Consider the following 115,343-nt stretch of genomic DNA (forward strand, 5'->3'; position numbering starts at 1 on the left):
AAGGGATTGTGACACGCCACTACTCGATCCGGGCGACTGCCGCCCACTGCGGTCATGCGGACGTGGTTGTCTCGACTGTCCCGGCAGCCATCCGGGGTCAGCTGGTAGACGGGCAAAACCAACCGCTTTCCGGAATGGAAGTGACCGTTGCCAAGGACTTCAACGGCGACGGGACCGTCGACTTCGCTGCTGCCACCGCCACGGGCCACGATGGCGGCTATCTCCTCGGCATCACCCGCTATCAAACCCGCTATGACCTGGAACTGCGCGTCCGAGCAGAAGTCCCCGGCGCAAGCCGCCTGTTCCGCATCGGTCAGCCGGCTGCGGTCGCCGAAGCCGTATATGGGCAGGACCTGTCGATCTTTGACGCTGCCAACAGCCTGGGCGGGTACGTGGCATCCCTGGCCCCAGGTGGGAGCGAGAGCTTCCTCCCGGCAGAGATGAACGAAAAACTGAAGGTTTACCTGCGCGACGCCGGCACTGGCAATTATACTGAGGACAGCCCGGGACACCGGCGCAGCGCAGCTGTCGACGCCGGCGGCGGCTTCTCCTTCGGACAGGTTCCCGACGGCCGCTATCTGGTTGATGTCCGCTATGAACTGGAACCGGGCACGGAGATCACCGTCAATAAAGATCGCCAGGGCCGATTGCCCGAAGTGACCGTCAGCGGGAACGGCCGCGCCGTTTTCGTCAAGACCGTCCTCGACTTGCTCGGCAAGGTCTATGATGTCAACACCAATCAACCGATTCAGAGCGCCCAGGTGGAGTTGTACTACGCCAATACGGAAAACAACGTGCACAACGGGTATACGCCTGATCAACGGGTGAACCTGCCGAGACACAACTATTCAAACTTTGGGGAGAACGCCAATCCGCAAGCCAGCGGGAGCCAGGGAACCTTCGCCTTCCTCGTTCCCGGCGGCGCCGATTACTACCTGAAGGTGATCCGCCCTGGCTATTTCGACTACACCAGCGCGACCATGGCGATCACCGACGCCACTCTGCGCACCGATGTTCCCATGCTTCCCGCTGACCCGCAGACATCGGAAGTCTCGGGCGGTCAGTCAGCATCTTACCGGTATACCCTGAAGAATCCTTCCGCTGCAGAGGATTACTTCCGGATCACCCTGTCCTCGCCCTATCCCGTCGAACTGAAAAAGGGCGAAGAGACCATCGCCCGGGGAGAATACCATGCCGGCCAGTGGACGTGGACAGAGATCGCAGCGGAATACAAGGTGATCGATGGGAGCCAGCGGTCCCACCTGATTGTTCCCCTTCCCGGAAATGGAACGGTAGAGTTGACCGCCGTCGTCACCGTTCCTGTGGGAACTTCTGCGACGCCCAACCAGGCGATCACCCTGACAGCCTCGACAGTTCAGGTCAATCGCGCGGAACAGGACAACATCCGGGTCATCGAGCGGGACACCTATCAGAAGGGTGACGCCGTGGCGGTCCGCGAAAAGGCGCTCGACGGCTGGACAGGCGCAGGACAGGCGCAGCCCTTCAGCGAGCCGGTTCTCGGACAGGGAGACGCCCTGATCTTGTCCGCTGTCAGCACCGTCAACGCCGACAAGGTCATCGCTGAGTACCAGGCTGCCGGTCAAACCCAGCAGGCGGAACTCGCCCTCGTCAACGGCGGACGCTTTGTTAACGATGGCTATAAGCAGTGGGAAAATCGGACACACCGCCTGCCGCAAGACATCACCGCTGGACAATACCGCGTGACCTTCACCGCCCGCAACGCCGGCGACGCCGTCATTCAGACGGAAGCTGCCCCGGCGCAGTCGAACAATACCTTGACCGTCCTCACCCAGGTCGATCTGGTGGGACGGGTGACGGCTCAGCAAGACGGGACGCCCTTGGCCGACGCGGTGGTGACGATTCGCGACGATGGCGGCGTCACCAGAGAGGTCCGGACCGATGCGGGCGGGAATTACCGCTTTGTTGATGTGCCGACGACCCACTACCAGCATGTCGTGAAGAAATCGGGGTACAAGGTGGAGACTCAGGAGAACGTCCGCGTGCTGCCGTCTACCCCCGGACAGCGGGAAGTGGTTGTCAATGCCCAGTTGGTCCGGTTCCAGGCGCTGCTGCAGGCCAACCCCGAGTCGATCATCGGCGACGGCAGGTCAGAGGCGATTTTGACGACCACCGTCCGCGATGAGAACGATCAACCGGTTGCCGGCGTTCCCGTCCGCTTCAGCGCAGGAAGTGGCTCTTTCCCCGACGGGCAGGACGCACAGACCGGCAATGACGGCAAGGCTTCCATCCGGTACCGTTCCTCCCAGTTGGTGGGGACGGAAGCCCAGCGGATTCCTGTCACCGCCGTCGTAAATGATCCCGAAAAACGGCTCTACGCCGAATCGCAGATTTTTATCACCTTCGACCCGGCGGCGATCCAAGGGATCGTGACGAACCAGTCGGAAAACGGCCCTGTGCCGGTCGCAGGCGCCAAGGTCCGCGTCTCCAAGGACTTTGATCATGACGGGCAGATCGACTTTACCAGCGAGATGATCACCGGCGCCGACGGCAAGTACCACATCCTCATCCCCAAAGGCAATGAGGACTACGATATCGAGATCATCAAGCCGGTGCGGATCGGCGGCGTCTTGCGGGAGGTGGCCTTCCCGCAGAAAGTCGCTGTCGGCAACGTCAGCGGTCACGGAGACCAGGCGTTCAATTCGAATAAGACCGCCACCGGCGTCGTGCAGAGCAAGACCACCGACGGCCAGTCTGCGCAACCCCTTTCCGCCGAAGTTCGCGCGCGGACGAAGATCTATCTGCTCAACGCAGCCGGCCAGTATGTCCTCGGCGACAATGGCCTTCCCAAAGGGTTCACCCTCGACGCCAACGGCGTCTTCAACGCCGACGCGCTCCAGCAAGGGGCCTACCGGCTGGAAGTCCGCATGGAGGTCCCCGATGAAAACGGGCAGGCCCGTGAAGTGGTGCTTAACCGGAAAGCCAACGGGGAACTCCCCCGGATCGAAGTCGCCCAGGACGGTCAGATCAACATCACGGAGGAACTGATCGACCCCTACGGCACCATCACCGACGCCGTTACCGGACAGGTGGTGACCGGCGTCCACGTCACCCTTCGCTTTGCCAACACGCCGAGAAACATCGCCAGCGGGCGGACGCCGGGAGGGCAGGTGGTCCTGCCGCCGCTGGTTGGATTTGCGCCCTCCGACAACGCCAACCCGCAATACAGCGACAACTTCGGCAAATACGCTTTCATGGTCTTTGGCAACACCGACTACTACCTGGTCGGCGTCAAAGATGGCTACCAGACCTATACCAGCCCCACCATCTCCGTCAACAGCGATATCGTCAAGTGGGATTTCTCCATGACCCCGTCCGGAGGGGGCGGCGGTGGCGGTGGCGGCGGCGCGAGCGGTGGTTCCGGCGCTGGTGCTCCCGGCGCCCCGCAGGCAAACAACAACGCGCCCACAACGCCAGCGGTGACAGAGCCGGCGACAGGCGGTATCGACCAGCCCGCTATCGCCATCACCAGCGATCGACCGGCCTACCGGGAAGGCGACCCGATCCGATACCGGGTCGACTACCGCGTCCCCGCCGGAAGCGCTACGGCAACGATTACCGTGACCGTTCCCGATGAAACGGAAATCATCGATCCGGCCGGCGGCGCCGTCGACGGCAAGCGCATCACCTGGACCGTGGCAGCAGGCAAGCCTGCCGCCACAACGGGCGCCCTCCAGTATACATTGAGGGCTCGGGAGAGCGTCCTCACAGAAGCGGAACGCTTCGTCACTGAAGATGCTGTCCTGTCCACCAGCGCCCCCGCTGCCCCCGCTTCTCCCAGTGCTCCCGCTACGTCGACGACTTCTACCGTCTCCACCACGCCCACTGTCCCCGCTGCTGCGGTAAAGGCCCAGGCCAGGGTGAGGGTCCTCTTGTTCACCAATCGCTTCGGCGACGGTGCGCACAAGCGGTTGGTCATCGGGTATCCCGACGGCAACTTCGGCCCCTACCGCAACATCACCCGGGCCGAGATCGCCGGTCTATTTGCCCGGCTGACCGGCGTCAACGAGGCAGGCGGCGCTGACTATGCCGATGTGCCGGTGTCCCACTGGGCCCGCAAGTACATCCGAACCGTCACCGCCAAAAAACTCTTCCAGGGGTATGAAGACGGAACCTTCCGCCCCGATGAAGCGATCACCCGGGCCGAACTGGCGGCTGTCGTCGCCAAATACTTCGGTGTCGGCGGCAAGCCCGTCACGCTGCACTTCCAGGACATTGAGCAGCACTGGGCCGCCAATTACATCGAGGAAGCCTACCGCAACCATATCGTCGGCGGCTACCCCGGAAACCTGTTCAAGCCAGACGATAAAATCAGTCGCGTCGAGACGGTTACCATGGTCAACCGACTCCTGGGAAGAGGCCCTTTGACAGGCGTCCCGGCCCAGTTCCCCGACATGCCGGAAGACCATTGGGCATTTGGGCAGGTGGAAGAAGCCGCCCAAAGCCACCGCTACCAGCGGGAGGCTGATGGCACGGAGCGGATGACGGAGGCAATTATCGACCAGATTGAGTAGGTGCACGATGGCCAGCCGGCCCGCGAAAGTCCTAGAAACGGATGAACCCATAAAAACGAATATTGAGGCGATCTTAGGCTGCTGAGCCAATTCAGCGGCCTTTTCTTTTTCTCGCGCAAAAGGCAAAATGATATGGGGAGAAGGAGATCGAGTACAGGAACTCGACAATGGAGAACAACAATGAGGTGATTTACATGTGCGGCCGCTTCACGCTCACCGTTAACCCAGCGGAACTGTTAGAGATACTGGGTGTCCCGACAGCGCAGGAATTCGCGCCGCGCTTCAACATCGCGCCCGGACAAAACATCCTCACCGTCGTCAACCAAGATGGAAACAAGTCCATGAACGCTCGTTGGGGGCTCATCCCCCACTGGGCCAAGGATCCCGCAGTCGGTTACAAAATGATTAACGCCCGGGCCGAGACGCTGGCGGAGAAACCGGCTTTTCGCAGCCTCCTTCAATCAAACCGGTGTCTGATTCCGGCGGATGGTTTCTATGAATGGCAACGGGTTGGTAAACAGAAAATCCCCCATCGCTTCGTCTTGCGTGATCGGGGGGTCTTCGCCTTCGCAGGATTATGTTCGACTTGGCGAGGTCCGAGCGGGGAAGTCGTCAATTCCTGCACGATCATCACTACAGAACCGAATGAACTGGTGGCATCCGTCCATGATCGGATGCCGGTGATCTTTTACCCTGAACAGTGTCTGATCTGGATGAATTCAAAGGTGCCCATGGGGGAAGTGCTGCGTCCTTTTCCCGCTGATAGAATGGAGGCGCACCCTGTGTCGCCGGCGGTCAATTCGCTGAAGGAAGAATGGTCGAAAACACCAAGTCCAATCGTACAGGGGACATTGTTTTAACGTGCTGCCGCTATTTTGCCGCAATACAACGTGTATGAGGAATAAAAGACTGTCTGAATAACGTGAATGAAAAATAACATGAAAAGAAAAACACTGCCCCTTGCCGGCAGTGTTTTTCGGAGATTATCGGTTATTTACCTTGAGCCGGTCCTGTATGCGAACATGCCATATGTTTTAACGGACAAGTAACGGATTACTTAATCACCACTAACTGCGATTCCGGGTAATAGGAGACTTCATTCTTCAAGGTCTCACTGATGAACCGCAGGGGAACAATCATCCGATTGCCGTTGCCGATTTTCCCGGGGGCCTCCAAGGAAACCGTTTTTCCATCGACCGAGGCGGTCGTATCGCCCGCTTTCAGCACGATCTCCCGGCCGTCCTTCGTAATGGTCGCTGTTTTCGTTTCGGGATTCCATTGAACAGTGGCGCCGAGGGATTCCGAGACCGAACGAAGGGGGATCAGCAGACGGTTGTTCTCCACCACGGGCGGTGTGTCGAAGGACGGTTTTTTACCGTTTAAGTAAAAGGTGTAATTCTTAGGTCCCGTCTCTTTCAACACTTCGTTGATCTGTTTGTACACGGTATTATCCGCAGGTTCTACAAGGGCAGCCTGTTCCAGCGATTGGACAGCCTTGACGGGCTCATTGATCTCGGCGAAAAAGTTGCCGACTTGTTTGAAGGCTTTGCTCTTTGCTTCTTTTTTCGAAAGGGTCCGCACATCGTTGAATGTTGATTGGGCAATAGCCGTCAAGTCGCTTTTCACAGTGGCGTCTGCGGTAAGGGCGCTGATCGTCTGGGGATCATTGGCGATGGTGTCGAGGTTACTGGCATCTGCAATGACTTCGGATTCAGAGGGAGGGGTGCTGGGGGTAGCGGTACCAGTGGTCGGAGTGTTGGTATCGGTGCCGGTGCCTGGAGTGGTGGTATCGGTGCCGTCGCCCGGCGTTGTGCTGTCGTCTCCCGTGTCGGGTACGGCGCCGCCGCGACTATCGATCAGTGTGCGCAACGCTTCCTGAGCCCTGGGGCTTGCGCCGTTGGCGACGATGTTCGAATAGGCCCGTTGTAGCCCTTTCTGACTAGGATGGGCCTCGCCGTCGCGAAGCGATTTGGGTCCCTTGACCTTGCCGCTCGCATCCCCTGTCTGAGCGGGATCTCCGGTTTGAGAGGCGCTTCCCGACTTCATCGCAGAACTGCCTGTATTCTTCGCGGCGCTTCCCGGAGCGGCATTGGAATTGCCCTTGCTCGCTGCGCTGTTGCCATTTCCGCCGCCACCACCGCCCCCGCCGCCTCCTTTGGCAAAGGCCATCGTCGTGATCGACAGGCAGAACAGAAGAATCGTCAACACAGACAGGAGTGATTTCCAAAATCGCATCGTTCAACCGCCTCCCAAAATAAGTCATTCCCAAGATGATCTTATAATAATTTATATAAATCCTGCAAGGGAAACGGGTCCTATGTTTAAATCCATTTTGCTACAAGTGATGAAACACAGATAGTTTTGAAACCTTCGTCGGTGTGATAGGGATGATCTGACTCTTGACGTCAGTGAACAGGGAAAAGCTTGATATTCGTATCTATTCGAAAAACGGAGCGATTCTACGCATCGGCCTGATAATCGCATGGTCCCCCATGTGTTCGCCTTTCCAATCCCATCAAGTCCTGGAAACCCGATTGCATATCCCCTAATTTCCGCAATATGATCAATGACGTGCGCGGAAACTTTAGCCGCTTCGGGGATAGAGGTTTCATCTATCTTTTCTGTCGCCATCACCGTCAACGCCGGGAGACGCCGGCACTGCCGAGCCGAACAGGGAAGGATGGATGAACGATGCGTTGGGATGGTCCGTCTCTATTTGAGGCCGTGAAAAAACGGTTGATCGCGGGCCGCATGGCTGGTTATTCGCAGGAGCAACTGCAAAAGGACATTGTCGCCGGCATCACGGTGGGCCTGGTAGCCATACCGCTCGCTTTGGCCTTTGCCATCGCCTCTGGGGTAAAACCGGAACAGGGGATCTACACAGCCGTCGTAGCTGGGGCGCTGATCGCCCTCTTCGGCGGTTCCCACGTCCAGATCGGCGGACCGACGGGCGCCTTTGTGCCGCTCTTGTTTTCCATCGTCGTGACTTACGGCTACGAGAACCTGATGATCGCTGGCGCTATGGCCGGCCTGATCCTGATCTTCATGGGCATGACCCGCATGGGCGCGCTGATCAAGTTCATTCCCCGTCCGGTCACGGTCGGTTTCACCGCAGGCATCGCGGTGATTATCTTTTTCGGGCAGATCGACACCTTCCTCGGCTTACAGGGTGTCGTCAAGCATAAAGAGTTCCTAGACAACGTGGCGGAGTTGGGCCGGCATCTGGATACAGTCCAGTGGCAGAGCATCAGTGTGGCCCTCGTCTGCCTGATTTGCCTGCTCTACTCGCCAAAAATCCTGCCGGCGGTGCCCAGTCCCCTTGTTGGCATCGTTGTTTCCACCATCTTTGCCCAAGCAGCCTTTGGCGGCGCTGTCGAGACGATCGGCGCCAAGTTTGGAGAACTCTCCGCCGGGTGGCCCGCTTTCCAATGGCCCGCCTTCAACCTGGAGAAGGCCCAGCAGATGCTGGGGCCGGCGCTGACCATCGCCGCTCTGGGCAGCATCGAGTCGCTGCTCTCTTGCGTCGTCGCCGACGGTATGACAGGCAAGCGCCACGACAGCAACCGCGAGTTGATCGGTCAGGGAATCGCCAACCTGATCGTGCCCTTTTTCGGCGGCATCCCGGCGACCGGCGCCATCGCCCGGACAGCGACGAACATCCGCAGCGGCGGCGGCACGCCGATAGCGGCGTTGGTCCATTCGTTGACCGTATTCCTGCTCGTGCTGCTTTTCGCCCCCTTCGTCTCCCAGGTTCCCCTGGTCAGCATGTCGCCGATTTTGATGCGTGTCGCCTGGAACATGAGCGATCGCCGCGAGTTCGCGCACCTGCTGCGAACCACCCGCAGCGACGCCATAGTGCTGCTCGTTACCTTTGGGATGACGGTCGTTTTCGACCTGACCGTCGCCGTCGGCGCCGGGATGGTCATTGCCGCCGCCGTCTTTATCAACAACATGAGCCAGTCCTTGGCGGTCCAGAAGGTCCTCCCCGACCCGCAGCAGGGGGAGAAACTGGCGCCGGAAGCGGTGACGCCCATCCATGACTGCCCCCATATCGCCATCTACACCATCGACGGGGCGCTCTTTTTTGGGGCGGCTTCCCTTTTTGAGAAAACGCTCAGTGAGTGCATCAACGCGCGGCCCAAGGTGCTCATCCTGCGCATGGGACATGTGCCCATGATGGACGCCACCGGCGAGATGGTCTTTGAGGAGATCGTCCGGGCTTTCCGCAAGCGCGGCGGTATCGTCCTCGTCACCGGCTTGAAGCCGCAGCCGGAAGCACTGCTGCGCACATCGGGCCTTTATGATCAGATCGGAGAGGCCCATGTTTTCCAGCGTACAGGACAGGCGATCACTTTCGCCTTGACCCGCATCGGCCTGCAACGCTGCGCCGGCTGTCCCCACCAGGCTTTTCACGAATGCGAGGAACGATCAACGGCGTCTATGGTTGGATCAAACAAGGGGGTAAGCAAGCCTGAGCGACTAGTGCCGGAGCCGGGGCGGCAGTCTTAAACCCGGCATTTAGGAATGGCGCCGGCTCGCCAGCGCCTTGTATTGCTTCCGTGCAGGATAAAAGAGAAATGAAATCGCACTTGTGCATGTTGACAGTTATAACATGCATGTGGTTATAATTACATATGTCGAATTGGCTCGAAACAGAGGTTTTGCACGAAGAACTTCTCCCCGTTTTTTCTTGGTCGTAATCTTGGTCGTGAGATTGGGTGATAGAGAAAGGGGGCAACGGCGCTCTGAAAATGAGTAAATACTCATTTCCGGGGCGTTTTTTGTTTTCTCGAAGTAACAAGCGTGAGGTGGGACGTCCTTGCAGTGGAAAAAACACAAGACCTGGCTTATCCAGACGGGCATCCTGGCCGGCGCCCTGGCCGGGGCGTTGCTGGTGGGGGCACTGTTCCTCGTTCTCGCCAAATCAGACCCTTTGACAGCGTACGGCGTCCTTTTTTCCGGTCCCTTCAGCAGCCAGTTCGGCTTTACGGAGACCCTGGTCCGGGCGACGCCGCTGCTGCTGGTCGGCCTCGGCATTATCATCTCTTTCCGTAGCGGCATCATCAACATCGGCGGTGAGGGGCAGATCCTGATGGGCGCCGTCGCAGCGGCGGCTGTCGCCCTGGCCCTGCCCGGTGTGCCCGCGCTGATCGCCCTGCCCCTGGTCTTTCTCAGCGGCGCCCTGGCCGGCGCTTTCTGGGGGGGAATCGCCGGCTGGCTGAAAGCGCGGTTGCAGGTGAATGAAATCCTCAGCACAGTCATGTTGAACCAAATCGCGGCGCAGATTTACCTCTTTTTGATCCGGGGCTTTCTCATCGATCCCCAGGAGGTGGCCTACGGGACGGGCGTACCCCAGACGGCATTGCTCCCCGACGGGCTCTGGCTGGAGCGGCTCATCCCCGGCAGCCGCCTGCATACAGGCTTCCTGCTCGCCGTCGCCCTCGCGGTCGTCGTCTACATATTCCTCTGGAAAACGCCCATCGGCTTTCGCCTGCGGGCTGTCGGCGCGGGGCCGGAGGCGTCCCGGTACGCCGGGATCAGCGTCTCCCTCTATACGGTGTTGGCGATGGCTCTCGCCGGCGGCATGGCCGGGATGGCTGGCGCTGTCGAGGTGGCCGGCCTGCATCACCGTGCCTTGGAGGATATCTCGGCAGGGTACGGATTCAGCGGCATCGTAGCCGCCCTCTTCGGCCGCCTCCATCCCATTGGCGCCATCCCTGCCTCGATCTTGATGGGCGCCCTCATCCTCGGCGCAGATATGATGCAGCGGGCCGTTAACGTTCCCGCCGCCATCGTCATCGCCATCCAGGGATTGATTATCCTTTTCGTCGTCTCCAGCGATATCCTGCTGCGCAAGCCCGAGTACCTGAACCGCCTGAAGAAGCGTTTCTTCCCCATGAAAGGAGGCGCCCAGTCGAATGGATGATGTGGCAAGCCAAAGTATTATGATCGGCATCCTGGCCGCCGGCATCCGGCTGGCGACGCCCTTTCTGCTCGCTGCCCTGGGTGAGATGTTCGTCCAGCGCTCCGGCGTCTACAACCTGGGCGTCGAAGGCGTCATGCTGATGGGGGCCTTCCTCGGCTTTTTCGTTACCCTGACCGCCGGCAATCCTTATATGGGCCTGCTCACCAGCCTTGCCATCGGCGCCGTCATGGGCCTTTTGATGGGGCTTGTCAGCGTGACGTTGAAGGCGGAGCAGGGGATCAGCGGCATCGGCCTCTATATGCTCGGCTGGGGACTGTCGGGGCTCTTCTACCGCCTCTATGTAGGCGGCATCACCGGCATCGAGGGCCTGCAACCCCAGCCGATCCCCCTCCTGGAAAAAATCCCCGTCCTCGGGCCGGTGCTTTTCCAGCACAACATCATCGTATACCTGGCCTTTTTGCTGGTGCCATTGGCCTGGGTCGTCCTCTTCAAGACCTCCTGGGGGCTCAAGGTGCGGGCCGTCGGAACGACGCCGGAAGCGGCTGACACGCTCGGTGTCAGCGTGGACAAGGTCCGCTACCAGTGCCTCATTCTCGGCAGCATGCTGGCTGGTCTCGCCGGCGCAGCACTGACAGTGGGCAACACGCACATGTTCGCCGACAACATCACCGCCGGTCGGGGCTTCATCGCCATCGCCCTCGTCTACTTTGGCCGATGGAACCCTTGGGGCATCCTGGCCGGTTCGCTCCTCTTCAGCATGGCCGACTCCTTCCAACTCTTTGTCCAGGTGCTGGGCATCCAGTTCCCTTACGAGTTGGCCGTCATTATGCCCTATGTGGTCACCATCATCGCCCTGGCTGTCACCTTCGGCCGCGTTTGGGCGCCTGCCGCGCTGGGCAGGCCCTATGAACGCGGGTCCAGAGGATAGCGTATTTCCCACTACATATTACAAGGAGGAACTGGTCGTGAAGAAACCGAGTTGGATCCGCCGCGTCGCCTTGGGCATGGTCGCCCTCTTCACCGTCGGCCTTGTCGCCGGCTGTGGCGGCGGGCAGCAAGCCGCCGCCCCGAAAGCAGAGGAAAAGGTGAAAATCGCTCTGATCCTGCCGAGCACCATCGATGACGCCGCTTGGGCCCAGTCCATGTACGAGGGCATCAAGGCCGTCGAGACCAAGATGGGTAAGGACAAGCTGGAACTGCGCGTCTCCGAGCGCCTGTCCAAGCCGGTTGACGCCGGCGCTGCCATTCGCCAGGCTGCCTCCGAAGGCTTCAGCATTGTCATCGCCCACGGTTCCCAGTACCAGAGCGTCGTCCAGGAAGTGGCCAAGGAGTTCCCCAAGACCACCTTTGCCTACGGCACCGGCTTCCAGTCCGGCCCGAACATCTTCGCCTATGACCCGCAGGCCCAGGAAGGCGCCTACCTGCTCGGCTTCCTCGCCGGAAAGCTGACCAAGTCGAACATCGTCGGCATCGTCGGTCCCGTCGAAGCCGGCGACGCCATCAAGTACAACAAGGGTTTCGAACAGGGCGTCAAGGCCGCCAATCCCGAAGCCAAGCTGCGCATCGCCTACACCGGCTCTTTCGGCGACATCGTCAAGGCCGGCGAACTGGCCAAGACCCACATGGATGCCGGCGCTGATGTGATCACCGGATCGTCCCAGCAGTCTGTCGGCGGCATCAAGGCCGTCGCCGCCAAGCCGGGCGCCTACTGGCTCTCCACCGACATGGACCAGAGCAGCCTAGCGCCCGAGACGGTCCTGGCCGCCCAGGCCTACAACTGGGAAAAAGTCGTCACCAAGATGATCGAACTGCGCAAAGCCGGCACCCTCGGCGGTCAACACCTGACCATCTCCTTCGCCGAAGGCAACCTGGACCTGAAGATCAACCCGAAACTGGCCGACAAGATCCCTGCCGATGTGAAAGCCGCCGTCGATAAGGCGAAGGACGAAATCGTCAAAGGGGCACTGAAGATTGAGGTTTCCAGCAAGTAAGCTCTGGCAGACGTGAAAAGGGAGACGGAACGTGAATCTTAGCAAGCACCCTTGCAAGCTAACCCATGACCCATCACAAGACCCATCCCATGAGTCGGTCCGAGAAGAATCGTACGAACTTGTTCACGAGCGATTGATGCGGGCGGCCATCGCTGTCGCCCGCCGCTCGCGGGAAAAGGGCAACCATCCCTTCGGCGCCATCCTCGTCGATGAGCGTGGCGAGATCCTCCTGGAGGCGGAGAACACCGTCGAGACGGAAGGCGACTGCACGGGACACGCCGAGACGAACCTGATGCGCCTCGCCTCGAAAGGCTACGACAAAGCCTTTTTATCCCGCTGCGCCGTCTACACCAGCACAGAGCCCTGTGCCATGTGCGCCGGCGCCATTTACTGGGCTGGCGTGGGCCGCGTCGTCTTTGGCATGCGGGAAGCGGCGCTCTTCGAGATGACCGGGCGGGACCCCAAAAATCCGACACTGCAACTGCCCTGTGAAGAAGTCTTCGCCCGCGGCGGGCAAACCGTCTCCGTCATCGGCCCTGTGCTTGAAGAAGAGGCGAGAGCGATCCACGCCGGCTTTTGGAATCCCACTTCGAACCCTAACCCCGACAGGGAAGGATGAGCCTGCCATGACGGAACCGATCCGCCAACTGGAGATGCGCGACATCACCAAGCGCTTCCCCGGCGTCCTCAGCAACGACCGGGTGAACATCGAGGTCCGTGCCGGCGAGGTGCTGGCCCTGCTGGGGGAGAATGGCGCTGGCAAGACCACCTTGATGAACGTCCTCTACGGGCTCTATGCGCCGGAAGAGGGGCAGATCCTGCTGAACGGGCGGCCCGTCACCATCGGCTCGCCGAAAAAAGCCATCGAACTGGGCATCGGCATGGTCCACCAGCACTTCATGCTGGTGCCCACCTTGACGGTGGCCGAGAACGTGGCCTTAGGCCTGGAAGGCCAGGGGATCTTTCTTAAATTAAATGACGTAAGCGATCGCATCCGCGCCATCTCGGCGGAGTACGGCATCACCGTCAACCCCGACGCCTACGTGTGGCAACTGAGCGTCGGCGAGCAGCAGCGGGTGGAGATCGTCAAGGCCCTCTTCCGGGGCGCCAGTCTGCTTATTCTCGACGAGCCGACAGCGGTGCTGACGCCGCAGGAGGCGGAAGAATTGGTCAAGGTGCTTCGACGGATGGCCGAGCGGGGCGGCGCGCTGATCATCATCAGCCACAAGCTCCATGAGGTGATGGCCGTCAGCGACCGCGTCACCGTCCTGCGGGACGGCCGCGTGGCCGCCACCCTCCGGACAGCCGACACGTCTCCGGAAGAATTGGCACAGCAGATGGTGGGCCGGGAGATGCATGTCTGGGAGCGGCAACCGGCCAAGGCGGTCGGCCAGGCCTTGCTCGAACTGCGGAACCTCACGGCGACGAGCGACAAAGGCACTCCGGCGCTGCGCGGCGTCGACCTGAACATCCGGGCCGGTGAGATCGTCGGCATCGCCGGCGTCTCCGGCAACGGGCAGAAGGAACTGGCCGAGGTGATCGCTGGTTTGCGCGCCGTAACAGGAGGCGAGGTCCTCTTGAAAGGGCGCAACGTAGCCAACTGCTCGCCCCGGGAAATCCTAAAGGCGGGCCTCGGTTATGTTCCCGAAGACCGCCTCCATGTGGGCACGATCCCGTCCTTCAGCAACTGGGAAAACCTGATCCTCAAAGACCACGGCGACGCCCCTTATGCCCGGCGCTTTATGCTGCAAGGGAAGACCATCCGGGAGATCTGCGGTCGGCTGATCGGCGACTACGGCGTCAAGACGCCCGACCAGGACACCTGGACAGGGCGGCTCTCCGGCGGCAACATCCAGCGCCTGATCCTGGCCCGCGAGATCACCCGCGAACCGGCGGTCCTGGTGGCGGCCTATCCGACGCGCGGCCTCGACATCGGCGCCACCGAGTACGTCCATACGAAGCTGATGGAGATCCGCGACAAGGGCATGGGCATCCTGCTCATCTCGGAAGATCTGGAAGAGTTGATGAACCTGAGCGACCGCATCGCTGTGCTCTATGAAGGCCGCTTGGTGGCGGTCATGGATGGAGCCGAGGCGGATGAGAACCGCCTGGGGCTGCTGATGGCCGGGATGGAAGCCACCGCAGGGCTGCAGTCAGCGTAGGGAAAATGGATGAGAAGCAAGTAATTAACAGCCTCCATGAGCTGCCGCCGTAACACAATCAGCCCACAAAGCCCAGGCAAAACAGTGCTCACAAACAAATTCGTAAGGGACCGTAAATAGACAGACCCTTTATATGAAAGAATAGCTAAGCGACCCCGCAGCCCCGCCAGTCCCAACTGGCGGGGTTTTATTTCCGGCGCGCGGCGTAACGGCCATTAGTTTCCATTGCACACTCCTTGACAAACGAATGGCTCAATCTTAATATATCTATATATAGCCATATAACAATATATCAAGGAGGACCTATGCTGCCTCTCTATCTCAAAGTCATGAAAGCCTTGGGCGACACATCAAGGGTTCGCATCCTGAAAATGCTCGAGCACAAGGGCGAGCTCTGTGTTTGTGACATGATCAACGTGCTTGCCCTCAGCCAACCCACTGTGTCCAACCATCTCGCCTTATTAAAAGAGGCCGATCTGCTCAAGGATCGCAAAGAAGGCCGCTGGGTATATTACTCACTGAATAGGTCTGCCAACGTCTACGGGAAGACCCTTCTGGGACAGTTGCAGGAATGGATGAACGACGAACCGGTCTTTATCGAAGACCGAAGACGATTGGACCAGATGGATGACAGCGGTTGTGCCCTTGATGAGGAAAAAAGATGAGAAAGCAGGGACAAAAGATGAAAAAGCTTGACGTCTACGAACCGGCCATGTGCTGCTCCACCGGCGTATGTGGACCGAGCGTCGATCCGAAGCTGGTTCAATTCGCCCAAGATGTGCGTTGGCTGGAAGCGCAAGGGGCGACAGTGAATCGCTATAACCTCGCCCAATCGCTGCAAGCCTTTGCCGACTCGTCGCTCATTCGCGCCGCCCTGGAAAAAGAGGGCAACAAGGCGCTCCCCGCTTTTGTGATGAACGATGCGATTTTGTTGAAAGGCCGCTATCCGAGCCGGGATGAACTGGCCCAGTGGTTCGGAATCGGAATGTAACCATTGAAGTGTAACGAACGTAACGCAACGAACTTGAACAAAACGATCGGAACGCAACCATTGGAACGCAACCATTGGAACGCAGCCATTGGAAGGCAACTGTTGGAACGCAACAATAGGAAGTAAGGGGTAGACAATATGAAGCGCTTTTTTGAGCCTTCCAGCGTTGTCACGACACGGTATCTCTTTTTTACCGGCAAAGGCGGCGTCGGCAAGACCAGCATTTCCTGCGCCACAGCCGTTCACCTGGCCGATAGCGGAAAAAAAGTCCTGCTCGTCAGCACCGATCCGGCGTCTAACTTGCAGGATGTCTTCGGGATGGAAATTGAGAATCGCCCCACAGCGATTCCGCAGGTAAAGGGCCTCTTTGCCATCAACCTCGACCCGGTCGAAGCAGCCCGCCAATACCGGGAAACTGTGATCGCCCCTTACCGGGGCGTGATGCCTGAAGCGGTTTTGCAAGGCATCGAAGAGCAGCTTTCCGGCGCTTGCACCGTCGAGATCGCCGCCTTTGATCAATTTGCCAAACTGATCGCCCAGCCCGACCTCACCGAGGAGTATGATCATATCCTTTTTGACACGGCGCCGACGGGACACACCCTGCGGCTCCTGCAACTGCCGCAGGCCTGGACGGATTTTCTCAAGGACAACATGCACGGCGGGTCCTGTTTGGGCCCCTTGTCCGGACTGGCCGACAACCAGCGGCTTTATGCGGCGACCTTGGAAAACATGACTGATCCGGCCCAGACCAAGCTGGCCCTCGTCACTCGACCGGAAAGGACGGCCTTGTTGGAAGCGGCGCGCGCTTCCGAAGAGTTGGCCGCACTGGGAATCGCCCATCAGCACCTGATCATCAACGGACGATTCGATTCGGATGGGCAGGACCCATGGGCACAGGCCTTGCGCGCGCGACAACAGCAGGCCATCGAGGGGATGCCGGAACGGTTGAAGGGATTGCCGGCTGACAGCGTTCCCCTGATGCCCTTTGGTTTGACGGGGATCGAAAACCTTCGCCGGATGACCGGTGGGGAAATCGCGTTGTCGGGAGATGCATCGCTGGCTTCGCCAGAGGCGCCTGCCCTGCCCCCGCTTTCGGCCGTCGTCGATTCAATCGCAGCCAAGGGCAACGGAGTGGTTCTGACAATGGGGAAGGGCGGCGTCGGCAAAACGACGATGGCTGCGGCGATCGCCGTCGGTCTCGTGGAAAGAGGCTACTCCGTTCACCTGACGACGACCGACCCGGCGGCCCATTTGTCCCATGTGCTGAATGATCCGATGGATGGCGCCAAATGGAAGGTGAGCCGCATTGATCCGGCAGCAGAGACGGAGACATACCGGCGGGAGATCCTCGAACAGGCGGCCCAATCAATGGCAGCCGATGAACTGGACTTCCTCGAGGAGGACCTCAACTCGCCCTGCACCGAGGAGATCGCCGTCTTTCGCGCCTTTGCCCGGGTCGTTGACGATTCCAAGTTTGATTTCATCGTGCTCGATACGGCGCCGACCGGCCATACCCTGTTGCTGCTCGACGCCGCCCAGGTGTACCACCGTGAAGTGGAGCGGACCCATGGCGAAGTCCCGGAATCAGTGCGGAGGCTGTTGCCGAAGCTCCGCGACAGCCAGTTCACTCATGTGGTCCTGGTGACACTGGCGGAAGCGACGCCGGTTCTGGAAGCGCAACGGCTGCAAGCGGACCTGCGAAGAGCCGCGATCACCCCGTCCTGGTGGGTAATCAATCAGAGTTGGTCCCATGTGCCGACGACAGATCCCAGCCTGCGCGGCCGCGCACAGGCGGAGCAGGCTTGGATAGAACAGGTGCAGACCTTGGCGGAGCGTACTGCGATGGTTTCCTGGCAGGCAGAGGAGCCGGTGGGAAGCCGGCAGTTACAGGCGCTGCTTCGGTAGCCATCCATGGCAACGCCAAACGGCAACTACAAACGTCCCGTCTTGGCGACCATCTGTGGATTAGTCGGCGGCGAAACAGTCACACACGGTTTCGCCGCCTTTTGTAAATTCTTTAGTTGTTGCATGATCATGACGTGCAATCGATCAGCATGGCTTAGTGCAACAGCACCCACCGCTTTGTTGACGTCCGTTATCACCTGCATAGGAAATCGCCCCAGAGGAACAGCGTTTTTGACAGCCACGGCAACCGTGAACACAACCAACAGGAAAAATGACGACGGGCTTACTGTTGTCATTGCCATAAACGCCATGAGAACAATGGTTGATACATACACCGCAACCTGTGCAACGCTCATAATCAATCACAGGATACCATGTTTCAGACATATCTCTTCCTCCTCATCATTGTGATCAGGCATTCGAGAGCATAAATAAAGCGAGCAAGATCAGCAGTCCCCCGGCGCCGCGTTCTAGCCCAGGACCCCATGCGGTGATGCGGGGGATCAAACCGGCAGTATCCAGTCTGCAAAATCGAGGACTGGCCGACCATTGATGAACAAGGTCGGCCAGTTGCATTGACATGTCAGTTGCAAGGGATTGGCAAAAGCGCGCTCAGCCCAAAAAGCCCTTTACCTCAGCGGCGGAAGGAAGCCGCCCCGAAACCTTCACCTTCCCGTCAACAACCAGGGCCGGCGTCGCCATGACGCCGAAAGACATGATCGTCGGGAAGTCAGTCACCTTTTCCACTTTCGCTTCCTTGCCCAGTTCCTGGAGCGTTTGCTTGACCAGCCCTTCCAACTGGTTGCATTTGGCGCACCCGGCGCCCAAGACCTTGATTTCCATCGCGATGTTCCTCCCGTTATTTTTTATAGGATGGCGTTAAAGAGATACCCCACAAAGGTAATCGTTACCGCCATGATCCCCACGAACACACCGATCAACTTCGGTTTCAGCACCTGCTTCAAAATGATCATCTCCGGCACGGAAAGGGCGGTGACAGCCATCATGAAGGCGAGCACCGTGCCCATCGCCATGCCCTTTTCCATCAACACATGGACAATCGGAATCGTTCCTGCCGCGTTGGAGTATAAGGGAATACCGATGAGCACCGCCAGCGGCACGGCGAAGAGGTTGTCCGGACCGGCATAACGAACCAGGAAGTCCTCCGGCGCGTACCCGTGAATCAAGCCGCCAATGGCGATGGCGACGATGACATAGATCCAAACCTTTTTGAGTATGTCCTTCGTGTATTGCAGGGCATAGTCATGACGCTGTTGCCATGTGAGCGATTCAATCTCTGTGTCGGGCAGTTTGATCTGATAGACATACTCGGCAACCTGATCCTCCATCTTGGCCCGGCCGATCATCATCCCGCCGACGACAGCCACGGTCAAGCCGGTGGCCATGTAGATGGCGGCGATTTTCCACCCGAACAACCCGAACAACATCACCAGGGCGACCTCGTTCACCATCGGGGAAGAGATCAGAAAGGAGAAGGTGACGCCCAGCGGCACGCCTGATTCGACGAGTCCGATAAACATGGGGACGGCCGAGCAGGAGCAGAAGGGGGTGACTACGCCTAGCAGGGCGGCAACAATGTTGCCCACAAACTCGCGTTTGTGGGACAGGATCTTTTTCGTTCGCTCTGGAGGGAAGAAGCTGCGGATAATAGAGACGGTGTAGATGATCACCGTCAACAGGAAGAGGATTTTCATGACGTCGTAAATGAAAAAGTGCAGCGCTTCCGTGAGGTGCTCTCCTTTGGTGAGGCCGATCCACTGGTATACAACGAGGTCGGCAATCCATTCAAACATGGTTTCCATCTCCTAACCGTGTCGATTCATCAAGAATTTTTGATGCAATAGAGCAAAAAAAGGTCACGAATCAAACAATTGGCCAATTGTGTGGAGGTAGGCCTGCAAGGTGTCCCGGTTTACGTTATAGTAGTTCCACTTCCCTTGGGCTACTTCGGAAATTAAACCAGCCTCTCTCAGTTCTTTGATGTGGTAGGAAACCTTGGATTGAAGCAACCCCATGCCTTCGACCAAGTCGCAGACGCAGACGCCCGGTTTGTTTGTCTCGTGGAACGTCGCTTCCCGGTTGGCGATGCGCAAGAAGATCTGCCAACGCAACGGGTCCGAGAAGGCTTTAGCGATTTTGACAACGTCCATGTGATCAACTCCTGCCTCTACTATATCAAAAAAAATTGATGCTATAACTCTGCGTATGGGGGGGGCTTTCGTTAAAATAGCCCAAATGCAGGTTAAGGCTCGCTCAATCTCGCTTTTTCAAAGTATTTCTCTTTAAATCGCAATGCCAGGTTGACGAGGGCGCTCATGACAGGCACTTCAATCAACTCCTTTTCTGATTCGGCGGGCCTTTTAGGCGAGCGCATGCTGCTGCTATTATATGTCAAAAAAAGCAAATATCATAGCATTCGCATCAAAAGTTTTTGTTATGTTATCGCAAAGTGCTTTTCCATCCGATTCCATCCTACGCTGCCGCCGATAAACTCGCATTTATGGGTGAGGATCTCCACGGTTGCTCCGACGGAAGGAAGCTGCAGGTCATGGAGACGGTGTGGACTTCGGAAGGATTTGGAGAGAGGATATGGCGAACGATAAATCTGCTTGGTAATATGGACACGCATGTTGCATTATTGAGGAAACTAGAATAATGGGAAGCGGTGCGATGAAAAAGACAATCGGCCATCTCTTGCTCACGACAACGGTGTACGCCTCTCTCCTTGGGATCGCGATTGCCGGTGAAGGCGGGCAATTCGCTGTTTCTGGTCATATCGACAATCAGGGGATCTTCGTCCCGCTGCGGGCGATCAGTGAAAAAATGCAATACACATTGGGTTGGGATGAAGCAACGCAGACCATTTCCGTCAGCAAGGGCGAGAAGGTGCTGCATCTGCAGATCGGCAATCATGATGTGGCGGTAAATGACCATGAAATGGTCCTTGACAGCCCCCCAAAAGTCATCGACGGACACACCTACGTGCCCCTGCGATTTATTGCAGAAAATATGGGTGTTCATGTCCACTGGGATCAGGCAACCTCTACGGCAGTTCTAGCGCCTATTGTGGAGAATCCCATCACCATCACGACCCAAAAAGAAGTCCATGATGATGCCGGCGTGTCTGTGAAGATTCAGTACCCCCAAATCGCAGGGATGGCAGACCCTGTCGCCCAGAACCGGATCAATCAAATGCTGAAAGACCGGATCATCGCTTTCAAAAAAGAACACATGACAAAATTGAAAGCCAATGCCGCTGAACTGTTGAAATTCGGTTATCAAGATACGACGATGGCGTTAGAATGCAATTACGAAGTCAAGTACAATCAAAAAGGGACTATTCGCTTTTTCTTTCGCGATTATGTTTATCCCGGCGGGCCTGAGGGGACCGCTTCTACGACGTCGCTGACAGTAAACATCATAACGGGGCAGACGGATGTCTCACCGGATTTGTTCTGGGATAGTATCCAACAATCGCCATAAGGATAACCCGTTTTTTTCTAACTTCCCTATAGCGCATTTTCCTTCCCTATGCTATAGTAAACCCAATCAACCTTTCCGAAGGCTGATACGGTTTGAGGGGAGCCCTGAAACCGGAGTTGAGATGAGAGAAGAGCACAATTTCATATGAGAGGAGTTGAGCCGAGTTGAGTTGAGCCGAGAAGCGCTTCGGAAGTGGAGTATTTCGCGGATCAAATCGGGTGCATTCATATTGCCCACTCAAGCCAGGCCGAACTCGGTCTGGCTTTCTTGGTTTTCTGGGCGAACAGTCATCCCGTCAACGACATCCATCGAACGAATCATAACAATCAGGAGGGGTACGCAAATGAACGGAGACAATCGTCCCGTATCCGTAACCAGTGAAACCGAATACGTCCAAACCGGCCGCAACGCCGGCCGGACGAAACAACTAGCCGTCGTGGCCATGCTCATCGCCATCGGCGCTGTCCTGCGCATGGTTGCTCCGCCCATCTTCGGCATCACGCCCAACTTCGTCATCGCCATGTACTGCCTGTCCATCGTCCTGGTCCGGCCCAAGTTCGGGGAAGCCCTGGCCATCGGCATCATCGGCGGCGCCCTCAGCATGGTCACCTCCAAGTCGCCGATCCCGTACATCAACCTGGTGTCTGAACCGGCGGGCGCCCTGGCCTGCGCCATGATCGTCGCCACCCTCTCCGACGTGACCATCGGTCGTTTTTCCCTCAAACCCCTCGTCGCCACGGTCATCGGCACCCTGGTCAGCGGTTCCCTCTATGTCTTGATCAACAAGTTCGCCCTGAACCTGCCGGCCGCTGCTGCCCAGGGCGCGCTGGTTGGCGTCGTTCTCCCGGTGACCTTGTTCAACGCCGTCATCGCCCAGGCCGTCTACCTGCCGGCCAAGAAGTTTCTGCGGCTGTAATGGTTCGCCTCCACCGATAAAAGGCTTTGCCGTGATATTCCGAACCAGCAATATCGATTGTGAATAATGATTGCGATCTGAAATTCTGAGATGATCAAGCAGAACACGGGGAGGTAACGCCAGTGCCGGCCATCCACATAGAAAACCTGTCTTTTCGATACCCCGATGCGGCCTCGCCGGCGCTGAGCGAAGTCAACCTGTCGATCCAACCGGGTGAATTCGTCGTCATCACCGGCGCAACCGGGGCAGGCAAAAGCACCCTGCTCCGCTGCATCAACGGCGTCATCCCGCATTTTCAGCCGGGAAGCCAGCAGGGACACGTCTGGATCGAGCCGGAAGGGCAGGGCCGTCTGGCCGTCGCCCGGATCGCGCCGCCCCACCTGGCCCGCCTGATTGGCAGCGTCTTTGACGACCCGGAAGGGCAGATCGTATCGCCCATTGTCGAGGAAGAGATCGCCTTCGCCCTCGAAAACACCGGCGTCGCCCCTGCGAAAATGGAGGCGCGCATCGTCAGCGCCCTGGCTGCCTGCGGCATCGCAGACCTGCGTCACCGGCCCACCAACGGACTCTCGGGCGGTCAAAAACAGCGGGTGGCCATCGCCGCCGCCCTGGCGCTGGCGCCTTCCATCCTTGTCCTTGACGAGCCCACATCAGAACTGGATCCGGACGGGACGGAAGCGGTGTTGAACGTCCTGACCGAATTGAACCGCCAGCAAGGGATCACGGTGATCATCGCCGAACAGAAGGTGAGCCATCTGGCGCCGCTCTGCGACCGCCTGATCCTCCTGGATCGGGGTCGCGTCGCCCTGGAGGGACCGCCCCGGCAGGCGCTGCTCCAGGGGAGCGTCTTCGAGAAGCTGGGGATTGAAATCCCAGCCCCCGTCCGGTTGGCCCAGGCGCTTGTCCGCGAAGGGCTGATCCCGACCTTCGGATCGCCCGGCGCGCCGTCCCTGCCCTTGACGGTCGATGAAGCCTTTCAACTGACGCGCCAACTGCTCGAACCGGAACGGCCGGAGTTATAAAAAAGGGGGAGGAAAAGCCGATGGATCTCATTCGCGGCGGCAAAGGAAGCGGCGACAAGTCAGCGCATGACAAGTCACCGCACGGCAAAGCAGCGCACGACAGGACTGTGCACGGCAAGGCCGTTCACGATACGTCGGCTAGCCGCAACGTCATCATCGAGGCGCGCGGTTTGCGCCACGCCTACCGCTCCGGGCGGGAGGCGCTGCAGGGTGTGGACGTGACCATCGGCGCCGGCGAGATGATCGCCGTCATCGGTCGCAACGGCGCCGGGAAGACGACGCTGACCAAGCATTGCAACGGCCTCTTGAAGCCGACGGCCGGAACGGTTCTTGTCGGCGGCCAGGATACGCGCAATGTCCCCGTCGCCCGCCTCGCCCGGACTGTGGGCTATGTGTTCCAAAACCCCGATCACATGATCTTTCATGAGACCCTTTTTGACGAGGTGGCCTTCGGTCCCCGCAACCTCGGCCTGACCGGCGTCGATGTGACGGCCCGGGTGGAGGCGGCCCTGTCTGCCGTCGGGTTGGAGGGCTTTCGGGACAGCGATCCGGCATCCCTCAGCCGGGGCCAGCGCAAACGGGCAGCCCTCGCCGCTGTGCTTGCCATGGAGACGCCGGTGATCATCGTCGATGAACCGACCGGCGGCCAGGATTACCGGGAGGCCCGGCAGATCATGGCGATCCTGCAGCAATTGAACCGGCGCGGCCACACCGTTCTGTTCATCACCCATGACATGGATCTGGTCCACGAGTACGCCCACCGGGTGCTCGTATTAAATGATGGACGGATTACCCTTGACGCCCCGCCGGCGGAACTGTTCCGCCATGAGGCGGCCCTGCAAGCGGCTGGACTGCGGTTGCCGCTTGCAGCAGAGTTGGCCCGCCGGTTGGCGCCCTTCGGCGTTCCCACAGCGGTGGATTCGGTGGACGCGCTCGCCGCCGCCGTGGCCCGGATAGCGAGGGGATGCGTGGGTGACCAAGACGCGATGGCAGGGAGGGCGGCCGCATGTCAGTGACGATCGAGTATGTCCCTGCGTCATCGCCGGTTCACCGTTTGCATGCGCTGACCAAGCTCTCGGCGGCGCTGGCGGTGCTGACGATCAGCCTCTTGCTCCGCGATCCCCTGTCTCTGTCGGTCCTGTTTTTGTCCCTGCTGGGCCTCTCTGCTGTCGCCGGTGTCGGTCGAGAAACGCTGGCCGCCGTCAAAGGGCTCTTCAAGGTGGCCCTCATCCTCATCCTCTTGCAGGTCTTTTTTTTCACCGAAGGCAACGTCATCGTCGGCCCCATTGCCGGCGTCTCCTGGCTAGCCATCACCGACGCGGGGCTGCTGTTTGGGATTTCCATGGCCCTGCGCATGATCACCATCGTCACCAGCTTCCTGCTTTTCCTGCTGACGACACCCATGCGCAGCACCGTGCTGGCGCTGGTGGAATACCTGAAGGTCCCCTATGACTACGCCTTTTTGTTCATCACGTCGTTGCGCTTCATCCCCACCTTCTTAGAAGAGGTGCGCCTGATCCGCGAGGCCCAGGAGGCGCGGGCCCACGACTTCGGCGGCGGCTCGCTGGCCCGGCTGAAGGCGATCTTCCCGCTGGCCCTGCCCCTGGTGAACCTGTCGTTGCAGCGAGCCGAACGGATGGCCATGGCCATGGAGACTCGAGGTTTTGGCCTGCCGGGTCGCACCTACTATCGTTCCGAGAAACCGGCGGCCGTCGACATGGCGGTTATTGCCGGACTCCTGCTGGCGATTGCCGCGATTGGGCTGCGGCAGTTCGGCTAAACCGCACCTAGGAAGACGTCCACGAAGATGCCTAGCCGAAAAAAATGCGCGGCGAATTTAATATGCAAAAAAGTCGTCTAACCGTGCGCGATACGGATAGACGACTTTTCCTTTTCTCAAATCACTGCCTCAATCTCAATTTTTTCAACAGCAGTCTTCACCAACATTCTTCATCAGCATTTTTCTCGATAATCGCTGTTTCTACACTGTTCTTCCAGCCAGGCGGAATCTCGGCATCTTTTCTCTATGAAGGCGACAATGAATTCGTTACAATAAGAACAATACATTACATAATCAGAAAACAGACCGAAAACAGCTATGGATGATTAACAAGAATCAGAGAAGCTGACATGGAAGGGGAGAGCGCCTGTGCAGTGGTCGCAGCCGACGTCCGAGAACCATCCTCAGAGCAGCGGCTTGACCGTCTTTCTCTGGGTGATGCTGTGTCTCGGCGCCTATGGACTCAGTGAAATCAGCTACCCGCTCTTTCACACCTTCATTGAATTCATCACCATCTGCATCAGCGTCGTCGTCCTGATCCTCGTGGTCAACACCTTTGCCCTGGCCTCCAACAGCTTCTTTCTCTACTTGGGGATCGCCTGCTTCTCGGCGGCCATCTTCGACATGCTCCATACGCTCGCCTATCAGGGGATGGGGATATTCCCCTCTTACGGAACCAACCTGGCGCCCCAGATGTGGCTGATCGCCCGTTACCTCGAAAGCACGGCCATGCTGCTCTCCATCTTCTTCATTCACCGCAAACCGAGGCCGGCAAACATCTTTGTGTTCTATGCCGGCCTGTCTGTCTTTTTCCTGCTTTCCGTATTTGTGTGGAAGAACTTCCCCGTCTGCTTCATCGACGGTCAAGGCTTGACGCCCTTTAAGAAAGTCAGTGAATACGTGATCTCGGGGATCATGATCATCTCCATCTATCTTCTGCGCACGCAGCGGGAAGATTTTCACCCCAAGGTGTATCGCTATCTCACCGCCTTTTTCGTCCTCTCCGTCGGCACCGAACTTTGTTTCACCTCCTATACGGAGATGTACGCCTTCTCCAATTTTCTCGGCCATTTGTTCAAGTTGGCCGCCTATTACAATCTCTACAAAGCGATCGTTGAGACGAGTCTGAAAGAACCTTATAATCTGCTCTTTTACCGCTTGAACCAATCGAACGAACGGTTGAAGCAGATGGCCGATGACCTCTCCCGGACGAACCGCCAATTGGCTGAGGAGATCACCGAGCGGGAACAAGCCCAGAACGATCTGTTCCTGGCGAAGGAGGCTGCCGAAGCGGCAAACCGGGCCAAAAGCGAATTCCTCGCCTCCATGAGCCATGAGATCCGGACGCCCATGAACGGCGTTATCGGCATGACAGAACTTCTCCTCGACACCCGCCTCGACGAAACCCAGCGCGATTATGTCATGACGGTCCAGTTCTCGGCCCAACTGCTGTTGAATATCATCAATGATATTCTCGATTACTCCAAGGTGGAGGCCGGCAAGCTGGAGTTGGAGCGCCGCCCCTTCGATCTGCCCCTCGCCGTCCGGCAGGTGGAGAAAACCCTCTCCCACCGGGCCAGTGAAAAAGGGTTGCTGCTCTGGGGATCCCTGGCGCCGGAAATTCCTGCCGGGTTTTGGGGCGACCCGGTGCGGATCCAGCAAATCCTCTTCAACCTGCTGGGAAACGCCATCAAGTTCACCGATAAAGGCGAAATCCACCTCCGCGTCTTTCCGGAGCGCAAAGAGGAGAAGCGCTGGACCTTGCGCTTCGAGGTCAAAGACACAGGCATCGGCATCGAAGCAGCCGATCAGAAAAAGCTGTTCCAGCCCTTCAGCCAGGCAGACGGTTCGAGCACCCGCAATTATGAGGGGACAGGGCTCGGTCTGGCCATATCGAAACGCCTCGTCGAGTTGATGGGCGGACAGATCGGCGTCATCAGCGAACCGGGGAAGGGTTCCACCTTCTGGTTCTCCGTGATTCTGGAACGCGCCGAGGGTTATACCGGCGATGACTGGATCGGCATTCCGGCCGGTTTCGGCTTTGCCCCCACAGATGGAGAAAAGGCGGCGGGGGCTTTCCCGTTGCGCTTCGACGGGCCGATCCTCCTGGTGGAGGACAACCCGATCAATCAGAAACTGGCCCTTAATTTGTTGAATAAATTCGGTTTGACCGCTCATGTGGCCGAAAACGGCTTGGAAGCGGTGGAGGCTTCTGCGCGCGCGGCCTACCGGCTGATCCTGATGGATTGCCATATGCCGGTGATGGACGGGTATGCGGCTACCCGGGCGATCCGGGAACGGGAACGGGAACGGGAGAAGGGCGTTCACACGCCGATCGTCGCCTTGACGGCCCGGGCCATGCAGGGTGATCGCGACGAGTGCCTGACCGTCGGCATGGATGATTACATCAGCAAACCCTTCAAGCGAGATGACCTGTGGCGGATCCTCCGCCGGTGGATGCCCGTGGAGGCAGAGCCGCTCATTGCCGCGACGACGGAAGGGACAGCGCTTGGGGCCGAAACAGCGCCGGCCGATGCAACTGCTAAAACGCCGGCAGAAGAAGCCCAGACCCTCGACATGGTCATGCTTGACGAGATCCGCACCGATTGGGTCGACCCGAGGGACCCCCGGGCGCTGGTACAACTGTTTGAAATGTTCTTCGGCAATATCGACGATCTCTTCCGGAACCTCGAAGAAGGCTGGCAGAACAGGGATGCGGAGAAATTCGTCATCGCCGCCCACAGCCTGAAGTCGGTCGGCGCCAACTTCGGCGCCAAGCGGTTCTCGCTGCTCAGCCTGGAACTGGAAAAGATGGGCCATGAGGGCCGTTTTGACGACGTGGATGGGAAGATTGAACAGTTGAAACTGGAGTTTGACGAGTACCGGCAGGCGCTCTGGGCTGTGCTGCCTGAGTTGCCTGCAGGAAATCGGAAGGAATCGATGCGTTCAATCTGAGGCGGTTTTTCCTCTGTTCGGGGCCTGCCGGCAGGAATTGCTTGTTGTCCTAAGAAAACCGGATCAGGAATGTTTGTTTTCAAAGGGACGACGAGATGTGGGGTCGGCTAGTTGTGTTTCGCAAAAGGATTGAACTGCTGGAAATCCCTTTGTTCTCAGGCCTCGATCGGGTGAACAAGGCAAAGCTGCTCCCGGAACTGGAAGATGTCCATTACCGGGAAGGGGACGTCATTTTTCGACAAGGCGATTTCGGCGACTCCCTGTACATCATCGCCCAGGGAACGGTGTCCGTCTGCCTCGGCGAGGGGGACGCCCGCCGAGAGATCAACCGGCTGGGCGAACAGGAGTCTTTCGGGGAAATGGCGCTTTTGACCGGGGAGCCCCGTTCGGCGACCATCGTGGCCGTCGACGACGTGATCCTGCTGCGCCTTTCTAAGGAACGTTTTGAGATCCTGCTGAAAAAGGACAACAACTTGGCCGTTCAGTTTGCCGGTATCCTGGCCAGACGACTCGCCGTGACGGGCAAGCAACTCTACGCCAAGCAACTAGCGCTGACCGCCGCCGGCGTCGGGGAGGCCCTGCCCATGGCGGCGCCAGCGAGCGCGGCCGGACTCATCGCGGAAAGACCAAAGGCGGAAGCGGCAGCAGCCGAAATCGCAGGGGCGGACGGGGCCGTCACCGTGACGAAAAAAGCCAACCTCGAAGGCGCGCCTGTGTCTCCGCTGGCAAAAGTGCCGGCGCTCGCCCGTTTCCTCCGGGGACGCAAACAACTCACCCTGGTCGTTGCGGTCGTCACATCGCTGCTGCTGCACGGGCTGCTTCTGGGCGTGGGCCTGCAAAACAACCATGCCGTTTTGATCGATCTGATCTGGGGGGCCACGGTCCTCTGGTCCTCCAACCTGTTTTCCCACAACATCATCAACCTGGCCCTGCCGGTGCTTGCCGTCTTGCTGGGCGGCGCCATGCCGGAGAAGGCCTTTTCCGGTTTTTCCAGCCCCACCTAGCTGTTGGTCGTCGGCGTCCTGGCCCTCTCGGCGGCGATCCGCAAAACCGGCCTGGTCTACCGGCTTGCCCTGCTCGTGCTGAGTCGCTTTCCGCCCAACTATCTGGCGCAGACGTTCGCCTGGACCGTGGCCGGCGCCGTCCTGACGCCGGTCATTCCTTCGCCTGACGGGCGCATCGCCATGATCGCCCCGGTGGTGACGGCCCTTTCCGAGACGCTCCGGCTAAAGCCGTGCAGCCGTGGCTCCATCGGGTTGGCCATGTCCTGCCTGTTGGGATTCGGTCACATGTCCTTCCTGTTCTTGAACGGCGCCGCCGTCTGCCTCCTGATCCTGGGGCTGCTGCCCGAGGATGTGCGTCAAACCGTCTCCTTCGGCGCATGGTTTGAGGCGGCCTTACCCATGGCAAGCGTCTTTCTGGCGCTCTCCTACCTCTCCATCGTGACCCTTTATCGCCATAAAGAGGAGATTCAACTGCGGCCCGATATCATCAAAGCCCAACTGCAGGTGCTTGGACCGCTTACGGTTTTTGAAAAACGGGCGCTTGTTGCCATCATCGTGTCTATCCTCGGCTTTCTTTTTGAACCCTGGCACCATGTCCATCCGGCCTGGGTTTCCCTGTCCAGTATGTTGATCGTCTACGGCAGTTCGGTCCTGCGCGATCAGGACATCCGGACAGAACTGGACTGGAACTTTTTGCTTTCCTTCGGCGCCATGCTCGGGATGGGCAACGCCATCTCGGCCAGCGGATTGACCGATGAATTGGCCCGCTATTGCGGCCCCTATCTGGCGGAATTTGTGACCAACACGCACCTCTTCTTCGGCTGTATCATCCTCTTCATCGTGCTGCTCCGATTCCTGCTGCCCCTGCCGCCGGCGCTGCTGGTCGCCATGCTCTCGATCACGCCCATCTCGTCCATGGCCGGTGTCAGTCCCTTTGTCATCGGTCTCGTGCTCCTCCTTTCCAGCAACCCCTGGTTCCTGCCCTTTCAGAACTGGATGTGCCACTCCCTTTTCGAGAATACGGAGGGCAAGCTCTTCCGACATGAGCAGACGGTTACACTGTCTCTCGCATATGTTTTCGTCTGTCTTGTCGCCGTCACCGTCTCCATTCCTTTTTGGCGAACACTCGGGTTGATTTATTGAAGGAAAATGACAGGCCGATATGAAATAGAAGAAGATGAAGCAGCACAAGATGAATCCGAGGTGATCGCCCTTGAAGACGGAGAAGGAAAAAGGCGCTATCCAAGATCCGGCCCTTTCGGCGCTCCGCCAATCGGCGGAAGGCGGCGACGCAGAGGCCCAGTACCAGTGGGCACTACGCTGCGAGGAAGGCCGGGGGGTTCCCCAAAGCGCAAAACAGGCCGTCGAATGGTTTGCCCGCGCAGCCGAACAGGGACACGGACCGGCGCAACTCAGTCTGGGTATGCTCTATGAGGACGGAACCGGCCTGTCTCCCAATGAGGTGGAGGCGGCGCGCTGGTACGAAAGAGCGGCGTCCCAAGGGATCGCTGAGGCGCAGTTATACCTGGCGCGCCTCTTTGCCGAGGGACGCGGCGTCGAGCGCGATGACGGCCGCGCGCTGGCGTGGTACCGGAAAGCGGCTGACCAGGGTGAGACCGACGCCCAGTTTGAATTGGCTCTCCTCTACGCCCTCGGCCAGGGTGTGGAAAAAGACGACGCCGAAGCGGTGCGCTGGTATCGCCTAGCGGCGGAACAGGGCCACATGGATGCCCAGTTCAACCTGGCATTCATGTATGAGGAAGGTCAGGGTCTCCCGCAAGACCGGAAGGAAGCCCTGGTATGGTATCGCAAGGCGGCGGAGCAGGGCGACGAGGAAGCCCAGAAAAAAGTGGCCGCCCTCTCCGGCAAGAGACGATAATCGGAAACAGGAAGGCCCCCGGAAAGACCGTCAGGTTTTTCACGGGGGCGCCCTTGTTTTCGAAAAGGATGGCAGGGAAATGAGACGGAGGCGTCGATGAACAGAGGAGCCTTAAAGAATTTCGCCGTCCGCGCCCGGGCGGAACTGGTCCGCCTAATTGCGCAAGCAGCCCAACGCTCCGGCGCGGCCGATGCCGATGCTACTGGCGCCGGCGCGCCCGACGCAGATGCGCCCAACGCTGTTGTAGCCAAGACCGAAGCACCCCATGCCGAAGCACCTCATGCTGATGCATCCACCGTCGAAACCGTCGCCTACACCTGGTTTATCCGGTTGAGCGCCTTGCGCTTCATGGAAGCGAGGGGATACCTGGGCCTTCGTCTTGGCGAACAGGGGGATGAGCCTGCGGTGTTGCGGCGACGCATGATCGAACTGTGCCGTTCCTTGCAGCCGGTCACGGAACTCTTCGCCGATCCCGGTCCCCCCTGGACGGAGCGATGGCTGCCGGAGGCGATCTGGGAAAAGGAAGGTGTAGCCCGCCGCCTCTATGGGGAGATCCCGGAGGAGGACTTTCGCCATGTGGAGGTGCTGGGCTGGCTGCACCAGTTCTACTGGGCGGAGAAAAAAGACGAGGTCTTCACCCGTCCCGCGGCCCACAAGATCGCAGAAGCCGATATCCCGGCGGCGACCCAGTTGTTTACACCCCACTGGATCGTCCGGTTCATGGTCGAAAATTCACTAGGGCGGCTCTGCGCCCAATGGGAACGCCAAGGGCGCTGGACCAGCCGGTGGCGCTATTATCTGCCTGGTGAGGGGGAAGCGGGACAGCCTTTAGACCGGACGAAGCAGCCGGGAGCGAGGATACCGGGAGCGAGGATGCTTGAGTCGAGGACGCCTGAGTCCATCCGGTTGCTCGACCCCGCTTGCGGATCCGGCCATATCCTGGTCTACGCCTTCGACCTGCTGGCAGACCTGTATGAAAGCCGGGGGATCCCCCCGGAAGACTATGTCCCGATCATTTTGGAGAAAAACCTGGCCGGTCTTGATGTAGACGAGCGTGCGGCCCGTCTCGCCGCCTTTGCGTTGCTCATGAAAGCGAGGGAGCGGACCCCGCTGGTTTTTCAACAGCCGCCGCGAGTCAGGGTTTTCCCATTGCAGGAAACGAAAGGGATGGATGTTCGCGCGATTGCACGCCGACTTGCCGGAACAGATGCAGCGGGCGAAGGGGAAGGTGTGGGCGAATCAGTTGAGGGAAAGCCATGCGAGGGCAAGCCTGGCCAGGGTGAGCGCGGCCCCGAAGAATTGGCCTCGCTGCTTTCGCTCTTTGCAGAGGCCAGCCACTTCGGCTCCTTGCTGCGTCCCGAAAAAGTCGATTTCGACTACTGGGAACAGCGGCTCGATGTGATCGAGAGGGAACGACAGGACGGATGGGGCGACGAGAAAACGGTGAAGGGCGATGCGCCGCCTCCGGGTGACGCGCCTCCGGGCGACGCCGACCTGCTCCGGGTGCGACAGGCGCTGCGGCAGGCGCGGATGCTGACGGAAACCTATGATGTGGTAATCACCAACCCGCCCTATATGGGCATCCGCAACATGAATTCCGAACTGCGTCGTTTCGTCCGGGACCACTACCCCCGGACAAAGGGCGACCTCTTTGCCGCTTTCATGGAACGGATGGAGTCCCTCGTTGCTGAAGGTGGCTATCATGTCACTGTCACCATGCAGTCCTGGATGTTCCTGACCACCTACGAGGAATACCGGCGGCATCTGCTCAGGGAGTACGGGATCGTCGCCATGGTCCATATGGCCAACATGGTCATGGGCATCGCCTTCGGCACCGTGGCGACGGTGCTGCGCAAAGGCGACCCGAAGGCGGCGGGGACTTTTGTCCATGTGGCCCCGGACGACCTGGAGGGTGAAGCGCCGAGATCTTTTCCGCCGACAGGCAAGCAGTATCTCCATCGCGGCGGAGAGGCCTTTCTCGCCATCGCCGGCTCACCCATCGCCTACTGGGTCCCCGAGGCGGTACGGGCGGTATTCGCAAAGAACCCGCCCCTGCGCCGCCTGGCAGAGCCCAAGCAAGGATTGGCCACCGCCGACAACGACCGCTTCCTCCGGCTCTGGCATGAGGTCAATGTTGCCGATATCGGATTCGACCTGCCGGGGCCGGAGGCGGCGCTCGCCTCGGGGCGGCGCTGGATCCCCTACAACAAGGGCGGGCGTTATCGCAAGTGGTACGGGAACCAGGAGTATGTCATCGATTGGGCCGGTGACGGCGAGGCGGTGCGGCGGCACGCCCCTTCGGTGATCCGCAACCGTGACTGGTACTTCCGGGAAGGGATCACATGGTCCTTTGTCAGTTCATCCAAATTCGGCGTCCGCTATACGCCGCCGGGATTCATCTTCGATGTGGGGGGCTCATCCCTTTTTCCGAAAGATCACGACCGGCTGTTCCTGCTCGCCTTCCTGTGCAGCAAACTATCCTTCTATCTGATGCGGGTCTTGAACCCGACCCTCAACTTCCAGGTCGGCAACATCGCCGCCCTGCCTATCCCCGACTGCCCGCCCGAGGATCGGCGACGGCAGGCCATCGAGCGCCTGGCCGAGGAAAACGTCCGGCTGGCCCGGCGGGATTGGGATGACCGGGAAAACTCCTGGCGTTTTGACGCCCACCCCTTTTTGACGTACCGGCAGGGGGCCGCGACGCTGGAAGCGGCCTTCTCCCGCTGGCAAGAGGAGGCGGAAAAGCGATTTGAACAGATGCGCGCCAATGAGGAAGGGATCAACGCCCTGCTCCTTCAAATGTACGGTCTTGCGGAGGAAATGTCCCCGTCCGTCAGTGAGGATGACATCACCCTCGTCCGGGCGGACCGCGAACGGGATGCCCGCACCTTTCTTTCCTATGCTGTCGGCTGTATCCTCGGGCGTTACTCGCCCGACCGGCCCGGTCTGATCTATGCCGGCGGTGTTTACGACGAAGGGGAATATGGCCCCTTTCGACCTGTACCGGACGGCATTCTCCCTATCGACGATCAGCAGGGCGGCGCCGATGACGTCGTCGCCCCGTTGCGGTCATTCCTGGCCTACGTCTTCGGTGAAGAGACGGTCGAGGAAAACCTGAAATGGCTGGCCGACGCCCTCCGCCGCAAAGGCGGCGAGACAGCTGAGGAACGGCTGCGGCGTTATTTTCGCAGTGAATTCTACGGCGATCACATCAGGGCCTACCGCAAGCGGCCCATCTACTGGCTCTTCGCCTCCTCTCCGTCGAGGGCCTTCCAGGCGATTGTCTATCTGCACCGTCTGGGGCCGGACACGCTGGAGCGGCTCCGGAGTGATCACCTGGCGCCCCGGTTGGCGGCGGTTCAAAGCGGGCCGGTGGCGGAGGAAATGATGGCTTATGCGAGGCAGTTCACAGAGCTTGCCCGGAAAGAGATCGAGATCTCCCTCGATGACGGCGTATTGCGAAACTACGGGCGCCTGCGCCCCTTACTGGCCGAATTTGCATAACCTTCGCTTCTCCCGTCGCTCCGCGAACATGCGGTAAAAAAGCATCCACCCCTTGCGGAGTGGATGGCAGGCTACTTATTTTGCGGCAAATTGCGCACCCGCGGCTCTCCCGGCGCTTGAAACTTGGTCTGCTCAGATTCCTTCGGCTGCTGGGTGTCTCTCGGCGCTTTATCCTTCGACATCCTGTTCACCTCCTGGGTTATTATGCCCTGATGAGGCGCCTAGAGCCCACCGGCGCCACCTGGAGAAAAAATACCATTTTCGCTCGAAATATCCCGCAATGGCAGTATAATCAGTATAATAGAAGGCAACCCACTTCGTATCAGAAGGAAGGCGCGTCCGGCAGCCGCGGTTGCCGGGTTCGTTTAGAGAAAGGAGACAAGGCTCATGAAGGGTAAGTTTTACGGTGTCGGCGTTGGCCCGGGCGATCCGGAACTGCTCACCTTGAAAGCTGTGCGTCTGCTGGGCGCCGCCGACGCGATCATCGCCCCCTACTCGAAGAAAAAAGGGACCGGTTGCGCCGCCCTGGCCATTGTCCGCGATCGCTTGTCCCCTGGCGCCGAGGTTTATGAACTCCCCATCCCCCGGGCCTATGATGAGGAAAAGGTGGAGGGCGCCTGCCAAGCCATCATCGAACTGCTCGACACTGGCAAGATTACCGTCTTCATCTCCCGGGGCGATCCCATGCTCTACAGCAAATACGTCCATATCGCCCGCCGATTGGAAGAGCGGGGCTACCCCGTCGAGACGGTTCCCGGCGTCGTTTCCTTCACCGCCGCCGCCTGCCGGGCGGGATTTCCCCTGGCTGACGAAGAGGAATCAATCACCATCGTGCCTGTCGACGACGAGGCGTCCAACATCGAGCCGGCGCTTCGCAAGTCCGAGTCGGTGGTGCTGCTGAAGGTACATAAAAACCTCGACCGGATCATCGACCTCCTGGAACAGTACGGCTTCAAAAACCAGGCCGTCCTGATCAGCCGTTGCGGCATGTCGGGGGAATTGATCGAGCCGGACCTGGAAAAATTGCGCGGCCAAAAGCTGACCTATCTGTCTACCATTCTGGCGAAAAAGCAAGCCCGTTCCAACGCCTGAGCAGTTGAGACGAAAGCGGGCCGGCAGGGAGGGGCAACCTAAGGCCGGAGGTGATACGGTTGCCTGAAAAAAACACCCCGGCTGCCAAGGAAGTCCCACTCGCCGGCCAGCCCCGGCGGATCAAGGATACCCATGACGCCGCCGGGATCGCCACGGAGACATTCGGCATCAACCCGGAGGAGTCGACCCAGATCGATATCTAAAGCCCTCGTTCCGCCAAGCCACGCCATTATCGTATGGCGTGCGCGAACGTCGCAACTGGACACGGTACTCTTGTATCCGCGCTCGGCTGCGCACAGCGCCTGCGAAAACATGGCAACAGGGCGACGCACGGCATCGCGCGCTGGGCATCCGTGGATGTTTGGTCGATCCGGCTCGACAAGTCTCTCCCGGGACGGTATGATCATAGTGTTCGTTCTTCTTTGAACGTAGAAAGGAGCGCCCCGATGAACCATTCACTGCGCCCGAAAGTGCTCGTTACACGGGAGATTCCCCAGCCGGCTCTCGACCGGATCAAGGAGTTTGCCCGCCTCGACCTCTGGCCGGCCTTCCCGCCGCCGGAAAAAGGCGAACTCCAGCGGATGCTCGCCGACGCCGACGCCTTGCTCTGCATGATCACCGACTGCATCGACGACGATGTCATCGAAGCCGGCAAGAAACTGCGCGTCATCGCCAACTACGGTGTCGGCTTTGACAACATCGACATCGCCGCTGCGACCCGGCGCCGGATCCCTGTCACCAACACACCGGACGTGCTCACCGAAGCCACCGCTGACCTGGCCTTCACCCTGCTGCTGGCGACGGCCCGCAACCTGATCGCCGCAGACCGGTTCACACGGGACGGTTTTTGGATCGCCTGGCATCCCCAACTGTTGCTGGGGCGGGATGTCTTCGGCTCGACCCTGGGCATCGTCGGCCTTGGCCGGATCGGCGAGGCGGTGGCCCGCCGGGCCCGCGGCTTCAACATGCGTGTTCTCTACACCGCCCGCCGTCCCAACCCGAAAGCTGAGGCGGAACTGGGGATTGAGTACTGCACACTCGAAGAACTGCTGCGCCAGTCGGACTTCGTGTCCCTCCACACGCCGCTGACCTTGGAAACGCGCCACCTGATCGGCGCCAAAGAACTGGACATGATGAAGCCGACGGCCATCCTGATCAACACGGCGCGCGGCGGCGTCGTGGACCAAGAGGCGCTGACCGAAGCGCTCCAGCAAGGGGTGATCGCTGGCGCCGGTTTGGATGTCTTCACTGAAGAGCCCGTCTCTCCGGAGGAGGCGCTGCTGGAACTGCCCAACGTCGTTGTCTCCCCCCATATCGGCAGCGCCACCGTGGAAACGAGAACGCGGATGGGCTTGATGGCGGCGGAAAACATCCAGGCCGCTCTGGAGGGACGCCGTCCGCCCAATCTGGTCAACAGCGAGCTGTTTTCGTAATTTGCATTTTTTATAAGTGAATCAGTGAACAGGAAAAAAGCGGTTTGAGGCGCGCTCAACCGCTTTTTTATATAGGGAAAAACAGATAAAATCAACAGGAGTGGAAATTTGGTTCGGCTTTAGTATAATGAATGCAGAGGTGAGGCGATAACTATGGCAGGATTTTTCAGCAAGCTTTTTGGCGGATCCGACAAACCCGCCAGCGGGACAGCGCCGCAAGCCGGGGCCGCGAAGGCTGCGCCGGCCGGTTCCCCGGTTGAGGCTGTCCGGGCGAAGGAATCGCGATGGAACCTGTTCAGCCTAACGCAGCCCGTGCCCTACTATCAACTGGGCGATATCAACATCGTCGACGCAATCCGCGACTTCTACGTCGACGTGCCGGAGGACCTGAAAGCAGCCTTCCGCGCCAAAAACCCCGACATCGTGTTTCATCGGGACAAGTCCTTCGACGGTTTTCATTATTACTCCGATATTCCCATGCGCTCCGGCATCTATGACCTGGTAGAACGGATCAACCACCACCGCCTGCTGGCTGCCCAGGAATGGCTGGCCTCCGGCGAGGTTCCCGTCAACCGCTCCAAACTGGGTGTCCTGCACATCAACCCCTACGGTAAGACAGGCAGGGCTGGCGAAAACGCCCTGGAACTGCAGATCTTCCGCACCGATGAGTTCACCCACCGCGTCTTCCGGGCTGTCTATAAAGAGCTGCAGGCGGCCAACCATGAGATGCTCACCATGAAAACGGCGACCGAGGTGAACCGCTACAACGCCTTCCTGACGGAACTGAAGGTGCATGCCTGGGTGACCCTGCCCAGCGGCGGCGGCGAAGCCATCGTCCCCGGCAGCCAGGCGCCCACCGGCGCGACCCTGTACGGCGAACTCCTGGAAGAGGATTTGCAAGAGGGAACGCCGAAGTTCAGCCTCGTTAAATGGCTCTCCCGCAACCTGGCCGAGGCAGCCGGAACGGCGCCAAGCGCTTTTTCCGGGATCGAAAGCGCCATCCGCGGCTATGAACTGTTTGTGGACAAGGCGGATTACAGCGTTTGCCTGACCGTCTCCGTTGCGTTGAAGGATGTCCCGCCGGCCCTTGCCGGCAAGGCCGTTGCCTTCACCTGCGATGAAGCGGCCCGGCTGGTCCAGCAGCCGATGAGCCCCGCCGGCGAGTATACCCTCCGGTTGGTGGCGGCGCGCAAAGGCTTTGACCTGGGCTAATCCGAGAGACCTTTGGAGCCTGAAGGAGCAGATTCGCCGTCGGATACCTCCTGGGTGGAGGTCAATGATCATCTCCGAGCTTTCCCTTGCGTCTTGGGCGCAGGGGACTTTTTTTTGCAAACAACGGAAAAAATAGTTTACTGAATATGGAAGTATTGTTTCTACGGTAAACAAGTGTTAGGATAAAATAAGAATGATCCTATTTAGGGTTATTCGTGCGAATGACGAATGGAAAAAGGAGAGGGGAGCCCAGGATGAAGAAAGCGGTACATATCTTCGGCGCCGGGCTGTTATCTGTGGCCCTGTTGGCGGGTTGCGCCTCGAAAGGACCGGTTTCAAAGCAGAACGACACTGCGCCCGCTGCAAACAAACTCAAGGTGGCGACTAGTTTTTACCCCATGTATGAATTCACTCGGCAGGTCGGCGGGGACAAGGTGGACCTGCTCAATCTTGTCCCGCCGGGGGCTGAGCCGCACACCTGGGAACCGACGCCCAAGGACATGGAGGCGATGGCGAAGGCCAACCTGCTCGTCGTCAACGGCGGCATGGAAAGCTGGTTTGACAAGGTGATGAGTGCCGGCAGCCTGAAAAACGTGACGGTCGTGGAAGCGGGCAAGGGGTTGGAACGGCTGCCTGCCGGCGAGCATGCCGAAGGGTCGCATAAGGATGGTGGGCGCGCTGAAGACGCCCACAAGGGTGAAATACAGGATGAAAAGCAAGCGGGCAAGCCGGATGTCAGTCATGACGATCATGACCACGAGTATGATCCCCACTTCTGGGTATCGCCGAAGCAGGCCAAGGCAGAGGTGGAAAACATCAAGCAGGGCCTCATTGCCGCCGACCCAGCCAACGGGGAGTACTATGAAAACAACGCCAAGGCCTACATGGCGAAGTTGGACGCGCTGGATCAGGAGTTTCGCGAAGGCCTGACCGGTGTGAAAAAGAAAGAGTTTATCGTCACCCACCGCGCCTTCGGCTACCTTGCCCGCGATTACGGGCTGAAACAGATCGGCATCATGGGGGTCAATCCGGAGACAGAGCCGACACCGAAAACGGTGGCCCAGATCACTGACTTCGCCAAGGAGCATCAAGTCAAGTATATCTTCTTCGAAGCGCTGATCAGTCCCAAACTGGCCGAGGCCGTCGCCAGGGAGGCCGGTGCCCAGACCCTTGTGTTGAATCCGCTGGACGGGATCACCGAAGAAGACCTCAAGTCAGGCAAGGATTACATCGCCCTCCAAAGGGAAAACCTAAGCAACCTCAAAAAAGCCCTCAACGGGGAGTGACCTATTCAGGCTTGCCGATGGCAGCCATATAGATGACCGTTTCCTCACGGCCGTCAACGCCGGTGATCCTATCGACGGCCTCGTCATAGTAGGCGCCGATGGCGCAGCAGCCGAGGCCGAGGGATGTCGCCGCCAGGTAGGCGTTCTGCCCCACGTGGCCGGCGTCCTCATAGATATAGCGCAACCCCCGGGCGCCGTACTTGGCGAAGGTGCGCGCCATTACCGCTGTCCAGATCAAGGTCACGCTGCCCTCGGCCACCATGCGCTGGCCGAGAGCGGCTTCTGCCAGGGCATCGCCCCGATCGCCCCGTTTCAGCACACATAGACCGTGCTGGGGGACGCTGTAGTGGTAGAGGCCCGGCGACAGCCCCTCTACCCGGTTGACAGCGGCGTACATTTCGATGGGGAAGAGGCCGCCGGCGCACTCCTTGATGCTCCCGGGGCGCTTGACCTTGGGTCGCTCCGGCATCCGGTCGGGAAAGTACTTGGTATTCTCCTGAAAGGCGTAGCCTTGATCGCTCATCCTTATTGCCTCCTTTTTAACATGTTTAACATGGAATGCCCGATTGAGGCTTTCTATGGAAGAATGCGAAAAAGCCTTTCGACTTATCCATCGGATGCGTCGAAAGGCTTTTTGGTTAGCGCACCCGGACTCTCACCGGGCCAAGGATGCGGGCCTTGCAGGCAAGGCGCACGCCGTCATCGATGCGGTCGAACAACTCGTCCACCTCGTCGATATCCGGCTCGCTCAGATTGGCCTCCCCCTCCAGCACAGTGACCTGGCAGACGCCGCAACGGCCGTCTTTGCAACTGTATTCGATGTCGACGCCGTTGGCGTGGCCGACCTCCAGCAGGGTGGCGCCTTCCTCCGCCTCGACGGTCACGTCGCCCTGAGAGGTGACAAAGACAACTGGGATCATCCCGATACCTTCCCTCTGTTTGCGTTTTGCTCCATCTTGTGTAAAACCCTGACGATTTAATCGTAAAGGGGAATATCGGCGGCGTCAACTCCCAGGTGGTGATTCCTCTGGTTCGTACAAAATCCAAGCGCTTTCTTGTGGCGAATAGCCCGTCAAGAACCCCGTGCGGCCTAAGGCTCGTCAAAAATCCCATGCTGGAACGTGAACTCCCGGAAGATCTGTCGCTTTTTCAGATGGCAGCGTTCCTCGGCGCAGAGCAGTTTGGAGAGCGTCTTGACCGCCTCCAAGATGTGGGGGCCCTTGTTCAGCATGACACAGTCGGCGCGGTGGCCCATGGCGGCGTCGGTGATCTCCGCTCTCGCCGGCAGGCCCGTCTTGGCCAGTGTTTCCAGCACCTGGGTGGCCCAGATGACCGGCGTGTGGGCCGCTTCGCACATGCAAAGGATGTCCTCCTGGACGAGGGCCAGGTTTTCGAAACCGACCTCCACGGCCAGGTCGCCGCGGGCGATCATGATGCCGAAGCTGGGGAAGGCAAGACCAGTGATCAACAGTTGGGCCAGCCGGTGAATGGCCTCGCTCGTCTCGATTTTGGCGATGAAACCGATATCGGAACGACCCAATTCCGCCAACGCTGCCTGGAGATCGAGCAGGTCTTTCGGGCTATGGACGAAGGAGAGGCCGACGGCGTCGGCGTGATGGGCGACAAAGACCAGGTCCTGCCGGTCTTGCGCTGTCAAGGCGGGCAGTTCCAGGAGGGAGTCAGGAAAGTTAAGGCCCTTTTCCGGCTTGATTCGCGCAGAGGGCCCTGCCGTGGAGAGGACTTCCAGTTCCAGGTATTCATCTGTGATGCGGCGCGTGACTGTTCCGATCTTGCCGTCATCGATATAGATCCGTTGTTCCAATTGGACGAAGTGGAGCGCTTCCGGGAGGGTGCAACTGATCCCGGCCGGGCTGTCCTCTGACGCGGGATGGCCCATCCGGAGCGGATCTCGGTAGAGTCGCAGGGTATCGCCCGGTCGCACCTCCACCGTCACCGGTTGAGGGAGGATGGGACCGACGTTGAAGGCGACGTTCTTTTCACCGAACAGGAGAATCCCCTCTTGCAGGTAGGCGGTCCGGTCCAATCCGACCCGCACCCGCGTCGGGCTGACGCGCTCCATGATATGCAATGTCCGCAGCCGGTCCCGCGTGTCCTGAAACTGCAATTCGCTGCCGACACGCAAACGGTCGAGACCACTCTGGCGGGGGATGGCGATGATGAAGCGCGCCCTGCCATCGGGATCGGCGATGCGCCGCGTGAAGGGCGCCTCGGCATCCAAGTAGCCCTCCAGCAACCGGTAGGGAGAGCCGAAGGGATCGCGCGGCGTAGCTAGTTTGAGGGGTCGCGTCTCCTTGGCGAGCGGCCCGGTCCGGATCTTAGGGCCGCCCAGATCCATGAGGATGCGGCAACGCCGTCCGGCGCCCTCTCCGCGCTGTTCCAGGCTGTCTTCGGCGTTGCGGATGGCGACGATCAATTGTTTCCACTCCTGGGGACTGTCGTGGGCGCAGTTGATGCGCGCCAGGTCCATCCCGTTGAGGAGAAGTTCTTCCAGGAGTTCCTGACGGTGAATAACGGCAGTGTCCAGGGTCACCATGATCCGGGTGCCGCGCTTGTCCCGTGGGCGACCGAGCAGGCGGCGCGAGCGCAACTCCGTCAAGAAACGGGCCAGTTCCGAATCGGGTCGCTCTAGTGCCGTCGAGAGCGTTTCCACCCCGAGGTGACCGAGGACACGTTCGATCCCCAGGAGGACCGTCGCCTCCAGTCGGCCCAGGGAGGAGAGGCCGTATTCGGCCAAGGCAATTTGCAGATCCACGATGTCGTGTCGACGCATGGCGAGATAGGCCAGCAGGTTGTCGCGGCTGACGCGGGCTTCCGGCTCGTAGAGCGGATAGGCGTCAATAACGGATTGGGCATGGTCCGTGATCACGGCGTGAAAAGCAGCGAGTTGGTCTGCCAGCCAGTCCCGGCGATGCGGTGCAGGTGGGCGCAGAATGGTTGCCATCGGCACTCCCCTCGATAAGTGTAAAAATCCCCGTGATGAGGAAATATGTTGACATTTTTAGCGTACCGTGCGCCGGGCAGAGCAGGCAAGTTAACGATCAGTAAACCTTTATAATCGTATCTCCCATTTTTCAGGGTCCCTCCGAGAGGCTTCCCCATATCTTGTATATGGGAAGCTCTAACATTTTTGAAGGAGGGGTTGATATCCGATGATCACATTGCGCCTGTGTTCGTCCGGTTGCTGTCCTACTGTTCATGTCTCCCAGGGGATGGTCGTCATCACCGACGACGACGGGGGCCGGGTGACGCTGACGAAAGAGCAGTTAAAGCTTCTCGTCGACCGGTACGATGATATCGAGGCGATGAAGTGATGGCCGCCGAGTTGCTGGCTGCCCTGAGCATACGCTTTTTCCTCTTCGATTTTATTCTCTTCAAGCCCATCCGGGAGAGGCTCAAAAAAGTCCACTACTTCTTTCGCAAACTCCTCGGCTGCCCCTTCTGCCAGGGCTTCTGGTGCGGATTGTTCATCTACCTGCTCAACCATCCCATCGAATCGTGGATCGCCTTCTTGCAGTTCGGATTCATTTCGGCGATCCTTTCCCTATCCTGGAGCATCGCCGCCTATCCCTTGCTGAAACGGTATGAAGAGAACCACGATATACCGCTGACGTAACGGACAATACTCCGGCAAGGAGAAAAAGCCCTCCGATGGGCGAAAGCAAAAACCGGCCCCCCGGCCGGTTTTTGCTTGTACATTTGCATGTTCTGGTATTACACTAAAACTGGCAAAGAATTGAAGCGGCCTTGTCCAGTGATGAAGAGGGAATACTGGCTTTGAAATGGGGGAGCGAAGGATGCAAAGATGGGCGCTGGCGGCGGAAGAACTGGAAGACAGCCTGCATCTGCCGGCAGCCGCTTTGGACGCCATGGCCGGCCGGTTTCAACATGCCATGGAACAGGGGCTGGCGGGGAAAGGCGGCTCCTTGAAGATGCTGCCGTCCTATCTGGCCGGACCGACGGGGAAAGAGCGCGGAACCTTTCTGGCCCTCGATTTCGGCGGGACGAACGTGCGCGTGGCGCTGATGGAGCTCTCAGGAGGTCAGAGCCGGATCTTGAACCGTCTCAGCCGGCCGGTCCGGGCGGCGGACGGGCGTTACGACTACACCCGACACTCGGCGACGGCGGAGGAACTCTTTGACTTTCTGGCCTCCCTGATCGCTGAAACGATCGGCGATCATCGGGGGCGCTTTTACCTCGGCCACACCTTTTCCTTTCCGGCTCGCCAGGAAAACATCGGTAACGCCACGCTGATCCGCTGGGCCAAGGAGTTTCACACCGGCGGCGTCGAGGGTCATGATGTGGGGCAACTCCTGATCGACGCCTTGGCCCGCAAAGGCCTCAAGGACCGGGTGATCCCGGCGGCCATCATCAATGACACGGTGGGAACGCTGCTGACGGCCACCTACAGCGATCCCCACACTCGCATCGGCTCCATCCTTGGCACCGGCCACAACAGCTGCTACCTGGACCGTTTCGCCCCGGCCTTTGCAGCGCCCATGGTGATCAACATGGAGTCAGGCAATTTTGACGGCGTGCCGACTACGGCCTTTGATGAGCGACTCGACCGGCAAAGCGCGCAGCCGGGGGCGCAGCGCCTCGAGAAGATGGTGTCCGGCCTCTACCTCGGCGAACTGCTGCGACTGATCCTGCTCGAACTCATGCAGACGAATGGTCTCTTCGGGGGACAACCGTCGGCGGGGCTGGAACGGTCCTATTCGCTGTCGGCAGCCGATCTCTCCGACCTCCTGGCCGATGGTTCCGCTGAACTGGGCGGGGTTGGCGATTGGCTACGAGCGCGCGCCGGCATTGAGGTGAGCGATAGGGAGGAACGCCGACTGTTGCAGCGGATCGCGGCGGCAGCGGCCCGCCGTTCGGCTCGCCTGGCGGCGGCGACCTACCTGGGAGCGTTGCGCCATGAAGACCCTACCCTGACTTCCCGCCATGCGATCGCTGTCGATGGCTCCCTCTATGAGAAGATGCCCGGCTACGCCAACGCCCTGGACAGCGCCTTGGCTGAACTGCTCGGGGAAAAAGCGGGACAGGTCTCTGTCCGGTTAATAAAAAACGGCTCCGAGGTGGGCGCAGCTATCGCTGCCGCCATCGTCGCCGCCGCTTCAGATTAATTGACTTTTCCGTTGGCCGGAGTCAGCCGTTCGGAGAAGTGTTTGAAATCCTGTGTCAACCCATGCGATTCGATGTAGGCCAGGAAGAGATTGTTCAAGGAGATGGCTTCGTCCAGGCGCAACACCAGATCGTGCACCCGTTTTTGCAGTTCCTCTGTCCGGGACTCCACATCCTGAAGCCGCCGGTTGAGCGCCGCCGATTCCTCTTCCAGGCGCTTGACCCGTTCTTCCTGCGGACTGTCCAATGTTGACGAGGTCATTGAGGATTCCCGCCCCTTCCATGTCACTGAATGAATATGGTTTGTACATGCTTTATAAGGACATTGTAAACTTGCTGCGCCAAATTGTCGATATGCCTGGCGTCGCCGGATAAGGAAAAAGCCGTCGCGCGCTGCGACGGCCTTCAACCGGCTGCTTGGCCAAGGGAAGCCAAGCTTTCCTGCTGGTAGCGGAGCACCCGTGGCACATAAGCCTGGGTCTCCGCAAAGGGCGGGATCCCCTTGTATTTTTCCACGCTGCCGGGGCCGGCGTTGTAGGCGGCGACGGCTAGATCGACGCGTCCGCCGAAACGGTCCAGCATCTGCCGGAGGTAACGGACGCCGCCGTCGATGTTCTGGGCGGGGTCAAAGGCGTCCTGGACGCCGAGAGAACGGGCGGTGCCGGGCATCAACTGCATCAGTCCCATTGCGCCGGCCGGCGAGACGACACGGGGGTTGAAGTTCGATTCCGCTTTGATCACACCCCAGATCAATGAGGCGGGGACGTTGTATTTCTGCGCCGCCTGGTTGATCAGGTCGGCGTATTTTCCGGCGTGGATGCTTGTTTGCGCCGAGTAGGCCTGTCCTGCCTGTGGGCGGGCCTGAGCGGACAGGTTGTTCCATGCGCCGGCGCTGTTCGGGCCGCCGGTGGCGGCGCCGGCAAACTGGCTGAACAGGGCCGAAGTGACCGCCGACATCCCTGTATTGGCAACGGTTGCCGAAGGGGAGATCGCCGGCAGCGGGGGAAGGCTGACGTTCTGGCCGAGGGCCTGCGCCTTGATGGCGGCTGCCAGAGAATCGGAGAAATCAGCAAAGGACTGTCCCTTGGGACACTGCGCCTGAATCTGCTGGCGGATCGAATCAATCCCGACGATGGTCATGCCACACACCTCCCCGCTTCACTATACCCGAGCGAGCGCCCACCTGTAAAGGGTGGAACATCAGCAATCGTGTCAGAATATGGAACCGAAGAGGCAAGTTCCATCCGGAACAATGGTTCGGGCGGATACATAGGATAAAGCCCGGCTGTTTCTCTACGGAACAACCTTGTTAATACTAATGAGGGGAAACACTTTGTTGAGGTGAGCGGGATGAAAGAAGCCGCCTTGTTGCCGCGCTGTTCCACCTGCCGGCAGGTGCCGCCGGAAGGGATCGCCGGAGGGCTCTGGATCCGCGGCGTTTTTCTCTGCAACCGTTGTCTGGCTGACTTGTCCTCCTGGACGACCGAAAATGAGTCCTATCGGACCTTGAAAAACTCCTTGGACCGGCTCTGGCAGCGGCCCGATTGGCGGCGCCATTTGGCCTCGGGAGGCCGCCCGTGATACAATAGTAGGAAACGTTTTTGCGGGAGGTTTAAGATGGGGGATCGGCCTTTATGGCAGGCGTTGCAAGCGGATTATCAGGAGGGCGCGCTCGGGTTTCATACGCCCGGCCACGGGCGCGGGCGGGCGCTGGCCGGTCTGGGGATCCATCTCGATACGACCGAGTCCCCCGGCCTCGATGACCTCCACGCGCCGGAAGGCGTGATCGCTCATGCCCAGCGCCTGGCGGCCCGGGCCTTTGGCGCCGGGGCCACTTTTTTTTTGGTGCAAGGGGCGACCGTCGGCATCCATGCCCTCTGCCTGGCCGGCCTGCGGCCGGGTGATCGCCTCGCGCTGCCCCGGCACAGCCACCGTTCCGTGTTCGGCGGCCTGGTCCTGAGCGGGGCCGTTCCCCGCTACCTTCCGCCGCTCTGTGAAAGGGAGACGGGACTTCCCTTCGCCGTTGATTCCTCCGGCCTGGAGACGGCTGCCGAGGGTGCGACGGCCCTGCTGGCCTTGCGCCCCTCTTATTGGGGAACGGCGGAGGACCTGACCCCCTGGCGGCAAGCCGCCGAGCGGCAAGGGGCGGCCCTCTGGGTCGATGAGGCCCATGGCGCGGCCTATGTATTTTCATCGCGGCTGCCCGACTCGGCCTTGCGCCTCGGCGCCCATGCCGTCGTTCACGGCAGCCACAAGACCCTGCCCGTCCTCACCCAGGCGGCGATGCTCCATATCGGCGCTAGCGCCGCAGGCGGCACAGACGGCCAGGCCGTCGCTCGCGCGTTGGCCCTCTTGCAGACGACCAGCCCTTCTTACCTGCTGATGGCTTCCCTCGATGAGGCCCGCTGCCGGATGGAGGAAGAGGGTGAGGGGCTCTGGCACAGGACTGTTGAGCGGGCGCAAAGACTGCGCAAAGACCTCAATCATCTCAAAGGAATTTTTTGTTGGGGCGAAGAAATAATCAATCATCCGGCCGTCTCCGGTTGGGATCCGACGCGCCTGCTCGTGGTGCTGCGCGGGGCCATGCCATCCGGCTACGCGGCGCGCAAGTGGTTGCGGCGGGCCCATGGAATCGAAGCCGAACTGGCTGGACCGAATTATCTGCTCTTTTTGCTCTCTCCCTTTGACTCCCCTGACGCGGACGCCCGCTTGCGGGCGGCCTTTCGAGATCTGTCGCTTGAGGCTGATTATGGGGCCGTTGCGGGGCGAAACCGGATCAGCGCCTTTGCTTCAGGACCGTTGCTCAAAGCGGCCTACGGCATCTGTCCGGAAACGGTGTTGTCGCCGCGGGAGGCATTCCATGCCCCCAGCCGCTGGGTGAGTTGGGCCGAGGCGCGCGGCCGCCTGGCCGCCGAGTTCATCTGTCCCTATCCCCCCGGGATCCCCCTGGTCGCCCCTGGGGAGCGCATCACCGCTGACATCGCCGAGACCGTCGAGGCCTTGCGCCGCGCCGGCGCCCAATGGCAGGGCGCCGCTGATCCGGGACTGTGCGAGTTGTTCATTATTGATGAATAGATCTTGTCGAGCCATTCTTCCCATCATCCATCATTGTAAACAAATCTACCATGCGAAGCAGGTGCGCTATGCCGGGATTGTTCATCACGCTGGAAGGAGCCGACGGGGCCGGAAAGACGACCCAGGGCGCCCTGCTGGCCCAAGCCTTCCGCATACTCGGTTATCCCGTTGTGGAGACGCGGGAACCCGGGGGGACGCCCGTCAGCGAGGCGGCCCGCCGGGTCTTGCTCGATCCTTCCTTAAAAGGCATGGCGCCCATGGCGGAGGTGTTCCTCTATGCAGCCGCCCGGGCGCAGCTGGTCAGCGAGGTCATCCGGCCGGCCCTCGCCTCGGGCGCCGTGGTGATCTGTGACCGTTTCACCGACTCCACGCTGGCCTACCAGGGCTTCGGCCGGGGCCTTGAACTGGAACGGTTGGCGGCGATCAACCGGATGGCCACCGAGGGGTTGACCCCCGATCTGACGCTCCTGCTCGATATCGACACAGGCGAGGGGCTTGGCCGGGCGCGGCAGCGGCGGCCGGAACGGACAGAGTGGCAAGGCGCCGATCGAATGGAACTGGAAGAGGCGGCTTTTCACGAGCGGGTCCGCCGGGGCTTTCTCCGACTGGCCGAGAAGGACCGGGCGCGCATCCACCCCATCGCGGCCGGCGGCGCCATCGCCGAGGTTCACCGCCGGATCATCGACGCCGCGCGCCGATTGGCGCCCAACCTGCCCTACTGTCAGGAGGAATAGGTCATGGCCGATGGGCTGAAAATCAAAGGATTCTTCACGGGCGTCGGCGACCCGCGCCTGGGCCATGAGGGGGAACGGGCCGCCGGCGCCGAGGGGAACAAGGAAGCCTTTTTGTCTGAACTGCACAAGGCCCGGGCCGGGCGGGACCGGTCAGACCTGCAGGAGATGCTGGCCCGAATTGACGAATCGGCCAACGCCTTGGCCCAGAACCAGACCGTGGGCAACTTCAAGAAGTACCGGGAACTGGTGAAAAAGTTCCTCGCCCAGGTGGTCGGCGGCGCCTACCAGTTGCGGGAGCAAACCGGCTGGGACCGCCGCGGTCGCCATAAATCGCTGATCACCGTGGAAAAGATCGATCGCCACCTCGATGAGATGGCATCTCGGTTCCTTGCCCAGCAGGCCGAACCGATCGATATTCTGGCGAAAATCGGTGAAATTCGCGGCCTCTTGTTGGATATCATTACCTAGGAGAGATGGCGGTGCGACTATCGCAAATCACAGGCCAGGAACGGGCCGTCCGGCAGTTGTCCCGGGGCCTTTTGGGGAACCGGGTGGCCCACGCCTACCTGTTTTCCGGACCCCAGGGCGTCGGCAAAAAAACGGCCGCCCGCGCCTTCGCCCAGTCCGTCCTCTGCCTGGAACGGGTGGAAGGCGACGCCTGTGAATCCTGTCCCGCCTGCCGGCAGTTCCAGGGCGGCAGCCACCCCGATCTCCTCATCCTGGCGCCCGAGGGGACAACCCTCAAAATTGAACAGATCCGGAATCTGCAAAAGCGCATCCGCTACCGCCCCTACCTGTCGTCCCATCAAGTCGTCCTGATCGAACAGGCCGAGACGATGCAGGGTCCCTCCGCCAACGCCCTGTTGAAGATCCTGGAGGAGCCGCCGGGACCGACTGTCTTTATCCTGATCACCGACCGCGGCCACGGCATCCTGCCCACGATCCGCTCACGCTGCCTGCCCGTCTATTTTCAACCTGTCCCAAGCGGGGAGATCGCCCGCTTTTTGAAAGAAAAGGGCGTTCCCGCAGGCCATGTGCCCCTGCTGACGCTGCTGGCCGACGGGCGCTGGGACCGCGCCGCCCGGCTGGCTGCCGAAGGGTTGCCGGCGGGGCGGGAAAAAGCGCGCCAGATCCTCGACGGACTGGTCCAGACCGGCGATAGCCGCATCTTTCAGTTCGCCGAAGAGTGGGACAAGGATAAGGAAGGCATCGCCGAGTTTTTTGACTACCTGACGCTCCTGCTGCGAGACCGGCTGCTGATCGCCGGCGCCGGCGGGGCGGAGGTGCCTGTGATCAACGGCGACATCGCCGGCGGCGCTGACCGGTGGCCCCTGCCGGTCCTGTTGACCGCCCTGGACACGGTCATGGCGGCGCGCCGCCTGTTGGATACAAACGCCAGCGCGCGCCTGCTGGTGGAGGACACGCTGCTGAAGCTGCGCGATCTGGCCCGGGGAGAGCCCCTGACGCCCTTGACTGCAGCCAAAAGATAACCTATAGATTCACGAGGATAACCAAAAGGCCGGAACGAATCGGCCCAAAACCTTGAGGAGGAAGGGTCCTTGGTCAAGATTGTCGGTGTCCGAATTAAAAAAACCGGGAAAGTGTATTACTTTGACCCGGGCGACCTGAATCTCCCGCTGCAGGAAAAGGTGATCGTCGAGACGGCGCGCGGCATTGAGTTTGGCGAGATCGTCATCTCCCCCCGGGAGGTCCCCGAAGAGAGCCTGGTCAACCCCTTAAAACGGGTGCTGCGGGTCGCCACGCCGGAAGACGTAAAACAGGTGGAGGAGAACCGCAACAAGGAGACCTCCGCCTATGAGATCTGCCAGAAAAAGATCGCCGCCCACCAACTGCCGATGAAACTCGTCGATGTGGAATACACCTTTGATTCCTCGAAGATCATCTTTTACTTTACCGCCGACGGCCGCGTCGATTTCCGGGAACTCGTCAAAGACCTGGCCTCTGTTTTCCGCACCCGCATCGAACTGCGCCAGATTGGCGTCCGCGACGAGGCGAAGATGATCGGCGGCATCGGCTGCTGCGGCCGCGTCCTCTGCTGCGCCTCCTTCCTGGGCGACTTCGAGCCCGTGTCGATCCGGATGGCCAAGGATCAGAACCTGTCCCTGAATCCGACGAAGATCTCCGGCATCTGCGGCCGGCTGATGTGCTGCCTCAAGTTCGAAAACGACTGCTACGAGCGCAAAGAGATGGGAAGACGCAGGGAAAAACCGCCGGAAACGCCAGGGCCGGAAGTCCAGTAATCGATCGAGGCGACGGGCCCCTCTTGATGCGGAGGTGGATCAGATGAACAAACGACTGACGGCCAGGGTGATCGCCTTGGAAGAACAACTGCGGGAGATGCTGGCCGAGATCGAAGCCCTGAAGATGGAAATCTATACCCTCGAAGAGGAGAACGACCGCCTGCGGGCGGAACGGGCCAATATGACGCCCGAAGCGGTGGGCCGGATCAATGACAATGTGCGCCAACTGCAGGGTGAGGGCTATGAAAACCTGAGCCGCCTCTACAAGGAGGGCTTTCACATCTGCCATGTCAACTTCGGCCAGCCCCGCAGGGGCGACGACTGTCTCTTCTGCGTGAACTTTCTCCATAAGGAATGAGGCCCCTGCTGATGAATGACCATGACGCTGACGACTGGGACGAGGCGGAAAGAATGCTGGAACAAGGACAGGAAAGCGCGCCGGAAGACGTAGCGAATGTGTCGGATATGCCGGAAGACGTGGCGGACATGCTGCCGGATCACTGGCCGGCAAAGTCGCTGGGTCCGGGGAAACTGCTCCTCTGCGCCACCCCGATCGGCAATCTGGACGACATCACCTTGCGGGTGTTGAAAGCCCTGAAAGAGGCCGATCTGATCGCTGCCGAGGACACCCGCCATACACGCAAACTGCTGAGCGCCTTCGACATCCATGTTCCCCTCACGTCCTACCATGAACACAACCGCCGCCATAAAGGCGCGGCCATTCTCGACCGGGTTGCGGAAGGCGCCACGGTGGCCCTCGTCTCCGACGCCGGTCTGCCCGGCATCTCCGACCCTGGAGAAGACATCGTCCGGGAGTGTGTTGAGCGCGGACTCCCCTTGGAGGTGCTGCCGGGACCAACCGCGTCGCTGACGGCGCTCGTGCTGTCCGGTTTGCCGACAGGCCGCTTCGTCTTTGAAGGGTTTTTGCCCCGGCCGAAAAAGGAGTTCCGGGAGCGGCTCCGCCGGCTGGCCTTCGAGGATCGCACGATGATCCTCTATGAGTCCCCCCACCGCATTCGGGAGACCGTCGAGAGCCTTTGCGACGCCCTTGGACCGGATCGCCCAGCCGCCCTGGTGCGGGAACTGACGAAAAAGTTCGAAGAGGTTCGCCGCGGTTCACTGGCGGAACTGGCCGCATCGGTCCGGGAGGGTGTGCGCGGCGAATGCACCCTCGTCATCGCCGGTCGCCCGGTCGCTGTCGAATCGGCTGATAAAACCGGGGCGACCGCCGATTTCTGGAACGAAGCCGCCGACGGCCTTTCCGGCCCCCCAGCGCTGCCGGAAAGCGAGCGTGAGCGGGCGGCGCTGCTTCGCCAGCGGCTCCAGTTACTCGAAGGCCGGGGGATGGACAGCAAAGCCGCCCTTAAGGCGGCGGCGCAGGAATTGGGCATACCCCGGCGGGAGGCCTACCGTCTGCGGTTACTCGTGGCAGACGAAGCAAGCGTTCCAGAAAACGAATAAACGGGATGGGCGCAAACCCATCCCGTCCTGTTGCAACGGAAAATCATGACCTTTTGATTGGCTGGAAATAATGGTATTATGTAGCCAATCAGCCAGCGGCGTTGTGCGCCATCGAAACGGCGCACTCCCGGCAGACAATCTTGCCGCGGAAGTTCTGAACCTGAACGGCGCTGCCGCAGAAGACGCAGGCAGGCTCGTACTTTTTCAGGATGATCTTCTCATGGTCGACGTAGATTTCCAGCGCGTCCTTCTCATCGATGCCCAGGGTTCTGCGCAGTTCAATGGGGATAACAACGCGGCCCAGTTCGTCAACCTTCCGTACAATGCCCGTAGATTTCATCGAAAAATGCCCTCCCTTCTGACTGAATCAACAAAATTCGACAACAATCATCACCCTAATGGTACCAATCATTCCAGGAACAGTCAACCCCCATTTTTTTTAAAATCAAACAAATACCGCATATTTTTTGATTTTCCCGACATAAAGATACTTCGATCCAGGGAAGGTTTTTTTGCCTTGAACGACCCGTCCCATCGAAGATTTTGCGCGAGGAGGTCCCCATGGTGAATCAGCCCCGGCCCACTTTCTACATCACCACCCCCATCTACTACCCCAGCGGCAACCCCCATATCGGTCACGCCTACACGACGGTGGCCACCGACACGATGGCCCGCTACAAGCGTTTGCGCGGTTGTGACGTCTGGTTTTTGACGGGATTGGACGAGCATGGCCAGAAGATCGAGCGGTCGGCCCAAGCGAAAGGCATGGCGCCCATCGACTACCTCGATCCGGTGGCCGTCACCTTCAAAAAGCTCTGGGAGCGGTTGGAGATCACCTATGACGACTTCATCCGCACCACCGAGGACCGCCATAAAAAAGCCGTTCAGGTCATCTTCCAAAAGATCTGGGACAACGGCGACATCTACAAATCCGAGTATGAGGGCTGGTACTGCACGCCTGACGAGGCCTTCTGGCCGGAGCGGCAACTGAAGATCGGCGAGAACGGGGAAAAGCTCTGCCCCGACTGTGATCGCCCCGTCGAGCGGATGAAGGAAGAGAGCTACTTCTTCCGCATGTCCAAGTACGCCGACCGGCTGCTGCAACATATCGAGGAGAACCCCGAATTCATCCAGCCCGTCAGCCGGCGCAACGAGATGGTCAGCTTCATCAAACAGGGCTTGGAGGATCTCTGCGTCTCCCGGACGACCTTCAAGTGGGGCATCCCCGTGCCGATCAACGCCAACCATGTCATCTACGTCTGGTTTGACGCCCTGTCCAACTACATCACCGCCCTCGGCTACGGCAGCGACAACGACGAAAAGTACCGGCGCTACTGGCCGGCCGACATCCACCTCGTCGGCAAGGACATTGTCCGCTTCCACACCATCATCTGGCCGATCATCCTGATGGCCCTCGGTGAACCGCTGCCGAAACAGGTCTTCAGCCACGGCTGGTTCCTGCTCGAATCGGGGAAGATGTCGAAATCGAAGGGCAACGTCGTCGACCCCTTCATGCTCGCCGATCGCTACGGCGTCGACGCCTTTCGCTACTTCCTCATCCGCGAGATGATCGGCGGACAGGACGCCGTCTACTCGGAGGAGACGCTGATCGGCCGGATCAACACGGACCTGGCCAACGACCTGGGCAACCTGCTCCATCGCTCCTTGTCCATGGTGGAGCGCTTCACCGGCGGCGTCGTCCAGAAACCGGACGCGGCGGCGGAGGGACCTTTGGAGAAAGAGATCCAGGAATTGGCCGCCAAAACTGTCGCCGACTTCGGCGCTCTGATGGACCGCTTCGAACTGGCCAACGCCCACAGCGCCCTCTGGAAGCTGATCGGCCGCATGAACAAGTACATCGATGAGCGCGCCCCCTGGTCCTTGGCCAAAAAACCGGAGGCCCGGGCCGAACTGGAGGCCGTCTTGTACACGATGGTCGAAAGCCTGCGCATCGCCGCGATCCTGTTGCAGGCCGCCATGCCCAAGGTTCCCGGCAAGATCTTCGCCCAACTGGGCCTGTCAGAACCGGACTCATTGGAACTTAATCTGCCGGATTACAGCGGCCTGATGACTTGGGACGCCGCCCGCTGGGGCCTCTTCCCCGACGGCGTGAAAGTGGCGAAGGGCGATCCCATCTTCCCACGCATCGACCTGGCGGCGATCCTTGCCGAGGGCGCCGAGACCGAGCCGCTCAAAGCGGGAAAAGCAGACGCCAAAACATCAAAAACTGTGAAAGAGGCGACTTCCGTGTCGACAATCGAAAATCCTGTCCTGCAAGAAGCCGTTGCAGCCCCGGCGGAAACCGTCGCCGAAGCGCCTGCCGAAGCGTCTGCCGAAGCCCCTGTCATGGAACCCCTCCTGCCGGAGATCAGCATCGAAGACTTCGCCAAGGTCGACCTGCGGGTGATCGAGGTCCTCGCTGCCGAAAAAGTGCCCAAAACGGACAAACTGCTCAAGCTGCAGGTCAAACTGGGCGAAGAGACGCGCACCGTCGTCTCCGGCATCGCCCAGCACTACGCGCCGGAGGAATTGGTGGGCAAGAAGCTCGTCCTGGTGGCCAACCTGAAGCCGGCCAAACTGCGGGGCATCCTCTCGCAGGGCATGATCCTGGCGGCCTCCAAGGACGGGGTGCTGGAGGCGCTCACCGTCACCGCCGACATCCCCGCCGGCAGCCGGGTGAAATAGATGCGGCTCTTTGACACCCATGCCCATATGGACGACAAGTCCTTCCGCGATGACCGGGAAGCAGTGCTGAAGCAGGCCCAGGCGGCCGGCGTGGAACGGATCGTCAATGTGGGATATGACATCCCCTCGTCGGAACGCTCCGTCCGCCTTGCTGACGACTACCCCTTCATCTACGCAGCGGTCGGCATCCACCCGCACGATGCCGCGAGTGTGGACGACGATACCTATAAAACACTGGAGCAGATGGCCGCCCACCCCAAGGTGGTCGCCATCGGCGAGATCGGCCTCGACTACTACCGCGATTTGTCGCCCCGGGACCGCCAGCGGGAGGTCTTTGTGGACCAACTGGCGCTGGCGCGGCGGCTCGATAAACCGGTCATCATCCATGACCGGGACGCTCATGGTGACATCATGGAGATCCTGAGCAAAGAGGGCCGTGGACTTTCCGGCGTCCTGCACTGCTTTTCCGGCAGTGGGGAGATGGCCCAATTCTGCCTCGATCTCGGCTTCTACATCTCCCTGGCCGGTCCGGTCACCTATACGAACGCCCGGGGCCTTCTCGACATTGCTAAGCAGGTTCCTAAGGACCGGCTGCTTGTCGAGACCGACGCGCCCTATCTGTCGCCCCATCCCTTGCGGGGAACGCGCAACCACTCAGGCAACGTGGCCCTGGTGGCGCAAAAAGTGGCCGAACTGCGCGGCGAGGATCCTGAGGAACTGGCGGAACAGATGCTGCGCAACGGCTGCGCCCTCTTTCGGATTCCTTTCCCTTCATAACCGATCATACGGTAGGTCACGAACTGGAACCCCTGGCAGCAGGGGTTCTTTTTTTTTCCGCCCCTTCATATTTTTGACCATCGCCGCCTTGTCCGAAAGACAATCCTATGCGGCCGGGAGGGGTTGGAAGATGACCATAGCGGCCATCACAACAAAGGAAAAGGGATGGGGAAGCCTTGTCGCGCGTCCGGCCATCGTTGTGGGGATTGCCCTCGCCTTGGCCGCCGTGCTTTTTTTGGCCCCTTTTTTTGACGGTGTCCTGGGAAAAGCGATCACGGTGGAGGTCGACGGTCAGACACGGACCGTCCACACCTCCAGCCGCACTGTCGGCGAAATGCTGAAAGGCCTGGGGATCGCCTGTGAGCCCGGCGATCAGGTCTATCCCGATGTCAATGAACTGCTTCAGCCGGGGATGTCTGTGCAGTTTCGCAAGTCCCGCTGGGTCGAACTGCTCGTGGACAACCGGATCATCACCTTCCGCCAGGTCGGCGGCGTATCGACGGAGCGAATCGCCGATTTGGGCGTCCCTACCGGACAGGAAGACCGCCTTGACCGGCTCGACGGCGCCGATGGAGACAGCGCCCGCCGCTGGCATCTGGTCCGCCTGACCCGGAGCAGCCGCGAACGGAGCGAGCCTGTCACCTTCTCCCGGCAAGTGATCTATGACAGCACCCTCCCAGAAGGGGTGGAGCGGGTGGCCATGGCCGGCGCCGATGGCGTCGCCGTCGTCCGCGAACAGGTCACCTTTGAGGACGGACGCGAGGTCTCTGCTGAAGCGCTGGAACGGCAGGTCATCCAAAGTCCCCGTCCGGAAGTGGTGATCCGGGGGGGCGCAGGGACCCCCGGCCGATTGCTGATCGCGTCGCGCGGCGGCAGCGCGGCGTCGGGCGAGCAAAAGGGCGCCGGGCAGGCTGCCGCCTCCGCGATTGGGGCAGCCTCCGGTGAACGAAGCATCACACGAACGATGCGCATGGAGGCGACAGCCTACACCCATACGGGGAACCGCACGGCAACAGGCGTCTGGCCCCATGTGGGCATCATCGCCGTCGATCCCGGCGTGATCCCGCTGGGCACGATGCTCTATGTAGAGGGCTACGGGATGGCCCGAGCGGCCGACACGGGCGGCGCCATCCGGGGATCGATCATCGATGTTTTTTTCGACAGCAACGAGGAGTGTTTTCAATGGGGGAGGCGGAAAGTGACCGTTCATATACTCGAATGAAAAAGCCGCCGCTTTAATAAGCAACGCTCGTTGAAAGGCGCAAGTAAAATATTGATTAAAAACGTCGAATAAAATATGGATTAACTCCTATTATTCTACATACTTGGCTTTGACAAGCCCCCTTTCGTTCAGTAAAATGAGAACACACTACCGGTAAGCACTTGGTCGAAAGGGGAATCCGTCATGCTGGATGACACCACTGATCTGACCGAGCGACTTCACCCAGGCCCGCTGCGGCGGGCCAAACGACTCACCGATCCACCGCCACCCGGCGATTGGCGGCGGTGGGGAACGGCGCTGGGCCTCTTCGCCGGCATTGCGCTCATCCTCTTCGGCATTTACAGTTTCCTGCAAAAAGACATCATACTCGACGTGGACGGTGAACAAAAAGCCGTCGGGACCTTCAAAGCCACTGTCGGGGAAGCCCTGGCGGAAGCCGGCGTGACCCTGGCCGAAAAGGACAAGGTGGATCCGCCTGCCCCGACTCTGTTGAAAGACGATATGACCTTACATATCATCCGCGCTTTTCCCATCACCGTTTTCGCGGACGGGAAAAACCAGGAGCTCGTCACAACACCTGCCTCTGTTCGAGACATTTTGGCCCAAGCGGCCATCCAACTGGGCGCCCTCGACCGTGTCGAGCCGGCGCTTGATGCAACGGTGGACAAGCCTTCCACCGTCCGTGTCGTTCGCGTCACCCAGGAGGAGGTCGTTGAAGAGCAGTCTGTCCCGTACCGGACGGAACAGAAATCGGACAACACCTTGGAAAAGGGCCTCCGCAAGATCGTTTCCCGTGGCCGCAACGGCCTGGAACGGAACAAAATGCTCGTCACCTACGAAGACGGCGAGCCGGTGAAAAAAGACCTGATCGCCCAGCAGATCGTCCGCTCTCCCGTCAACCAGGTGGTGGCCATGGGCACCATCGACCACGTCTCACGGGGCGGCCTCAATTTCCGCATCCGCGAGGCCCGTTACATGGTGGCGACCGCCTATACCCATACGGGCAGGAACACCGCCTCCGGCGCTTATCCGGAAGTGGGGATGGTGGCGGTCGATACGACGGTCATTCCCATGGGCTCCCGCCTCTATGTGGAGGGCTATGGCTTTGCCCGCGCCGCTGACCGCGGTTCCGCCATCGTCGGAGAGCGCATCGACCTCTTCATGGAATCGCCGGAAGAGGCGAGGCGATGGGGAAAGCGGACGACAAAGGTATACGTCATCGAATAAAGCGCGGTTTCAGCGCCATCTGTCATCGTGCCTTTTTGGCCCGCCCCGGTCCGGGGCGGGTTTGGTTTGTTCGCAAACGGGGAAAACCGACTATGAGGTGAACACGCTGTCCAGGGAAAAGATTCGAGAAGTCATCGTCGTCGAGGGTCGCGACGACCTGCTGGCGGTGCGGCGCGCCGTCGACGCCCAGGTGATCGTCACACAAGGACTGGGCATCAGCCCGGAAACGATGGCGGTCATCGGCAGAGCCCAGGAACGCTGCGGCGTCATCGTTTTCACCGACCCGGACGGACCGGGTGAACGGATCCGCCGCTGGGTGACCGAGGCCGTTCCCGGCGCCAAGCATGCCTTTTTGCCAGCGGCGTTGGCCAAGAAAGACGGCAAGGTCGGCATCGAGCATGCTTCACCGCAAGCCATCCGTGAAGCCCTCGCGCAGGTGCGATCGCCGGGGACGCAACGGGAGATCTACAACCGTGATGATTTACGGCAATGGGGCGTCGATGGCGTGCCGGGCGCAGGGCAGCGCCGGGAGGCGCTCGGCGAGCGCCTCGGCATCGGCCGCGCCAACGCCAAGCAGTTTTTGCAGCGGGTCAACCACTTCGGCCTCAGCCGGAGCGAGATTGAGCAGGCGCTCAAAGAGATCGAAGAACAGTAAAAACAGGAAGCATCGCGCCTTTGAAAGAAACGATCTGCACGAGGATTTAGGCGATACAGAGATAGGAGACGAAACCGATGGCTGGAGAACTCCGACAAAACCTCAGCCGGTACGGCATTCGCGCCAAAAAGGGACTGGGCCAGAATTTCCTGTCTGATCCGGTGTATGTGGGGCGCATCATCGACGCAGCCGAACTGTCTGCCGGCGACGTGGTCGTCGAGATCGGCCCAGGCCCGGCGACGCTAACGCGCGATCTGGCCGAAGCCGTCGGCCCCGGCGGCAAGGTGATCGCCGTGGAGGTCGATGAGAGCCTGCGTCCGCTGCTGGATGATCTGTGCCGCGACTACCCCCAGGTGGACATCCTCTGGCAGGACGCCCTGAAGGTGGACTACGACGCCGCGACACAGCCCTGGCGGGGCGACAAGCCCTTCGTCCTCGTGGCGAACCTCCCTTACTACATCACCACACCTATCCTGATGCGCCTCCTGGAAGGTCACTTTTCCGTGTCCCGGCTGGTGGTCATGGTGCAGAAGGAGGTGGCCGACCGGATGCTGGCGCCGGCCGGTCACAGCGATTACGGCGCCCTTTCGGTGGCCATCCAGTACCACTGTGCGCCTACGCTGGTCACCAAAGTCCCGCCCGGCGCCTTCATCCCGCCGCCGAAGGTGAGCTCCGCCGTCGTGCGCCTCGATCGCCGCACAGCGCCGCCGGTGGCGGTGGTCGACGAAGCGGCCTTTTTCCGCGTCGTCCGGGCCGCCTTCAACCAGCGGCGTAAGACCCTATTGAACGCCCTCGGCGCTCTCGGACTGGCTTTGAATAAGGAAGAAATGGCCCGCAGGCTGACAGCCGCCGGCGTCGACCCGGGACGGCGTGGGGAGACCTTAAACCTGCAGGAGTTCGCGAACGTGGCTGACGCGCTGTATGCAGAAGCATAGAGCCTGAACCAGCATGCAGAACTTGGTGAGGTAAAACGAGCATTCTAGAACCGTAGAACCCCGGAATTCTAGAACCGATCATACTAGACCTGGAACCTGGAGACGTAAGCAGCGCAATATGAGCAAAGCACCGGCAGGGCTCGGCATGAGACCTTTACGCCGGTGTTTTTTCATTGAAGAGAGAAACCCGCCTAGGTATGGCATCTGAAGCAGCACCGCAGGCAGGAGGAAAAGACGACTGGGTCAAATAGAATAGAGAGCTTGCGCTGATAAGAACACCCCCCATAAAGAGAACCGTAAGACGCCGCAGCATTACCGGAAAGAGCACCAAAAGACACCGATAAATGCTTTATTTACGAGAAACGCAAAGGGGATGTCATCCATGCCAGTCCTGCCTTCCGTTTGCCCTCTCGACTGCCCCGACGCCTGCGGCCTGCTGCTGGGCGTCGAAGGGAATAAGGTCGTCTCCTGTAAGGGCGACCCGGATCATCCCTTTACCCGCGGCTTCCTCTGCGGCAAGATGGGACGATTCCCCGAGCATCTCAATTCGCCGGAACGGCTGACGCAGCCGCTACGCCGCACCGGGCCGAAAGGGACGGCGCAGTTTGAACCGATCTCCTGGGACGAGGCCATCGGAACCATCGTCGAGCGCTTTCAGGCCATCATCGCCGAAAACGGCGCTGAGGCGATCCTGCCCTACTCCTACGCCGGCACCATGGGCCTCGTCCAGCGCAACAGCGGCCACGCCTTCTTCCACCGCCTGGGGGCAAGCCGGCTCAAGCGGACCATCTGCGCCACCACCGCTGATGTAGGTTGGACGATGACCCTGGGAGAGACGATGGGCAGCGACATCGAGGCGATGGTTGACGCCGACCTGATCCTGATCTGGGGGATGAACGTGGCCTCCACTCATATCCACCTGCTGCCTTTCCTGAAGGAAGCCCGGAAAAAGGGCGCCCAGGTGATCCAGGTGGATTGCTACAAAAACCGCACCTCCGCCGTCGCCGACCGCGTCGTCCTCATTCCGCCGGGAACCGATACGGCACTGGCCCTCGGCGTGATGCATGTCCTCATCCGGGAAGACCATATCGACCACGCCTTCATCGAAGCGCATACGGAGGGATATGGAGCGCTCAAAGAAAAAGTGCTCCGTGATTACGCCCCTGAACAGGTCGAGGCCTTGACCGGCATTGCCGCTTCGACCGTCACCGAGTTGGGCCGCGCCTACGGCGCAGCCCGGGCGCCTTTCATCCGTGTCGGCAACGGACCCAACCGCCAGTGGGACGGCGCGATGATCTACCGCACCCTGGCCTGCCTCCCCGGGCTCACCGGCGCCTTTGCCAAAAAAGGCGGCGGCATCCACGCCTCCTCCAATACCGGACAGGCGTTGCCTTTAGCTCTTGTCACCAGGGAGGACCTGGAGCCCCACCCAACCCGGGAGATCAACATGATCGAGTTGGGCCAGGCGTTGCTGGACCGGAAGGATCCGCCCATCCGGGCGCTCTATGTCTACCACGCCAACCCGGCGGCAGTGGCCCCGGAGTCGGAAAAAGTGCTGCAAGGGCTGCTCCGGCCGGACCTCTTCACCGTCGTACACGAACAGGTCCTCACCGACACGGCGCGCTACGCCGACGTCGTCCTGCCGGCGACAGCCGCCCCGGAGCATGCCGACCTCTACCGTTCCTACGGCCACTTCTACATCCAGCGCGCCTATCCGGTGGCGCCTCCGCCGGGAGAGGCCAAGAGCAATCTGGAGGTCTTCTGCTTGCTGGCTAAGTCCTTCGGCTTCGCGGAGCCGCATTTTCAAAAGACTGCCGATGATCTGATCGAGGAACTGCTGGCACAAAAAACGCCGCTGCTGGAGGGGAGCGACCGACCGGCCCTCACGGCGGGACGGCCGGTTCGTCTCAACGTGGGCGACAACCCGCCCTTGCGCTTCGGCCGCTTCCAGACCGCCTCCGGCCGTTTGATGTTCGAGAATCCAGCCCTGGCGGAGCGGGGCTACCCAACCCTGCCCGAATACCGCCCCCGTGTGAAGGATGCGGCGGAGCAGGCCTACCCCCTGCGCCTGCTTGCCAACCCCGGACATCACCTGCTCAACAGCACCTTCGGCGGGGCCGATGAGACGGAGCGCCGCGAGGGGCCGCATCGCATCCTCATCGCTGAAGCCGACGCCGCGGCCCGCCACATCGTCAACGGCCAGCCGGTGCACGCCTTCAACGCCCTGGGCGAGGCTTTTTTCGAAGCCTGCGTCACCGCCGATGTGCCCGCCGGCGTCGTCATCGTCGAAGGGGTGCGCTGGCAATCGCGTGTGCCCGGCGGGAAAAACGTCAACCACCTGACAGCCGGGAAGGGAACCTTGCTGGCCGGCGGTTCCACCTTCAACGACAATTATGTGGAGGTAGCGCCAAAGGAGGCAAAAAAAGTTCATTTGGGGGATTGCCAACTTTGCGCTGAGTCGCTACAATAATAAACAAGACAGAGACGTCCGGTAGCCAATCGGATTGTCTCTGTCTTTTTCTTTTCCTCCCATTGTTTTCGACATCGTTGTTTCGCGGGGAAGGGGTGGCGCCTACGGAAAGTTTGGTTTCGCTGACACCAGCCGTATTCCTGGCCGGAGTCGCCGCCTTCGCCGTACACCACCGCTTCCGGAAGCAAGAAAACGATACGGAGGCGCTGCAGAAGGCATTACAGGCGCTGGCGGAAGGTGACCTTCGCGAAAACCGCTACCCGCAGACAGCCGATCCCTTGTTCACCAGGGTGAGGGAGACGGCGGGGCGGTGGCGGGAAACCATGAAGCGACTGAAGGGCACCGTCGGCCCGCTCAACGGCGTGGCGGAAAAACTCCAAATTGACCTAGAGGAGATCCGTAGCGGCAATGAACGGCTGGCCGCCCAAGCCGGCGAGGTCGCCGTCATGACAGGCGACGCCGCCCGGCAGGGAAAGGAAGCGGAAAGCGCGCTGCGACAGGCCGTCGAGGCCACCCGGAACATCGCCGGGGCGGCCGAAGACATCCACCGGCAGAGCCGGCGCAGCCGGGACCTGGCCCGGTCAGGGACCGAGGGCGCCCGGCAGGTGAGCGGTTGCATGGAGGAAATCAGCCGGCGCAGCGAAGAGATGCACCACGTCTTCGTCCGGTTGGAGGAATTGGCCGCCCAGATCGATACGATCACCGCCACCATCGGCGTGATTTCCGAACAAACCCAACTCCTCGCCCTGAACGCCGCCATCGAAGCGGCCCGTGCCGGCGCAGCCGGCGCCGGATTCGCTGTCGTGGCCGGCGAGGTCAAGAAACTGGCCGTTCAGTCCCAGACCGCTGTCCGCGATACGGGCATGATGCTGACCGAGATCCGCAAGTCCGTTTCCAGCCTGGCCCACCTCTCCGCACAAGGAAGGGATGCCGTAGCGAACGGCAGGGCATCGGTCCACAACATCGCCACCCTCTTTCGGGAACTCTCCGAAGCGGTCGATGAGACGGAGCGGAGGCTGGCGGAAGCCGCAACCAACCGGAGCGTCCAGGTCGAAGCCATGACCAGCAGCGCCGGCTTTATCGGCGGCATCGTGGAACGCTTCCACCAGGCCTCCCAGGGCGTATCTGCCGTGGCCGAGGAGGTCCGGCGTCAGCAAAATCTGCTGGAAGAACTGAGCCGGTTGGGCAGCGTCGTCTTTCGCGAATCGGCGGTGCTCCAGGAGATCACCGACCCGGTGCGGCTGCTCGATGAGGGCGCGGCAGGCGAAGACCCCGCTGTCCGGGAACTGCAGGCCCGGATCAAGGCGCTGATCCAGGAAAGGAAAAGCAGCCTCGAAGATGAATCGACCCATCGCCCCTTCGCGGAGGAACTGATGCGGTGCTACCCCCAGGTGGAAGCCGCCTACAGCGCCCGCGAAAACGGCGCTTTTATCGTGTCCCTCCCGCCAGCCGGCCTCGCCAACGCCCGGCATCGTCCGTGGTGGAAGGAAGCCATGGCGGGTATGGAATATATTTCCGAACCGTATTTGTCCGCGATCACACGGCACTGGTGCCTGACCCTCTCCTGGCCGATCCGCTCTCCCGCCGGCGCCATCTCCGGCGTCTGGGGAGTCGACATCGCCATCGAGGGCGGGAACCGTGACGAGACGGCGGGCAGCCGGAGCGGTCCAACCGGACCGTACGGGCGGCGAGGAGGCGCCGCCTCCGGCTAACAACCGGAAGGGCGCCGACAAAAGAGTGAGTAAGGAGAGTGAAGGTTCAATGAAGAAGATCGAAGCGATCATCCGCCCGACGAAACTGGATGAAGTGAAAGAGGCCCTGAACCGGATCGGGGTTCGCGGCATGACGGTCACCCAGGTGGCAGGTTGCGGTTTGCAGAAAGGCAAAAAAGGCTTCTACCGCGGTTCCGAGTACACCATCGACCTGCTGCCCAAGGTCAAAATCGAGGTCGTCGTTGCCGATTCACTTGTTGACGAGCTCCTCAAGGTGATCACCGACCAGGTCCGTTCCGGGGAGATCGGAGACGGCAAAATCTTCGTATCGCCGATTGAAAACGTCGTCCGCATCCGCACCGGTGAAACCGGCGATGTGGCGCTCTAAGGATATCCCAGGGAAGAGGTCTATCCGGTTCGGACGAACCGCACGGTTGCCTAGGGGAGCATAGGGGCTCCCGAGGGAAGAGGTAAAACTTCCTTCGGGAGCCCTATGTGTTTCTCCAGACATAAAAACAAGCCAAAAAAAGCAAGTGGTATAGAAGAGGAGGACTTATTATGAAGCGCATCGCCCTGTTCGCCATCCTGATGCTGCTCGCGGTGACCTGCCTGGGCCTGGCCCCCGCCTTCGCCGATGAGGTCGCCCCTGCGCCTGCCGCCACCGCAGCCGCTGCTGCGACCGCCGCCCCCGCCGCTGACGCGGCTGCCGCTCCGGAAGCGCCGAAAGCCGACACCGGCGACACCGCCTTTATCATCGTCTCCGCCGCCCTGGTCATGCTGATGACCCCTGGTCTGGCCCTGTTCTACGGCGGCATGGTCCGCAAGAAAAACGTCCTCAGCACGATGATGCACAGCTTCATCATCATCTGCCTCGTCTCGGTCATCTGGGTGCTCTACGGCTACTCCCTGGCCTTCGGTCCTGACAACAATGGGATGATCGGCTCCCTCGATTGGGCTATGTTCAACAACGTCGGACCCGACCCGAACCCCGACTACTCGGCCACCATCCCCCACTCCATCTTCTCCATGTTCCAGTTGATGTTCGCCATCATCACCGCCGCCCTGATCAGCGGCGCCTTCGCCGAACGGATGAAGTTCTCCGCCTTCCTGCTCTTCACCGCTATCTGGATCACCGTCATCTACTTCCCGCTGGCCCACTGGGTCTGGGGCCTCGGCGGCTGGCTGCGCAACCTGGGCGCCCTTGACTTCGCCGGCGGCACCGTCGTCCACATCAGCTCCGGCGTCTCCGGTCTCGTCCTGGCCATGTTGCTCGGCAAGCGCCGCGGCCTGGGCACCACCCCGATGCCTCCCCACCAACTGCCCCTGACCGTTCTCGGCGCCGGCCTGCTCTGGTTCGGTTGGTTCGGCTTCAACGCCGGCAGCGCCCTCGGTGCCAACGGCCTCGCCGGCAGCGCCTTCGTCACCACCAACACTGCCGCCGCTGCCGCCGCCCTGAGCTGGATCTTCGCTGAATGGATCCGCCAAGGCAAGCCCACCGTTCTTGGCGCCGCCTCCGGCGCAGTCGCTGGCCTGGTCGCCATCACCCCGGCTGCCGGTTTCGTCACCGCCGGTTCCTCCATCATCATCGGTCTCATGTCCGGCGTCATCTGCTACCTCGCCGTCATCCTCAAGCCCCGCCTCGGCTATGACGACGCCCTTGACGCCTTCGGCATCCACGGCGTCGGCGGCACCTTCGGCGCCATCGCCACCGGCATCTTCGCCACCACCACCGTCAACTCGGCCGGTGCAGACGGCCTCCTCTACGGCAGTTCCGAACTGCTGGTGAAACAGCTCATCGCCGTCGGCGCCAGCTACGTCTTCGCCGCTGTCGGCACATTCATCATCTACATGATCGTCAACGCCATCTTCAAGGCCCGCGTCACCGTCGAAGACGAAGAAACCGGCCTCGACATCACCCAACACGGCGAAGAAGGCTACCCCGACTTCGCAGTGCAGGCCGGCGGCCTCTCCAGCATCAGCTATTCCAGCAGCAGCGCCAGTTCGAGTGTGGTGCACAGTCACTAAGTTTGGTTGAAAAAGCGACAATCGTTAAGAAGACCACAGTCGCCCGGGAAGGGTGGCTGTGGTCTTCTTGGTATGCTTGTCATGCAAGTTTTGTGCAAGGTAAATTTCCCAATGCCGAGGGTGCTAGACGTAAGAGTACTTTTACTATAAGAATAGTGCCTGGAGCCTTTCCAATAACGGGTGTTTTTTTAGACATTTTTCAACGGTATAATCAGTTTCCCAAGAACTATAAGTATTGAATTATTTTAATATACTTGGAGCTAACTGTCTCATATAAAAAACCTCCAGAATTTCCGAGCGGAGTATTTTATGCATTTCTTTATACTTTTCAAGTGATCCTTCGAAAAAACCAGCTACAAAAGGTGGCCAAGAGGTCGCCGCCTTTTCGGCTTCTAACTGTATTGCATCAATGAACCGATGAAACTGGTTAAGTAGTGCATAACGACCAACGGGGGCTGATTTAATATGTTTGAAAGTCAAATTGTAATCTAAGGTAACAAGTGAAAGGAAATATTCAAATCGATTGAAGGCATCATTAAATCGATCGTCTTGGGGGATAAGGTCTTTTAGAGAAAAACGAATCATTTGATAAAGATAGTCGTTTATGGGCGTAAACGAATAGATGTCCGTTAAATCTTTTGGGTTAATATTGTGTATAGCTAAGGAAGATGCTATATAGACAGGAAGATTATTAAAAGGTTTTACGTAACGGGGTTTATCAAAAAGGGATTTTAGGGTATTGTACTTTCCTGCGGCGATGGAAGCCACACCTGCTGAATACATCAAAATCAATGAGGGATATAATTCAAAGTTGTCCCTATCACTGTTCGCAGTATTTCAGTTGCGCTATCATATTGCTGCATTCTTTTTCGGAGTTCTCGTAATGAATTTCCTATGTCAAAGGAAAATAATCCCCCAGACAATAGTTCATACACGCTCTCTCTTTCTTGGGACACAAAGTCGTGAAGACGAATATGGTATTTTGTTTCCGCTAAATATTTTTTTAAGATCGATGTTGCTATTTTGGCTGAAGCCGGGTGAGGTTTATTAATTTCCTCTAACGCTTCGATCTTTTCAGAGAGTAACTGGAAGAACGAATCTGCGTTACGTATTTCTAAAGAATTAACATTTGTATTATTAATTAGAGATTTTGCGGTAGGTCCAATTTCACCACGATAAGTCCAGTAAACGGAAAAGCGACTCTTTTTTCGACGAGCAAAAGCATCTCGTAGAGCTGTGTCCCAGTCAGCTGACCATCCACAAACAATGAGGCCATACTCGTCGAAGATGCGATCCAATAAAAGGTTTATTCTTGGATCATAAGCGGCAAGCTCGCTGTGAGTATTTTTAATTCGAGTATCTAGATAATCTCCATTGAGTTTCGATAAAGTACATTGAGAATGAGTCATCGGTAACACGCCTTCAACTGCATCAGGGGAAGCGATTACTGACGGATACACACCTACTGCTTCTAAAGCTTTCTCCAAAAGTCTATCGAAATTTGTTGTTACAATGACACGGATAAAGCCAAGGGTTACCAATTTCGCTATGGATTTGTGAGCCTGTGTTGGCGCTTTCAATCCAAGAAGGAGTTCTTCTTTGTTCGGTTCAAAATACTTCTTCAACATTAAAGCTCGATCCACGGGTGACTTAAAAATGGTGTCGAGTAGTTCTGAATAATCGGGGTCTTTATTGTAAGCTTTTTTATACCATCTCTCAGGAACAGGGACTTCTTTTACACCTTGCATTGTGGCTATTTTCCTAATCAAGTCTAAAGTAATTTCCCAACCAGTAGGAATTCCTGCGGACCTAGATATGCCAGAACCAAGTAGTAAAGCGTAAATTCCTCTGTTCGAGTAGACTGATAAAGCAAGTGAATCAATATAGTTAATCACCTTGTCACCCCTTTTTTTTTAATAAATAAGATAAGCGTAGAATTGCACGTGTTTCTGCTGTTTTTAAATCCTGTGCAATTACCTGATAGAGCTGGTGAAGGTTAGAAAGATAACGTTAGGCTTTTGAAAGAGCCCCAGTTTATTTGCATGTATGTCCGTCCGACGGCAGGGGATTGGCGCTTCTGTAAATATATTCTACGTGTATTTGGTTATTTTGACTATATAAAACAAATGCTATATCGCTGAAATTTTTTACTTTTGGGTTAGGGAATGCCCTCCCCTAGCAATTAGTCCCTCCCCCCATTTTCCCTGCACCTTCCCCGATAATTCCCCATACTCATATTACTGACGTAGAGTATGAGCGTAGCAAATGGGGGAGATGCAGCGAAATGGAGGAATTGCGCGTCGGGACCATCGTGACCCGCCATTCATATGGGAACGACATCTTTTTTCGCATCGCCGAAATCTGGCCGGGGGAAGAGGAGCCGGAGGCCCGGCTGCTGGGACTCGATATGCGGCTTGAGGCGGACGCGCCTGTGAGCGACCTCGACACACCGCCGCTGTTAGAGATATTTAGATATAAACAGCGGGTCTTATTGCAGAACTACAAGCGGGTCGCCCGCCTGGTGGACCGGCGACAGGTGTCCACGCTCCCGCTTGATGACGATCCCAAGCGGGATCAGCAGCGGAAGTTGGCCTACCAGATGCCGGGTTCGGTGCTGCACATCGATGGAAATGAGGAGTATCTGGAACTGTGCCTGGACACGTACAAACAGTTGAATATCCGCGCCCGCGGCTTTTGTTACCCCGAAGGGCACTTTCCCGATGTGGTCAGCCGCCACCTGGAACGCTACAAACCAGACATCCTGATCATCACCGGTCATGACAGCCTGCTCAAGGAGGCGAAGGATTCCGGGGCGTCGGAGTCCTACCGCAACTCCCACCATTTCGTCGAGGCCGTCCATGCGGCGCGCAAGGTCGTTGAGGATCCTGACGAACTGGTCATCTTCGCTGGCGGTTGCCAGTCCAACTTTGAAGCCCTTCTGAAAGCCGGCGCCAATTACGCCTCTTCGCCTGACCGCGTTATGATTCATGCCCTCGATCCGGTGCTGATCGCCGAGAAGTTGGCTTATACCCCCGTCCATGAGTATGTCGAACTCCAGGATGTCCTGGCCAATACCATCAGCGGCCCCGAAGGGATCGGCGGGATCAGGACACGGGGCTGTTTTCGCTGGGGGAACGCCAGACGGATTTATTGAATCGTACGCATAAAATCGTCCCCACCTTGTTGCCAGGGTGGGGATTGAATTATACTTTTTTTGTCAGCCGGCGGTTATCATCGGTCATCATCGTCGACCTGGAAAGCTTGAGACGATAAAACCGTGAGACGAAAAAACCGCGAGTCGTTTCAATTTGCAACGAAATGGGGGGGACCATGAAAAAAGCGCTCATTGCGCTTGGCGCGTCAACGCTGGTTGGCTTTTTCGGTATCATTCTACACGGGCAGCCGGACTCTCCCCCAGTTTTAAATGGTAAGGTGATGAAAGTTGCCGGTTCATTTCCGCAAAGAACCAAAGAAGAATTAATGATTAAATCTGAAGTAATAATCAAGGGTACAGTCAAAGACGTTGGCACGAGTAAATGGAGCAATCCGGATTTTAAAAAGGGAGAAAATATAAGGAATATCTTGCAGACGGATGTCTTTATCCATGTGGAAGAGGTTTTCAAAGGTACGCCGTACGATACCCAGCAGATTGCGGTAAGGATTGATAAGGGAGAAACACCGACAACGAAAGTCACATCAGACGGCTATCCTGACTTTTCAAAAGGTGAGGAGGTCATATTGTTTCTGTCAAAAGATAATAGCGATGTCGCTAATCATGACGAAAGTTACTATGTCTTAACGGGGATGATTCAGGGAAAATATGAAGCAGACGGGGAAGGGAAGTATAAAAGCGCCTTGAGGGGCTTAACAGATGTGATTGAAAGGCCGAATTTTAGAGAAGAGATAGAAAAAGTGCTGGAAAAGGAAAGATTAAACACAAAAAGTGTTTCGACAGGGGAAATACGGGAAATTAATAAAAAAGTTTTTGGTGAGTAAGCAGACCTCGGAATGCCTGAGCAATCTACTGTCTTTGATAAATACATAAATAACTTAACTAATTTGACTGTACTGTATACAAATCAATGGGCTTCCATTGATAATTAATAAGAAATTTAAATAGAATTATATGTGATGTGTGAAGGACTTTACAGCACGGTGTAGAATAAAACCCCACATACATCTTGAGGGGCAATTTCCTGCCGATGGGGGGCTAACCATGAGTATTCAGAGCGTTAACGCGCCGGCGCCCTTTTTGTCCAATGCCACGCCAAATGGGTCGCCGGCAATGCAGAACGGTGTCCAGACCGCTACAGCGGCGGTCATGGAGGACGAAACCGAAAAAGCGGTTGTAGCCGCGCAAACCGTCCAAGCCGCCCAAACAGCCCAGTCCCAGCCCGCCCAGTCCCTCCAACCGGCACCTATCTCGAAAGACGCCTTGACGAAAAAGATGGAAGAGACGAATGCCTTTTTGCAGTCGATTAACACGGATCTCCGGTTCCGCTGGCACGAAAAAGCGGAGCAGTTGATGGTGGAGGTCTATGACCACCGGAACGACAAGGTGTTAAAGACATTCCCGCCGAAGGAGTTCCTGGACACCCTGGCAAAAATCCGCGATTATGTAGGCTCTCTCATCGACAAAAAAGTGTGATCGAATAACCCGCTGACGCCATGGGTGCGCCGGCGGGTTTGTTGTTGAAAGGAAAAACCCGCTGGCACTGTAGCGGGTTTTTTCGTTTCTTATTTATTTGTTGTATGACGCCCATTGTTCTATACTGTTCGCTACTCTTCGCTCCGCGCCCGAGGAAGCCGTTCGTCGATTTCCCAGGACTCTACGATCTGGCGGGCGGTACGGGAGTCGTAGCCCCGGCCCATCAGCAGGGTGATGGCGGTCGCTTCGCGCATGGCGTGGGGAACAGAGGTGACTTGGGCTTCCCGCAGGCCGTACTGGACGACCGGTTCGATCGCCGAGAGGGTTTGAGCCCGGAGTTGGGCGCCGGTATAGCCCGGCGCGTAGCCGGGGCTAGGGTAGCTTGGCATCATGTAGCCGCTCCCCGGCAGGGGATAAACAGCCGTAGGGCAGGCCGGTCTACAGTCGGGCGTGGCGTATCTCGGCATATCGCACCCGGGCGCAGGGGAATAGGCGCAACCGCCGGGATAGGGATACCTGTAGCCATAGGGCTCCTGATGAGTCATCGGAAAACGCACCCCTTCAAGCATTGGATTGCCTTAGCACTAGAAATATATGAAATATCTGGTGCAAAGGGTACGGGGCGGCCTTGTGTTTTTATCGATCCGCTTGCCTATCCCAGGCTTGTTTTTTGTTTCCCTCGCAAGTCGGTTGTCTGTTCCGCTAGAACCTTGCCTGTAACGGCTGGAAGATTGGCCGCCCATTTCGTCCGGTCCAGCCAGGTCCGCAGGCGCTCTCCCGGTTTCCTCGGATTTACTCGCGCGCGCTGCGCCGTTCTCCTTTCCGTATCGTCCTTTTCCGCCTCTTCGCCCTCATCCGCATCTAAGTACGCGGTGAGGATGGCCTCGATCCGCTCCATGACGTCGTCATCATCCAGATAATGGCCGATCGGCACGGCCAGTCGGGGGATGCGGCCTAGTTTGCCGCCGGCCAGCAGGGTCCAGCCCGGCGCGCCGTTGCGCAACGTGCCTGAGGGACAGGCCTTGACACAGCGTCCGCAGGAAAGGCAGTCGTCGGAAAAACGGGGACCAGCGTCCGTCAATTCGACGAACCGCTCCGGGCATGCGTCGATACAGGCGCCGCAGTAGAGGCAGGGGCTTTCGGTGATCTCCACAGGTGAGCGCGCCTGCAGGCCGAAGTCCCGGATCTGAGGCTGGGAGCAACTGTTGGGGCAACCGGAGAGAGCGACCCGCAGGACGTTATGGGCCGAATGCGACTGGTGAGCGTTGAGGCGCCGGCGCAGCAGCACAGAGATGCGCCCCGCCAGATCGCCGGGGTCCAAAATCATATGGGGGCAGCCGCCGCCACGGCCGGGAGCGTCGCCTGCGCAGGATGCGCTGCCGCGGCAGGAAGTGACATCAAAAGGCGGCCGGCGGGGTTGAAGACGTTCCGTCATGGGGCTCACCTCCGCGTCGTGTTGGAACTCATTATACGCGCGATGGCTCGACAAAAAAGTGACAGCGATCATCCTCTGGGGTATGTCCAACGCTTGTGATTCGTGTTACAATATAGGTGGAAGCAATCCTTCAAAAGCCCCATCCCATCCCATCCCATCCCATCCCATCCCATCCCATCCCATCCCATGCTAATTCCTATTTTGATCGAGGTTGACGCCGTTCCGAGCGGCGTCTTTTCGCGTTTTCATACTTTTTCAAGCCGCCGCATAGGCCTGTAGGGCGGGGCGGGATCACTCACTTGCGAAGGCCAAGCGGGTGAGGCGGCGATGACCGCCCTGCGGAAATTCTACGCTTCACTTCCGGACCGGAGGCCGGGCGGTGAGGCTTATTCTCGTTGCGCCGTATAAGTGTTTCTCAGCGGGGTCACGCTGAAAACGCCCGCCTCTTTGCGATGGTGGAAGTTGTCGAAATAAAGGAAAATCGTGGTCCTTTGCGGAATTAAGAGGGGAATCAGACCTGGGGAAAGGAGAGGTTCCCGATCTTGCCTTTGCTGGCGCCAGCCAAAATCAACCTGGCCCTCGATGTGCTCGGCCGCCGCGCCGATGGGTACCATCAAGTGGTCATGGTCATGCAGACCATATCCCTCGTCGACAGGGTCACTGTCGACGTCAATGAGGGCCATTCGGCGATCCGTTTGGCCGGCGGGACCGAGGAGGCGCCGCCCGATGCGGATAACCTGGTCTACCGGGCTGCCCAGCTCGTCCGTGAGACCGCCGGCCTTTCCTACGGCGTCGACATCGAACTGGAAAAAGTGATTCCCGTGGCGGCCGGCCTGGCCGGCGGCAGTTCTGACGCGGCAGCGACGGTCAAGGCCATGAACCGCCTGTTCCGCCTCGGGTGGAGTGATATAGAGATGGAAGCCCTCTTGGCCCGCCTGGGATCGGACATCCCCTTTTTGGTGCGCGGAGGGACCGCCCTGGCGACGGGGCGGGGTGAGATCGTACATAGATTGCCCCCTGCGCCGGCCTTCTGGGTTGTCCTGGTCAAGCCGCCCTTCGGCGCCTCGACGCCCAAGGTCTACAAAGCGTTAGGCGCGCCGGCCCTGCCCGATCGGCTGCCCTGGCCGGAGGCGATGACACCGGAGACGACGCCGCCCGGCACGGCCTCTTACCGCATGATCGAGGCTTTGAAGACCGGCGACTACGGCAACCTGCTGGCGGCGCTCGGCAATGACCTGGAAAAGGTGACCTTGGAGTGGCACCCGGTCCTCAAAGAGATCAAAGCGCAATTGACGCGCCTCGGTTGTGATCGAGCGCTCATGTCAGGGAGCGGACCGACCATCCTCGGTTTTTCCGCATCGGAAGCGACGGCCCGTTCGGTGGCCGCAGCGATGGAAGAACAGTGGGGACCGCAACAATACCGGGTATTGACCGCCCGGACGCTGGAGCGAGAGGAGGCCGACGAATGGAACGTCGACTGTTGCCGATAAAACTGGACAACTACCGCCCCCTGCGCGATATCGTCTTTGAAAACCTGCGCGAGGCCATCATCACGGGGGTGTTACGGCCGGGGGAACGGCTGATGGAGATCCAATTGGCCGAGGAGATGGGCGTCAGCCGGACACCGGTTCGCGAAGCCATCCGCAAGTTGGAACTGGAAGGCTTTGTTGTCATGGTTCCGCGCAAGGGCGCTTATGTTTCCAATATTTCGGTCAAAGATATAACCGATGTCTTTGAATTGCGGGCGGCCCTGGAATCGCTGGCGGCCGGCCTGGCGGCCCAGCGGATCACCGAAGACGAGACGGAGCAGATGGAACGGCTCCTCGTCAAGACCATGTCCTGCTTTGAAGAGGACAACCTCAATGATCTGGTGGAAACAGACATCGATTTTCACGACATGGTCTACCGGGCCAGCCGGAATCAGCGGCTCGTTCAGATCATCAACAACCTGCGCGAGCAGTTGCGCCGGTTCCGCACCACCTCCCTCAGCCACCCCGGCCGTATGCGCGAGGCCTGGGAGGAACACCGCAAGCTCGTCGAGGCCATCGCCGACCGCAACGTTACCCTGGCCCAGTCGCTGGCCTGGGAGCACATCGAGAACGCCGAGAACAGCATGCTGGAAGCGATGGGCGTGGTGAAGCAGAAACTGCAATCGTAGTCCATACTGCCATCGTCATCTACACTTCAATCGTAACCGCCGGGAGGTGGGAGCGGCATGGATGCCTTGGTCCTAGCGGCGGGTCCGAACAACGGGCGGCTCCGTTCCTGCCATGAGGCGTCCATGGAGGCCCTCATCCCCATCGGGCGGCGTCCCATGGTCGATTACGTCGTACAGGCCTTGCGCCATTGCCGGGAGATCGACCGCATCGTTGTCGTCGGACCGCTGACTTTGAGCGACTATTATCTTGAGGATCACCGGGTGACCGTCGTCGCCGGCGGGAAAGACCCCATCGAGAGCTTGCAATGCGGTTTGGCGGCCCTCGCTGTTCCGGCGGATCAGCTCCTGGTCGTCACCGGCGATCTGCCGCTGCTCACGCCACAAGTCCTTGAGGCCTTTCTTCATGCCTGCCGGTCTCGGGAAGGCGATGTCTTCTACCCTGTCGTCCGGCGTGAGGATTGTGAACGGCGATATCCCGATGTCCGGCGCACCTACGTGCGCCTCCAAGAGGGATGGGTGACCGGCGGAAACCTGTTTCTCGTTCGTCCGGCCGTCATTCCTAGGGCCTTGACGCGTGCCCGGCGCTTTGTCCGCCTGCGCAAAAGCCCGCTGGCCCTAAGCCGCCTCTTAGGCTGGCCCTTTCTCATCCGTTTTCTCCTCCGGCAGTTGACCATCACCCAGGTGGAGGCCAGGGTGTCCGAACTGTTCCATTTGCGCGCCGTCGGCGTTCTATCGAACAGCCCGGAACTCGGCATCGACGTGGACAAACCGTCCGACCTGGAGTTGGTCCGGCGATGTCTGGCCGGGTTATCGAGCTAAAGGCGCCCCTGTTTACCACCGGCAACGTTAGCATACCGGAGATTTCGCGGATTCAGGGACCCTTCGCCCCTGCCGGTTCATATACTGGGGTAGAACCGGACAGGGTGGTGAATTGAATATGGAAGCAAAAGGGAGAACCGGGGTGATTCCGGCGCGCCTGCAAGTCCTGTCAGGACGGTATGACGCGCCGGAAGAGCCGCTGGTTTTTTCTGTTTTCGGAGAAAAGAGAGATCCGGCAGTTATCCGTCTTCCATTGGCGGGAGATGCCGGCGAAGCGTCTGACGGAGAATCCGGTGAACCCCATATCCCGACCGTCACAGCCGAGTATCGCGGGTCTGCCTGGACCTTCGAGCGGGAACAGGTCCGGGTCGATCTAAACATCGCCCTTTCCATCGTCTTGCGGACGAAGCGGGGCCGATACTCTCTCATTCCCTTCCACCACCGTTGCTGCTGGGAGCGCCCCTGGCGCGACCTGCTCGCAGACCGGGAGGCGGTGGCTGACCCGGCGCTGTGGGACGGGCAGGCCCGCGTCGGGGCGATCCGTTGCCATGTGCACGGCTGGCAGCGGCGGGAAGGGAACCTGGAGATTCGCCTGTCCGCTGTGGGTCCCTTGAACCTCAAGCTGTACGAATGGCGAGAGGTCGGCCTCGGGGCCTCGATGGTCATGGCGGGAGTTGAGAAAGCGCATCGAAAACCTGATAAAGCGAAGAAGTGACAAACCTGTCCCATATCCCGCCTTTCCATGCCTGCATCCTCACCAAAAGGGCGGCTGCTTCATACAATGGGGTAGAAAAAAACACCATGCCCGGCAAAAAAAGAGCGGTGGCGGTTCACCCATTTCTTGGTTCCAACATACTATGTGGCGAGCCGGCTTGGGCCGGGAAATGACCCCTGGAGGCAAACAAGAAAAAGGAGGATGCTTAATGGACTCCAAAAACGGCACCATCGAACTGTTTGCGCAAGTCGTGGTGGCGAAAAATGTTCAGCGCGATGAGCCGATCTTTTTCGCGACCGATCCCGCCAATCCCAGCCGGATTATCCCCTTCCGCATCTGCCTCGAAAACATTGACTGCGACCCCATCGTAGCCATCGAAAACATCATCTTCGACTTCAACCGCAAAGAAGATGTCACCGTCAACCTGACCGGCAACGTGACGATCACCCTCAAGTTCGACCTGGTCTTCCTGGTGAAAGACGCCTCCGGCAACCGGGCGGTCCGCGTCGTTCCCGGCACCTTCACGAAGATCATCCAACTCCATGAGTTCTGCCCGTCCCTGACGCCGGCGGAACTGGCCGAAGAGGTGGAAGACGCCGAGGTGCTCGTTCGCAATGTCCGCTTCGATGTCATCCTGCACCGCAATGACGAGTGTATCATCAACGGCCGCAAAGGCACCCCCGCCGATGTGCTCGTCTTTGCCGACCTGATCGTCAAACTGACCCGCTTTACCGATGTCATCGTTGTTGGGGAACTCGATCTCCTGGAAAAAGAATGCTAAAGGGCGGCAGTGCCGATTTTTGTCCGGCCCCGACCGGCGCTGAGGGCAGGGAATATCCCCTGCTTTTTCGTTTACAGGGGCACAGATTCGAAACGGGAGGTGGCCTCATTCCCCTGACAAGGAGGCGGAAGTCACGGTGCGCACGAAGGAAAACATCCTGAAAGCCCTCGTCTACGAGCAGGCGGCATACTACAACTACCGCAAGTTTGCCGACGAAGCGAAAAAAGACGGCCTCGATGATGCGGCCGAATTGTTTTACGACCTGGCCGGGCAGGAGATGGACCACAAGAATCGACTGTTGGGCCAGTTGAAAAACCTGGTTCCCAAGGACCTGACACGGGGAAAGCGAAAGTTTGCCGTCTTGTCCAATCCAACCGCTCATTCCGGTTCGCCGGAAGATTGATGCGAGGCCTCTATCGCCGGGGAAGCGGCGGTGGGGGCCTTGCACTTTTTAGGGCGATGCATAGCCTGTGGTCAATGCTGGAAAATATAGCGTATGATAGAACCGGTAGGATAGGATGACGACAGAGAGACCACCGGGAAAAGGGGGATGTCGACCATGTCGCCGGAAGCGAGGCAAGCGAACGCGCTGTCCCTGGAAGACATCCGCCTTGCCGCCGGGCGTTTGAAAGGCAAGCTGCACCACACCCCCTTCGAGCGGTCAGCCACCTTCAGCCGCCTCAGCGGACGTGATGTCTGGCTGAAATGCGAGAACATGCAGCGGACGGGCTCCTTCAAAATCCGGGGCGCCATGAACAAGATCCTCAGCCTGACCGAAGAGGAACGCGCGCGAGGGGTGATCGCCGCGTCTGCCGGCAACCATGCCCAGGGAGTGGCCCTCGGCGCATCCCTGATCGGTGTGCCGGCGACCATCGTCATGCCCAAAGGGGCGCCCCTGGCCAAGGTGGAAGCCACCCGCGATTACGGCGCCCAGGTCATCCTCCATGGCGATTTCTATGACGAAGCCTACAATCACGCACAGGAACTGATGCATCGAACCGGCGCCGTCTTCATCCACGCTTTTGACGACCCCCAGGTCATCGCCGGCCAGGGGACGCTCGGGCTGGAGATCCTGGAACAGATGCGTCCGATCGGCGCCTTTGACGGCATCGTGCTCCCTATCGGCGGCGGCGGCCTGGCCGGCGGCCTGGCGCTGGCCGTCAAAAGCCACAATCCTCAGATGCGCATCGTCGGCGTCCAGGCCGAGTCGGCGCCGGCCATGGCCCTCTCCAAGGAACTGCATGTCCACACGGTCGTCGCCTGCAAGGCCACCATCGCCGATGGCATCGCCGTCTCTTGCCCCGGCAACCTCACCTTCGGCCTCATTGAACGTCTCGTCGATGAGATCATCACCGTCAATGACGAATCGATCGCCAAGACGGTGACCCTGCTGCTGGAACGCTCGAAGCTGGTCGTCGAGGGATCGGGCGTCATCGGGCTGGCGGCCCTCCTGGAGGAGCGCGTCGGCCGGCGGGGGGAGCGATGGGCGGCGCTGCTCTCCGGCGGCAACATCGACATCTCGGCCATCGCCCGCATCATCGAGCACGGCCTCGTCGAGAGCGGCCGGCGCTGGGAGTTCCGCACCACTTTGCCCGACCGTCCCGGCGCGCTGCAAAGCCTCCTGGCCGAGGTGGCCAGGGGCGGCGCCAACATCATCACCGTCATCCATGACCGCCTGCGGCCCGGCTTGTCCCTCAGTCAGGCCGAGGTGATCGTCGCTTTAGAGACGAGGGACCAGGAACATATCGGGCAATTGAGGGCGCAACTGGCCGAGCGGGGATTCGGCGTCACCGATGTCTAGAGGCGATGACATCCGGAGGAACAGTGAAAACGGTTTGAAAGGGTATTGAACAAAAGAGATACAAAATCTTAAAAAAAGTTTTCCATGACCAGAAGGTATTAACTGTCAGAGGTCGAATAATACATGAGAATAGCCATGGGTGTGCTAAGGAAGGTGGTGAGAGCATGACTATCACCGATGTCCGCGTCAGAAAAGTGAATTTGGAAGGTAAAATGAAAGCGATTGTCTCCGTCACCTTCGACAACGCCTTTGTCGTCCATGACGTAAAAGTGGTTGAAGGACAAAAGGGGCTTTTTGTCGCCATGCCGAGCCGGCGGACGCCGGAAGGGGAATACCGCGACATTGCCCACCCGATCTCGGCGAAAGCGCGCGAACAGATTTCCGTTGCCGTGCTGAACGCCTATCAGGACGCCGTTGCCAGTGCGATTGCATAATTTCTTTGCTTGAATATATACGCATGGCCACATAAGCAAAAGAGATGCCAAGTGCATCTCTTTTTTGCATGCCCTGATAGATTGTCATGATCCCGTAACAGCCTGTATGGACGATATCCAGCCAGCGGATCAAACCCTACGTTTCGATCCGCCAGACCTGGCGCAGGTCCGCTTCATCGTCCCACTCCCGGCCTTCATCGATCATCCGCCATAAGGGCGAGATGTCGCCGGCCACCGCCCCATAACCGGGGAGAGACTCCAGATCCTGGCGCAGCCCGGCGACGCGGCGGCGGAAGTACTCCTTGTCGCCGGCGTAGAAGGCCTCAATGGCCTCGCGGTCGGAAAAGAGGTTGCGGGGCAGGAGAACGACCTGTTCGACGATCAACTTGGCCAGGCTTAAGGTGGCCAGGGTGATCGCCGGCGAGACGAGCCAACTGGAAGGGGAGCGGTACTCAAAGCGGCCCGGTCCTTTGAGTCGCACATCACCGATATATCCGTAATACTTGCGCCGCCGGATTGCTGCATCGCCTCGTTCGACGAGAAAGAGCGGGATCAACAGGTAATTGTCGAGGGCGCGCAGGATGGGGAAGGTGAGCGGAAGACCGCCGAAGTGAATGTGCCCGCCGATGGGAAACTGAGATAAGGGCATGGCGCCGGCCAGCATGCGCACCGGCTTTTTGCGCACCTTTGCAGCCGCCCCGGCCAGCAGGGCGCCGATGGCCTGGGTCAGGTCGCGCGCCGCTGTCTTCGGGTCGGGCCGGATCTCGGCGATGGCTTTGCGCCGGTCACAGCCGATAGGTCCGTCTGTTTGAAAAAAACGGTTGGCTGGGACGAGTTTGCCGGAACGGCTGTGCTTGAACATGAACTCCGGATCTGCGCCAAGCATGACGTCCGCAACGGACGCCTCGCCTGTTGCGGACGCCGGATCCGCCGCGATTTCCCACCGTTCCGATCCGCCACGCTTCCTCTCGATCAGTGGTATGATCGCCCGGGCGTAGGCCGCAGCCAGTTCTGGCGTGAGCAGCGGCGCCGTCGTCACCTTGGTCACGCGGGGGGTGCCGCGGACGGGCACAGCCAGGCTGACGGCGCCGAAATCGGCTCCTGCCAGGTACAGCGCCCGCAGGGCCATGCCCATACATTTTTGTCGTTCTAACCGGGAAAAGGTGTTGCTGCTCGAAAGGGCGATTACCTGACCGTCGACGACATGGATCGTCAAGGTCCGCCCGGCTCCCTTGCGCGCCCCGTAAGGGAGACGGTGAAGCCGGTAGAGCGCCGCCGGGTCGCGCAGGGCTATGACGGCGGCGCGAGGGTTGACAGTGAACCGGCTCCCCTCCACTCCCTTGGCCGCGCCAAAACGGATCAGCCCCTCCGGCGGCGGGATTGGACAGTCGAGGCCATGCCTGCAGCCCAGCGCGTCGGCTAGGCGCCGCGCCGACAGCCGGTTGGGGTGAAGGACGAGCAGGTCCACGTGGTTCACCTCGTCGACAAGATTTTTAAGTGACATGAAAGGAAACGGCCCCTTGATGTGGAATAGTAGACGGGGACTTTCGGCTTTTGCATATTCTTGTGAGAGCATGGAATGGTAGAGACGCAAGCCATAACAGGAGGCGCAATCAATGCATAAGCGGACGGCTGTCGTCCTGGCTGCAGGGAAAGGGACCCGCATGAAATCCCGCCAGCCGAAAGTGCTTCATGAGGTTGCCGGCCAGCCGATGATTTGTCATGTCCTTGATGCCCTCACCGACTGTGACGTTGAGCAGCCGGTTGTCGTCATCGGTCATGGCGGAGAAGCGGTGCGGCAGCGCCTAGGGAACCGGGCGCGCTATGCCTGGCAGCAGGAACAGTTGGGCACCGGTCACGCGGTCATGATGGCCCGGCCCGAGGTACCCGAAGAAGTGGAGACGGTGATGGTCCTTTGCGGTGACACGCCGCTGCTCACCGGCGCCACCCTGTCGGCCCTCTGGGAGACCCACGAACAGTCGGGGGCCATGGGCACCGTGTTGACAGCGGTGATCAACGACCCGAAGGGGTACGGACGGATTCTTCGGGATGATGCCGGCCATGTGACGGCCATCGTCGAGGAAAAAGACGCCGACGAGAAGCAAAAAGCGATCCGGGAGATCAACGCAGGCACCTATTGCTTTGACCGGGCGGCCCTCTTCGCCGCCCTTGATGCGATCACCCCGGCCAACGCCCAGGGTGAATACTACCTGACTGATGTGCTGGCCATCTTCCGCCAGCGGGGCGGGGTTGTGGTCGCCCACACCTTGCAGGACGAAAGGGAGATCCTCGGGATCAACTCGCGGGTGCAGCTCGCTGAAGCCGAGTCGGTCCTCCAGGACCGGATGCGCCGCAAGTGGATGGACGCCGGCGTGACCCTGATCGATCCCCCATCGGTGTTTTTCCACTCCAAGGCGGCCGTCGGCGCCGATACCATCATTTATCCCCAGACGATCATTGAAGGGGAGACGGTCATCGGCGAAGGCTGCCGGCTAGGTCCGGCGACGCGGATATGTGACAGCCGGATCGGAGACAATGTAGTGATCCAAAACTCGGTCGTGCTCGACAGCCGGATCGGCGATGACTGCGCCGTCGGCCCCTTCGCCTACCTGCGCCCGGGGACATGCCTGGCCGAGGAGGTCAAGGTGGGCGACTTCGTGGAGATCAAGAAGTCGGTCATCGGCAAGGGCTCCAAGGTGCCCCATCTCAGCTACGTGGGCGATGCCACCGTCGGCGAAGGCGTCAACATCGGCGCCGGCACGATCACCTGCAACTACGACGGAAAACATAAACATGTCACCACCATCGAAGACGGAGCTTTTATCGGTTCTAACACCAACCTGGTGGCGCCGGTCACCGTCGGCGCCCATGCGCTGATCGGGGCGGGATCGACCATCACCAAAGACGTCCCCGCCGGCGCGCTGGCGGTGGAACGTTCCCACATGAAGATCAAAGAGAACTTTCTCGGCCGGAAGCACAAGGGCTCGCAGTGACGCGCACAGCACGGAAAACGGCTAAACCCATCAGGAGGTGCCACCATGTCCTTTTTCAATAAAAAATTAAAAATCTTCACGGGTAACGCCAACCCGGCGCTGGCTGAAGAGATTGCCGAATACCTGGGGGTCCAGGTGGGCGCGGCGAAGGTCAAGAGCTTCAGCGACGGCGAGATTCAGATGGAGATCGATGAGAGTGTCCGCGGCGCCGATGTCTTCGTCGTCCAGCCGACCTGCTATCCTGTCAATGAAAACATCATGGAACTGCTGATCATGGTGGACGCCTTGCGCCGCGCCTCAGCGCGGCGGATCACCGCTGTTCTACCTTATTATGGGTACGCCCGGCAGGACCGGAAGGTGCGTGCCCGGGCGCCGATTTCGGCGAAACTGGTGGCCAATATTCTGACGGCCGCCGGCGCCCGCCGCGTCGTCACAATGGACCTCCATGCCGGCCAGATCCAGGGCTTCTTCGATATCCCCGTCGACCACCTGCCCGGTGTGCCCATCCTGGCCGAGTACTTCCTCAACAAGGGGCTCCATGACATCGTTGTCGTCTCGCCGGACTTGGGTGGGGTGACCCGGGCGCGGGACCTGGCCGAACGGATCGGCGCCTCCCTGGCCATCATCGACAAGCGCCGCCCCGAGCCGAACGTCTCTGAGGTCATGAACGTCATCGGCGACATTGAAGGCAAGACCGTCGTCATCACCGACGACATCATCGACACGGCCGGCACCATCGTCAACGGCGCCAAGGCCCTCTTGGAGCGGGGCGCCCGCGAGGTCTACACCTGCGCCACCCACGGCGTCCTGTCGGGACCGGCCATCGAGCGCATCCAGAACTCGCCCATCAAAGAGATGATCCTGACCAACACGATCCCCCTGCCGCCGGAAAAGCGGATCGACAAGATCCAGGTCCTCTCCGTCGCGCCGCTGCTCGGCGAGGCGATCATCCGCATCCACGAGGATCTGTCGGTCAGCAAGCTTTTCGACTAAGGCAGGAAGGAAAAATATAATCATTCGCATTAAAGACGAGAATAATGAAGGACACTGCTTCGCTTGGTAAGCAGTGTCTTTTTTTTCTTGGAATACGCGGGCAATAAGGTATAATTTATACATCCAAATATTATATCAGCGGAGGTTTTGTATGAGAAGAAGAGCCGCCTTTTCTGTTCTATGGCTGATGATGGGAATTTCGCTGTTGTTGGCCGGATGCGGACTCTCGACGGCCAAAGGGACGCAGGTGGATCATTCCGGCGCGGGTGCTGACGGGAATCGACAAGGGCAGCCGGCGATTGTAGAGATTGATTTTGTCAGAGAGTCGACCGATTATTTCGTCCTCGCCGAATGGATGAGCGAGGAGAGACTGGCCGTCGGTATCCAGGAAGCAGACAGCGAGATCATCAAGGTCTTTGCCTATGACCTGAGCAGCAATAAACGATGGCTCCTGTTCGAAGGAAAGACGTCGAGGGACGACCTTCGCGTAAAGAGGCTCAATGAAAAACGGGCGGCTCTATTCACCGCAGAAAAAATACTCCTGCTCAATACAGAGGACCCCTCGATTCATCAGGAGATCCCCCTTCCCAAGGGGGTCACTCAACCAGACATCTCTTACAGGGAAGACAAGGTCTGTTATATCGGAAAAGAGGGCCTGTACGTTTCCGATGCGAAGTTTCAGCAGCCGCGATTGCTGTTGGAACGCAAGGAATGGGTCGAAGACGAACGGGGCCAATGGCGGCGTGTGCCAAACCGGGGGCCGGGGATGCGGTTGGAAGCGCCCGTATTTCCCAGGTGGTCCTACGACGATCAAAAAATCCTCTACAGGAGGGCTGAATACGAAGGCTATGGCGGTGTCGGAGTCATCAAGCCTGATGGATCTGGGGCGCAGTACTTTGAGGTAAACGACCTCTCCTACGCTTATTGGTTGAAGGACAGCGTGGGAATCCTTTGTGGAAGGCATGTTGTCGGCGAGCCGGCTGCTTATTTGGTCGATACGGCGAAGCATCAAATCAAAACGATTGATGACAAGGGCGATAAGAGGGAGCCCCGGTTGGGCAAAAATGACGAGCAGATCATCTATTCAGGGGTTTTACAGCCGGGCGAGCCTGGAAACTACCTGCCCCAACTGGTCCTCATGGACCTGAAAACAGGCGCAACGAAGCCGTTCAGCCCTGTCTTTCATTCGATTGATTCCTTTGCCCTGTCCCCCTCCGGCGATAAGGTCATCGTTGTTGAGAACACCAGCCTTCCCCAGGGCGGTGTCAAGCAGAAGTTGTGGTGTGTCGCAGCGGAAGGCCCGCAGGCGCTAGAAGGGATAAAGCCTATGGAAGCAGGGAAAAAGGTGACACAACGGGATGTTGACCAAGGAAAGCGGTTGAATGAGCGGCACTTTCAAGCATCGCATGACGGTAACGCAACTGCCGCGAATGCTTCCAAGAAGGGACCGAAAACGCCTGGGACTATCTTCTGACCAAAGAGACAGCCAAAAGCCCCTGGCTGATTCATGACTGGGGCTACTAGAGTCAGCAAAAACATAAAGAATAAAGCGAGCGAAACCGCTTCCCGGTTCGCTCGCTTTTTCCATGTTTAACTGTCCTTTCTGGGGGGAGGATTCGAAGGAGCGGACGTTGCCAACCCAGCTTCCGGCGCCAGTGACGGGGGAGCAGTGAAGTCGGAGGCTGTGGCCGCTTCCCGGGCTGCCGGCGAATCGTATGGCTGCTCATGGGCCGGAGCAGCGAGCGCCGGTGGAGCCTCCGAGGGGTTGATGCCGGTAGCCGTGGTCTGATCAGCCTCCTGGGAAAGAGAATTTGTCTCCACGGAAGTTGAAGTCAGGTCCAGGTCGATCGGTGCAGAGGCTTGCTCCGCCTGCGCCGGAGCGACCAGCGCGGCTGGAGCAGCGGCGGGGGAAATCGGAGATGTCGGGGCGCTTGCGGCGGCTGCAACGGGAGCGGCGGCAGTAGCGGGAGCAGCGGTCGTAAGGGTTGGGTCAGCGGCCGGGACGGAGGAAGCCGAGGAAACGGATTGCGCCGGACCGGCATAGTCAGGCGCCTTCCAGGGGCTCAGTTCAGGCTCATCGTCGCCTGGTCCCTTTTTTCGGTCATCAAGGCCGATGGCCCGCCCGATGGCGCTGCCCCACTCCTTGCTTAGGCTGACCGTGGAGGTCCAGAACCGATCCGTCTGTTCGCTCACTTTTTTGACAGTGCCCTCAAAGGCGCTTTCCACAGGCGTCAACTGATCGAGGGCATCCTCATAGACGAGGACCATGGCTGGGCTGATGGTGCGGATGGCCGTGGCCGGCAGGAGCGCCCGGCTGTTGAACCAGCCCTCACCGAAGTGGCCCCGGATCTCGATGGTCAGCAGTTTGCCGGTGCGGCGATCAAAGTAGTACTCCTCAACCACCCCGATCTTCTGGCCGAGGGTGGTGAGGACCTTGCTGCCGATGATCACCGTTTTCGATTTGATCAGTTCGAACAAGTGGGGCAGGTTTGTGGCCCGCTGGACCTGGCTGGAGCGGTCGATGACGATGGCATCGTCGCCGATGGAATGCACCTTCGTATAGGGGATGATCTTCTGTTCGCGAAAGAGGCCCTTCTGGTCCACCTGCAATGCGACCACTTCCAAGGCCTCGGGGTCGACGACCAATCCGCGAACAGTTCCCAGTCTTTGACCCTCGTCAAGGCTGACGATGGGCCGGGTCAATAAGCTCTTGCTGGCAAGCATGCGGTGGGGGCCCCCTTTTCATAGAATTCTCTGCTTCAATCTATGCTTGTCTCGGCGGGGACATGACTGGCGCGGATTTTATGCCTGTCTCCTGGTCATACTTTAGATGGAAGCATTTTGAAATCAGGAACCGGGAGGGCCAAACATGCCATCGGGAGAACTGCGCGCGATCCGGCGGGAGAAGGGGTCGCGGGGGTACATCAACGAACTGCGCAAGCGCGGGTTGCTGCCGGCCGTCGTATACGGCAAGGATAAACCCGACATGCTCATTTCCGTCAACGCCAAGGAACTGTCCGGCCTGTTGAAAGCGATGGGGAGCGCCAGCGCCATCCTCGACCTGCAGGTGGAGGGGACCGATGACCGGCACAAGGTGATGCTCAAGGAGATGCAGCGGGATCCGGTGGGCCGGACGCCCAACCATGTTGACTTCCAACTGGTGGACATGAATAAACCCGTCCACGCCGAGATCCCTGTTCATCTCGTGGGAACCCCGGCCGGTGTCAAGGCCGGCGGCATCATTCAGCACGGCCTGCGCACCGTTGAGGTGGAAGGGTTGCCGGGGAAGTTGCCGCCCCGCTTTGACATCGATATCTCCCATCTGGACTTGCATGACAAGATGACCGTCGCCGATATCACCTCGCCTGAGGGGATCGAGATCATCTCTGAACCGGACCAGGTCATCCTCTCCATCATCGTTCCCCGGGCTGTGCTGGAACCGGCTGAGTCGGCGCCTGTGCTGGAGGAGAACGGTGACAAGGGGGCCAACGGGAAGGCCAACGGCAATGGCCATGGGAAGACGAACGGCAATGGCAATGGGGAAAAAGCCGAGGCATAGTCCTTTCCCGGTCAAAAGCGATTGCCAAAGAAAAGAAGCCACCTGACAGCAGCAGGTGGCTTCTCTATGCGAAGCAGTATGAATCAAGGCAAGAAAGGCCGCAAATCGCATGCGAAAAAGGGATACTCCCCCGCCACCGCGAAGAATAGGAGGGAAAGGGGAGATCGACAGGTGAAGGCGATTGTCGGCTTGGGCAACCCCGGCCTGCAATATGCGCGGACGCGCCACAACATCGGCTTTATGGTCGTGGATCGGTTGGCCGAAGCGTGGGGCGCCGAGGGATTCCGGGACAAGTTTCAAGGTCTCTGCAGCGAGGCGCGTGTAAACGGGGAGAAGGTGCTTCTGCTCAAACCGCAGACCTATATGAATTTGAGCGGCCAATCGGTTGCGGCTTTGGCCGTCTTCTATAAACTGCAGCCTGAGGACATCCTGGTGATCTATGACGACATGGATTTGAACCTCGGCAAGCTGCGCGCCCGGGCCAAGGGCAGCAGCGGCGGACATAACGGGATGAAGTCGATCATCGGTCTGCTAGGAACGGAGGCCTTTCCCCGGCTGAAGATGGGCATCGGTCGTCCGGCCGGTCGCCGTCCCGCCGCCGCCCACGTGCTGGAAAGCTTCACTGAGGAGGAGCGCGAGACGGTTCAGGCAATGCTCGACCAGGGACGTGAGGCGGCCGCCCTCTGGGTGGACAAGGGTATCATCGAGGTGATGAACCGGTTTAACGCCGGTGAAAAAACGGAGAAAGGCGCAGGAAAGCCCTTTGCCGGCCCGTGATCAGGCGATGTCAGCGCCATGGGGATAAAGCAACGTCTAACGGAAGTCTGCGCCATATCAATCGGCGCGCAGTTCTTCTGCCAAGGCCAGGCGGACCTCGCGGCGGACAGCCATCTCCAACCAGGCGGCGAGTTCGGCGTCAAAGGGGGCGCCGTGGTAGCAGGAAGCCAGCCCCTCGGCTTCCTTGATTTTTTCTGTCAGCATCGCGTCGATCCGGCTGTTGTCGACGCTGCCTTTCTTGATGGCTAGCATCTGTTGGCGTGACGCGCCGTCGTACCATAGGGCGGCGCCGAAATCCCAGCCGGAGCCGGCGTAGCGCGCGAGCAGATCGAGGAGCCGGAAGGCGTGCAACGCCTCTTTTGTGTCATAGCCGTAGCGTCGCACCAGCGGAAGCGTCGTTTCCGTGCCCTTCCGCAGGGTGCGCATTTTTTCTTTCGCCGTTCCCAAGCAGTTCCGGTAGAGCCCCGCCCGGTTCATCGCCGCCAGGCCGTCACGGCGGTCCAGGAGCGCCTGGCCGAATGCCTTGTGGCGGTCATGGACGCGCCATTGGCGGCTGAACAGGATCTCCAGGAAATAGGGGTTGCCTTTTCTCAGCAAATCGGCGAACCGGCGCAGGTCGTGGGCGGTGTAGTCGCAGGCGGGTGACGTTTCCGCCGCCGCGAAGGCCCGCTTGAGGTAGAGGTCATCAAAATTGGGTAGGACGAGGTGTTTCCAATCCTCGTCAGAGCCGGCGTCATCGAGGTTGTAGTTGTGGGCGCCGACGCGGGTCGAGAGGATGATATCCCTTCCGGCGAGGCGGCTCCTTTGCTGCTCAACCCCCATGCCATCATGGACACGATCGGTGTCATCGGAACGGGATCTGTCGTCTATACTGATCATGTAGAAAAAATTTCCTTTTCCCTTTCCGGCATCATTGTCTCCTGGACCTGGTTCTTCTTCCTCATGGTCGCCGGTCGCCGCATCGCCAAAGGGCGTCGCCTTACAGCGCGCCATCAACCGCCTGTCGGCGCTGTTCATGGCCTTCAGCGCGCTGTTGCTGGCCCGGAACCTGTAAGCCCTGCGGCGTAGGCCATAAATGCGCTGAAAACGGCGGGGTCGAACCACTGTTGGCGGGTCTTGAGATAGTCGATCGCTTCGGTCAGGGTGCGTCCCTTCTGGGTGACCCGGTCCTCCTGGGCCATGGCGAAGGTGTCGCAGATCCCGATGATCCGGGCGCCATAAAGAATGGTTTCTCCTTTGAGGTTGCCGGGGTAGCCGGAGCCGTCGAAGTGTTCATGGTGCTGGCCGATCATCTTGGCCACCTCAGGGGGGAAAAGACCTGTCTCGCGGACGATCGACTCGCCGTGGGCGCTGTGCACCTGGATGAGGATCTGCTCGATGGGGTCGATGCCATGCGGTTTTTGCAGGATGTCGGAGGCGACGCGCAGCTTGCCGATGTCGTGCAGCAAGGCGGCCAGGATGATCGGTTGCGCCGCTTCGCCGGTGACGCCGAGATGGACCAGGAAACCGCGGACGACCTTGGCCACGTCCTGGGTGTGCAAAAGGCCGGGATGGTCGTGGGCGTCCAGCTTTTCCAGCAGCTTGTGGGTCTCTTCCAGCAGACCCTTATATGTTGCCGCGTCGAGGGGCATAAGGGACACCTCCTCGGTGTTTTTCTGCATTTCATTGTAACCGATTTCCATTTTTCTTGAAACAGGCTTTTCTTGACCCCGTCGCAGGGGCAACAATATAATGAGAACGAATTCGGCCGTTTCCCCCTGGGCCGGGGAGACGGGGGGAGCCTTTTTTCCTGCCCAAAAATCGGCCTGGAGGAGACGAGAGGAGTAGAGACCATGGCCGAAAAGGCGCCTGTTGGCAACCTTTTTGAATATATCGCGCAGACAACGGAGTTTCAGCACCTATGGTCGAACTGGAAGCGGGGAAGGCGCCAGCAGGCCGTCTTTGGCTTGGCCGCCAGCCAGCGCACAGCGCTGATGGCCACCATGGCCCGCCGTTCGGGCCATCCCCTGTGCGTCGTCACCCATTCGATCCAGCAAGCCCGCCGGATCGCCGAGGACCTGCAGGCGCTGCTGCCGGACGAGGAGGTCCTTTCGTTCCCGGCCACCGAGGTAATGCCCTACGAGGTGCTCACCTCCAGCCACGAACTGCTGGCCCAGCGCCTCGAAGTCCTGTCCCGCCTGGCCCGCCGCGAGCCGGTGACGGTGGTGACGACGATCGACGCCCTGATGAAAAAGCTCGTCCCCCCGGCGGTGATGGCTGAGGGGGACTTGGAATTCGCCGTCGGCAGCCGGGTGGAACTGGGCCATATCCAAGAGCGGCTCCACTATCTTGGTTACCAGCGGACGCCGATGGTGGAGGCGCCAGGCCAGTACTCCCTCCGCGGGGGGATCCTGGACGTGTACCCCCTTACCCAGAGCCTGCCGGCGCGCATCGAGTTTTTCGATGACGAGATCGACTCCATCCGCCTCTTCGATCTGGAGACGCAGCGTTCGAAGGAGAAACAGGACCGCTACGCCGTAGGCCCGGCGCGGGAGATGCTGCTGGCGACGGAGACGCTGGCCCAGGGCCGGCGGGAACTGGAGAAGGAAGCGGCAGCGGCCCGGGAGCGGTTGCTCAAATCGGGTTGCCAGGAGGCGGCGGCGCGGCTGCAGGCCAAGATCGACAGTTATCTGGAGCAACTGGACGAGGGGATCTGGGTGGAAGGGCTGGAGCAGTTTCAGAACTTTTTTTACCCCGATCAGGTCACCCTCTTCGGCTACCTGCACCCGGAGACGATCGTCTTCTGGGACGAGCCGACGCGGCTGAAAGAGTCGGCCGAGGCCAAGGAACAGGAGATCTCGGAGACCTTCGTCCACCTGCTCGAAGCGGGCAGCGCCCTGCCGGTCCAGCGCAGCGTCTACGTCCACTACAGCGACCTCGCAGGGGAACTGGCCGGTCATATGGTGATACACCTGGCCCTGTTGGCCAAAAAGATCGAGCGGGTCACCGTCGAGGACACAATCCAATTCAGCGCCAAGAACATGCATCCCTTTCTCGGCAAGCTCGACATGCTGGCCGAGGAGTTGAAAAACTATAAAAAACGCCGGATGGCCGTCTTGATCCTGGCCGCCTCGACGGTGCGGCGCGACCGCATCCGCGACGCCTTGCGCGATTACGGCGTCGAGGCGCAGTCCGTCCCCGGCATTGACGCCGAACTGCATCCCGGGACGGTCGCCGTCGGCGTGGGTCAGTTGGAGGCCGGCTTCGAACTGGTGCAAGCCCGGCTGGCCCTGATCACCGATTTTGAGATCTTCGGCCGCGAGAAACGGCCGCGCAAGCCTCGCAAGTCGGCCCGGGAAGGCCAGAAGATCGACACCTTCGTCGACCTGGCCCTGGGCGATTATGTGGTTCATGTCAACCACGGCATCGGGCGATACATGGGCGTGGAAAAGCTCGATGTGGGCGGCGTCCACAAGGATTACCTGGTCATCCGCTACGCCGGCGAGGACCGCCTCTATGTGCCCACTGACCAGGTGCACCTGATCCAGAAGTACGTCGGCGCCGAAGGGGTGGCGCCCAAGCTCTATCGGCTTGGCGGCAACGAGTGGCACAAGGTCAAGCAGAAGGTCAAAGACTCTGTCCGCGAACTGGCCGGCGATCTGCTCAAGCTCTACGCCGCCCGGGAGAGCAAACCCGGCTTCGCCTATACGCCGGACACGCTCTGGCAGAAGGAGTTTGAGGAGGCCTTCCCCTACGAGGAGACGCCCGATCAGGTCCGTTCCATCGCCGAGGTCAAGACAGACATGGAAAAGGCGAAGGCCATGGACCGCCTGCTCTGCGGCGATGTGGGCTACGGCAAGACAGAGGTGGCCATCCGGGCCGCCTTCAAGGCCGTCCAGGATGGCAAACAGGTGGCCATCTTGGTGCCGACGACCATCCTGGCCCAGCAGCACTACAACACTTTCCGGGAGCGCTTCAGCGGCTACCCTGTCCGGGTCGACGTGCTCTCCCGCTTCCGCTCGCCCAAGGAACAGAAGGTCTCCCTGGAAGGGCTCAAGTCGGGCGAGGTGGACATCGTCATCGGCACCCACCGCCTTGTCTCCAACGATGTGGCTTTCAAGGAACTGGGCCTTTTGATCATCGACGAGGAGCAGCGCTTCGGCGTCGCCCATAAGGAGAAGATCAAGCACCTGAAGGAAAACGTCGATGTGCTCACCCTGTCGGCGACGCCGATCCCGCGGACCCTGCACATGTCCTTGGTGGGGCTCAGGGACATGTCGATTATCGAGACGCCGCCGGAGGACCGCTACCCCGTTCAGACCTATGTGGTCGAGTACAACCCCGAGTTGATCCGCGAAGCCGTTCGCCGCGAACTGAACCGGGGCGGACAGGTCTACTATGTGCGCAACCGGATCGAGGACCTTGACCGCATCGCCCGCGATCTCGGCGCGCTCGTCCCCGATGCCCGCATCGTCGTCGGCCACGGCAAGATGCGCGAGGACCAGTTGGAACAGGTGATGCTCGATTTTCTTGAAGGCGAGTACGACATCCTCGTCTGCACCACCATCATCGAAACCGGCCTCGACATCCCGAACGTGAACACGCTCATCGTCGACGGCGCCGACCTGATGGGCCTCTCCCAGTTGTACCAGCTGCGCGGCCGCGTCGGCCGGTCCAACCGGCTAGCCTACGCCTTTTTCACCTACCGCAAGGACAAGGTGCTCACCGAGGTGGCCGAGAAGCGCCTCCACGCCATCCGGGAGTTCACCGAACTCGGTTCCGGCTTTAAGATCGCCATGCGCGACCTGGAGATCCGCGGCGTCGGCAACCTGCTCGGTCCCGAGCAGCACGGCCAGATGGCCTCTGTCGGCTTTGACCTCTACTGCCGTCTCTTAGAGGAAGCCATCCAGGAGTTGAAGGGAGCCAAGCCGGAAGAGGCGCCGGAGACCTTCGTGGAGATCCGCGTCGACGCCTTCATCCCTGACGATTACATGGCCGATTCGTCGTCGAAGGTCCAATTCTATAAGCGGCTTTTGGCGGCGCGCACGGTGGACCAGGTGGAGGCGCTGGAGGAGGAGATGGAAGACCGCTTCGGCGACCTTCCCGAACCGGTGGAAAACCTGGTCCGTTTGAGCCGGATCAAGGCGTACGGCCAGCAGGCCGGCGTTTCGGCGGTGCAGCAGGAAAAAGAGGAGCTGCGCATCCGCTTCTTTCCCCATGCCAAGGTGGAGGCCAAGGCGATTTCAGCCCTTGTCCAGCACCTTGGCCGCAAGGTCAACTTTTCGGCGACCGGCGGTTTTGAGATCCGGATCAAGCCGGGCCGCGTCAAACCGCGGGAACTGCTCCGGCTGCTCGATCACTCGCTGGGGATCATCGCCGGCGGCGGGCAGAGCGGGGAAGGGAACGGGGAAGCCGGTGGGCAAGGCGCTCCCGACGGCAAAAGCGCGGTCGATGGCAAAGCGGCAGCCCACGGGAAAAGCGCCGGCGAAGACGCTGGCGCGAGAGCGGGCGCCCGCGCTGCTTTCGGGGCCGTCACAGGCCCTCGGAGCGCCGGCGCGCAGACTGCCAAATGGCCGCCCATGGGGCGTAAGTAGGCAAGGCGTCCCTGGAAAACATCGGGGCGTCCCTTGGCTTGCCCGGGGGGGAGAGCCGGTGGTATAATCGGCCTATACGAAACGAGGAGGCCTTGGCATTTTGAATAAAATAATGAAAACGATTGCCTTTGCGCTCATGGGCGCCGTGCTGTTGTCGGCCACCGGATGCAGCGGCGGCGGCAATGTGGTGGCCTCAGTGAATGGGGAGACGATCTCCCGGGCTGATCTGGACAAGCGCATCAACCGTTACAAAGAGGAACTCTCCCGCTCCGGCGGCGCCGATTCCAAGGAACTCATGGCCAACCTGGAACGGCAGGAACTGGAGCATATGATCGACGAAAAGCTCTTCACGCAAGAAGCGAAGAAGCGAAACATCGAGGTTACCGATGGGCAGGCAGCGACGGAACTGGCGAACGAGAAAAAACAATTCCCCTCTGACGCCGAATTCCAGGAGGCCCTGAAACGGTACCAATTGACAGAGGCCGAACTGAGCGACATCATCCGCACCCGGTTGATCTTCAACGGGCTCTATGACGCGGTCACGGCCGATATTCAGATCTCTGACGCTGATGTGGAAAAGCATTACCGGGACAACCCCGACAAATTCAAGCAAAACCGGCAGGTCAAGGCGTCTCACATCCTCTTGAAGACGGAGGAAGAGGCCAAAGCCATCATCGCCGAGTTGGGCCGGGGCGCCGACTTCGGCCAGTTGGCCGTCCAGAAATCGACAGATTCCACGGCCGCGCAGAACAAGGGCGACCTGGGCTACTTCCAAGCGGAGGACATGGTCAAGGAGTTTTCCGACGCCGCCTTCTCTATGAAAAAAGGCGAAACCTCGCGCACACCGGTCAAGAGCAATTTCGGCTATCACGTAATCCGCGTGGAAGACGTCAAGGAAGCGCGCCAGCAGAGTTTTGACGAGGTGAAGGACCAGATCCGCGTCGATCTGGGCGCTGACCGGAAACAGGAGCGCTTTGAATCCTGGTTCGCCGATGTGAAGGCCCAGGCCAAGATCGAGCGCAAGCTGCCTGAGGCGCCGGCGGCGCAACCGCCCACCCAGCAGGCCCCGCAAGGGCAGGCGCCGCAAGGGTCTACCCAAGCCCCCGCAGGCAACGCGCAGCCTGGAAAATAGGGCTTCTGCCAAAAAATGAAACGCGCTAGGCCCTCCCCGAACCGCTTGCTGGTTCGGGGATTGCTTTTTTCAATGGATGGAAAAAAATGAATAACCCTTTCTTGTCGGATATATACTATCACTGAACCGGAACCCCGAAGTCACGGCCCACAAAGGAGGGATGGTGAAGGGATGAAAGCAACGGGCATCGTACGGCGAATCGATGATCTCGGGCGCGTGGTGATCCCCAAGGAGATCCGGAGAACGCTGCGCATTCGGGAGGGAGATCCCCTCGAGATCTTTGTGGATCGAGAAGGGGAGGTCATCCTGAAAAAATATTCGCCCATCGGCGAATTAGGGGACTTTGCAAAGGAATACGCGGACTCCTTGAGCGAGGCCACAGGCCATATCGCTTGTATCGCTGACCGGGACAATATCATCGCCGTAGCAGGAGCCCCGAAGAAAGAGTTTTTGGGCAAACCGATCGGCCCCGCTGTCGAACGGGTGATGGAAGAGCGGAAGGCCATTTTGATTCAGAAACCAGGCGAACACAGTCATTGCAAGGGTTGCCCGTCGACGGAAGAGGATGTCGATTGTAAGTTTTCTGCTGAAGTTATAGCGCCGATTATTGCCGAGGGAGATCCCATCGGCGCCGTTATTCTGGCATCGAAGGATCCCAATGTCAAGATGGGCGACATGGAGATCAAACTGGCGGAAACGGCTGCCGGTTTCCTCGCCAAACAGATGGAACAATGATACTACCAAAGCATAACCGTTCGGTTATGCTTTGTCGCGCTTGGAGGGTGGCGCCATGACGTCGTGGTGGACTTCCGGCGGACAACGTCTGCTGACCGGCGCCCTTTGGCTGACGGGCGCCGGGATCGTCAGCAAGTTTCTGGGGGCCTTTTACCGCATTCCCTTGGCCCGGATCCTCGGTTCGGAAGGCGTCGGGTTGTATCAGATGGTCTATCCCGTTTATACGGTGGCCTTAAGCTTGGCGACAGCCGGCCTGCCCGTCGCCATTTCGGTGCTGGTGGCGGAACGGGCCACCCGGGGGGACCATCCCGGCGCCTACCGGTTTTTTCTCGCTTCCTTCTGGCTGCTACTCGTCCTGGGCTGTTGCGCCACATTGCTGTTGCTCGCCTACGCGGAGACGATCGCCCACGTCGTGCTGAGAGACGGCCGGACCCTCTATTCCCTCTGGGCGATCGCGCCGGCGGTGCTGCTGACCGCGCTGATGGCGGCCTTTCGCGGCTTTTTCCAGGGTTATCAGCAGATGGCGCCGACGGCCCTGTCCCAGGTGGTGGAACAGATCGTCCGGGTCGGGATCATCCTCGCCGTCAGCGGCATTATGGTCCGCTACGGTGTCGACGTAGGCGCTGCCGGGGCGACATCCGGCGCGGTGGCCGGCGGGATGGCCGGTCTTGCTGTGCTGTGGCTTTTTTTTTACGCCTGGCGCCGGAAGGTACATAGCGGGCACTACAGCGCGGGGCAGGCGGAAGCGGCGGCTGCCTGGGCCGGACCGACGGACCGTTTCCGTCTTGGCCGCGCTTTCCCGAACGGTATGGCAGGCAGTATGGCGGACCGTTTGGCGGGCGCCTTTCGCGGGGCTTTTTGGGGCGGCGCGGATCTGCTGGCTATGTGGAAGTCTCTGCTTGTCCTATCGCTGCCCATCTCCCTCGGCGGACTCGTGATCCCCCTCATGCAGACGGTCGATGCGGCGCTGATTCCCCGGGGTTTGCAGGCTGCCGGTTTTTCTGCTCCCCAGGCGGCGGCGCTCTTCGGCGAGTTTTCCGGGATGGCGGCGGCGCTGGTCGGTTTTCCGATCATCGTCACCGGCGCTGTGAGCGCCAGCCTGGTTCCGGCTATCGCCAGCGCCTGGAAGGGGGGCAACAGCCTCGTGGCGGTCGAACGGTACCGATCGGCCATGCGCCTGTCGAGCATGCTCGCCTGGCCTGCCGCCTTTGGCATGGCCGCTTTGGCCGCGCCGATCTGTGAAATGCTCTTTCACGCGCCCGGCGCAACCGAGCCGCTACTCTGGCTGGCGCCGACGATCATCCCGACGGCCTTTTATCAGGTGGCCTCGGCGGGCCTGCAGGGGATGGGACGAACCGCCTTTCCCGTGTTTGCCCTCGCCCTGGGGGCGGCTTTGAAGGTGGTCTGCAACCTCATTCTGCTGCCCCGTTGGGGGCTGATCGGCGCGGCGGCGGGTTCCAACGGGGCTTTCCTGCTCTCGGCCTTGATGGTGCTCGCCTATATCGGCTGGCGCGGCGGCTTCTCCTTCCCCTGGGGCGCCGCCTTGCTGAAACCGGCCCTCGCTGCTACAATGATGGCGGGTTATGCCATTTCTGGCGCGCCTTATCTGACATCTTTGGCCGGCGGCTGGATCGGCCTCGCCCTTTCGGTGGCGACTGCGGGGATCGTCTACGGTCTGACGATGCTCGCCATCGGCGGCATCCAGGAAAAGGACCTGGCCCTCTTGCCGCGCGTCGGTCCCCGTTTGGCCGCCTGGCACCGCCGTTTTTGGGGCGCCTAGCAAAGGCCTAGCAAAGTGGGAATAAAAAAGGATATGAGTGAAGAAAACATGAGGCAGAACATAAGTGTCAACGAATCAAAAGAACCGGTAATCACCGTTGTCGGCCTCGGCGCAGGCGATCCGGGACACCTGACGCGCGCAGGATGGGAGGCGCTCCGCCGGGCCGACCGGCTTTTTTTGCGCACGGCCATTCATCCGACCGTTCCTTCCCTTAAGGAAGCGGGTCTTGTTTTTGAGACTTTTGATCCCCTCTACGAGTCAGCCGAATCCTTTGACGACCTCTACAGTGAGATCGCCAGCCGGTTGATCAAAACGGCTGAATCCGGCCCGATCACCTTCGCCGTCCCAGGCCATCCCCGGGTCGGAGAAAAGGCCGTCGCCCTGCTGCTCGAAGAGGCCCGCCGCCGCAACTGGTCCGTCGAGGTGATCCCGGGCGTCAGTTTCCTGGAGGCCCTCTACACGGCTGTGGGTTTCGACCCTGCGCGAGGATTGACGGTGCTGGACGGGCTGGATCTGGCGCCGGAGGACCTCGATGGACGGCGGGCAACGGTGATCACCCAGGTCTATGCGCAGCGGATCGCCTCTGATGTGAAACTGACCCTGATGGAGCTTTACGGCGATGAACATCCGGTGACGGTCATCCGGGCGGCGGGGGTCGCCGGCGAGGAGCGGATCGCCGAAATCCCTCTCTACGAACTGGATCGTCTGGACTGGGTCGATCACCTCACCAGCGTCTATGTTCCGCCCTTGTCTGCGGCGGACGCGGAAGCATCGGAGAATTCGGAGAAGCGGTCAGAAGCGCCTTCGGAGCCGTCCTCAGGGGCGCCGGCGGATAGGCAAGTCGACTACGCCCTCGACCCGCTTGTCGAGGTGATGGACCGGTTGCTGGCTCCCGGCGGCTGTCCCTGGGACCGCGAGCAGAGCCATCAAAGCCTAAAGCCCTATCTCCTGGAAGAAGCCTATGAGGTGCTGGAGGCCATCGATCTCGGCGACGACGGCAAGTTAAAAGAAGAGTTGGGCGACGTGCTCCTACAGGTCGTTTTTCACGGCCTGATCGCCGAAGGGGAAGGCCGCTTCCGGATCAGTGAGATTGTGGAGACGATCACCGAGAAGATGGTCCGTCGTCACCCCCATGTCTTCGCTGATACGAAGGTGGCTGACGCCGGGGAAGTCCTGGTCAACTGGGAGGCCATCAAGGCTAAGGAGAAAGGGGACAAGCCGTCGCGAAGCCCCTCCGGGATCGACCGGATTTCGACGGCCATGCCGTCGCTGCTGCGGGCCGAGAAGGTGCAGAAGAAGGCGGCCCGGTTCGGCTTTGACTGGCCCGATGAACAGGGGCCGCTGGCCAAGGTGCAGGAAGAGTGGGAAGAGTTGCTGGAGGCTGCCGGATACGGCAGGTTGGATGGCGGTTTCGATTCGGCCGGAAGTAGAGAGCGGGATATCGCCCGCCTTCGCGACGAACTGGGCGATCTACTTTTCGCCGTTGTCAATGTGAGCCGCTTTTTGCAGATAAACCCCGAGGAGGCGCTCCAGCGGACGGTGGACAAGTTCATCCGCCGCTTCCGCCATGTGGAGGACTGTTGCCGTCGCGACGGACGGGAGATGGCCCGTTGCGCTATCGAGGAACTGGATGTCTACTGGGAAGAAGCGAAGGCACGGGAACGGCAGACGTGATCAGCCGAATGGGGCGGGGTGGGTCTGTTAGGAATATTTTGGCTTAAAAAGTCGAAAATATTAACAACCCGGAAGGAAAAGATGGGTATGTAGCGAATAACCTTACAGCAATCAATACTAGGAGGGGTAACGGTGAACAAGACCGAATTGGTGAGTGCGGTCGCCGAAAAGGCCCAACTAACCAAAAAGGATGCCGAAAAAGCCGTCAATGCCTTCTTCACCGTCGTGGAAGAGGCGTTGAAGGCAGGAGACAAGGTCCAATTGGTTGGTTTCGGGACTTTTGAAATCCGCGAACGGAAAGCGCGGACAGGCCGCAACCCCCAAACGGGCGAAACCATTACCATAGAGGCGTCGAAAACGCCGGCCTTCAAGGCGGGCAAATCGCTGCGCGACGCTGTGGAAGCGTAGTTCTTCTTAGGATACATCATAGGTGTTGAGGTCAGGTTTCCGCGGGGAACCTGATTTTCATTCCGGGGGGATTTTTTTTGCGTCTTGACAAATTTTTGAAGGTGTCCCGCATCATCAAACGGCGCACCCTGGCCAAGGAGGTCTGTGACGGCGGTCGCGTCACCGTCAACGGTCGGCCGGCCAAAGCGGGAACAGAGGTGCAACCGGGGGACCGGCTGACCTTGCAGTTTCCCCAAAAACGCATTGAGGTGGAAATCGTCGACGTAAAAGAGAACGCGCGGGTCGATGAGGCGAGAGACCTCTACCGGGTCCTCCGGGAGGAGTCCCTACCCCTTGATTGACAAAGCGCTTGCAGGGAGTCCCGTTCTAGATCATACGCCTGCCCACATAACCATGTTGGGGAGGCGTATTTATTTTTTGAAGAGGGAGGAACTTCCAATGGATGTTCATGGCGATAAAGCCCATGGTTTTGCGGCCACAGACCGGAAGAGCATCACCATCCAGGGGGTCACCCAGGTGGGCGCCTTCGATGAAGTAGAGATCTACATGGTGACGGTGCGCGGTCCCCTATTGTTGCGCGGAGAGGGCTTGCAGATCACCCAGTTGAACCTGGACGATAAAGTCCTGTCTGTCGAGGGGCGGATCGATTCTGTTCAATATGTGGAGGAGCATTCTCCCCAGAACCTGAAGCAGAAAGGCAAGAACCTGCTGGAACGCCTGCTGCGGTAACCGAAGGGGTTGCGAGGGGGGATGACCGTGACGCCGCTGGCCCAGCAGGTCTACGGGTTTGTCTTGTCGGCTGTAGGCGGACTGGTCCTGGGAACGGCCTTCGACCTGTACCGGACGATAGTGGGGGTGGGCCGGCGAAGGTGGTGGGTCGCCGTCGCCGACGTGCTCATGTGGATGATTGGCGCGGGGCTTTTCTTCCTCCTCCTGCTCTGGGGTCACTGGGGGGAGGTTCGCCTGTACCTTTTCCTGGGATTGGCCTGCGGACTGGGACTATACTACCGGTTTATGACCGAGGAGGTCCGGGCCTTTTGGGAGGGCATGCTGGAACTGATCCTGCACCTGTTGCAGACGCTGGGGTACCTGGTGACGTTCCCCTTTATCTTCCTCTATCGCGCCGGGCGGCGGGCGCTGCGCTGGATCTACCTGACGGGAGGACAGGGAATGCGATGGGCCCACCGTCGCTTATGGACGCCGGCTCGCAAGGCCGTGGGTCGTTTGCGCGCCCGCGTGGACCGTCTCACCGGCCGTTCTCGGCGGTTTTTGGGGCAAAAAAGCGCAGGCGCCCGGCGCTGGCTGGGGCAAAGGACGGGAGGCATCCGGCATCGGCTGGCCGGGCGCCTGCGGGCCTTGTTGCGCCGTCCGCCGGGGCCGCCTCCTGCGGCATAAACAAAGGGGAAAAACTTTCCTCATTCCCGCTTGGGCGAGGAAGGATTTTCAGGGCGGCGCGCCGAAAGCCCCACTATTACGGGGAAGTATCCGAACAGGGGTGAGGCTGTTGGCGCAGCCGGCAGAGACACAGCAGCAGCGGCAGTTGCCGCAGGAGCAGCAACAATCGCAGCCACTACGGCGTCATAGCAAGGGGATCGGCAGAGGCAAAAAGTGGGCGATTGTTGCGGCAGTCATCGGCGCTTTCGCGCTGGCGGCGCTCCCGCCTTTTCTGCAACAGCGCCAGTTGGCCCAGGAGTCGGACAGGTTGTCGGCGGAACTGGAACAGGTGCGCGCCGAGCGCCAGCAGTTGGAGAAAGAGAAGGAATGGCTCGCCTCTGACGCCTATGTGGAGCAGGTGGCCCGTCAGCAGCTGGGCCTGGTGAAACCGGGCGAGATGATGGTGGTGCGGACCCGCCCCGGCAACGCCCTGAAGAAGGACACCCAACATGCCCAGGAGATTCGCGATTAAAAAAGCATTTCCGTCCTCAAGCGGCGGAAATGCTTTTCCTATAGGGGGGTGAGTGGGATGACAGAGAAAGACAATCGCTGGGGCGCCATCGACATCGGTTCCAACTCGGTGCGTTTTCTCGCCGCCGAGGTGTCAGAGGAGGGCATGCAGACCTTGTGGCGCCGCCTCGATACGACCCGGCTCGGCCGCGAGGTGGAACGCACAGGGGACCTGCATCCCGAGTCGGTTCAGCGCACCCTGGATGTGCTCGCTACCGGGCTGGCCGCGATGGCTTCATTCGGTGTGGACACGGGCAGGGTGGCGGCCTTTGCCACGAGCGCTGTCCGCGAGGCTGGCAACGGCGTCGCCTTTTGCCGCCGCATCTTCGAAGAGCATCGTCTTTCCGTGACCGTTCTCTCCGGAGAAAGGGAGGGACATCTCAGCTATGAGGGCGCTGTCGGCGGCCTGCCGTCGAGTCTGATTGAGGGGCGGATTCCTGTCGTTGTCGACATCGGCGGCGGCAGCGGCGAAGTGGTGTTTCGTCATGGCGGCTGGTGGCGGCGGAGCTTTCCCCTGGGCGCTGTCCGGCTGACGGAAAACCGCTGGGGAAAGGCGGAGGTGGCCCGGCTCTGGGCGCCAGCCGCCGAGGCGATCCGGCGGTTGCGCGATGAGGGCGGGAATCCCCTCCTCATCGGCGTGGGGGGCACGGCGACGACGGCGGCGGCTATCGCCCAGGAACTGCCCGTCTATGCCCCGGAAAAGGTCCATGGCTTTTATCTGCCTCTGGCCCAGTTGCGTGACATGGGCGCAAGGCTGCGCGCCCTTGACCTGGAGGCGCGCCGGCAGACGCCGGGACTTCAGCCCGAACGGGCCGACATCATCCCGGCGGGGCTGTTGGCGTTGGAAACATTGATCGAGACGGCCGGTTGCGACGGCTTTATCGCCAGCGAGACGGACCTGCTTCACTGCGCGCTGATGCGGCGCGCGGCGGGACAGTGGCCTTAGCGGGAGGCAAACCGGCGGGCCACGGAGTCGTGGGCCGTCCGTTCCCAGTGATCGGCCAGGGGCGTCAGGCTGCCATCGCCGTAGCGCCGTTCGAGGGCGCGAGCGAGCAGCCAATCGGCCAAGGCCGGGTTTTTGGGGAGCACCGGCCCGTGCAGGTAGGTGCCGATGGCGTTTTTGTAGACGGCGCCCTCGCCCTTGTCTTTCCCGTTGTTGCCGTGGCCGGCGACGACCTGGGCCAGGGGCCGGATGCCGCCGCGATCGCCGAGAAAGGTGCGGCCCGAGTGATTTTCAAAGCCTACGAGGCCCACGCCTTCGCCCAGGAAAGGCGCTTCGGCGACGACGTTGCCGATCAGGCGCGTCGACCCCGCCTCTGTCCAGGCGTCGAAAAGGCCCAGACCGGGCATCTCTTCTCCGGTGTGGGTGCGGTAATAGCGTCCCAGGAGTTGGTAGCCCCCGCAGACGGAGAGCAGGGGCAGGCCGGCTTCGGCAGCCTCCACGAGGGCAGGCCCTTTGTGCTGTTGAAAGTCCCGGAACAAGAGCGTCTGTTCCCGGTCGGAACCGCCGCCCATGAAGACCAGGTCGGCGTCGGCGAAGGCGAAGCGGTCGTTCAGGGAGACCCGCTCGACAGCGAGGGGGATCCCCCGCCACTCGCAGCGCCGGAGCAGGGTGATGATGTTGCCCCGGTCGCCGTAGAGGTTGAGCAGGTCCGGGTAGAGGTGGACGAGGCGCAATGCGCGGAGGTCTGTCTGAACCATCGGCTATTCCTCCCAGTAGCGGGGCGAATGGCCCAGGTTGGCCAGCGCCGTCTTTGACTCCAACAGGGCGGTATAGGTCGGCAGGATGTAGAGGGTCTCTTCGGGGCTCGTCATCTCCAGCGCGGCGGCGATGGCATGACTGATGTCGGGTTCATAGGAAATGGCGTCTGCCGGCACGCCGGCGTAGTGGAGGCGCAGCGCCATGTCCTCGCCGCGCAGCCCCGAGGTGGAGATGCTGCGCAGTTCCGGCAGGACCGGGGCGAGGGCTTCAAAATCGGCGTCCCAGAGCCAGGAAATGTCCCGCCCGTCGGCGGCGTTGTCGTTGATGATCACGAGCAGGCGTTTCGGACCCCGGTTTTGGGTGAGGGTGCGCAGCACCTCGTCACAACCGGTGGGGTTTTTGATCAGCGCTAAAAAGGCGCGGCGTCCATCATCCAGTTCCAGCCGCTCCATGCGGCCGAAGTTTGTCCGGTAGCCTTGCAGGCCGGCGCGGATCGACGGCTCGGGCAGGTCCAGCCGGAGCGCTGCTGCGGTGGCGGCGAGGGCGTTGTATATGTTGTAGAAGCCGGGGGTGGAGAGCTCGACGCGCCAGTTGCCCTGGGGGGCATTGACGGTGAAGGCGGAACCTTCTTCGCCTTTCAGTTCAATGGCGGAGACGCGGATCTTGGGCTGGGGCCGCTCAAAGCCGCAGTGGACGCAGCGGTAGTGGCCCAGTTGGCCGAAGAAAAACCAGTCGTAGGCAAGCGGGTGTCCGCAGAGGCGGCAGAAGCGCGTCTCCGCCGACTGGGTCATCTCCCGGCTGCCGTAAGATCGGTCGTCGATGCCGAAGTAGAGGACCCGTCCCCGGTAGCGGCGCCCGATAGAGGCGACCAGCGGATCGTCGGCGTTGAGGATGGCCACCGACTGGGGCGGAAGCAGCGCCAAGGCCTCCTCGACGAGGGTGACCGTTTTGTCCAGTTCGCCGAAGCGGTCCAGTTGATCGCGGAAAAAGTTTGTCACCACGACGCCCCGGGGACGCACCTCCCGGACCAACTGGGGGATGGTGGCCTCGTCAACCTCGATGACACCCAGATCGCTGCCGATGGAACCGCCGATGCTGGCGGATTCGATGAAAGCGGCCGTGATCCCGCCGACCAGGTTGGCGCCGGCGCGGTTGTGGGTCAGCGTCAGTTTGGACGCGGCGATCATCTCGGCGAGCATCTTCGACGTGGTCGTCTTGCCGTTCGTGCCTGTGATGACCATGGCGCCCTGTTTCAACTGGGCGGCCAGGGCGGACAGCAGTCCGGGGGCGATGCGGCGGCCCAGGCCGCCGGGGAAGGATGTGCCGCCGTGCCCGATGCGGCGGTTCAGCCAGATCGCCGTCTTGCCGGCCCATAGGCCGGCCAACATGCGCGGTGAGTATAACAAGGGGGCACCTCCGTCAGTACGCAGCGTTATCGACAGTACTATTTTATATTAACTTGGCCTGTCGTTACGTTGTTTTTTTTATTTTTGCCTAAGGTGTTGACAGAACTGCCTTCGGTATGGCATAATACAGTGGTCGACGGCGGTAGGCTGTCGCGTGATTGACGCGGGGTGGAGCAGTTGGTAGCTCGTCGGGCTCATAACCCGAAGGTCGAAGGTTCAAGTCCTTCCCCCGCAACCAAATTTGGCGGTGTAGCTCAGTTGGTCTAGAGCATACGGTTCATACCCGTAGTGTCGTAGGTTCAAATCCTACCACCGCTACCAAAACAGGGGCCCGTTGGTCAAGCGGTCTAAGACACCGCCCTTTCACGGCGGTTACAGGGGTTCGAATCCCCTACGGGTCACCATCTGCCATTGAAACGCCTTTCCGGCTTACGGAGAGGCGTTTTTGTTTTTCTACGCGTCGTTTTTTCCAGATTATCTGATTGTGAATATCTGAACGTTGAACAAAGGTATGTTTTTGACGTGTTTGGATGATAGAAGAATTGTTCAGGCTTGTCGAAGGAACGGTTTCGCTCTAGGTGAAATCTGGGGGTGTATTGACGCAGCGAGCGATTTGGGCGGAGCGGCGTCGTGAGCGTAGATTGCGGAGCGGAAAAGCGCGCCATGACATGCAGAAAAGCCCGAGAGGTTTGGCGCGCCCGCGTAGCAATCGAGCGAACAGCCGCGCAGCCCTTAGCGAGCGGAGTCAATACACCCCCGATTTTCCGATAACGCACAATAAACAGTGAGCCCGTCCGGTATTACAAAGCCAAGAAAAAACATAAGCAATTTTTATTCGGGGCTTTTACAAATCGATCGGATCGAGTAAAATGAGGAAGGACAGACGATTCGTACGGAATTAATTATGCGCCCGTCGCGCTTCTTGTGGCGAGCGCTCCTTTCATCGCTGGACAAGGCTTGCATTTCCATAGAATGAGAGGGTGGTGCCATGTTCATTTTCGCAGTCGGACTGAACCACAAATCGGCGCCTGTGGAGGTCCGTGAAAAGCTCTCCTTTACTGAAGCGCAAATCTCAGAAGCACTAACCCAATTGGAAGGCATGACCGGCATCGAAGGCTGCTGCATCCTCGCCACCTGCAACCGGACAGAGATTTACGGCGCATGCACCGATATGGAAGCAGGATTGGCGGCGGTCAAACGGTTTGTCATCGAACGGGGCCGCTTGCAGCCCTCCGATTTTGCCAATTATTTTTACGTACATACGCTGTACGACGCCATCCGGCATCTCTTCCGCGTCGCCTCGGGCCTTGACTCGATGGTGCTCGGCGAGACGCAGATCCTGGGCCAGGTGCGCACAGCCTACCAGCGGGCTTGCAACGAGCGGGCCAGCAACGGGATCATCAACACCCTGTTCCAGCAGGCCATCACTGTCGGCAAACGAGTGCGTTCGGAGACCGGGATCGACCAGCACCCCGTATCCATCTCCTATACAGCCGTCGAACTGGCGGAACAGGTCTTCGGCGGCCTTGCTGGCCGGTCAGCCATGGTGCTGGGCGCCGGCAAGATGAGCGTCCTCACCTTGAAGCATCTCGTCGCCCAAGGCGTGGAGAAGATCATCATCGCCAACCGCTCCGTCGAGAAGGCGGAAGAACTGGCCCAAAGCTGCGGCGGCGAGGCCATCCCCTTCCACCAGGTCCATGAGCGGATGGAAGAGGCGGACATCGTCATCTCCTGCACAGCGGCCACCCACTATGTCATTCGCCGGCCCATGATGGAAGAGGTCATGGAGAAGCGGGGCGGCAAGCCCGTGTTTCTCATCGATATCGCTGTGCCGCGCGACATCGATCCCGAGGTCGATCAGGTATCCGGTGTGCATCTGTACGACATCGACGACCTGCAACATGTCATCGACCGCAATCTAGAGGAACGGCGCAAGGCGGCTATCGAGGCGGAGGAGATCATCGAAAGCGAGATCACCCAATTCTTGCGCTGGCTGAACTCCCTCTTCGTCATCCCCACCATCGTCTCGCTGAAGCAAAAGGGCAACCAGATCCGGGAAAAAGAACTGGACCGAGCCTTGAGCAAGCTGAAGCACCTGTCAGAAAAGGAAAAGAAACTCGTCGGCTCCCTGGCCAGTTCCATCGTCAATCAATTGCTTCACGACCCGATTACCCAACTGCGGCACTACGCCGCTACGCCCGAAGGTCACCTCTACTCGGAAATTCTGCAAAACCTCTTCTGCCTTGATGTGCCCGGACAGCGCCAGAAACACGCTGCGCCCCGGTTGCATGTGGTGGAGACGGCCCGGCAAAATCACGCCGGCTAGAGTGGCGATAAGGGCATTGACTCCTTGAATTATATTGGCTATTATTTTTAACAAATGTTTATTAAAAGATATACAAAGCATATCTGAAAAATGGCTGAAAAATCGGGGATTTTTGCCGAAAACGCCCAAATTCGGGCGTTGAGGATAATGAACAGGTTCTTTACAATGAAACTGGTGTTGTATTCAGCAAGGAGGTGAAAACACAATGAAAAACTTCAAGCTTATCGGCATCGCGGCCATCCTGGGTGTCAGCATGGTTGCCCTGACTGCCTGCAGCAGCAGCCCCAGCAAGCCTGCTGAAGCTCCGAAGCCCGCTCCGGCTGTTGAGCAAAAAGCTGAAACCAAGGCTCCCGAAGCGAAGCCCGCTACTGCCAGCGCTGACGCCAAAGCCCTCTACACCGGCAAAGGCGCCTGCATCACCTGCCACAAGCTGGGCACGGAAGGCGCTCTGGAAGTCGGCCCCAACCTGGATAAGGTCGGCGGCAAGTACAACGAAGAGAAGATCTACAAGATCCTGGTGAACCCCGTTGGCGAAGGTCTGCAAGCGACCATGCCCGCGGCCACCACTCTCTCTGACGACGAGAAGAAGGCTGTTGCCAAGTTCCTGGCCGAACGGAAATAATGTATTTTTCATTCGAGGGACAGGGTACATAGTGGTGAAGAGCTCCGTAAGGGGCTCTTTTTTGTGCGGTCTATCACGTATACGTAGTACTTTTGTTCATGCTCTATACAGGGAAAAAGGAACGTGTTATTATACTTTAGCGGGAAATGTATCACTGGTTGACGGGAACGCCCGTTTCCAGAACCGTCGGCCCTGTCCCACTCCTTATCCGCCGGAATGATCCCAGTTGAGACGACGTAATGTACAAGCAGAACGCTGGTTCAGAGGGGAGGGAGCGATGTGAGCCGTCATTTTTGTCGGTCTATAGGGACAAGGTCGGGAAAAAGGTTACACAAGGATCCGCCGGCAACAGCCGGTAATGTTAAGGGGGGGTATTTTTGAAAGCGCCGGATTACAAAGCAGGGTCGCTTAACCTGATCGTGTTGGCCCTGGTCGCGGTTGCGCTGCTTTTTCTCATGGTGAAGAAATGGTCCGTCGGCGATTACAATGGTGCTGCCGTTTACATAGGCCTGTTGTTCGTCGATTTCGGGGCGGCCCTCTACTCGTTCCGTGTGGCCGTCTTTGACGGCACCGGATATAAGGAGGTAAAAGACTGATGGATTCGAACGTTTCCAGGAGGAAATTCCTCGGCGGTATCATCGCCATCCCCACTCTGGCCGCTCTGGGCGCTCCCTTGGCCGCTGTCGGTCAGTACGTCTATCCTCCCGACTCCCTGTTGCAGCCGCCGGCGCCGAAGAAGATCGGCACCCTGGCCGACCTGAAGCCGATGGAGGCGCTGCGCTTCGATTACAACGATATCCCCTGCATGGCCATCAAGGTCAAGGATCAGGTCATCGCCTACACCCTGAAGTGCACCCACCTCGGTTGTACGGTCGACGTGCCCAAAGGCAGCCTGGAAGGCAAAAAGCTGATCTGCCCCTGCCACGGCGGGGAATTCGACCCTGAAGGAACCAACGTAGGCGGACCGCCGCCGAAGCCGCTTGTCCGTCTCGCTGTGGAAGTCAAGGAAAACGGCGATATCATTGTCAAAGAGGGGGCTGCGTAACGAATGAATTGGTTGGAAGAACGCTTGCCTGGCATCGGCCACATCGCCAAGGACATCGCCGAACACCCCGTCCCCTCCCATACGTTGAACATATTTTACTGCCTCGGCGGCTTGACGCTGCTCTGCTTTATTGTCCAGTGTCTCACCGGAATTTTTCTCGCTTTTTATTATAAGCCGACGCCGGAAGCGGCTTTTGCCAGCGTTCAGATGATCACCAACGAAGTCCGCTTCGGTTCTGTCATCCGCTCCATGCATCACTGGTCCTGCCAATTGATGATCCTGCTCGTCTTCCTGCACATGCTGCGCGTCTACTACACAGGCGCCTTCAAAAAGCCGCGGGAACTCAACTGGGTCGCCGGCTGCTTCCTGCTGGTGCTGAGCCTTGGTTTGGCCTTCACGGGCTACCTGCTGCCCTATGAGCAACTGTCCTACTGGGCTTCTGTCATCGGCGCTGAAACGGCGAACACCCTGCCTGTCATCGGTCCTACCTTGAAGATCATGATGCAGGGCGGCATCAAGGTTACGGCCGAGATGCTCAGCCGGTTCTACGTGCTCCATGTCATGATCCTGCCCGCCGTCACCATCGGCTTCTTGGTTGCGCACTTTATCATGATCCGGGTCCAGGGCATCTCGGATCCGATGTAAAAGGAGGTCGCCCCTATGGATAACCAGAAGAAACGGTTTACCGTTCCTTTTATGCCGGTTCACATCACCACAGAAGCGGCCCTGGCAATGGCTTTTGTGGGTGTCCTGTTCATCCTCTCGGGCGTGCTCCCGAAAGAGATGGCCGAACCGGCCGACAAGCTCGTCACCCCGATCGGCTTAAAGCCGGAGTGGTACTACCTCTGGGCCTACGTCATCCTGGAGCAGGTCCCCAACAAACTGATGGGCATCGTTATCCCCGGCCTGATGGTCCTGGCGCTCTTCCTTGTCCCCTGGCTGGAACGAGGCAAGGAGCGTCACCCGGCAAAGCGCCCCATCGGCGTGGCCGTCTTCACAGTCATGATGATCGTCGTCGCCATCCTGACCTATATGGGGGCTACCCTGCAAATCGGCGGCTAGCGCGGATGGGACAGGCATTTCGATAAGGACAAGGGGGAGACAAATTGGGAACCCGTAAATTAGTCATGTTCGGCTCCACGGGCCTTCTCCTGGCTGGCATCCTGCTGGCGCCATCCTGGCAAGCCCAAGGGGAACTGGTGCGGGGCCATGAGTTGTATAAAACCCATTGCGCCTCCTGTCACGGTGAAGACGGGAAAGGCGTCCAGGGTGTCAAAGCGGCAACCCTGAACAACGAAGGTTTTTTGAAAGTGGCCTCTGATGACTACCTGCTGAAGTCGATCCGCTTGGGCCGTCCCAGCTTGGCCACCAATGCCATGCCGCACTTCGACGCCAGCAAACTGCCTGATGAAAAGGTCAACCTGATCATCAAGAATATGCGTTCATGGCATCCGGAGATTTCAGCGCCTGTGGAAACGGGAGAGAAGGTTGCCGGCGATCCTGTCAAGGGTGAAGCCTTCTACAAGGCTGCCTGCGCCGCTTGTCACGGTCAAAAAGGCGAGGGCGGCATCGGCGCTGCGTTGCTCGATCCCGGTTATCTAAACGCTGCTTCTGACGAATTCATCCTGCATTCTATCACGGCGGGACGCCCCGGCACGAACATGCCGCCTTATCCCGATTCGCCCGATATTCGCAATGTTGTCGCTTTTTTGCGCAGCAAGCAGGTCCCTTACGACCCGGCGGCGAAGAAAGAAGCAGAGAAGGGCGAGTCGAAAGACAAAGCCGCTGCTGATGGCGAAAAGAGCAAGAATTAATCACTCCGTGTTTCCGTATTCATGACAGCATGAGACAGGCATAAATGACACCTATTGGAGGGAATGTCGATGAGGAAGACAGTAATGCTGCTATGGCAATGGCGACATCTGGTCTTCCTCTTATTTTTTGCTGTCATTGCCACCTTTTTTCTGGATCTCGCCTTGACGGTCATCCGGCGCAGTCTCGCCGGCGACCCGGCGAGCCTCTGGGTTGTGTTCTTCGCCTTCTTCGGTCTGGCGACCGGCGGCTACGGTTTCATCCGGTTCGTTTACCGCCATGACAAAAAAACGGGCCGTGTCAAAAAAGAGATTAAGTGGCTTGAGTAATCGGCGAGGAGGGTTTGCCATACACAACCGCAGCTATGAAAAAGCGCTAATCTCCTCTGATTTGAACGGCGCGGTAGGGGCGGGAACGAGGCCGGAGCGATGGAGGACTGCCACGAACATGGCGATGGATGCGCTTCGGCTCGTCGTGAGCATCGCCGTCTGCCAGATCGCAAGCCTGATCGGCGCAAAATACACCATTCAGTCAATCATCTGGTATGCGGGACTGGCCAAGCCAGCGTTTAATCCTGCCAACGACGCCTTCTATCCCGTCTGGACGCTCCTCTACACCCTGATGGGCATCTCTCTTTTTCTCATCTGGCGTCAGCCGGATCAGAAGGATAAGCGATTCGCCCTTGGCTTTTTTTTCGCCCAATTGGTCTTGAACATCATGTGGTCGTGGGTCTTTTTCGAACTTCAAGCGCCGTTTGTTGCCTTTATCGAGATCATCCTCTTGGAGGCCGCTGTTTTGGCGACAGCCTTCTACTTTTATCGACTTTCGAAGTGGGCAGGAATCCTGATGATTCCCTATTTTTTTCGTGTCGGTTACGAGGCGGTGCTGAATTATTTTATCTGGATCATGAATCCCTAAAGGTTGCACAAGGATTCTTGAGGAATCTAAGTATAAGATTTTTGAGGAGTTTGCGAATGCAAAAGGTTGATCGATGTTGGATTATGCTGTATAATTCAACCACAAACGCCTGTGTTCGGCGACTCCTCTTTTTTTGAGGGGTGGACGACATCGCAACCAATACATACGGAAAAATCGGCCCCAATTCGATCATCCAGACCGTTGCGGCCTTGAAAGAACGCTACGGAGAAGGCAAAACGGCGGAATTTTTGGTCAAAGTCGGACGGAGTGACTTGACACAAAAACTCCCCGCAGAGATGGTGGACGAGCAGGAGTTCAACGACTTGGTTCGTTCCATTCAGGCCGGCTTCGGCAATCAGGAGTTAACGCAGTTGCTGCGACGTTCCGGGGAACTGACGGCCGCCTACCTCCTGAAACATCGCATACCCGTTCCGATTCAGTGGATCCTGCGGATTCTCCCGGTTCGCTCCGGTCTCAAGATGCTCCTCTCGGCGATAGAGAAAAACGCCTGGACCTTTGTGGGCACCGGTAGTTACCGTTTCACGATCGAAAATCATCCGAAGATCACGATCGAACGCTGCGTCTCCTGTCGCGGCATGTCAGCGGACGAACCGATCTGCGCTTTTTACGAGGGCACATTTCAAACGCTGATACGCACCCTTGTTGATCAAAAGGCAACCGTCAAAGAGACATCATGCAGCGCTAACGGCGCATCAGCTTGCATATACGAGGTTCGATTGGGCACCGAATAAAGCGGATAATGCCCACAACAGAGACATAGAGAGAGAAGTTTTTCAATACATATACAGATGATAAGACCCGTTAGGCTCCCGAAAAAGAGAAGAGTGGGTGTGCCGAGATGAGTGTCGACATCAATCGCCAAAGCCAGAGTCCGACCACAGCCCCTTCGCAGGAGCCGATCTCCATCTGGCGGGTACGCCTTCAACTGACGAAACCCTTAACCTGGATTGGCCCCGTTTGGTCTGTCGGTTGTGGCGTCGTTGGCGCCGCCGGTGCAGATCTGAGCGTTGACACCTTCCTGCGAAGCCTGTTGTTGATGGTTGTCATCGGTCCCTTGGTCCTGGGCATGGGCCAATCGATCAACGACTACTATGATGCCGACGTGGATGCCATCAACGAGCCTGACCGCCCCTGTGCTCGCTTTCCAGAGTTGTTCAAGCGACTTGCCTTGACCAACGTGGCGGTTCTCTCCGCTGCGGCCCTGGCGGTATCGTATATCGCTTTTCGCATCGAGATTTTCTTGTTGGTTCTCGCCGGTCTGCTTATCGCTTACATATACAGCGCGCCGCCGTTGCGGTTGAAGCAAAACGGATGGTTCGGAAATACGGCCTGCGCGCTCACCTACGTGACCCTGCCCTGGATCGCCGGCAATTACCTCTTTGACAGCGTAACGACGGAACAGACGATAGTCGCCTTTATCTACGCCATCGGTTCCCACGGATTTATGACCATGAACGACTTTAAGAGCGTCGAGGGCGATAAGGCCTGCGGGTTGCGTTCGATGGTCGTCATGTACGGCGTCGAAGGCGGCGTCAAGATTGCCTTGAACATGCTCATGGCCTCGCAACTCCTGGTGGCGCTCTATATCGCCGCCCAGGGACACTACATCGGCAGCGCCGTACTCGGCGCGCTGTTGCTGGCCCAATTGCCATTTCAACCGAAGTTGAAAAGAGACCCCAAGCGGTTGGCCCCCTGGTACAACGCCACAGCAAACAGCTTTTTCATTCTCTCTATGATGGCTGCGGCGTTTACCCTTAAATAATGGGACATCATCGACTGGGCATCATCGCGGTGAACGCAAGGGGGACAAAGTCTGCCGTCTATGGCAGGCGAAAAAGAGGAGGTGGGAAGGGGACAGAGATCCATCGGACGGGGTGCCGCGGAAGGTTTCCAAATGGGGATACGGCCATAATACAATCTTTTACTTCGCCAGCCCGGGGAACCGTCTGCTGACCTGCACCCAACATTCTAAAAAATCTGAAAAGGAGGTCGTTTTGATGGCCACTGCCGAAATGGCATTTAACCCCCGGGCCCAGGTCTTTGAGTACTTCAAAGACAAAGTGCCCGCCACTCGGGGCGCCGTTCTGAAAGCCCATATCAACCACCTGGGCAACATTGCAGCTATGGTCTCTTTCATTCTCGTTCATCACCTGAGCTGGGATCCCGCGACCCAAGGTGTTCTGTGGGCCCCCGCCACCATGTTTTATGCTCGTCTTTATCAACTGGGTCTTGATGCGACCGCGCTGAGCCCCGATGCGCTGTTCGTCGCCCGTATGCACCTTCTTGCCGCAATCATTCTCTGGGGTGTTGGTCACATCAAATCCCCCGCTGAAGAGAAGTTCCTGGAAAAAGTAACCATGGGCAAGTCCCTGGTCGCTCAGTTCCACTTCTTCGCCCTGGTTGCCACCATGTGGGGCCTGCACATGGCCTTCTACGGCATCCTTGGCCCCGAAGGCAAACTGGCCCCCACCGGTCTGAGCTTTGACATGTTCGGCCCCATCACCCCCGCCACCATGGCTGGCAACCACATCGCTTTCGGCGCTGTGTTCTTCCTTGGCGGCATTTTCCACAACTTCGCCGGTTTCAACACCAAGAAGTTCGCCTTCTTCGAAAAAGACTGGGAAGCTGTTCTGTCCGTTAGCTGCCAGATCCTCGCTTTCCACTTCGCCACCGTCGTCTTCGCCATGATCATCTGGCAACATCCCCAACTGGGCTTCGGCTTCATGCGTGAATACGCTGTCTCCCAGTATGCCGGCCCTGAGCTCAAGATGATTGCCTCCGCCAACCCCGGCCTGCTGGTCAAGCAAGCCATCCTGGGTCACCTGGTGATGGGCATCATGTTCTGGATCGGCGGCGTCTTCCATGGCGCGCACTTCATGCTGCGGGTTCTCAACGATCCCAAGCTGGCTGAAGAAATGAAGGACTTCAAGTTCATCAAGCGTTGCTATGACCACGAGTTCCAGAAGAAGTTCCTGGCCCTGATCATGTTCGGCGCCTTCCTGCCGATCTTTGTCGCCTACGGCATCGCTACCCACAACACCATCGCTGACATCCATGCCGCTTCCAAGGCCGGTATCTTCGCTCACATGACCTACATCAACATCGGCACCCCGCTCCACGACGCCATCTTCGGCTCCAAGGGCTCCATCAGTGAATTCGTCGCCGCCCACGCTATCGCTGGCGGTCTGCACTTCACCATGGTTCCCATGTGGCGTATGGTGTTCTTCAGCAAGGTTTCGCCCTGGACCACCAAGGTTGGCATGAAAGCCAAGCGCGACGGCGAGTTCCCCTGCCTTGGCCCTGCTTACGGCGGCACCTGCTCCATCTCCTTGGTTGACCAGTTCTACCTGGCCATCTTCTTCTCCCTCCAGGTCATCGCTCCCGCCTGGTTCTACATTGATGGTTGCTGGATGGGCTCCTTCGTAGCCGTTGCCGCTCCCTACAATGACATCTACCAGGCTGCTGTGGCCACCTTCAACTCCAACAACCCGCTCCATCAGCTGTCCCCGCTCACCAACATGGGCTACTTCTCCTACATCATTCAGAAGACCACGGCCATGTTCTCCCGCTATGACGGCCACATGATCCAGGCTCTGCTGGGCGCTCACTTCATCTGGGCCTTCACCTTCTCCATGTTGTTCCAGTATCGCGGTTCCCGCGACGAGGGCGCCATGGTTCTGAAGTGGGCTCACGAGCAAGTCGGCGTCGGCTTCGCTGGCAAAATGTACAACCGGGCCCTCAGCCTCAAAGAAGGCAAAGCGATCGGTACCTTCTTGTTCTTCAAGATGACCATCGTCTGCATGTGGGCTCTGGCCATGGTGTAATCGCACCAAATCCATTTTGTTCCTACACCCCCTGCGCCCTGAGAGGGGCGCAGGGGTTTTATCTCGCTTACGGAAAAAACGGCCTGATCCAGGCCGGCAACAATGAATCATTCTAGGGGGGTGGAGGCCATGGCAAACGAACTGAATTCCTATTGGACACAACAGGAACAGGTGAGAAATTATTTTGACGGCGATGCCTTTCAGCGATGGGCGTCCATCAGCAAAGGAGAGAGCAAAAACTTTGCCCAGCGAAAGCTCATCGAAGGTCGTCAAGCCATCCACCGCTGCCTTTTGGACTGGATCGGGCCGGTAGCTGGTAAGCGCATCATCGATGCCGGATGCGGAGCAGGTTTTCTTGCAGAGATTCTCGCCGAACAGGGCGCTATCGTCAAAGGTATTGATATTTCCACGAAAATGATCGAAATGGCTTCCGCGCGCAACCGTGGAAGGGACAACCTCGCCTTTGAGGTCAGTGATTTAGTCTCGGAAAAAGGAAATTACGACATCCTCATTTCGATGGATGTGTTGATTCATTATCCCCTTGCTGACTTGCCCGCGTTGCTGGAACATACGCTGGGCCGCGCCCGGGAACGGGCCTATATCACCTTCGCGCCGTCGACCGCATGGTTTCGCTTCCTTAAATCAGTAGGCGAGCGGATGTCGGGAAGCTCCCGCACAACCAGCGCCTATCTGCATCCGATTTCGGAGATCCATTCCATTTTGAATAAACTGGGCTACCAATCTACTCGCCAAGAGCTGGTCTCTAACATCATCTATAACGCGATGCTGTTAGAGATTAAGCCGAAACGATGACTAGGAGGCTTGACATGCGCATACTGATGATCCAACCTAACTACCATTGCGGTGGCGCCGAGATTGCTGGGAACTGGCCGCCGAGCTGGGCGCCCTATATCGGCGGATCGTTAAAGGCAGCCGGTTACACCAACATGAAATTCATCGATGCAATGACCGAGGATCTACCAGATGACGTGCTAGCTGAAATCATCCGGAAGAACCAGCCGGATGTGGTCATGGCGAGTGCGATTACGCCGATGATTTATAAAGCGCAAGACACCTTGCGTATTGCGAAAAAGAGCAACCCCACCTGTAAGACCATCCTGGGCGGGATCCATCCCACCTTTATGTACAGCCAGATCCTGACCGAGACGCCCGAGATCGACTACATCGTCCGTGGCGAGGGCGAGGAGATCATTGTCAACCTGATGAACGCCATCGCCGCCGGTTCTGATCTAAAGGATCGCAAGGACATCATGGGTATCGCCTATATGGAGGACGGCAAGGTTGTCGCCACGCCGGCCCATCCGCCGATCAAGAACCTGGACGGACTGACTCCCGACTGGAGCATCCTGGACTGGGACAAGTACATCTACATCCCCCTCAACTGCCGCGTGGCTGTGCCGAACTTCGCCCGTGGCTGCCCCTTCACCTGCCGTTTCTGCTCCCAGTGGAAGTTCTGGCGGACTTACCGGGTACGTCACCCGAAGAAGTTCGTTGACAAGATCGAGACGCTTGTCAAAGACCACAAGGTGGGTTTCTTCATCCTCGCCGACGAGGAACCGACCATCAACCGCGACAAGTTTGTGGCCATGTGCCAGGAACTGATCGATCGCAAGCTTGACGTGCACTGGGGCATTAACACTCGCGTCACCGATATCCTGCGGGACGCCCACCTGCTGCCCTTCTACCGCAAGGCCGGCCTTGTTCACATCTCCCTCGGCACTGAGGCGGCCACCCAGATGAACCTCGACCGTTTCCGCAAGGAAACGACGATGGAAGAGAATAAGCGGGCCA

At 59.4% G+C, this 115,343-nt stretch carries 109 protein-coding genes and 3 tRNA genes (2 of these 112 cut by a window edge); 91 read left to right on the plus strand and 21 right to left on the minus strand.

Going from position 1 to position 115,343, the window contains the following annotated elements:
* Together GTO91_RS05775 and GTO91_RS05780 are read left to right on the plus strand one after the other, a co-directional pair.
* Positions 1–4,553: the final stretch of a carboxypeptidase regulatory-like domain-containing protein gene (locus GTO91_RS05775; RefSeq protein ID WP_161256233.1), read on the plus strand. Its footprint begins 6,283 nt before the window's first position; 4,553 of the gene's 10,836 nt are visible here — the last part of the coding sequence; its start codon lies beyond the left edge, outside the window; its stop codon occupies positions 4,551–4,553.
* Between the two features lie 167 nt (positions 4,554–4,720).
* Positions 4,721–5,413, plus strand: coding sequence for an SOS response-associated peptidase (locus GTO91_RS05780; RefSeq protein ID WP_235919199.1), 693 nt, complete (start codon positions 4,721–4,723; stop codon positions 5,411–5,413).
* 193 nt (positions 5,414–5,606) lie between these two features.
* On the opposite strand, the gene GTO91_RS05785 is transcribed toward GTO91_RS05780, so the two are convergent.
* Entirely contained in the window at positions 5,607–6,788 is a 1,182-nt protein-coding gene (locus GTO91_RS05785; protein WP_161256236.1) for a copper amine oxidase N-terminal domain-containing protein, read from the minus strand.
* A gap of 456 nt (positions 6,789–7,244) precedes the next feature.
* On the opposite strand from GTO91_RS05785, the gene GTO91_RS05790 reads away from it, so the two are divergent.
* The 9 genes from GTO91_RS05790 to arsA all read left to right on the plus strand — a co-directional run bounded on the left by GTO91_RS05790 (position 7,245) and on the right by arsA (position 17,528).
* Complete coding sequence (locus GTO91_RS05790) at positions 7,245–9,062, plus strand: SulP family inorganic anion transporter (RefSeq protein WP_161256240.1); 1,818 nt, start codon at positions 7,245–7,247, stop codon at positions 9,060–9,062.
* 310 nt (positions 9,063–9,372) lie between these two features.
* Positions 9,373–10,479, plus strand: a complete 1,107-nt coding sequence (locus GTO91_RS05795) for an ABC transporter permease (RefSeq protein ID WP_170294121.1) — start codon at positions 9,373–9,375, stop codon at positions 10,477–10,479.
* Complete coding sequence (locus GTO91_RS05800; protein ID WP_161256243.1) at positions 10,472–11,407, plus strand: ABC transporter permease; 936 nt, start codon at positions 10,472–10,474, stop codon at positions 11,405–11,407. Before GTO91_RS05795 ends, GTO91_RS05800 begins: the two co-directional genes overlap by 8 nt.
* Positions 11,408–11,444: 37 nt before the next feature.
* Positions 11,445–12,470 (plus strand): BMP family lipoprotein, encoded by a 1,026-nt coding sequence (locus tag GTO91_RS05805; RefSeq protein WP_328793737.1) that lies wholly within the window; start codon positions 11,445–11,447, stop codon positions 12,468–12,470.
* A 31-nt stretch (positions 12,471–12,501) separates the two neighbouring features.
* Entirely contained in the window at positions 12,502–13,089 is a 588-nt protein-coding gene (locus GTO91_RS05810; protein ID WP_328793738.1) for a nucleoside deaminase, read from the plus strand.
* 7 nt (positions 13,090–13,096) lie between these two features.
* Positions 13,097–14,632 (plus strand): ABC transporter ATP-binding protein, encoded by a 1,536-nt coding sequence (locus tag GTO91_RS05815; protein ID WP_161256246.1) that lies wholly within the window; start codon positions 13,097–13,099, stop codon positions 14,630–14,632.
* Between the two features lie 305 nt (positions 14,633–14,937).
* Positions 14,938–15,297 carry an ArsR/SmtB family transcription factor gene (locus tag GTO91_RS05820; RefSeq protein WP_161256249.1) on the plus strand — a complete coding sequence of 120 codons (360 nt, stop codon included), beginning with the start codon at positions 14,938–14,940 and terminating at the stop codon, positions 15,295–15,297.
* Positions 15,298–15,314: 17 nt separating this feature from the next.
* A complete protein-coding gene (gene arsD, locus GTO91_RS05825; protein WP_161256252.1) occupies positions 15,315–15,623 on the plus strand; it encodes an arsenite efflux transporter metallochaperone ArsD in 309 nt (102 codons plus the stop codon).
* Between the two features lie 138 nt (positions 15,624–15,761).
* Positions 15,762–17,528: an arsenical pump-driving ATPase gene (gene arsA, locus GTO91_RS05830; protein ID WP_161256255.1), complete on the plus strand. Its 1,767-nt coding sequence runs from the start codon at positions 15,762–15,764 to the stop codon at positions 17,526–17,528.
* Between the two features lie 144 nt (positions 17,529–17,672).
* Here the strand turns inward: arsA and GTO91_RS18600 are convergent, their stop codons facing one another.
* The 4 genes from GTO91_RS18600 to GTO91_RS05850 form a co-directional block, all read right to left on the minus strand.
* Positions 17,673–17,915 carry an ATP-binding protein gene (locus GTO91_RS18600; protein WP_161256258.1) on the minus strand — a complete coding sequence of 81 codons (243 nt, stop codon included), beginning with the start codon at positions 17,913–17,915 and terminating at the stop codon, positions 17,673–17,675.
* A 225-nt stretch (positions 17,916–18,140) separates the two neighbouring features.
* Positions 18,141–18,371, minus strand: a complete 231-nt coding sequence (locus GTO91_RS05840) for a thioredoxin family protein (protein WP_161256261.1) — start codon at positions 18,369–18,371, stop codon at positions 18,141–18,143.
* A gap of 23 nt (positions 18,372–18,394) precedes the next feature.
* Positions 18,395–19,342 carry a permease gene (locus tag GTO91_RS05845; protein WP_161256264.1) on the minus strand — a complete coding sequence of 316 codons (948 nt, stop codon included), beginning with the start codon at positions 19,340–19,342 and terminating at the stop codon, positions 18,395–18,397.
* Between the two features lie 63 nt (positions 19,343–19,405).
* Entirely contained in the window at positions 19,406–19,699 is a 294-nt protein-coding gene (locus GTO91_RS05850) for an ArsR/SmtB family transcription factor (protein ID WP_161256266.1), read from the minus strand.
* Between the two features lie 520 nt (positions 19,700–20,219).
* Here GTO91_RS05850 and GTO91_RS05855 point away from each other — a divergent pair.
* The 15 genes from GTO91_RS05855 (at position 20,220) to GTO91_RS05925 (ending at position 39,115) form a co-directional block, all read left to right on the plus strand.
* Positions 20,220–21,032 (plus strand): stalk domain-containing protein, encoded by an 813-nt coding sequence (locus GTO91_RS05855; protein WP_161256269.1) that lies wholly within the window; start codon positions 20,220–20,222, stop codon positions 21,030–21,032.
* Positions 21,033–21,375: 343 nt separating this feature from the next.
* On the plus strand, positions 21,376–21,948 hold the full coding sequence (locus tag GTO91_RS05860) for a tryptophan transporter (protein WP_161256272.1): 573 nt from the start codon (positions 21,376–21,378) through the stop codon (positions 21,946–21,948).
* 122 nt (positions 21,949–22,070) lie between these two features.
* Positions 22,071–22,970, plus strand: a complete 900-nt coding sequence (locus tag GTO91_RS05865) for an energy-coupling factor ABC transporter ATP-binding protein (protein ID WP_161256275.1) — start codon at positions 22,071–22,073, stop codon at positions 22,968–22,970.
* A gap of 20 nt (positions 22,971–22,990) precedes the next feature.
* Positions 22,991–23,986 carry an energy-coupling factor ABC transporter ATP-binding protein gene (locus tag GTO91_RS05870; RefSeq protein ID WP_161256277.1) on the plus strand — a complete coding sequence of 332 codons (996 nt, stop codon included), beginning with the start codon at positions 22,991–22,993 and terminating at the stop codon, positions 23,984–23,986.
* Positions 23,977–24,750: an energy-coupling factor transporter transmembrane component T family protein gene (locus GTO91_RS05875; RefSeq protein ID WP_161256280.1), complete on the plus strand. Its 774-nt coding sequence runs from the start codon at positions 23,977–23,979 to the stop codon at positions 24,748–24,750. The genes GTO91_RS05870 and GTO91_RS05875 overlap by 10 nt, the downstream gene beginning before the upstream one ends.
* A gap of 369 nt (positions 24,751–25,119) precedes the next feature.
* The gene (locus tag GTO91_RS05880) at positions 25,120–27,705 is read left to right on the plus strand and encodes an MASE3 domain-containing protein (RefSeq protein WP_161256283.1); all 2,586 of its coding nucleotides are present in this window, start codon (positions 25,120–25,122) and stop codon (positions 27,703–27,705) included.
* A gap of 113 nt (positions 27,706–27,818) precedes the next feature.
* Complete coding sequence (locus tag GTO91_RS05885) at positions 27,819–28,709, plus strand: cyclic nucleotide-binding domain-containing protein (protein WP_161256286.1); 891 nt, start codon at positions 27,819–27,821, stop codon at positions 28,707–28,709.
* A 3-nt stretch (positions 28,710–28,712) separates the two neighbouring features.
* Positions 28,713–29,852, plus strand: a complete 1,140-nt coding sequence (locus tag GTO91_RS05890; RefSeq protein ID WP_161256291.1) for an SLC13 family permease — start codon at positions 28,713–28,715, stop codon at positions 29,850–29,852.
* Positions 29,853–29,922: 70 nt separating this feature from the next.
* Positions 29,923–30,588 (plus strand): tetratricopeptide repeat protein, encoded by a 666-nt coding sequence (locus GTO91_RS05895; RefSeq protein ID WP_161256295.1) that lies wholly within the window; start codon positions 29,923–29,925, stop codon positions 30,586–30,588.
* A 96-nt stretch (positions 30,589–30,684) separates the two neighbouring features.
* Entirely contained in the window at positions 30,685–34,092 is a 3,408-nt protein-coding gene (gene pglX / locus GTO91_RS05900; protein ID WP_161256298.1) for a BREX-1 system adenine-specific DNA-methyltransferase PglX, read from the plus strand.
* A 387-nt stretch (positions 34,093–34,479) separates the two neighbouring features.
* A complete protein-coding gene (gene cobI, locus GTO91_RS05905) occupies positions 34,480–35,184 on the plus strand; it encodes a precorrin-2 C(20)-methyltransferase (RefSeq protein ID WP_161256304.1) in 705 nt (234 codons plus the stop codon).
* Between the two features lie 59 nt (positions 35,185–35,243).
* A complete protein-coding gene (locus GTO91_RS05910; protein WP_161256308.1) occupies positions 35,244–35,387 on the plus strand; it encodes a hypothetical protein in 144 nt (47 codons plus the stop codon).
* Positions 35,388–35,630: 243 nt separating this feature from the next.
* Positions 35,631–36,617: a 2-hydroxyacid dehydrogenase gene (locus GTO91_RS05915; protein WP_161256311.1), complete on the plus strand. Its 987-nt coding sequence runs from the start codon at positions 35,631–35,633 to the stop codon at positions 36,615–36,617.
* Between the two features lie 153 nt (positions 36,618–36,770).
* Complete coding sequence (locus GTO91_RS05920) at positions 36,771–37,829, plus strand: hypothetical protein (RefSeq protein WP_161256314.1); 1,059 nt, start codon at positions 36,771–36,773, stop codon at positions 37,827–37,829.
* 254 nt (positions 37,830–38,083) lie between these two features.
* Entirely contained in the window at positions 38,084–39,115 is a 1,032-nt protein-coding gene (locus tag GTO91_RS05925; protein ID WP_161256317.1) for a metal ABC transporter substrate-binding protein, read from the plus strand.
* 1 nt (position 39,116) lies between these two features.
* Here the strand turns inward: GTO91_RS05925 and GTO91_RS05930 are convergent, their stop codons facing one another.
* The 3 genes from GTO91_RS05930 to GTO91_RS05940 all read right to left on the minus strand — a co-directional run bounded on the left by GTO91_RS05930 (position 39,117) and on the right by GTO91_RS05940 (position 42,077).
* The gene (locus GTO91_RS05930) at positions 39,117–39,638 is read right to left on the minus strand and encodes a SagB/ThcOx family dehydrogenase (protein ID WP_161256320.1); all 522 of its coding nucleotides are present in this window, start codon (positions 39,636–39,638) and stop codon (positions 39,117–39,119) included.
* A 115-nt stretch (positions 39,639–39,753) separates the two neighbouring features.
* On the minus strand, positions 39,754–40,035 hold the full coding sequence (locus tag GTO91_RS05935; RefSeq protein ID WP_161256322.1) for a 2Fe-2S iron-sulfur cluster-binding protein: 282 nt from the start codon (positions 40,033–40,035) through the stop codon (positions 39,754–39,756).
* A gap of 170 nt (positions 40,036–40,205) precedes the next feature.
* The gene (locus GTO91_RS05940; protein WP_161256324.1) at positions 40,206–42,077 is read right to left on the minus strand and encodes a pyruvate kinase; all 1,872 of its coding nucleotides are present in this window, start codon (positions 42,075–42,077) and stop codon (positions 40,206–40,208) included.
* 208 nt (positions 42,078–42,285) lie between these two features.
* Here GTO91_RS05940 and GTO91_RS05945 point away from each other — a divergent pair, with 208 nt between their 5' ends.
* The 3 genes from GTO91_RS05945 to GTO91_RS05955 all read left to right on the plus strand — a co-directional run bounded on the left by GTO91_RS05945 (position 42,286) and on the right by GTO91_RS05955 (position 44,259).
* Positions 42,286–42,447, plus strand: coding sequence for a hypothetical protein (locus GTO91_RS05945; protein WP_161256326.1), 162 nt, complete (start codon positions 42,286–42,288; stop codon positions 42,445–42,447).
* Positions 42,447–42,749, plus strand: a complete 303-nt coding sequence (locus GTO91_RS05950; protein WP_161256328.1) for a DUF1360 domain-containing protein — start codon at positions 42,447–42,449, stop codon at positions 42,747–42,749. Before GTO91_RS05945 ends, GTO91_RS05950 begins: the two co-directional genes overlap by 1 nt.
* Positions 42,750–42,930: 181 nt before the next feature.
* Positions 42,931–44,259, plus strand: a complete 1,329-nt coding sequence (locus tag GTO91_RS05955; RefSeq protein ID WP_161256330.1) for a hexokinase family protein — start codon at positions 42,931–42,933, stop codon at positions 44,257–44,259.
* Here GTO91_RS05955 and GTO91_RS05960 read toward each other — a convergent pair.
* Both GTO91_RS05960 and GTO91_RS18355 read right to left on the minus strand, forming a co-directional pair.
* Complete coding sequence (locus tag GTO91_RS05960; RefSeq protein ID WP_161256332.1) at positions 44,256–44,519, minus strand: hypothetical protein; 264 nt, start codon at positions 44,517–44,519, stop codon at positions 44,256–44,258. The two genes, GTO91_RS05955 and GTO91_RS05960, sit on opposite strands and share 4 nt — an antisense overlap.
* Before the next feature lie 143 nt (positions 44,520–44,662).
* Positions 44,663–45,397, minus strand: coding sequence for a lytic transglycosylase domain-containing protein (locus tag GTO91_RS18355; RefSeq protein ID WP_268894818.1), 735 nt, complete (start codon positions 45,395–45,397; stop codon positions 44,663–44,665).
* Between the two features lie 210 nt (positions 45,398–45,607).
* Here GTO91_RS18355 and GTO91_RS05970 point away from each other — a divergent pair, with 210 nt between their 5' ends.
* The 8 genes from GTO91_RS05970 (at position 45,608) to rsmI (ending at position 51,788) form a co-directional block, all read left to right on the plus strand.
* Positions 45,608–45,838: a sigma factor G inhibitor Gin gene (locus tag GTO91_RS05970; RefSeq protein WP_161256334.1), complete on the plus strand. Its 231-nt coding sequence runs from the start codon at positions 45,608–45,610 to the stop codon at positions 45,836–45,838.
* A 36-nt stretch (positions 45,839–45,874) separates the two neighbouring features.
* Complete coding sequence (locus GTO91_RS05975; RefSeq protein ID WP_161256337.1) at positions 45,875–47,332, plus strand: aminotransferase class I/II-fold pyridoxal phosphate-dependent enzyme; 1,458 nt, start codon at positions 45,875–45,877, stop codon at positions 47,330–47,332.
* Between the two features lie 68 nt (positions 47,333–47,400).
* Positions 47,401–48,066, plus strand: coding sequence for a dTMP kinase (gene tmk / locus GTO91_RS05980; RefSeq protein WP_235919204.1), 666 nt, complete (start codon positions 47,401–47,403; stop codon positions 48,064–48,066).
* Positions 48,067–48,069: 3 nt separating this feature from the next.
* Complete coding sequence (locus GTO91_RS05985) at positions 48,070–48,534, plus strand: YaaR family protein (protein WP_161256343.1); 465 nt, start codon at positions 48,070–48,072, stop codon at positions 48,532–48,534.
* Positions 48,535–48,545: 11 nt separating this feature from the next.
* Positions 48,546–49,556 carry a DNA polymerase III subunit delta' gene (gene holB / locus GTO91_RS05990; RefSeq protein ID WP_161256346.1) on the plus strand — a complete coding sequence of 337 codons (1,011 nt, stop codon included), beginning with the start codon at positions 48,546–48,548 and terminating at the stop codon, positions 49,554–49,556.
* A gap of 69 nt (positions 49,557–49,625) precedes the next feature.
* Positions 49,626–50,327, plus strand: coding sequence for a PSP1 domain-containing protein (locus GTO91_RS05995; RefSeq protein ID WP_161256349.1), 702 nt, complete (start codon positions 49,626–49,628; stop codon positions 50,325–50,327).
* A 43-nt stretch (positions 50,328–50,370) separates the two neighbouring features.
* Positions 50,371–50,685, plus strand: a complete 315-nt coding sequence (locus GTO91_RS06000; RefSeq protein WP_161256351.1) for an initiation-control protein YabA — start codon at positions 50,371–50,373, stop codon at positions 50,683–50,685.
* Positions 50,686–50,696: 11 nt separating this feature from the next.
* Complete coding sequence (gene rsmI, locus GTO91_RS06005; protein ID WP_235919208.1) at positions 50,697–51,788, plus strand: 16S rRNA (cytidine(1402)-2'-O)-methyltransferase; 1,092 nt, start codon at positions 50,697–50,699, stop codon at positions 51,786–51,788.
* 88 nt (positions 51,789–51,876) lie between these two features.
* Here rsmI and GTO91_RS06010 read toward each other — a convergent pair whose 3' ends face one another.
* Positions 51,877–52,128 (minus strand): AbrB/MazE/SpoVT family DNA-binding domain-containing protein, encoded by a 252-nt coding sequence (locus GTO91_RS06010; protein ID WP_161256352.1) that lies wholly within the window; start codon positions 52,126–52,128, stop codon positions 51,877–51,879.
* Positions 52,129–52,349: 221 nt separating this feature from the next.
* On the opposite strand from GTO91_RS06010, the gene metG reads away from it, so the two are divergent.
* The 10 genes from metG to GTO91_RS06060 all read left to right on the plus strand — a co-directional run bounded on the left by metG (position 52,350) and on the right by GTO91_RS06060 (position 65,496).
* Positions 52,350–54,473: a methionine--tRNA ligase gene (gene metG / locus GTO91_RS06015; RefSeq protein ID WP_161256355.1), complete on the plus strand. Its 2,124-nt coding sequence runs from the start codon at positions 52,350–52,352 to the stop codon at positions 54,471–54,473.
* A complete protein-coding gene (locus GTO91_RS06020) occupies positions 54,474–55,250 on the plus strand; it encodes a TatD family hydrolase (RefSeq protein ID WP_161256358.1) in 777 nt (258 codons plus the stop codon).
* A gap of 130 nt (positions 55,251–55,380) precedes the next feature.
* Positions 55,381–56,472, plus strand: a complete 1,092-nt coding sequence (locus tag GTO91_RS06025; protein ID WP_161256361.1) for a 3D domain-containing protein — start codon at positions 55,381–55,383, stop codon at positions 56,470–56,472.
* A gap of 183 nt (positions 56,473–56,655) precedes the next feature.
* Positions 56,656–57,699, plus strand: a complete 1,044-nt coding sequence (locus GTO91_RS06030; RefSeq protein ID WP_161256365.1) for a 3D domain-containing protein — start codon at positions 56,656–56,658, stop codon at positions 57,697–57,699.
* 61 nt (positions 57,700–57,760) lie between these two features.
* A complete protein-coding gene (gene rnmV, locus GTO91_RS06035) occupies positions 57,761–58,354 on the plus strand; it encodes a ribonuclease M5 (RefSeq protein ID WP_235919210.1) in 594 nt (197 codons plus the stop codon).
* A 77-nt stretch (positions 58,355–58,431) separates the two neighbouring features.
* Positions 58,432–59,289, plus strand: a complete 858-nt coding sequence (gene rsmA / locus GTO91_RS06040; RefSeq protein ID WP_161256368.1) for a 16S rRNA (adenine(1518)-N(6)/adenine(1519)-N(6))-dimethyltransferase RsmA — start codon at positions 58,432–58,434, stop codon at positions 59,287–59,289.
* Positions 59,290–59,671: 382 nt separating this feature from the next.
* On the plus strand, positions 59,672–61,759 hold the full coding sequence (locus GTO91_RS06045) for a molybdopterin-dependent oxidoreductase (RefSeq protein ID WP_161256370.1): 2,088 nt from the start codon (positions 59,672–59,674) through the stop codon (positions 61,757–61,759).
* Between the two features lie 113 nt (positions 61,760–61,872).
* The gene (locus GTO91_RS06050) at positions 61,873–63,471 is read left to right on the plus strand and encodes a methyl-accepting chemotaxis protein (RefSeq protein WP_161256373.1); all 1,599 of its coding nucleotides are present in this window, start codon (positions 61,873–61,875) and stop codon (positions 63,469–63,471) included.
* 49 nt (positions 63,472–63,520) lie between these two features.
* Positions 63,521–63,859, plus strand: a complete 339-nt coding sequence (locus GTO91_RS06055; RefSeq protein ID WP_161256376.1) for a P-II family nitrogen regulator — start codon at positions 63,521–63,523, stop codon at positions 63,857–63,859.
* 170 nt (positions 63,860–64,029) lie between these two features.
* The gene (locus tag GTO91_RS06060; protein ID WP_161256379.1) at positions 64,030–65,496 is read left to right on the plus strand and encodes an ammonium transporter; all 1,467 of its coding nucleotides are present in this window, start codon (positions 64,030–64,032) and stop codon (positions 65,494–65,496) included.
* 240 nt (positions 65,497–65,736) lie between these two features.
* Here the strand turns inward: GTO91_RS06060 and GTO91_RS06065 are convergent, their stop codons facing one another.
* Together GTO91_RS06065 and GTO91_RS06070 are read right to left on the minus strand one after the other, a co-directional pair.
* Entirely contained in the window at positions 65,737–66,264 is a 528-nt protein-coding gene (locus tag GTO91_RS06065; protein ID WP_161256382.1) for a hypothetical protein, read from the minus strand.
* Between the two features lie 20 nt (positions 66,265–66,284).
* Positions 66,285–67,391 carry an SIR2 family protein gene (locus GTO91_RS06070; protein ID WP_161256385.1) on the minus strand — a complete coding sequence of 369 codons (1,107 nt, stop codon included), beginning with the start codon at positions 67,389–67,391 and terminating at the stop codon, positions 66,285–66,287.
* Between the two features lie 389 nt (positions 67,392–67,780).
* Here GTO91_RS06070 and yabG point away from each other — a divergent pair, with 389 nt between their 5' ends.
* The 3 genes from yabG to GTO91_RS06085 all read left to right on the plus strand — a co-directional run bounded on the left by yabG (position 67,781) and on the right by GTO91_RS06085 (position 70,144).
* A complete protein-coding gene (yabG, locus tag GTO91_RS06075) occupies positions 67,781–68,650 on the plus strand; it encodes a sporulation peptidase YabG (RefSeq protein ID WP_161256386.1) in 870 nt (289 codons plus the stop codon).
* Between the two features lie 176 nt (positions 68,651–68,826).
* Positions 68,827–69,492 carry a hypothetical protein gene (locus GTO91_RS06080; protein WP_161256388.1) on the plus strand — a complete coding sequence of 222 codons (666 nt, stop codon included), beginning with the start codon at positions 68,827–68,829 and terminating at the stop codon, positions 69,490–69,492.
* Positions 69,493–69,712: 220 nt separating this feature from the next.
* Positions 69,713–70,144, plus strand: coding sequence for a flagellar protein FlaG (locus GTO91_RS06085; RefSeq protein WP_161256392.1), 432 nt, complete (start codon positions 69,713–69,715; stop codon positions 70,142–70,144).
* 131 nt (positions 70,145–70,275) lie between these two features.
* Here GTO91_RS06085 and GTO91_RS17810 read toward each other — a convergent pair whose 3' ends face one another.
* A complete protein-coding gene (locus tag GTO91_RS17810) occupies positions 70,276–70,689 on the minus strand; it encodes a hypothetical protein (protein ID WP_207708976.1) in 414 nt (137 codons plus the stop codon).
* 107 nt (positions 70,690–70,796) lie between these two features.
* Complete coding sequence (locus tag GTO91_RS06095) at positions 70,797–71,579, minus strand: 4Fe-4S binding protein (RefSeq protein WP_161256394.1); 783 nt, start codon at positions 71,577–71,579, stop codon at positions 70,797–70,799.
* A 542-nt stretch (positions 71,580–72,121) separates the two neighbouring features.
* On the opposite strand from GTO91_RS06095, the gene ispE reads away from it, so the two are divergent.
* The 8 genes from ispE (at position 72,122) to spoVG (ending at position 78,287) form a co-directional block, all read left to right on the plus strand.
* Positions 72,122–73,069, plus strand: a complete 948-nt coding sequence (ispE, locus tag GTO91_RS06100; protein ID WP_170294122.1) for a 4-(cytidine 5'-diphospho)-2-C-methyl-D-erythritol kinase — start codon at positions 72,122–72,124, stop codon at positions 73,067–73,069.
* Positions 73,045–73,737 (plus strand): GntR family transcriptional regulator, encoded by a 693-nt coding sequence (locus tag GTO91_RS06105; RefSeq protein WP_161256397.1) that lies wholly within the window; start codon positions 73,045–73,047, stop codon positions 73,735–73,737. The genes ispE and GTO91_RS06105 overlap by 25 nt, the downstream gene beginning before the upstream one ends.
* 57 nt (positions 73,738–73,794) lie before the next feature.
* Positions 73,795–74,556 carry a nucleotidyltransferase family protein gene (locus GTO91_RS06110; protein WP_161256400.1) on the plus strand — a complete coding sequence of 254 codons (762 nt, stop codon included), beginning with the start codon at positions 73,795–73,797 and terminating at the stop codon, positions 74,554–74,556.
* A 118-nt stretch (positions 74,557–74,674) separates the two neighbouring features.
* Positions 74,675–75,271: a hypothetical protein gene (locus GTO91_RS06115; RefSeq protein WP_161256403.1), complete on the plus strand. Its 597-nt coding sequence runs from the start codon at positions 74,675–74,677 to the stop codon at positions 75,269–75,271.
* Between the two features lie 208 nt (positions 75,272–75,479).
* Positions 75,480–76,052, plus strand: coding sequence for a hypothetical protein (locus tag GTO91_RS06120; RefSeq protein WP_161256406.1), 573 nt, complete (start codon positions 75,480–75,482; stop codon positions 76,050–76,052).
* Between the two features lie 136 nt (positions 76,053–76,188).
* Complete coding sequence (locus GTO91_RS06125; RefSeq protein ID WP_161256409.1) at positions 76,189–76,455, plus strand: ferritin family protein; 267 nt, start codon at positions 76,189–76,191, stop codon at positions 76,453–76,455.
* A 156-nt stretch (positions 76,456–76,611) separates the two neighbouring features.
* Positions 76,612–77,853 carry a threonine ammonia-lyase gene (ilvA, locus tag GTO91_RS06130; protein WP_161256412.1) on the plus strand — a complete coding sequence of 414 codons (1,242 nt, stop codon included), beginning with the start codon at positions 76,612–76,614 and terminating at the stop codon, positions 77,851–77,853.
* 164 nt (positions 77,854–78,017) lie between these two features.
* A complete protein-coding gene (gene spoVG, locus GTO91_RS06135) occupies positions 78,018–78,287 on the plus strand; it encodes a septation regulator SpoVG (RefSeq protein WP_161256415.1) in 270 nt (89 codons plus the stop codon).
* 136 nt (positions 78,288–78,423) lie between these two features.
* Here the strand turns inward: spoVG and GTO91_RS06140 are convergent, their stop codons facing one another.
* The gene (locus GTO91_RS06140; RefSeq protein WP_161256418.1) at positions 78,424–79,791 is read right to left on the minus strand and encodes a putative amidoligase domain-containing protein; all 1,368 of its coding nucleotides are present in this window, start codon (positions 79,789–79,791) and stop codon (positions 78,424–78,426) included.
* A 112-nt stretch (positions 79,792–79,903) separates the two neighbouring features.
* On the opposite strand from GTO91_RS06140, the gene glmU reads away from it, so the two are divergent.
* The 3 genes from glmU (at position 79,904) to GTO91_RS06155 (ending at position 83,747) form a co-directional block, all read left to right on the plus strand.
* Positions 79,904–81,280, plus strand: coding sequence for a bifunctional UDP-N-acetylglucosamine diphosphorylase/glucosamine-1-phosphate N-acetyltransferase GlmU (gene glmU / locus GTO91_RS06145; protein ID WP_161256421.1), 1,377 nt, complete (start codon positions 79,904–79,906; stop codon positions 81,278–81,280).
* A gap of 45 nt (positions 81,281–81,325) precedes the next feature.
* The gene (locus GTO91_RS06150) at positions 81,326–82,273 is read left to right on the plus strand and encodes a ribose-phosphate diphosphokinase (protein ID WP_161256424.1); all 948 of its coding nucleotides are present in this window, start codon (positions 81,326–81,328) and stop codon (positions 82,271–82,273) included.
* Positions 82,274–82,424: 151 nt separating this feature from the next.
* Complete coding sequence (locus tag GTO91_RS06155) at positions 82,425–83,747, plus strand: TolB-like translocation protein (protein ID WP_161256428.1); 1,323 nt, start codon at positions 82,425–82,427, stop codon at positions 83,745–83,747.
* 116 nt (positions 83,748–83,863) lie between these two features.
* On the opposite strand, the gene GTO91_RS06160 is transcribed toward GTO91_RS06155, so the two are convergent.
* Positions 83,864–84,997 carry a PRC-barrel domain-containing protein gene (locus GTO91_RS06160; protein ID WP_161256431.1) on the minus strand — a complete coding sequence of 378 codons (1,134 nt, stop codon included), beginning with the start codon at positions 84,995–84,997 and terminating at the stop codon, positions 83,864–83,866.
* 145 nt (positions 84,998–85,142) lie between these two features.
* Here GTO91_RS06160 and GTO91_RS06165 point away from each other — a divergent pair, with 145 nt between their 5' ends.
* Entirely contained in the window at positions 85,143–85,832 is a 690-nt protein-coding gene (locus GTO91_RS06165; RefSeq protein WP_161256434.1) for a 50S ribosomal protein L25, read from the plus strand.
* A 171-nt stretch (positions 85,833–86,003) separates the two neighbouring features.
* Positions 86,004–86,609 carry an aminoacyl-tRNA hydrolase gene (gene pth, locus GTO91_RS06170; protein WP_161256439.1) on the plus strand — a complete coding sequence of 202 codons (606 nt, stop codon included), beginning with the start codon at positions 86,004–86,006 and terminating at the stop codon, positions 86,607–86,609.
* Between the two features lie 57 nt (positions 86,610–86,666).
* On the opposite strand, the gene GTO91_RS06175 is transcribed toward pth, so the two are convergent.
* Both GTO91_RS06175 and GTO91_RS06180 read right to left on the minus strand, forming a co-directional pair.
* On the minus strand, positions 86,667–87,626 hold the full coding sequence (locus tag GTO91_RS06175) for a DNA polymerase beta superfamily protein (RefSeq protein WP_161256442.1): 960 nt from the start codon (positions 87,624–87,626) through the stop codon (positions 86,667–86,669).
* Positions 87,627–87,631: 5 nt separating this feature from the next.
* Positions 87,632–88,240: an HD-GYP domain-containing protein gene (locus tag GTO91_RS06180; RefSeq protein WP_161256446.1), complete on the minus strand. Its 609-nt coding sequence runs from the start codon at positions 88,238–88,240 to the stop codon at positions 87,632–87,634.
* A 201-nt stretch (positions 88,241–88,441) separates the two neighbouring features.
* Here GTO91_RS06180 and mfd point away from each other — a divergent pair, with 201 nt between their 5' ends.
* The 11 genes from mfd (at position 88,442) to GTO91_RS06235 (ending at position 100,801) form a co-directional block, all read left to right on the plus strand.
* Complete coding sequence (mfd, locus tag GTO91_RS06185; RefSeq protein WP_161256449.1) at positions 88,442–92,182, plus strand: transcription-repair coupling factor; 3,741 nt, start codon at positions 88,442–88,444, stop codon at positions 92,180–92,182.
* A gap of 100 nt (positions 92,183–92,282) precedes the next feature.
* Positions 92,283–93,314 (plus strand): peptidyl-prolyl cis-trans isomerase, encoded by a 1,032-nt coding sequence (locus tag GTO91_RS06190; RefSeq protein ID WP_161256452.1) that lies wholly within the window; start codon positions 92,283–92,285, stop codon positions 93,312–93,314.
* A gap of 171 nt (positions 93,315–93,485) precedes the next feature.
* Positions 93,486–94,049, plus strand: coding sequence for a stage V sporulation protein T (gene spoVT / locus GTO91_RS06195; RefSeq protein ID WP_012282355.1), 564 nt, complete (start codon positions 93,486–93,488; stop codon positions 94,047–94,049).
* A gap of 55 nt (positions 94,050–94,104) precedes the next feature.
* On the plus strand, positions 94,105–95,829 hold the full coding sequence (locus GTO91_RS06200) for a putative polysaccharide biosynthesis protein (protein WP_161256454.1): 1,725 nt from the start codon (positions 94,105–94,107) through the stop codon (positions 95,827–95,829).
* 48 nt (positions 95,830–95,877) lie between these two features.
* Positions 95,878–97,503, plus strand: coding sequence for a bifunctional methyltransferase/pyrophosphohydrolase YabN (gene yabN / locus GTO91_RS06205; protein ID WP_235919211.1), 1,626 nt, complete (start codon positions 95,878–95,880; stop codon positions 97,501–97,503).
* A gap of 132 nt (positions 97,504–97,635) precedes the next feature.
* Positions 97,636–97,911: an HU family DNA-binding protein gene (locus GTO91_RS06210; RefSeq protein ID WP_161256462.1), complete on the plus strand. Its 276-nt coding sequence runs from the start codon at positions 97,636–97,638 to the stop codon at positions 97,909–97,911.
* Between the two features lie 77 nt (positions 97,912–97,988).
* A complete protein-coding gene (locus tag GTO91_RS06215; RefSeq protein WP_161256465.1) occupies positions 97,989–98,252 on the plus strand; it encodes an RNA-binding S4 domain-containing protein in 264 nt (87 codons plus the stop codon).
* A 97-nt stretch (positions 98,253–98,349) separates the two neighbouring features.
* Positions 98,350–98,640 (plus strand): YabP/YqfC family sporulation protein, encoded by a 291-nt coding sequence (locus GTO91_RS06220; RefSeq protein ID WP_161256468.1) that lies wholly within the window; start codon positions 98,350–98,352, stop codon positions 98,638–98,640.
* 21 nt (positions 98,641–98,661) lie between these two features.
* A complete protein-coding gene (gene yabQ / locus GTO91_RS06225; RefSeq protein ID WP_161256471.1) occupies positions 98,662–99,306 on the plus strand; it encodes a spore cortex biosynthesis protein YabQ in 645 nt (214 codons plus the stop codon).
* Positions 99,307–99,415: 109 nt separating this feature from the next.
* The gene (locus tag GTO91_RS06230; RefSeq protein WP_161256474.1) at positions 99,416–99,817 is read left to right on the plus strand and encodes an FtsB family cell division protein; all 402 of its coding nucleotides are present in this window, start codon (positions 99,416–99,418) and stop codon (positions 99,815–99,817) included.
* A 57-nt stretch (positions 99,818–99,874) separates the two neighbouring features.
* Positions 99,875–100,801 (plus strand): Ppx/GppA phosphatase family protein, encoded by a 927-nt coding sequence (locus GTO91_RS06235; RefSeq protein WP_161256477.1) that lies wholly within the window; start codon positions 99,875–99,877, stop codon positions 100,799–100,801.
* Here the strand turns inward: GTO91_RS06235 and GTO91_RS06240 are convergent.
* Both GTO91_RS06240 and GTO91_RS06245 read right to left on the minus strand, forming a co-directional pair.
* Positions 100,798–101,556 carry a type 1 glutamine amidotransferase gene (locus GTO91_RS06240; protein ID WP_161256480.1) on the minus strand — a complete coding sequence of 253 codons (759 nt, stop codon included), beginning with the start codon at positions 101,554–101,556 and terminating at the stop codon, positions 100,798–100,800. The two genes, GTO91_RS06235 and GTO91_RS06240, sit on opposite strands and share 4 nt — an antisense overlap.
* 3 nt (positions 101,557–101,559) lie before the next feature.
* Positions 101,560–102,963 (minus strand): Mur ligase family protein, encoded by a 1,404-nt coding sequence (locus tag GTO91_RS06245; RefSeq protein ID WP_161256483.1) that lies wholly within the window; start codon positions 102,961–102,963, stop codon positions 101,560–101,562.
* A 162-nt stretch (positions 102,964–103,125) separates the two neighbouring features.
* Between GTO91_RS06245 and GTO91_RS06250 the strand changes: the two genes are divergently transcribed.
* From GTO91_RS06250 to bchE, 17 genes are all read left to right on the plus strand, one after another.
* A tRNA-Met gene (locus tag GTO91_RS06250) sits at positions 103,126–103,201 on the plus strand.
* Between the two features lie 5 nt (positions 103,202–103,206).
* Positions 103,207–103,284, plus strand: a tRNA-Met gene (locus GTO91_RS06255).
* Positions 103,285–103,291: 7 nt separating this feature from the next.
* Positions 103,292–103,367: transfer RNA gene (locus GTO91_RS06260), tRNA-Glu, on the plus strand.
* Between the two features lie 584 nt (positions 103,368–103,951).
* Complete coding sequence (gene hemA, locus GTO91_RS06265; protein ID WP_161256486.1) at positions 103,952–105,289, plus strand: glutamyl-tRNA reductase; 1,338 nt, start codon at positions 103,952–103,954, stop codon at positions 105,287–105,289.
* 205 nt (positions 105,290–105,494) lie between these two features.
* A complete protein-coding gene (locus tag GTO91_RS06270) occupies positions 105,495–105,911 on the plus strand; it encodes a c-type cytochrome (RefSeq protein ID WP_161256489.1) in 417 nt (138 codons plus the stop codon).
* Between the two features lie 377 nt (positions 105,912–106,288).
* Positions 106,289–106,507, plus strand: coding sequence for a hypothetical protein (locus GTO91_RS06275; protein ID WP_161256492.1), 219 nt, complete (start codon positions 106,289–106,291; stop codon positions 106,505–106,507).
* Positions 106,507–106,956, plus strand: coding sequence for a QcrA and Rieske domain-containing protein (locus GTO91_RS06280; protein WP_161256495.1), 450 nt, complete (start codon positions 106,507–106,509; stop codon positions 106,954–106,956). Before GTO91_RS06275 ends, GTO91_RS06280 begins: the two co-directional genes overlap by 1 nt.
* A 3-nt stretch (positions 106,957–106,959) precedes the next feature.
* The gene (locus GTO91_RS06285; RefSeq protein WP_161256497.1) at positions 106,960–107,601 is read left to right on the plus strand and encodes a cytochrome b N-terminal domain-containing protein; all 642 of its coding nucleotides are present in this window, start codon (positions 106,960–106,962) and stop codon (positions 107,599–107,601) included.
* A 15-nt stretch (positions 107,602–107,616) separates the two neighbouring features.
* A complete protein-coding gene (locus tag GTO91_RS06290) occupies positions 107,617–108,018 on the plus strand; it encodes a cytochrome b family protein (protein ID WP_161256501.1) in 402 nt (133 codons plus the stop codon).
* A 44-nt stretch (positions 108,019–108,062) separates the two neighbouring features.
* Positions 108,063–108,770 (plus strand): c-type cytochrome, encoded by a 708-nt coding sequence (locus GTO91_RS06295; protein WP_161256506.1) that lies wholly within the window; start codon positions 108,063–108,065, stop codon positions 108,768–108,770.
* A 69-nt stretch (positions 108,771–108,839) separates the two neighbouring features.
* Positions 108,840–109,097, plus strand: coding sequence for a hypothetical protein (locus GTO91_RS06300; protein ID WP_161256509.1), 258 nt, complete (start codon positions 108,840–108,842; stop codon positions 109,095–109,097).
* 118 nt (positions 109,098–109,215) lie between these two features.
* On the plus strand, positions 109,216–109,686 hold the full coding sequence (locus tag GTO91_RS06305) for a TspO/MBR family protein (RefSeq protein ID WP_161256512.1): 471 nt from the start codon (positions 109,216–109,218) through the stop codon (positions 109,684–109,686).
* A gap of 140 nt (positions 109,687–109,826) precedes the next feature.
* Entirely contained in the window at positions 109,827–110,438 is a 612-nt protein-coding gene (gene bchJ / locus GTO91_RS06310; protein ID WP_161256515.1) for a bacteriochlorophyll 4-vinyl reductase, read from the plus strand.
* Between the two features lie 107 nt (positions 110,439–110,545).
* A complete protein-coding gene (gene bchG / locus GTO91_RS06315; RefSeq protein ID WP_161256518.1) occupies positions 110,546–111,469 on the plus strand; it encodes a (bacterio)chlorophyll synthase in 924 nt (307 codons plus the stop codon).
* A gap of 235 nt (positions 111,470–111,704) precedes the next feature.
* A complete protein-coding gene (locus tag GTO91_RS06320; RefSeq protein WP_161256521.1) occupies positions 111,705–113,531 on the plus strand; it encodes a hypothetical protein in 1,827 nt (608 codons plus the stop codon).
* Positions 113,532–113,660: 129 nt separating this feature from the next.
* A complete protein-coding gene (gene bchM / locus GTO91_RS06325) occupies positions 113,661–114,344 on the plus strand; it encodes a magnesium protoporphyrin IX methyltransferase (RefSeq protein WP_161256523.1) in 684 nt (227 codons plus the stop codon).
* Positions 114,345–114,358: 14 nt separating this feature from the next.
* Positions 114,359–115,343, plus strand: the 5' portion of a protein-coding gene (bchE, locus tag GTO91_RS06330) for a magnesium-protoporphyrin IX monomethyl ester anaerobic oxidative cyclase (RefSeq protein WP_161256525.1). It continues 668 nt past the right edge of the window; 985 of the gene's 1,653 nt are visible here — the first part of the coding sequence; its start codon is at positions 114,359–114,361; its stop codon lies beyond the right edge, outside the window.

The organism is Heliomicrobium undosum (assembly GCF_009877425.1).
In the GTDB taxonomy this organism is placed as follows: domain Bacteria; phylum Bacillota; class Desulfitobacteriia; order Heliobacteriales; family Heliobacteriaceae; genus Heliomicrobium; species Heliomicrobium undosum.

Excerpts from the sequence above, each read along its gene's own strand:
- GTO91_RS06025 (WP_161256361.1), top strand. The coding sequence starts at position 55,381 with ATGACCATAGCGGCCATCACAACAAAGGAAAAGGGATGGGGAAGCCTT.
- arsA (WP_161256255.1), top strand. The coding sequence starts at position 15,762 with ATGAAGCGCTTTTTTGAGCCTTCCAGCGTTGTCACGACACGGTATCTC.
- GTO91_RS06235 (WP_161256477.1), top strand. The coding sequence starts at position 99,875 with ATGACAGAGAAAGACAATCGCTGGGGCGCCATCGACATCGGTTCCAAC.
- rsmI (WP_235919208.1), top strand. The coding sequence starts at position 50,697 with ATGAATGACCATGACGCTGACGACTGGGACGAGGCGGAAAGAATGCTG.
- GTO91_RS18600 (WP_161256258.1), bottom strand. The coding sequence starts at position 17,915 with ATGTCTGAAACATGGTATCCTGTGATTGATTATGAGCGTTGCACAGGT.
- GTO91_RS05985 (WP_161256343.1), top strand. The coding sequence starts at position 48,070 with ATGGCCGATGGGCTGAAAATCAAAGGATTCTTCACGGGCGTCGGCGAC.
- GTO91_RS06030 (WP_161256365.1), top strand. The coding sequence starts at position 56,656 with ATGCTGGATGACACCACTGATCTGACCGAGCGACTTCACCCAGGCCCG.
- spoVG (WP_161256415.1), top strand. The coding sequence starts at position 78,018 with ATGACTATCACCGATGTCCGCGTCAGAAAAGTGAATTTGGAAGGTAAA.
- yabQ (WP_161256471.1), top strand. The coding sequence starts at position 98,662 with ATGACCGTGACGCCGCTGGCCCAGCAGGTCTACGGGTTTGTCTTGTCG.
- GTO91_RS05785 (WP_161256236.1), bottom strand. The coding sequence starts at position 6,788 with ATGCGATTTTGGAAATCACTCCTGTCTGTGTTGACGATTCTTCTGTTC.
- GTO91_RS06000 (WP_161256351.1), top strand. The coding sequence starts at position 50,371 with ATGAACAAACGACTGACGGCCAGGGTGATCGCCTTGGAAGAACAACTG.
- GTO91_RS05780 (WP_235919199.1), top strand. The coding sequence starts at position 4,721 with ATGGAGAACAACAATGAGGTGATTTACATGTGCGGCCGCTTCACGCTC.
- pglX (WP_161256298.1), top strand. The coding sequence starts at position 30,685 with ATGAACAGAGGAGCCTTAAAGAATTTCGCCGTCCGCGCCCGGGCGGAA.
- GTO91_RS06105 (WP_161256397.1), top strand. The coding sequence starts at position 73,045 with ATGGAACGTCGACTGTTGCCGATAAAACTGGACAACTACCGCCCCCTG.
- GTO91_RS06020 (WP_161256358.1), top strand. The coding sequence starts at position 54,474 with ATGCGGCTCTTTGACACCCATGCCCATATGGACGACAAGTCCTTCCGC.
- GTO91_RS06165 (WP_161256434.1), top strand. The coding sequence starts at position 85,143 with ATGCCATCGGGAGAACTGCGCGCGATCCGGCGGGAGAAGGGGTCGCGG.
- GTO91_RS17810 (WP_207708976.1), bottom strand. The coding sequence starts at position 70,689 with ATGACTCATCAGGAGCCCTATGGCTACAGGTATCCCTATCCCGGCGGT.
- GTO91_RS06045 (WP_161256370.1), top strand. The coding sequence starts at position 59,672 with ATGCCAGTCCTGCCTTCCGTTTGCCCTCTCGACTGCCCCGACGCCTGC.
- GTO91_RS05820 (WP_161256249.1), top strand. The coding sequence starts at position 14,938 with ATGCTGCCTCTCTATCTCAAAGTCATGAAAGCCTTGGGCGACACATCA.
- GTO91_RS06280 (WP_161256495.1), top strand. The coding sequence starts at position 106,507 with ATGGATTCGAACGTTTCCAGGAGGAAATTCCTCGGCGGTATCATCGCC.
- GTO91_RS05845 (WP_161256264.1), bottom strand. The coding sequence starts at position 19,342 with ATGTTTGAATGGATTGCCGACCTCGTTGTATACCAGTGGATCGGCCTC.
- GTO91_RS18355 (WP_268894818.1), bottom strand. The coding sequence starts at position 45,397 with ATGACCATCGTCGGGATTGATTCGATCCGCCAGCAGATTCAGGCGCAG.
- GTO91_RS06220 (WP_161256468.1), top strand. The coding sequence starts at position 98,350 with ATGGATGTTCATGGCGATAAAGCCCATGGTTTTGCGGCCACAGACCGG.
- GTO91_RS05920 (WP_161256314.1), top strand. The coding sequence starts at position 36,771 with ATGGCAGGATTTTTCAGCAAGCTTTTTGGCGGATCCGACAAACCCGCC.
- rsmA (WP_161256368.1), top strand. The coding sequence starts at position 58,432 with ATGGCTGGAGAACTCCGACAAAACCTCAGCCGGTACGGCATTCGCGCC.
- GTO91_RS05955 (WP_161256330.1), top strand. The coding sequence starts at position 42,931 with ATGCAAAGATGGGCGCTGGCGGCGGAAGAACTGGAAGACAGCCTGCAT.
- spoVT (WP_012282355.1), top strand. The coding sequence starts at position 93,486 with ATGAAAGCAACGGGCATCGTACGGCGAATCGATGATCTCGGGCGCGTG.
- arsD (WP_161256252.1), top strand. The coding sequence starts at position 15,315 with ATGAAAAAGCTTGACGTCTACGAACCGGCCATGTGCTGCTCCACCGGC.
- GTO91_RS05930 (WP_161256320.1), bottom strand. The coding sequence starts at position 39,638 with ATGAGCGATCAAGGCTACGCCTTTCAGGAGAATACCAAGTACTTTCCC.
- GTO91_RS05945 (WP_161256326.1), top strand. The coding sequence starts at position 42,286 with ATGATCACATTGCGCCTGTGTTCGTCCGGTTGCTGTCCTACTGTTCAT.
- bchM (WP_161256523.1), top strand. The coding sequence starts at position 113,661 with ATGGCAAACGAACTGAATTCCTATTGGACACAACAGGAACAGGTGAGA.
- GTO91_RS05855 (WP_161256269.1), top strand. The coding sequence starts at position 20,220 with ATGAAAAAGACAATCGGCCATCTCTTGCTCACGACAACGGTGTACGCC.
- ilvA (WP_161256412.1), top strand. The coding sequence starts at position 76,612 with ATGTCGCCGGAAGCGAGGCAAGCGAACGCGCTGTCCCTGGAAGACATC.
- GTO91_RS06110 (WP_161256400.1), top strand. The coding sequence starts at position 73,795 with ATGGATGCCTTGGTCCTAGCGGCGGGTCCGAACAACGGGCGGCTCCGT.
- GTO91_RS06285 (WP_161256497.1), top strand. The coding sequence starts at position 106,960 with ATGAATTGGTTGGAAGAACGCTTGCCTGGCATCGGCCACATCGCCAAG.
- GTO91_RS06305 (WP_161256512.1), top strand. The coding sequence starts at position 109,216 with ATGGCGATGGATGCGCTTCGGCTCGTCGTGAGCATCGCCGTCTGCCAG.
- GTO91_RS06055 (WP_161256376.1), top strand. The coding sequence starts at position 63,521 with ATGAAGAAGATCGAAGCGATCATCCGCCCGACGAAACTGGATGAAGTG.
- GTO91_RS05875 (WP_161256280.1), top strand. The coding sequence starts at position 23,977 with ATGTCAGTGACGATCGAGTATGTCCCTGCGTCATCGCCGGTTCACCGT.
- GTO91_RS06120 (WP_161256406.1), top strand. The coding sequence starts at position 75,480 with ATGGACTCCAAAAACGGCACCATCGAACTGTTTGCGCAAGTCGTGGTG.
- GTO91_RS05840 (WP_161256261.1), bottom strand. The coding sequence starts at position 18,371 with ATGGAAATCAAGGTCTTGGGCGCCGGGTGCGCCAAATGCAACCAGTTG.
- metG (WP_161256355.1), top strand. The coding sequence starts at position 52,350 with ATGGTGAATCAGCCCCGGCCCACTTTCTACATCACCACCCCCATCTAC.
- GTO91_RS06080 (WP_161256388.1), top strand. The coding sequence starts at position 68,827 with ATGAAAAAAGCGCTCATTGCGCTTGGCGCGTCAACGCTGGTTGGCTTT.
- GTO91_RS05915 (WP_161256311.1), top strand. The coding sequence starts at position 35,631 with ATGAACCATTCACTGCGCCCGAAAGTGCTCGTTACACGGGAGATTCCC.
- GTO91_RS06175 (WP_161256442.1), bottom strand. The coding sequence starts at position 87,626 with ATGAACAGCGCCGACAGGCGGTTGATGGCGCGCTGTAAGGCGACGCCC.
- GTO91_RS06290 (WP_161256501.1), top strand. The coding sequence starts at position 107,617 with ATGGATAACCAGAAGAAACGGTTTACCGTTCCTTTTATGCCGGTTCAC.
- GTO91_RS05790 (WP_161256240.1), top strand. The coding sequence starts at position 7,245 with ATGCGTTGGGATGGTCCGTCTCTATTTGAGGCCGTGAAAAAACGGTTG.
- GTO91_RS05800 (WP_161256243.1), top strand. The coding sequence starts at position 10,472 with ATGGATGATGTGGCAAGCCAAAGTATTATGATCGGCATCCTGGCCGCC.
- GTO91_RS06010 (WP_161256352.1), bottom strand. The coding sequence starts at position 52,128 with ATGAAATCTACGGGCATTGTACGGAAGGTTGACGAACTGGGCCGCGTT.
- GTO91_RS05850 (WP_161256266.1), bottom strand. The coding sequence starts at position 19,699 with ATGGACGTTGTCAAAATCGCTAAAGCCTTCTCGGACCCGTTGCGTTGG.
- GTO91_RS06115 (WP_161256403.1), top strand. The coding sequence starts at position 74,675 with ATGGAAGCAAAAGGGAGAACCGGGGTGATTCCGGCGCGCCTGCAAGTC.
- GTO91_RS06160 (WP_161256431.1), bottom strand. The coding sequence starts at position 84,997 with ATGCTTGCCAGCAAGAGCTTATTGACCCGGCCCATCGTCAGCCTTGAC.
- GTO91_RS05815 (WP_161256246.1), top strand. The coding sequence starts at position 13,097 with ATGACGGAACCGATCCGCCAACTGGAGATGCGCGACATCACCAAGCGC.
- GTO91_RS05940 (WP_161256324.1), bottom strand. The coding sequence starts at position 42,077 with ATGGCAACCATTCTGCGCCCACCTGCACCGCATCGCCGGGACTGGCTG.
- bchG (WP_161256518.1), top strand. The coding sequence starts at position 110,546 with ATGAGTGTCGACATCAATCGCCAAAGCCAGAGTCCGACCACAGCCCCT.
- tmk (WP_235919204.1), top strand. The coding sequence starts at position 47,401 with ATGCCGGGATTGTTCATCACGCTGGAAGGAGCCGACGGGGCCGGAAAG.
- GTO91_RS06085 (WP_161256392.1), top strand. The coding sequence starts at position 69,713 with ATGAGTATTCAGAGCGTTAACGCGCCGGCGCCCTTTTTGTCCAATGCC.
- GTO91_RS05975 (WP_161256337.1), top strand. The coding sequence starts at position 45,875 with ATGGGGGATCGGCCTTTATGGCAGGCGTTGCAAGCGGATTATCAGGAG.
- mfd (WP_161256449.1), top strand. The coding sequence starts at position 88,442 with ATGGCCGAAAAGGCGCCTGTTGGCAACCTTTTTGAATATATCGCGCAG.
- GTO91_RS06150 (WP_161256424.1), top strand. The coding sequence starts at position 81,326 with ATGTCCTTTTTCAATAAAAAATTAAAAATCTTCACGGGTAACGCCAAC.
- GTO91_RS06095 (WP_161256394.1), bottom strand. The coding sequence starts at position 71,579 with ATGACGGAACGTCTTCAACCCCGCCGGCCGCCTTTTGATGTCACTTCC.
- GTO91_RS05970 (WP_161256334.1), top strand. The coding sequence starts at position 45,608 with ATGAAAGAAGCCGCCTTGTTGCCGCGCTGTTCCACCTGCCGGCAGGTG.
- GTO91_RS06320 (WP_161256521.1), top strand. The coding sequence starts at position 111,705 with ATGGCCACTGCCGAAATGGCATTTAACCCCCGGGCCCAGGTCTTTGAG.
- GTO91_RS05960 (WP_161256332.1), bottom strand. The coding sequence starts at position 44,519 with ATGACCTCGTCAACATTGGACAGTCCGCAGGAAGAACGGGTCAAGCGC.
- GTO91_RS06155 (WP_161256428.1), top strand. The coding sequence starts at position 82,425 with ATGAGAAGAAGAGCCGCCTTTTCTGTTCTATGGCTGATGATGGGAATT.
- hemA (WP_161256486.1), top strand. The coding sequence starts at position 103,952 with ATGTTCATTTTCGCAGTCGGACTGAACCACAAATCGGCGCCTGTGGAG.
- glmU (WP_161256421.1), top strand. The coding sequence starts at position 79,904 with ATGCATAAGCGGACGGCTGTCGTCCTGGCTGCAGGGAAAGGGACCCGC.
- GTO91_RS06060 (WP_161256379.1), top strand. The coding sequence starts at position 64,030 with ATGAAGCGCATCGCCCTGTTCGCCATCCTGATGCTGCTCGCGGTGACC.
- GTO91_RS06140 (WP_161256418.1), bottom strand. The coding sequence starts at position 79,791 with ATGTCACTTAAAAATCTTGTCGACGAGGTGAACCACGTGGACCTGCTC.
- GTO91_RS05935 (WP_161256322.1), bottom strand. The coding sequence starts at position 40,035 with ATGATCCCAGTTGTCTTTGTCACCTCTCAGGGCGACGTGACCGTCGAG.
- GTO91_RS05925 (WP_161256317.1), top strand. The coding sequence starts at position 38,084 with ATGAAGAAAGCGGTACATATCTTCGGCGCCGGGCTGTTATCTGTGGCC.
- GTO91_RS05870 (WP_161256277.1), top strand. The coding sequence starts at position 22,991 with ATGGATCTCATTCGCGGCGGCAAAGGAAGCGGCGACAAGTCAGCGCAT.
- GTO91_RS06300 (WP_161256509.1), top strand. The coding sequence starts at position 108,840 with ATGAGGAAGACAGTAATGCTGCTATGGCAATGGCGACATCTGGTCTTC.
- yabG (WP_161256386.1), top strand. The coding sequence starts at position 67,781 with ATGGAGGAATTGCGCGTCGGGACCATCGTGACCCGCCATTCATATGGG.
- GTO91_RS05950 (WP_161256328.1), top strand. The coding sequence starts at position 42,447 with ATGGCCGCCGAGTTGCTGGCTGCCCTGAGCATACGCTTTTTCCTCTTC.
- yabN (WP_235919211.1), top strand. The coding sequence starts at position 95,878 with ATGAGGCAGAACATAAGTGTCAACGAATCAAAAGAACCGGTAATCACC.
- GTO91_RS06240 (WP_161256480.1), bottom strand. The coding sequence starts at position 101,556 with ATGGTTCAGACAGACCTCCGCGCATTGCGCCTCGTCCACCTCTACCCG.
- cobI (WP_161256304.1), top strand. The coding sequence starts at position 34,480 with ATGAAGGGTAAGTTTTACGGTGTCGGCGTTGGCCCGGGCGATCCGGAA.
- GTO91_RS05860 (WP_161256272.1), top strand. The coding sequence starts at position 21,376 with ATGAACGGAGACAATCGTCCCGTATCCGTAACCAGTGAAACCGAATAC.
- GTO91_RS06270 (WP_161256489.1), top strand. The coding sequence starts at position 105,495 with ATGAAAAACTTCAAGCTTATCGGCATCGCGGCCATCCTGGGTGTCAGC.
- GTO91_RS06180 (WP_161256446.1), bottom strand. The coding sequence starts at position 88,240 with ATGCCCCTCGACGCGGCAACATATAAGGGTCTGCTGGAAGAGACCCAC.
- GTO91_RS06200 (WP_161256454.1), top strand. The coding sequence starts at position 94,105 with ATGACGTCGTGGTGGACTTCCGGCGGACAACGTCTGCTGACCGGCGCC.